The 113,215-nt window shown below is 65.0% G+C and carries 109 protein-coding genes and 2 tRNA genes (1 of these 111 cut by a window edge); 49 read left to right on the top strand and 62 right to left on the bottom strand.

Going from position 1 to position 113,215, the window contains the following annotated elements:
* From IT549_RS03005 to IT549_RS02955, 11 genes are all read left to right on the top strand, one after another.
* Window positions 1–235: the 3' portion of a DUF4197 domain-containing protein gene (locus IT549_RS03005; RefSeq protein ID WP_292969857.1), read on the top strand. The gene continues 446 nt to the left of window position 1, outside the view; the window shows 235 of its 681 coding nt (coding positions 447–681); its start codon lies beyond the left edge, outside the window; its stop codon occupies window positions 233–235.
* A gap of 67 nt (window positions 236–302) precedes the next feature.
* Window positions 303–953, top strand: a complete 651-nt coding sequence (gene fsa / locus IT549_RS03000; RefSeq protein ID WP_292969856.1) for a fructose-6-phosphate aldolase — start codon at window positions 303–305, stop codon at window positions 951–953.
* 15 nt (window positions 954–968) lie between these two features.
* Window positions 969–2,783, top strand: coding sequence for a cobaltochelatase subunit CobT (cobT, locus tag IT549_RS02995; RefSeq protein WP_292969854.1), 1,815 nt, complete (start codon window positions 969–971; stop codon window positions 2,781–2,783).
* Window positions 2,784–3,119: 336 nt separating this feature from the next.
* Window positions 3,120–3,818: a hypothetical protein gene (locus IT549_RS02990; RefSeq protein WP_292969853.1), complete on the top strand. Its 699-nt coding sequence runs from the start codon at window positions 3,120–3,122 to the stop codon at window positions 3,816–3,818.
* Entirely contained in the window at window positions 3,815–4,411 is a 597-nt protein-coding gene (locus IT549_RS02985) for a DUF2846 domain-containing protein (protein ID WP_292969852.1), read from the top strand. The genes IT549_RS02990 and IT549_RS02985 overlap by 4 nt, the downstream gene beginning before the upstream one ends.
* Window positions 4,412–4,509: 98 nt before the next feature.
* A complete protein-coding gene (locus IT549_RS02980) occupies window positions 4,510–5,187 on the top strand; it encodes a nitroreductase (protein WP_292969851.1) in 678 nt (225 codons plus the stop codon).
* 12 nt (window positions 5,188–5,199) lie between these two features.
* Window positions 5,200–5,871 carry a nitroreductase gene (locus IT549_RS02975; protein WP_292969850.1) on the top strand — a complete coding sequence of 224 codons (672 nt, stop codon included), beginning with the start codon at window positions 5,200–5,202 and terminating at the stop codon, window positions 5,869–5,871.
* A 45-nt stretch (window positions 5,872–5,916) separates the two neighbouring features.
* On the top strand, window positions 5,917–7,359 hold the full coding sequence (cysS, locus tag IT549_RS02970) for a cysteine--tRNA ligase (RefSeq protein WP_292969849.1): 1,443 nt from the start codon (window positions 5,917–5,919) through the stop codon (window positions 7,357–7,359).
* Window positions 7,360–7,436: 77 nt separating this feature from the next.
* Window positions 7,437–7,937 (top strand): DUF3828 domain-containing protein, encoded by a 501-nt coding sequence (locus IT549_RS02965; RefSeq protein ID WP_292969848.1) that lies wholly within the window; start codon window positions 7,437–7,439, stop codon window positions 7,935–7,937.
* Window positions 7,937–8,395, top strand: coding sequence for an RES domain-containing protein (locus tag IT549_RS02960; RefSeq protein WP_292969847.1), 459 nt, complete (start codon window positions 7,937–7,939; stop codon window positions 8,393–8,395). Before IT549_RS02965 ends, IT549_RS02960 begins: the two co-directional genes overlap by 1 nt.
* A complete protein-coding gene (locus tag IT549_RS02955) occupies window positions 8,392–9,330 on the top strand; it encodes a D-2-hydroxyacid dehydrogenase (protein WP_292969846.1) in 939 nt (312 codons plus the stop codon). Before IT549_RS02960 ends, IT549_RS02955 begins: the two co-directional genes overlap by 4 nt.
* On the opposite strand, the gene IT549_RS02950 is transcribed toward IT549_RS02955, so the two are convergent.
* Together IT549_RS02950 and IT549_RS02945 are read right to left on the bottom strand one after the other, a co-directional pair.
* A complete protein-coding gene (locus IT549_RS02950; protein ID WP_292969845.1) occupies window positions 9,327–9,698 on the bottom strand; it encodes a hypothetical protein in 372 nt (123 codons plus the stop codon). The two genes, IT549_RS02955 and IT549_RS02950, sit on opposite strands and share 4 nt — an antisense overlap.
* The gene (locus IT549_RS02945; RefSeq protein ID WP_292969843.1) at window positions 9,688–9,876 is read right to left on the bottom strand and encodes a hypothetical protein; all 189 of its coding nucleotides are present in this window, start codon (window positions 9,874–9,876) and stop codon (window positions 9,688–9,690) included. Before IT549_RS02945 ends, IT549_RS02950 begins: the two co-directional genes overlap by 11 nt.
* 120 nt (window positions 9,877–9,996) lie before the next feature.
* Here IT549_RS02945 and IT549_RS02940 point away from each other — a divergent pair, with 120 nt between their 5' ends.
* From IT549_RS02940 to IT549_RS02930, 3 genes are all read left to right on the top strand, one after another.
* Entirely contained in the window at window positions 9,997–10,650 is a 654-nt protein-coding gene (locus IT549_RS02940) for a S24 family peptidase (RefSeq protein WP_292969842.1), read from the top strand.
* Between the two features lie 185 nt (window positions 10,651–10,835).
* Window positions 10,836–11,711 (top strand): OmpA family protein, encoded by an 876-nt coding sequence (locus IT549_RS02935; RefSeq protein WP_292969841.1) that lies wholly within the window; start codon window positions 10,836–10,838, stop codon window positions 11,709–11,711.
* A gap of 251 nt (window positions 11,712–11,962) precedes the next feature.
* On the top strand, window positions 11,963–12,634 hold the full coding sequence (locus IT549_RS02930) for an MBL fold metallo-hydrolase (RefSeq protein ID WP_292969839.1): 672 nt from the start codon (window positions 11,963–11,965) through the stop codon (window positions 12,632–12,634).
* A 38-nt stretch (window positions 12,635–12,672) separates the two neighbouring features.
* Here the strand turns inward: IT549_RS02930 and IT549_RS02925 are convergent, their stop codons facing one another.
* Window positions 12,673–13,071 carry an MAPEG family protein gene (locus IT549_RS02925; RefSeq protein ID WP_292969838.1) on the bottom strand — a complete coding sequence of 133 codons (399 nt, stop codon included), beginning with the start codon at window positions 13,069–13,071 and terminating at the stop codon, window positions 12,673–12,675.
* Window positions 13,072–13,229: 158 nt separating this feature from the next.
* Between IT549_RS02925 and rpmF the strand changes: the two genes are divergently transcribed.
* The 6 genes from rpmF (at window position 13,230) to IT549_RS02895 (ending at window position 17,737) form a co-directional block, all read left to right on the top strand.
* Window positions 13,230–13,409 carry a 50S ribosomal protein L32 gene (gene rpmF / locus IT549_RS02920; protein ID WP_292969836.1) on the top strand — a complete coding sequence of 60 codons (180 nt, stop codon included), beginning with the start codon at window positions 13,230–13,232 and terminating at the stop codon, window positions 13,407–13,409.
* A 25-nt stretch (window positions 13,410–13,434) separates the two neighbouring features.
* Complete coding sequence (gene plsX, locus IT549_RS02915) at window positions 13,435–14,490, top strand: phosphate acyltransferase PlsX (RefSeq protein WP_292969835.1); 1,056 nt, start codon at window positions 13,435–13,437, stop codon at window positions 14,488–14,490.
* On the top strand, window positions 14,487–15,455 hold the full coding sequence (locus IT549_RS02910) for a beta-ketoacyl-ACP synthase III (RefSeq protein WP_292969834.1): 969 nt from the start codon (window positions 14,487–14,489) through the stop codon (window positions 15,453–15,455). The genes plsX and IT549_RS02910 overlap by 4 nt, the downstream gene beginning before the upstream one ends.
* A 105-nt stretch (window positions 15,456–15,560) precedes the next feature.
* Window positions 15,561–15,857 carry an integration host factor subunit alpha gene (locus tag IT549_RS02905; protein WP_292969833.1) on the top strand — a complete coding sequence of 99 codons (297 nt, stop codon included), beginning with the start codon at window positions 15,561–15,563 and terminating at the stop codon, window positions 15,855–15,857.
* Window positions 15,854–16,273, top strand: a complete 420-nt coding sequence (locus IT549_RS02900) for a MerR family transcriptional regulator (protein ID WP_292969832.1) — start codon at window positions 15,854–15,856, stop codon at window positions 16,271–16,273. Before IT549_RS02905 ends, IT549_RS02900 begins: the two co-directional genes overlap by 4 nt.
* Before the next feature lie 30 nt (window positions 16,274–16,303).
* Window positions 16,304–17,737, top strand: coding sequence for an NAD-dependent succinate-semialdehyde dehydrogenase (locus IT549_RS02895; protein ID WP_292969831.1), 1,434 nt, complete (start codon window positions 16,304–16,306; stop codon window positions 17,735–17,737).
* Window positions 17,738–17,833: 96 nt separating this feature from the next.
* Here IT549_RS02895 and IT549_RS02890 read toward each other — a convergent pair whose 3' ends face one another.
* The 3 genes from IT549_RS02890 to IT549_RS02880 form a co-directional block, all read right to left on the bottom strand.
* Complete coding sequence (locus tag IT549_RS02890) at window positions 17,834–18,625, bottom strand: hypothetical protein (protein WP_292969830.1); 792 nt, start codon at window positions 18,623–18,625, stop codon at window positions 17,834–17,836.
* A gap of 136 nt (window positions 18,626–18,761) precedes the next feature.
* A complete protein-coding gene (locus IT549_RS02885; protein WP_292969829.1) occupies window positions 18,762–19,304 on the bottom strand; it encodes a histidine phosphatase family protein in 543 nt (180 codons plus the stop codon).
* Window positions 19,301–22,012, bottom strand: coding sequence for an ATP-dependent DNA helicase (locus IT549_RS02880; protein ID WP_292969827.1), 2,712 nt, complete (start codon window positions 22,010–22,012; stop codon window positions 19,301–19,303). Before IT549_RS02880 ends, IT549_RS02885 begins: the two co-directional genes overlap by 4 nt.
* Before the next feature lie 74 nt (window positions 22,013–22,086).
* On the opposite strand from IT549_RS02880, the gene IT549_RS02875 reads away from it, so the two are divergent.
* Together IT549_RS02875 and IT549_RS02870 are read left to right on the top strand one after the other, a co-directional pair.
* Window positions 22,087–23,103, top strand: coding sequence for an adenosine deaminase (locus tag IT549_RS02875; RefSeq protein ID WP_292969825.1), 1,017 nt, complete (start codon window positions 22,087–22,089; stop codon window positions 23,101–23,103).
* Entirely contained in the window at window positions 23,096–23,650 is a 555-nt protein-coding gene (locus IT549_RS02870) for a phosphoribosyltransferase family protein (RefSeq protein ID WP_292969823.1), read from the top strand. Before IT549_RS02875 ends, IT549_RS02870 begins: the two co-directional genes overlap by 8 nt.
* A gap of 264 nt (window positions 23,651–23,914) precedes the next feature.
* On the opposite strand, the gene IT549_RS02865 is transcribed toward IT549_RS02870, so the two are convergent.
* Window positions 23,915–25,618 (bottom strand): amidohydrolase, encoded by a 1,704-nt coding sequence (locus tag IT549_RS02865; RefSeq protein WP_292969821.1) that lies wholly within the window; start codon window positions 25,616–25,618, stop codon window positions 23,915–23,917.
* Window positions 25,619–25,740: 122 nt separating this feature from the next.
* Here IT549_RS02865 and IT549_RS02860 point away from each other — a divergent pair, with 122 nt between their 5' ends.
* Window positions 25,741–28,722: a calcium-binding protein gene (locus tag IT549_RS02860; RefSeq protein WP_292969820.1), complete on the top strand. Its 2,982-nt coding sequence runs from the start codon at window positions 25,741–25,743 to the stop codon at window positions 28,720–28,722.
* Window position 28,723: 1 nt separating this feature from the next.
* Here IT549_RS02860 and IT549_RS02855 read toward each other — a convergent pair whose 3' ends face one another.
* The 3 genes from IT549_RS02855 to IT549_RS02845 all read right to left on the bottom strand — a co-directional run bounded on the left by IT549_RS02855 (window position 28,724) and on the right by IT549_RS02845 (window position 31,735).
* Window positions 28,724–30,370, bottom strand: coding sequence for a glutamate--tRNA ligase (locus IT549_RS02855; RefSeq protein WP_292969819.1), 1,647 nt, complete (start codon window positions 30,368–30,370; stop codon window positions 28,724–28,726).
* A 53-nt stretch (window positions 30,371–30,423) separates the two neighbouring features.
* Window positions 30,424–30,792, bottom strand: a complete 369-nt coding sequence (locus tag IT549_RS02850; protein ID WP_292969818.1) for a hypothetical protein — start codon at window positions 30,790–30,792, stop codon at window positions 30,424–30,426.
* A 181-nt stretch (window positions 30,793–30,973) separates the two neighbouring features.
* Window positions 30,974–31,735 (bottom strand): LuxR family transcriptional regulator, encoded by a 762-nt coding sequence (locus IT549_RS02845; protein WP_292969817.1) that lies wholly within the window; start codon window positions 31,733–31,735, stop codon window positions 30,974–30,976.
* 197 nt (window positions 31,736–31,932) lie between these two features.
* Here IT549_RS02845 and IT549_RS02840 point away from each other — a divergent pair, with 197 nt between their 5' ends.
* Both IT549_RS02840 and IT549_RS02835 read left to right on the top strand, forming a co-directional pair.
* Window positions 31,933–33,525 carry a lysine--tRNA ligase gene (locus tag IT549_RS02840; protein WP_292969816.1) on the top strand — a complete coding sequence of 531 codons (1,593 nt, stop codon included), beginning with the start codon at window positions 31,933–31,935 and terminating at the stop codon, window positions 33,523–33,525.
* Complete coding sequence (locus IT549_RS02835) at window positions 33,522–34,382, top strand: PEP-CTERM sorting domain-containing protein (RefSeq protein WP_292969815.1); 861 nt, start codon at window positions 33,522–33,524, stop codon at window positions 34,380–34,382. The genes IT549_RS02840 and IT549_RS02835 overlap by 4 nt, the downstream gene beginning before the upstream one ends.
* Here IT549_RS02835 and IT549_RS02830 read toward each other — a convergent pair.
* The 4 genes from IT549_RS02830 to IT549_RS02815 are packed head-to-tail and all read right to left on the bottom strand — an operon-like array spanning window position 34,379 to window position 39,016.
* Entirely contained in the window at window positions 34,379–35,242 is an 864-nt protein-coding gene (locus IT549_RS02830) for a YkgJ family cysteine cluster protein (RefSeq protein ID WP_292969814.1), read from the bottom strand. The two genes, IT549_RS02835 and IT549_RS02830, sit on opposite strands and share 4 nt — an antisense overlap.
* Window positions 35,239–37,065, bottom strand: a complete 1,827-nt coding sequence (locus tag IT549_RS02825) for a DUF885 domain-containing protein (RefSeq protein ID WP_292969813.1) — start codon at window positions 37,063–37,065, stop codon at window positions 35,239–35,241. Before IT549_RS02825 ends, IT549_RS02830 begins: the two co-directional genes overlap by 4 nt.
* A complete protein-coding gene (locus tag IT549_RS02820; RefSeq protein ID WP_292969811.1) occupies window positions 37,056–37,733 on the bottom strand; it encodes a 2OG-Fe(II) oxygenase in 678 nt (225 codons plus the stop codon). The genes IT549_RS02825 and IT549_RS02820 overlap by 10 nt, the downstream gene beginning before the upstream one ends.
* Entirely contained in the window at window positions 37,730–39,016 is a 1,287-nt protein-coding gene (locus tag IT549_RS02815; RefSeq protein ID WP_292969810.1) for a hypothetical protein, read from the bottom strand. Before IT549_RS02815 ends, IT549_RS02820 begins: the two co-directional genes overlap by 4 nt.
* Before the next feature lie 77 nt (window positions 39,017–39,093).
* Here IT549_RS02815 and IT549_RS02810 point away from each other — a divergent pair, with 77 nt between their 5' ends.
* Window positions 39,094–39,651: a cytochrome b gene (locus tag IT549_RS02810; RefSeq protein ID WP_292969809.1), complete on the top strand. Its 558-nt coding sequence runs from the start codon at window positions 39,094–39,096 to the stop codon at window positions 39,649–39,651.
* Between the two features lie 77 nt (window positions 39,652–39,728).
* Here the strand turns inward: IT549_RS02810 and IT549_RS02805 are convergent, their stop codons facing one another.
* Together IT549_RS02805 and ettA are read right to left on the bottom strand one after the other, a co-directional pair.
* On the bottom strand, window positions 39,729–40,973 hold the full coding sequence (locus tag IT549_RS02805; RefSeq protein ID WP_292969807.1) for an RcnB family protein: 1,245 nt from the start codon (window positions 40,971–40,973) through the stop codon (window positions 39,729–39,731).
* Between the two features lie 126 nt (window positions 40,974–41,099).
* On the bottom strand, window positions 41,100–42,773 hold the full coding sequence (gene ettA / locus IT549_RS02800; protein WP_292969806.1) for an energy-dependent translational throttle protein EttA: 1,674 nt from the start codon (window positions 42,771–42,773) through the stop codon (window positions 41,100–41,102).
* A gap of 230 nt (window positions 42,774–43,003) precedes the next feature.
* On the opposite strand from ettA, the gene IT549_RS02795 reads away from it, so the two are divergent.
* Together IT549_RS02795 and IT549_RS02790 are read left to right on the top strand one after the other, a co-directional pair.
* Window positions 43,004–43,876 (top strand): SMP-30/gluconolactonase/LRE family protein, encoded by an 873-nt coding sequence (locus tag IT549_RS02795; protein ID WP_292969804.1) that lies wholly within the window; start codon window positions 43,004–43,006, stop codon window positions 43,874–43,876.
* A 40-nt stretch (window positions 43,877–43,916) separates the two neighbouring features.
* Complete coding sequence (locus IT549_RS02790; protein ID WP_292969802.1) at window positions 43,917–45,254, top strand: M28 family peptidase; 1,338 nt, start codon at window positions 43,917–43,919, stop codon at window positions 45,252–45,254.
* A gap of 3 nt (window positions 45,255–45,257) precedes the next feature.
* On the opposite strand, the gene IT549_RS02785 is transcribed toward IT549_RS02790, so the two are convergent.
* The 9 genes from IT549_RS02785 to IT549_RS02745 all read right to left on the bottom strand — a co-directional run bounded on the left by IT549_RS02785 (window position 45,258) and on the right by IT549_RS02745 (window position 55,550).
* Window positions 45,258–46,397 (bottom strand): DUF1501 domain-containing protein, encoded by a 1,140-nt coding sequence (locus IT549_RS02785; RefSeq protein WP_292969800.1) that lies wholly within the window; start codon window positions 46,395–46,397, stop codon window positions 45,258–45,260.
* Window positions 46,398–46,402: 5 nt separating this feature from the next.
* Window positions 46,403–47,797 carry a DUF1800 domain-containing protein gene (locus tag IT549_RS02780; RefSeq protein WP_292969798.1) on the bottom strand — a complete coding sequence of 465 codons (1,395 nt, stop codon included), beginning with the start codon at window positions 47,795–47,797 and terminating at the stop codon, window positions 46,403–46,405.
* A gap of 102 nt (window positions 47,798–47,899) precedes the next feature.
* Entirely contained in the window at window positions 47,900–49,129 is a 1,230-nt protein-coding gene (locus tag IT549_RS02775) for a CaiB/BaiF CoA-transferase family protein (protein WP_292969796.1), read from the bottom strand.
* Between the two features lie 9 nt (window positions 49,130–49,138).
* Complete coding sequence (gene mmsB / locus IT549_RS02770) at window positions 49,139–50,011, bottom strand: 3-hydroxyisobutyrate dehydrogenase (RefSeq protein ID WP_292969794.1); 873 nt, start codon at window positions 50,009–50,011, stop codon at window positions 49,139–49,141.
* 3 nt (window positions 50,012–50,014) lie between these two features.
* Window positions 50,015–50,791, bottom strand: coding sequence for an enoyl-CoA hydratase-related protein (locus IT549_RS02765; RefSeq protein WP_292969792.1), 777 nt, complete (start codon window positions 50,789–50,791; stop codon window positions 50,015–50,017).
* A gap of 134 nt (window positions 50,792–50,925) precedes the next feature.
* Window positions 50,926–51,969: an enoyl-CoA hydratase/isomerase family protein gene (locus IT549_RS02760; protein WP_292969790.1), complete on the bottom strand. Its 1,044-nt coding sequence runs from the start codon at window positions 51,967–51,969 to the stop codon at window positions 50,926–50,928.
* A complete protein-coding gene (locus tag IT549_RS02755; protein WP_292969788.1) occupies window positions 51,966–53,111 on the bottom strand; it encodes an acyl-CoA dehydrogenase family protein in 1,146 nt (381 codons plus the stop codon). The genes IT549_RS02760 and IT549_RS02755 overlap by 4 nt, the downstream gene beginning before the upstream one ends.
* The gene (locus IT549_RS02750; protein ID WP_292969786.1) at window positions 53,108–54,043 is read right to left on the bottom strand and encodes a polysaccharide deacetylase family protein; all 936 of its coding nucleotides are present in this window, start codon (window positions 54,041–54,043) and stop codon (window positions 53,108–53,110) included. Before IT549_RS02750 ends, IT549_RS02755 begins: the two co-directional genes overlap by 4 nt.
* Window positions 54,044–54,050: 7 nt before the next feature.
* Window positions 54,051–55,550 (bottom strand): CoA-acylating methylmalonate-semialdehyde dehydrogenase, encoded by a 1,500-nt coding sequence (locus tag IT549_RS02745; RefSeq protein WP_292969784.1) that lies wholly within the window; start codon window positions 55,548–55,550, stop codon window positions 54,051–54,053.
* A 91-nt stretch (window positions 55,551–55,641) separates the two neighbouring features.
* Here IT549_RS02745 and IT549_RS02740 point away from each other — a divergent pair, with 91 nt between their 5' ends.
* Window positions 55,642–56,535 (top strand): LysR family transcriptional regulator, encoded by an 894-nt coding sequence (locus tag IT549_RS02740; protein ID WP_292969782.1) that lies wholly within the window; start codon window positions 55,642–55,644, stop codon window positions 56,533–56,535.
* Here IT549_RS02740 and IT549_RS02735 read toward each other — a convergent pair.
* The 5 genes from IT549_RS02735 to IT549_RS02715 form a co-directional block, all read right to left on the bottom strand.
* Window positions 56,532–57,638 (bottom strand): AI-2E family transporter, encoded by a 1,107-nt coding sequence (locus IT549_RS02735; protein ID WP_292969781.1) that lies wholly within the window; start codon window positions 57,636–57,638, stop codon window positions 56,532–56,534. The two genes, IT549_RS02740 and IT549_RS02735, sit on opposite strands and share 4 nt — an antisense overlap.
* Window positions 57,639–57,786: 148 nt before the next feature.
* A tRNA-Pro gene (locus tag IT549_RS02730) sits at window positions 57,787–57,863 on the bottom strand.
* 23 nt (window positions 57,864–57,886) lie between these two features.
* A tRNA-Ile gene (locus tag IT549_RS02725) sits at window positions 57,887–57,963 on the bottom strand.
* Window positions 57,964–58,005: 42 nt separating this feature from the next.
* Window positions 58,006–59,001 (bottom strand): polysaccharide deacetylase family protein, encoded by a 996-nt coding sequence (locus IT549_RS02720; RefSeq protein ID WP_292969930.1) that lies wholly within the window; start codon window positions 58,999–59,001, stop codon window positions 58,006–58,008.
* A gap of 39 nt (window positions 59,002–59,040) precedes the next feature.
* Entirely contained in the window at window positions 59,041–60,768 is a 1,728-nt protein-coding gene (locus IT549_RS02715) for a histidine kinase dimerization/phospho-acceptor domain-containing protein (RefSeq protein ID WP_292969780.1), read from the bottom strand.
* A gap of 206 nt (window positions 60,769–60,974) precedes the next feature.
* On the opposite strand from IT549_RS02715, the gene IT549_RS02710 reads away from it, so the two are divergent.
* The gene (locus IT549_RS02710) at window positions 60,975–61,439 is read left to right on the top strand and encodes an Lrp/AsnC family transcriptional regulator (RefSeq protein ID WP_292969778.1); all 465 of its coding nucleotides are present in this window, start codon (window positions 60,975–60,977) and stop codon (window positions 61,437–61,439) included.
* A 5-nt stretch (window positions 61,440–61,444) separates the two neighbouring features.
* Entirely contained in the window at window positions 61,445–61,792 is a 348-nt protein-coding gene (locus tag IT549_RS02705) for a hypothetical protein (RefSeq protein ID WP_292969776.1), read from the top strand.
* Here IT549_RS02705 and accC read toward each other — a convergent pair.
* From accC to IT549_RS02680, 5 genes are all read right to left on the bottom strand, one after another.
* Window positions 61,789–63,138 carry an acetyl-CoA carboxylase biotin carboxylase subunit gene (gene accC / locus IT549_RS02700; protein WP_292969774.1) on the bottom strand — a complete coding sequence of 450 codons (1,350 nt, stop codon included), beginning with the start codon at window positions 63,136–63,138 and terminating at the stop codon, window positions 61,789–61,791. The genes IT549_RS02705 and accC overlap by 4 nt on opposite strands.
* A 12-nt stretch (window positions 63,139–63,150) precedes the next feature.
* Window positions 63,151–63,639: an acetyl-CoA carboxylase biotin carboxyl carrier protein gene (gene accB / locus IT549_RS02695; RefSeq protein WP_292969773.1), complete on the bottom strand. Its 489-nt coding sequence runs from the start codon at window positions 63,637–63,639 to the stop codon at window positions 63,151–63,153.
* Between the two features lie 62 nt (window positions 63,640–63,701).
* Window positions 63,702–64,121 carry a type II 3-dehydroquinate dehydratase gene (locus tag IT549_RS02690; protein ID WP_292969929.1) on the bottom strand — a complete coding sequence of 140 codons (420 nt, stop codon included), beginning with the start codon at window positions 64,119–64,121 and terminating at the stop codon, window positions 63,702–63,704.
* Between the two features lie 76 nt (window positions 64,122–64,197).
* The gene (locus tag IT549_RS02685; protein ID WP_292969771.1) at window positions 64,198–64,509 is read right to left on the bottom strand and encodes a hypothetical protein; all 312 of its coding nucleotides are present in this window, start codon (window positions 64,507–64,509) and stop codon (window positions 64,198–64,200) included.
* A gap of 102 nt (window positions 64,510–64,611) precedes the next feature.
* Window positions 64,612–65,025 (bottom strand): holin family protein, encoded by a 414-nt coding sequence (locus tag IT549_RS02680; RefSeq protein WP_292969770.1) that lies wholly within the window; start codon window positions 65,023–65,025, stop codon window positions 64,612–64,614.
* Window positions 65,026–65,152: 127 nt separating this feature from the next.
* Here IT549_RS02680 and IT549_RS02675 point away from each other — a divergent pair, with 127 nt between their 5' ends.
* From IT549_RS02675 to IT549_RS02665, 3 genes are all read left to right on the top strand, one after another.
* Window positions 65,153–65,926: an enoyl-CoA hydratase-related protein gene (locus IT549_RS02675; protein ID WP_292969769.1), complete on the top strand. Its 774-nt coding sequence runs from the start codon at window positions 65,153–65,155 to the stop codon at window positions 65,924–65,926.
* 125 nt (window positions 65,927–66,051) lie between these two features.
* A complete protein-coding gene (locus tag IT549_RS02670; RefSeq protein ID WP_292969768.1) occupies window positions 66,052–66,888 on the top strand; it encodes a hypothetical protein in 837 nt (278 codons plus the stop codon).
* A 1-nt stretch (window position 66,889) separates the two neighbouring features.
* Window positions 66,890–68,599, top strand: a complete 1,710-nt coding sequence (locus tag IT549_RS02665) for an amidohydrolase family protein (RefSeq protein ID WP_292969767.1) — start codon at window positions 66,890–66,892, stop codon at window positions 68,597–68,599.
* 78 nt (window positions 68,600–68,677) lie between these two features.
* Here IT549_RS02665 and IT549_RS02660 read toward each other — a convergent pair whose 3' ends face one another.
* Both IT549_RS02660 and IT549_RS02655 read right to left on the bottom strand, forming a co-directional pair.
* Complete coding sequence (locus IT549_RS02660) at window positions 68,678–70,369, bottom strand: acyclic terpene utilization AtuA family protein (RefSeq protein WP_292969927.1); 1,692 nt, start codon at window positions 70,367–70,369, stop codon at window positions 68,678–68,680.
* 14 nt (window positions 70,370–70,383) lie between these two features.
* Window positions 70,384–70,899 carry a nuclear transport factor 2 family protein gene (locus tag IT549_RS02655; RefSeq protein ID WP_292969765.1) on the bottom strand — a complete coding sequence of 172 codons (516 nt, stop codon included), beginning with the start codon at window positions 70,897–70,899 and terminating at the stop codon, window positions 70,384–70,386.
* Between the two features lie 190 nt (window positions 70,900–71,089).
* On the opposite strand from IT549_RS02655, the gene IT549_RS02650 reads away from it, so the two are divergent.
* The 3 genes from IT549_RS02650 to IT549_RS02640 are packed head-to-tail and all read left to right on the top strand — an operon-like array spanning window position 71,090 to window position 74,328.
* Complete coding sequence (locus tag IT549_RS02650) at window positions 71,090–72,010, top strand: VOC family protein (protein ID WP_292969764.1); 921 nt, start codon at window positions 71,090–71,092, stop codon at window positions 72,008–72,010.
* A 17-nt stretch (window positions 72,011–72,027) separates the two neighbouring features.
* The gene (locus IT549_RS02645; RefSeq protein WP_292969763.1) at window positions 72,028–73,221 is read left to right on the top strand and encodes an acyl-CoA dehydrogenase family protein; all 1,194 of its coding nucleotides are present in this window, start codon (window positions 72,028–72,030) and stop codon (window positions 73,219–73,221) included.
* A 21-nt stretch (window positions 73,222–73,242) separates the two neighbouring features.
* The gene (locus tag IT549_RS02640) at window positions 73,243–74,328 is read left to right on the top strand and encodes a Rieske 2Fe-2S domain-containing protein (RefSeq protein ID WP_292969761.1); all 1,086 of its coding nucleotides are present in this window, start codon (window positions 73,243–73,245) and stop codon (window positions 74,326–74,328) included.
* A gap of 12 nt (window positions 74,329–74,340) precedes the next feature.
* On the opposite strand, the gene IT549_RS02635 is transcribed toward IT549_RS02640, so the two are convergent.
* From IT549_RS02635 to IT549_RS02625, 3 genes are read right to left on the bottom strand one after another with little or no spacing between them, the layout of a single operon-like run.
* On the bottom strand, window positions 74,341–74,877 hold the full coding sequence (locus IT549_RS02635; RefSeq protein WP_292969760.1) for a nuclear transport factor 2 family protein: 537 nt from the start codon (window positions 74,875–74,877) through the stop codon (window positions 74,341–74,343).
* A gap of 4 nt (window positions 74,878–74,881) precedes the next feature.
* Window positions 74,882–76,315 carry a carboxyl transferase domain-containing protein gene (locus IT549_RS02630; protein WP_292969759.1) on the bottom strand — a complete coding sequence of 478 codons (1,434 nt, stop codon included), beginning with the start codon at window positions 76,313–76,315 and terminating at the stop codon, window positions 74,882–74,884.
* Entirely contained in the window at window positions 76,312–77,385 is a 1,074-nt protein-coding gene (locus IT549_RS02625) for an alkene reductase (protein WP_292969757.1), read from the bottom strand. Before IT549_RS02625 ends, IT549_RS02630 begins: the two co-directional genes overlap by 4 nt.
* A gap of 90 nt (window positions 77,386–77,475) precedes the next feature.
* On the opposite strand from IT549_RS02625, the gene IT549_RS02620 reads away from it, so the two are divergent.
* Complete coding sequence (locus IT549_RS02620) at window positions 77,476–78,231, top strand: SDR family oxidoreductase (protein ID WP_292969925.1); 756 nt, start codon at window positions 77,476–77,478, stop codon at window positions 78,229–78,231.
* Window positions 78,232–78,419: 188 nt separating this feature from the next.
* Here IT549_RS02620 and IT549_RS02615 read toward each other — a convergent pair whose 3' ends face one another.
* From IT549_RS02615 to IT549_RS02590, 6 genes are all read right to left on the bottom strand, one after another.
* Entirely contained in the window at window positions 78,420–80,993 is a 2,574-nt protein-coding gene (locus IT549_RS02615; RefSeq protein WP_292969756.1) for a TonB-dependent receptor, read from the bottom strand.
* Window positions 80,994–81,192: 199 nt separating this feature from the next.
* A complete protein-coding gene (locus IT549_RS02610; protein ID WP_292969755.1) occupies window positions 81,193–82,272 on the bottom strand; it encodes a Rieske 2Fe-2S domain-containing protein in 1,080 nt (359 codons plus the stop codon).
* A 127-nt stretch (window positions 82,273–82,399) separates the two neighbouring features.
* On the bottom strand, window positions 82,400–82,900 hold the full coding sequence (locus IT549_RS02605) for an Lrp/AsnC family transcriptional regulator (protein ID WP_292969754.1): 501 nt from the start codon (window positions 82,898–82,900) through the stop codon (window positions 82,400–82,402).
* Window positions 82,900–83,373 (bottom strand): Lrp/AsnC family transcriptional regulator, encoded by a 474-nt coding sequence (locus IT549_RS02600; RefSeq protein ID WP_292969753.1) that lies wholly within the window; start codon window positions 83,371–83,373, stop codon window positions 82,900–82,902. Before IT549_RS02600 ends, IT549_RS02605 begins: the two co-directional genes overlap by 1 nt.
* An 11-nt stretch (window positions 83,374–83,384) precedes the next feature.
* Entirely contained in the window at window positions 83,385–84,131 is a 747-nt protein-coding gene (locus IT549_RS02595) for an SDR family NAD(P)-dependent oxidoreductase (RefSeq protein WP_292969752.1), read from the bottom strand.
* On the bottom strand, window positions 84,131–85,057 hold the full coding sequence (locus IT549_RS02590) for an alpha/beta hydrolase (RefSeq protein ID WP_292969750.1): 927 nt from the start codon (window positions 85,055–85,057) through the stop codon (window positions 84,131–84,133). The genes IT549_RS02595 and IT549_RS02590 overlap by 1 nt, the downstream gene beginning before the upstream one ends.
* A 150-nt stretch (window positions 85,058–85,207) precedes the next feature.
* Here IT549_RS02590 and IT549_RS02585 point away from each other — a divergent pair, with 150 nt between their 5' ends.
* On the top strand, window positions 85,208–85,996 hold the full coding sequence (locus tag IT549_RS02585; protein ID WP_292969749.1) for a glucose 1-dehydrogenase: 789 nt from the start codon (window positions 85,208–85,210) through the stop codon (window positions 85,994–85,996).
* On the opposite strand, the gene IT549_RS02580 is transcribed toward IT549_RS02585, so the two are convergent.
* The 4 genes from IT549_RS02580 to IT549_RS02565 form a co-directional block, all read right to left on the bottom strand.
* Window positions 85,993–87,255, bottom strand: a complete 1,263-nt coding sequence (locus tag IT549_RS02580; protein WP_292969747.1) for an MFS transporter — start codon at window positions 87,253–87,255, stop codon at window positions 85,993–85,995. The genes IT549_RS02585 and IT549_RS02580 overlap by 4 nt on opposite strands.
* Window positions 87,248–88,006 (bottom strand): SDR family oxidoreductase, encoded by a 759-nt coding sequence (locus IT549_RS02575; RefSeq protein ID WP_292969746.1) that lies wholly within the window; start codon window positions 88,004–88,006, stop codon window positions 87,248–87,250. The genes IT549_RS02580 and IT549_RS02575 overlap by 8 nt, the downstream gene beginning before the upstream one ends.
* 95 nt (window positions 88,007–88,101) lie before the next feature.
* Window positions 88,102–88,980: a Coq4 family protein gene (locus IT549_RS02570; protein ID WP_292969745.1), complete on the bottom strand. Its 879-nt coding sequence runs from the start codon at window positions 88,978–88,980 to the stop codon at window positions 88,102–88,104.
* A 5-nt stretch (window positions 88,981–88,985) separates the two neighbouring features.
* The gene (locus tag IT549_RS02565; protein ID WP_292969744.1) at window positions 88,986–90,728 is read right to left on the bottom strand and encodes a D-aminoacylase; all 1,743 of its coding nucleotides are present in this window, start codon (window positions 90,726–90,728) and stop codon (window positions 88,986–88,988) included.
* 139 nt (window positions 90,729–90,867) lie between these two features.
* Between IT549_RS02565 and IT549_RS02560 the strand changes: the two genes are divergently transcribed.
* Entirely contained in the window at window positions 90,868–91,620 is a 753-nt protein-coding gene (locus IT549_RS02560) for a helix-turn-helix transcriptional regulator (protein WP_292969743.1), read from the top strand.
* Window positions 91,617–92,396: an SDR family oxidoreductase gene (locus IT549_RS02555; RefSeq protein ID WP_292969741.1), complete on the top strand. Its 780-nt coding sequence runs from the start codon at window positions 91,617–91,619 to the stop codon at window positions 92,394–92,396. Before IT549_RS02560 ends, IT549_RS02555 begins: the two co-directional genes overlap by 4 nt.
* Here IT549_RS02555 and IT549_RS02550 read toward each other — a convergent pair.
* The 11 genes from IT549_RS02550 to IT549_RS02500 form a co-directional block, all read right to left on the bottom strand.
* Entirely contained in the window at window positions 92,393–93,832 is a 1,440-nt protein-coding gene (locus IT549_RS02550) for an MBL fold metallo-hydrolase (protein WP_292969739.1), read from the bottom strand. The two genes, IT549_RS02555 and IT549_RS02550, sit on opposite strands and share 4 nt — an antisense overlap.
* A 4-nt stretch (window positions 93,833–93,836) precedes the next feature.
* Window positions 93,837–94,124 carry a hypothetical protein gene (locus tag IT549_RS02545; protein ID WP_292969738.1) on the bottom strand — a complete coding sequence of 96 codons (288 nt, stop codon included), beginning with the start codon at window positions 94,122–94,124 and terminating at the stop codon, window positions 93,837–93,839.
* On the bottom strand, window positions 94,121–95,626 hold the full coding sequence (locus IT549_RS02540; protein ID WP_292969737.1) for an amidase family protein: 1,506 nt from the start codon (window positions 95,624–95,626) through the stop codon (window positions 94,121–94,123). The genes IT549_RS02545 and IT549_RS02540 overlap by 4 nt, the downstream gene beginning before the upstream one ends.
* Window positions 95,623–96,741 (bottom strand): Rieske 2Fe-2S domain-containing protein, encoded by a 1,119-nt coding sequence (locus IT549_RS02535; RefSeq protein WP_292969735.1) that lies wholly within the window; start codon window positions 96,739–96,741, stop codon window positions 95,623–95,625. The genes IT549_RS02540 and IT549_RS02535 overlap by 4 nt, the downstream gene beginning before the upstream one ends.
* 126 nt (window positions 96,742–96,867) lie before the next feature.
* Window positions 96,868–97,737 (bottom strand): amidohydrolase family protein, encoded by an 870-nt coding sequence (locus IT549_RS02530; RefSeq protein ID WP_292969734.1) that lies wholly within the window; start codon window positions 97,735–97,737, stop codon window positions 96,868–96,870.
* 2 nt (window positions 97,738–97,739) lie between these two features.
* On the bottom strand, window positions 97,740–99,383 hold the full coding sequence (locus IT549_RS02525; protein WP_292969733.1) for a class I adenylate-forming enzyme family protein: 1,644 nt from the start codon (window positions 99,381–99,383) through the stop codon (window positions 97,740–97,742).
* The gene (locus tag IT549_RS02520; RefSeq protein ID WP_292969732.1) at window positions 99,380–100,969 is read right to left on the bottom strand and encodes an AMP-binding protein; all 1,590 of its coding nucleotides are present in this window, start codon (window positions 100,967–100,969) and stop codon (window positions 99,380–99,382) included. Before IT549_RS02520 ends, IT549_RS02525 begins: the two co-directional genes overlap by 4 nt.
* Before the next feature lie 4 nt (window positions 100,970–100,973).
* The gene (locus IT549_RS02515; protein ID WP_292969730.1) at window positions 100,974–101,846 is read right to left on the bottom strand and encodes an SDR family NAD(P)-dependent oxidoreductase; all 873 of its coding nucleotides are present in this window, start codon (window positions 101,844–101,846) and stop codon (window positions 100,974–100,976) included.
* A gap of 186 nt (window positions 101,847–102,032) precedes the next feature.
* Window positions 102,033–102,956, bottom strand: coding sequence for an AraC family transcriptional regulator (locus IT549_RS02510; RefSeq protein ID WP_292969728.1), 924 nt, complete (start codon window positions 102,954–102,956; stop codon window positions 102,033–102,035).
* On the bottom strand, window positions 102,946–103,641 hold the full coding sequence (locus tag IT549_RS02505; RefSeq protein ID WP_292969726.1) for an EthD domain-containing protein: 696 nt from the start codon (window positions 103,639–103,641) through the stop codon (window positions 102,946–102,948). Before IT549_RS02505 ends, IT549_RS02510 begins: the two co-directional genes overlap by 11 nt.
* Window positions 103,642–103,838: 197 nt before the next feature.
* Window positions 103,839–104,600 carry an SDR family oxidoreductase gene (locus IT549_RS02500; protein ID WP_292969724.1) on the bottom strand — a complete coding sequence of 254 codons (762 nt, stop codon included), beginning with the start codon at window positions 104,598–104,600 and terminating at the stop codon, window positions 103,839–103,841.
* Window positions 104,601–104,712: 112 nt separating this feature from the next.
* Between IT549_RS02500 and IT549_RS02495 the strand changes: the two genes are divergently transcribed.
* From IT549_RS02495 to IT549_RS02465, 7 genes are all read left to right on the top strand, one after another.
* Entirely contained in the window at window positions 104,713–105,483 is a 771-nt protein-coding gene (locus IT549_RS02495; RefSeq protein WP_292969722.1) for an SDR family oxidoreductase, read from the top strand.
* Window positions 105,480–106,319: an SDR family NAD(P)-dependent oxidoreductase gene (locus IT549_RS02490; RefSeq protein WP_292969721.1), complete on the top strand. Its 840-nt coding sequence runs from the start codon at window positions 105,480–105,482 to the stop codon at window positions 106,317–106,319. The genes IT549_RS02495 and IT549_RS02490 overlap by 4 nt, the downstream gene beginning before the upstream one ends.
* A 4-nt stretch (window positions 106,320–106,323) precedes the next feature.
* On the top strand, window positions 106,324–106,737 hold the full coding sequence (locus IT549_RS02485; RefSeq protein ID WP_292969719.1) for a nuclear transport factor 2 family protein: 414 nt from the start codon (window positions 106,324–106,326) through the stop codon (window positions 106,735–106,737).
* Window positions 106,734–107,636 carry an NAD-dependent epimerase/dehydratase family protein gene (locus IT549_RS02480; protein WP_292969717.1) on the top strand — a complete coding sequence of 301 codons (903 nt, stop codon included), beginning with the start codon at window positions 106,734–106,736 and terminating at the stop codon, window positions 107,634–107,636. The genes IT549_RS02485 and IT549_RS02480 overlap by 4 nt, the downstream gene beginning before the upstream one ends.
* Window positions 107,637–107,639: 3 nt before the next feature.
* Complete coding sequence (locus tag IT549_RS02475; protein WP_292969716.1) at window positions 107,640–108,440, top strand: SDR family NAD(P)-dependent oxidoreductase; 801 nt, start codon at window positions 107,640–107,642, stop codon at window positions 108,438–108,440.
* On the top strand, window positions 108,437–110,128 hold the full coding sequence (locus IT549_RS02470; protein WP_292969714.1) for an FAD-dependent oxidoreductase: 1,692 nt from the start codon (window positions 108,437–108,439) through the stop codon (window positions 110,126–110,128). Before IT549_RS02475 ends, IT549_RS02470 begins: the two co-directional genes overlap by 4 nt.
* A gap of 190 nt (window positions 110,129–110,318) precedes the next feature.
* Window positions 110,319–111,131, top strand: a complete 813-nt coding sequence (locus IT549_RS02465) for an SDR family oxidoreductase (protein ID WP_292969713.1) — start codon at window positions 110,319–110,321, stop codon at window positions 111,129–111,131.
* A gap of 116 nt (window positions 111,132–111,247) precedes the next feature.
* Here the strand turns inward: IT549_RS02465 and IT549_RS02460 are convergent, their stop codons facing one another.
* Complete coding sequence (locus IT549_RS02460) at window positions 111,248–112,147, bottom strand: hypothetical protein (protein ID WP_292969712.1); 900 nt, start codon at window positions 112,145–112,147, stop codon at window positions 111,248–111,250.
* Here IT549_RS02460 and IT549_RS02455 point away from each other — a divergent pair.
* Window positions 112,128–113,215, top strand: a protein-coding gene (locus tag IT549_RS02455; RefSeq protein WP_292969711.1) for an IS3 family transposase whose coding sequence is annotated in 2 segments (ribosomal slippage) — window positions 112,128–112,377 and window positions 112,377–113,215 — 1,089 coding nt annotated over the 2 segments. Because the reading frame shifts where the segments join, the coding sequence is not laid out codon by codon here. This gene is flagged as partial in the annotation. The genes IT549_RS02460 and IT549_RS02455 overlap by 20 nt on opposite strands.

The following is a 113,215-nucleotide window of genomic DNA, read 5'->3' as shown; positions in this document are numbered from 1 at the left end:
GGTCAACGCCATGGTCCCGGGCCTGTCGGACGCGCTGCGCATTTCGGGTGATCCGGTGCTGGGGCAGGCAATCCGCGCGCTGTCGGGGGTCGATGTCGGGCAGATCGCCCAGTCTGTCGCCACCCGGGCCGACAATTCGATCTGGAAGCAGATCGGAATCGAGGAAGGCGCGATCCGCGCCCATCCCGAAAGCACCAGGGATCCGCTGCTGATCGGGGTGTTCAAGGTTCTCTAGCGCCCCTTGCGGCGCTAGGCCGCCTCTCTATAGCAGATTGTTGAATCGCCATCAGGAGCCGTTACCCGTGAAGTTCTTTGCCGACACTGCCGAAATCGACGATATCAAGGATCTGGCCGCTACCGGGCTGCTCGATGGCGTTACCACCAATCCCAGCCTGATCATGAAGTCGGGCCGCGATTTCATCGAGGTGACGCGCGAAATCTGCGGCCTGGTCGATGGTCCGGTCAGCGCCGAAGTGGTGGCGCTGGACCATGCCGGGATGATGGCCGAAGCCGAAAAGCTGCGCAAGATTGCCGACAACGTCTGCATCAAGGTGCCGCTGACGATCGACGGGCTCAAGACCTGCAAGGCGCTGTCCGGCGATGGCACCATGGTCAACGTCACGCTGTGCTTCAGCGCCAATCAGGCACTGCTGGCAGCCAAGGCCGGGGCCACTTTCGTTTCACCCTTTGTGGGCCGGCATGACGATAACGGGTTCGACGGGATGCAGCTGATCAGCGACATCCGCCTGATCTATGACAACTACAACTTCGGCACCGAAATTCTGGTCGCTTCGGTTCGCCACAGCGTCCACGTGCTCGAAGCGGCCAAGATCGGCGCCGATGTCATGACCGCCCCACCGGCCGTGATCCGCGGTCTGTTCAAGCACATTCTGACCGACAAGGGCATCGAGGGTTTCCTGGCGGACTGGGCCAAGACCGGCCAAACCATTTAGGGATTGCCCCAGGAATTGTCTGACGAATCCCCTCTCGATCGCTTCAAGTCAGCCCTGACCGGCGCCAGCCGGGCCATCGCGCATGAGCCCGAGCTGGAGATCGCCTGGACCGCCGACAGCCCGGTTGCCAATGGCAAGAACCTGCGCGTGCCGATGCCGGGACGCTCGCTGCCGCGCGAGCAGGCGATGGAAGCGCGCGGCTTTGCCGACAGTTTTGCGCTGCGCCTGCGCCACCATGACGAGGCGCTGCACGCCCGCCACGCCCCGGGTGAGCCATCCGCGCGGGCCTGTTTCGACGCGGTCGAGCAGGTTCGCTATGAAGCGCTGGGTTCGCGCGATTACGCCGGGATGCGAGACAACCTGGATGCCGCGCAGCAGGTTCGCACCATGGGCGATCCGATTACCCGTGCCAGCCGGCCCGATGAAGTGCCGATGCAGGTCGCGCTCTCGCTGCTGCTGCGCGAACACCTGACCGGCCAGCCGGTGCCCGAACCGGCCCGTCAGGGCGTTGACATGCTGCGCGGCTGGATCAGCGAAAAGGCCGGAACCGATTTCGACGCGCTGTCCGCGATGCTGGACGATCAGGCCGCCTTCCAGGCGCTGACGCTGGGCATGCTCCAGCACCTTGAGCTGACCCAGGCCGAGCCGATCGAGCCAGAAAGCGATCAGAACGACGATCAGGACAACGAGGACCAAGACGAGGAGCAGCCCGACGACGGCGAAAGCGCCGAAGACCAGAGCCCCAGCGAAGTCGCCAGCGACGCCGCCGAGGGTGAGGACGAGGGCGAAGACGAAGTCGAGCGCCAGATGGAAGAGGACGAGGGCGACGCCGAAGAGGGCGATGAGGGAGAGGAGGGCATGCTGCCCACCCGGCCCAACCGTCCCTGGACCGATCTGCCCAGCAAGTTCGACTACAAGGCCTTCACCGAAGCTTTCGACGAAGTGGTTGCCGCCAGCGACCTGTGCGACGACGAGGAACTGACCCGGCTGCGGGCCTATCTCGACGCGCAGCTGAAAGGCCTGCAGGGGATCGTCACCAAGCTGGCCAACCGGTTGCAGCGCCGCCTGATGGCGCAGCAGAACCGCAGCTGGGATTTCGATCAGGAAGAAGGCCTGCTCGATGCCGCGCGGCTGGCCCGGGTGGTGATCTCGCCCGGCCATTCGCTCAGTTACAAGATCGAGCGTGATGTCGAGTTCAAGGATACCATTGTCACCCTGCTGATCGACAATTCAGGTTCGATGCGCGGGCGGCCGATCTCGATCGCGGCGATCAGCGCCGATGTGATGGCCCGCACGCTGGAACGCTGCGGGGTCAAGACCGAGATTCTGGGCTTTACCACGCGTGCCTGGAAGGGCGGCCAAAGCCGCGAGGCCTGGCTGGCCGGGGGCAAGCCGGCACAGCCCGGGCGCCTCAACGACCTGCGCCACATCATCTACAAGAAAGCCGACGAGCCCTATCGTCACGCCCGCAAGAACCTGGGCCTGATGATGCGCGAGGGGCTGCTCAAGGAAAACATCGACGGCGAGGCGCTGCTCTGGGCCCACGCCCGTTTGCTTGCCCGACCCGAGGATCGCCGGGTGCTGATGGTGATCTCGGACGGCGCGCCGGTCGACGATTCGACGCTGAGCGTCAACAATGCCGGCTACCTTGAACTGCACCTCCGCAAGGTGATCGACTGGATCGAAAAGCAGTCACCGGTGCAATTGGTGGCGATCGGGATCGGTCACGACGTTACCCGTTACTATCGCCGTGCGGTGACGATCATGGACGTCGAGCAGCTGGGCGGGACGATGATCGAGCAGCTGGCGGGGCTGTTCGAAGAGGAATAGACCTTGCGGCAAGTAATGTCGTTCGTCAGAATTTCCTGCGGGTCATCACAATTCCCTTGAATACGATCGAAATTCCGGCATCCACCCGGCTATGGGGCGCGCCATACCGAACTTGCCAATCATCCCGATTCCCGACGCAACTGTGCTTGGCAGCACGGCCCGGGTAGCTCGGGCTCAGGAACCAGCCGATTCGGTGCCGAAGGCGTCTGCTCAAGACAGTCTGCCGCGCTGCCCGCAAGGCACTTTCCCGGCGCTGACGCCGGTCCTGCTCCGGATCGAGGCCCTGATCATTTCGATCCCTGCGCTGCCGCAAACACCAGTCACGGAAACCGCACAATGAATTCCCAGTCACCCCGCGCCCGGATCGCTCTGAGTGCAACCTGCCTGCTGGCGATGGCTGGCACCGCACTGGCGCAATCCGATCCGGCGCCGGTTCCAGCCGCAGAAGCGCCGCAGCCGGTTGCTGCGCCTGCACCGGTTCCGACCGGGCCATGCAGCAAGCCGCCGGCCGGGGCGAGTGCGACCCTGCGCTGCGTCCCGGCGCTGACGCCGGTGGTGATCAGCCTCGACGCTCCGGTCAGCTCGCGCACGGCCAAGACCGGAGAGAGCTTCGCGTTTTCGCTGGCCGAACCGATCATGCTGGATGGTGTGGTGCTGGTCCCGACCGGGACCAAGGGGGTGGGCGAGGTAGTCCATGCCAAAGGTTCCGGCATGGGGGTTGGCGGCGAACTGGTGCTCGCGGCCCGCTATCTCGATTTCGATGGCCGGCAGATTCGCCTGCGCAGCATGAAGTTCGGTGTGGTCGGCAAGGACCAGCAGACCCTGGCCTTTGCTGTTGCAGTCACCGCCGGCCTGCCGGGATTGCTGATCAAGGGCAAGCATATCGACATCGCCCAGGGCATGCTGGCCGGCGCCAAGCTGACCGAGGACCTTTATCTTGAGCCACCGGCGCCCGCGCCTGTGGCCCCGGAACCCGCTGCCGGCGATGTGCCCGCAGCATCTCCACCCCCATTGCAACCAGGGAGCGCGCAATGAAACTGAAGTTGATTACCTCTCTCGCCGCCGTCGCGGTGATTGGCCTTTCCGCCACCCCGACGCTGGCCAAGGACAAGAAGGAACAGGAAGAAGAAGCTGGCGCAGGTCCGGCGACGATTCCGGCGCCGCCCGCGGGCAAGGGCCAGATCGTGTTCTACCGCCCCGGCGGCATGGGCTTTGCCCTGGGCTGCTCGGTCAATGAAAAGGGCCAGAAGCTCTCGTCGCTGGGTGCCGGGCGCTACTTCATTCTGGTGACCGATCCGGGCAAGCACGAATACACCGTGAAGAGCGAAGCCAAGGACGTGCTGGCGCTTGAAGTTGAAGCGGACGAAACCCAGTACGCCAAGTGCCGCATCAAGATGGGCATCATGGTCGGCCGTCCTGACCTTGCTCCCGGCACCGAGGCTGAGTTCAAGGAAAAGAACAAGTGGAAGATGGTCGATGACGAAGACATGGGTCCCGGACCCGGTGCGCTGCGCAAGGCTGATGTAGCCGCGGCGCTGGCCCCCAAGGTGGAAGCGGCTCCGGCGCCTGCTCCGGCCCCGGCGGCCGAACCGGCTCCGGCTCCCGCACCGGCGCCTTCGGCCAACTGATCGATAGCCAGGAAAGTGTCCGCCGGTCCGCACTGCGGGCCGGCGGACTTTTTTGTGCGGGGCTTGACCTGACGGTTTAATCGCTCAATTAAACGTCCATGACCAAAGCCAGTACTGTAACCGAAGCCGTCATGTCGCGCCGCTCGATCCGGGCCTTCAGCGACAAGCCCGTTCCCCTCGATCTGATCCGCCAAGTGATGGACACCGCGCGCTGGACGCCCAGCGGGTGCAATTTCCAGCCGTGGGAAGGCGCGGTGCTGACCGGCGCGCCGCTCCGCGAACTGCAGGCGCTGATGGCTGCATCGCCGCCGCAGGATCCCAAGGAATACAGCTGGAGCGATCCCGAAGTCCTGCCCGAATGCCTGGCCCGCCTGCACCAGGTGGGGGCCGACATGTATGCCGCGATGAACATCGAACGCGCCGACAAGAAGGCGCGCGGCGATTTCATGGCCCAGAATGTCGTCTCGTTCGAGGCTCCGGCGGTGCTGCTGGCCTATTTCCCGCGCGTGATGGGCCCGCCGCAGTGGTCGGATGTGGGGATGTGGCTGCAGACGGTAATGCTGCTGCTGCGCGAGGCCGGGCTCGATTCCTGCCCGCAGGAATTCCTTTCGATCCACGCCAAGCTGATCAAGAACTACCTTGGTGTTTCGGATGAGAGCCACATCTTCTTCTGCGGCATCGCGATCGGCTATCGCGACGAGAGCGATCCGGTGAACTCCTTTGACCGCAAGCGCGAGCCGCTCGACAGCAAGGTCAAATTCCTCGGGTTCGAATAGGAGCAAAGCGCCATGGACGTCAGCGAAGCCGTTTCCAGTCGCCGCTCGATCCGGCAGTTTCTCGACCAGCCGGTCGATCAGGCCGTGCTGCAGCGGGTGCTGGAAAGGGCGCAGGCCGCACCTTCGGGTGGCAACACCCAGCCGTGGAACGCGGTGATGCTGACGGGCGAACCGCTGACGCGGCTGGTCGATCTGGTTGCCGACACGATCCCGCAGGGGCTGGCCGCTTATTCGGCCGAATACCCGATCTATCCGGCCGAGCTGGACGGCCGCTATGCGACAAGCCGCTTCGGCGTGGGCGAGGCGATGTATGCCGCGCTGGAAATCCCGCGCGAGGACAAGGCCGCGCGGATGGACGTGTTCCGCAACAATTTCCGCGCGTTCGGCGCGCCGGTGCTGATGCTGGTCCACACCCCGCGCTATATGGGCCTGCCGCAGTGGAGCGACATCGGCATGTGGCTGCAAACGGTGCTGCTGCTACTGCGCGAGGAAGGGCTCGACAGCTGCGCGCAGGAAGCCTGGGCAGTTTACCAGAAGCAGATCCGCGAAGTTACGGCGATCCCGGACGATCACATCTTCTTCTGCGGCGTGGCAATCGGCTGGGGCGACCGCGAGGCGGCGGTGAACAGCTTCCCGGTGCCGCGCGTGGGGATCGACGAGGCGGTGCGCTGGGAGGGGTTTTGAGCCCCACCGCTTGACCGCCGCGCCAGTCGGCTTATGGCGCGGACCATGACTGAGACTGTCCCCCTCAAGCTGTTCAACAGCCTGACCCGCCAGCTGGAACCTTTCCAGCCCGTCCACCCGGGCGAAGCGCGCGTCTATTCGTGCGGGCCGACGGTCTACAGCTATCAGCACATCGGCAATATGCGGGCCTATGTCTTTGCCGATACCCTGGGCCGTACGCTGAAGTTCAAGGGCTATGCCCTGCGACATGTGATCAACATCACCGATGTCGGCCACCTGACCAGCGATGCTGACGCTGGTGACGACAAGATGGAAAAGGCTGCCGCACAGTCCGGCAAGACCGCCTGGGATATCGCAGCCTTCTTTACCGCCGAATTCAAGCGGGACCTGGGCTGGCTGAAGGTCACCGATCCAGCCAAGTGGACGGTCGCAACCGAATATGTCCCGGCCATGATCGACTATGCAAAGTCGATCGCCGACAAGCACTGCTATGAACTGGATAGCGGGCTCTATTTCGATGTGACGACAGTGCCGGACTATGGCCGCCTGGCCCGCGCTGCCACCGACGAAGGCGAAGGGCGGATCGAGCAGATCGAAGGCAAGCGGCACCAGGCCGACTTCGCGATCTGGCGCAAGACCCCACCCGGTGAGAGCCGGCAGATGGAATGGGATTCGCCCTGGGGCCGCGGCGCTCCCGGCTGGCATCTTGAATGCTCGGTCATGAGCAGTGCCGAACTGGGCATGCCGTTCGATATCCACACCGGCGGGATCGACCATCGCGAAATCCATCATCCCAATGAAATCGCCCAGAACCAGGCACACGAATGCTCGGCACACACCGGTGCGACGATCTGGATGCACAACAACTTCCTCAAGATTCGCGACGGGAAGATGTCCAAGTCTGAGGGCGGCACCGTGCGAATGCAGCACCTGGTTGACGCCGGATTTCACCCGCTTGCCTACCGGATGGTCTGCTTGCAGGCCCATTACCGCAGCGAGCTGGAATTCAGCTGGGAAGGGCTGCAGGCCGCATTTGTGCGACTGAAGCGACTGGTGATGACCGTAAGCGGACTGCGGGCGCAGGCCGAGCCTGCCGATGCACCCGGCGCACGCCTTGCGCCTTACCTTGAGCGCTTTGAGGCTGCGCTGTCTGACGATCTCAACACCGCCGTGGCGCTGACCGTGCTGGAAGAGGCTGCGGCTTTGAAAAAGACCGACAGCGGTGAGAAGTTGGCAGCTCTTGCGGCCATGGACCGCGCGCTTGGGCTCGATCTTCTGACACTGCGGCGCGAAGAACTCCGCATCCGGCCCAAGGCTGCAACCATCGCCGAAGCCGAAATCGAAGCTATCCTCACCCAGCGCAAGGAGGCCCGCGCTGCGAAGGACTTCGCCACTTCGGATGCCTTGCGTGATGAACTCGCCGCTGCCGGGGTAGAAGTGATGGACGGTGATCCGCTGGGGTGGGACTGGAAGCTGGGCGAAGGGTGATTGACGCCTCCGTGCAAGCCCGGCTTGCCTTGGCGCGTTAGGCTGTGCTCCTATCGTCACGTTACAGGGGCCATTCGATGAACCGCTTGCTCAAGATGCTGATCCTTGCCGCTGCGCCGGCCGCGCTGATTGCGGCTGCACCTGCCGCTCCGGTGCTGGCCAAGATCGATGTCACGCTGAAGAAGGCCTATGGCGGCTACCTGCGCGAAAGCGGGCCGACCGGCGGCGACTGGGACCAGCCGGTGTTCTCTGCCAAGACCAAGGCGCTGATCCGCGCCTGGGACAAGCACAATGGCGAGGAACTGACCGGGCTGTCGAGCTATGGCTGGTTCTGCGAATGCCAGGACTGGCAGTACAAGAAGTTCAAGTACAAGCGGATTGCGGCGCGCCAGCTGGCCCCCGGCAAGGTTGAGGTTGAAGTTCGGCTCAGCGCGGGCTGGGACGATCTGCTGACCCAGCGACTGATCATGGTCAACGAGGGCGGGCGCTGGCTGATCGATGACCTGTTCAGCGATTCGGTGCCGACCGGGGTCAAGGCTGTGCTGCGCAAGGAATTGAAGGAGGTCCCGGGCACCTGATGAAGCTGTGGCGGCTTACCCGCGCGCCCTTCGTCGCGCTTGACGGCAAGGGTGCGGAACTGCACGGCGCGCGCTATGCCCCGCGCGGCCATCCGGTGGTCAGCCTGGCCAGCGAGGCCGGGCTCGCGGTGCTGGTGGCGCTGCGGTACCAGCCGCAGGATCTGGTCGGCATTCCCGATGATTTCGTGCTGGGCTGGACCGAGGTGGATAGCCCGCCCGAACGGGTGCCCGATCCCGATGAGGATACGATCCGGGCCTTCGTGGGTGACTGGCTGGAAAGCCGCCGTTCGCTGACCTGCGCAATCCGGTCGAGAGTTCTGCCCGAGGCGGACGTGATTTACCTGAACCCGCGCCATCCCGCTGCCGCGCGGGTCGCGCCGCTGACCACCCGGCCGTTCGACTTTGCCGAATGCCTGCACCGCCCGCCAATGCTTGACAGTTTCCGGGAGCCGAAGTGACCGTCACCGTTCTCAACGCCGTGCTGCGCCCGCTGCTTGAACGGCGGCTGCCCGAATGGGTCGATGTCCGCTGGTACGAGACCAAGGAGCAGGCCTTCGCGCTGGCCCCCGCTGCCGAGATCGGCTGGTTCGACATGCATTCCAAGGCCGATATGGCCGAGGTGTTCCGGCTTGCCGAGCGGCTCAAGTGGCTCAATTCGGTCTATGCCGGAGTCGAAGCCTTCCCGCTCGATGTGCTGGCTGCACGCGGCACCGTGCTGACCAACGGCGCCGGGATCAATGCGGTGCCGATCGCCGAATATGTCGTGATGCTGATGCTGGCCGAGGCCAAGCAGTACCGCCAGGTCGTGCGCGCGCAGGACCGGCACGAATGGCTACGCGATTCGCCCGGCAAGCGCGAACTGTTCGGCAGCAAGGCGCTGATCCTGGGCTATGGCGCAATCGGGCAAGAGGTTGAGCGGCGGCTGGTACCGTTCGGAGTGGAAGTCACCAGGGTGCGCCGCTCACCCGGGCCGGGCACGCTGGGGCCCGATGCGTGGCGGGCTGAACTGGGCCAGTTCGACTGGATCGTGATTGCAGTGCCGGCCACTGCCGAGACCGAGGGCATGATCGGGGCTGACGAGCTGGCGGCGATGAAGCGCAATGCGGTGCTGGTCAATGTCGCGCGCGGCAGCGTGATTGACCAGCCGGCGCTGGTCAACGCGCTGGAGGCGGGGCAGATCGGCGGGGCGCTGCTTGACGTGACCACGCCCGAGCCGCTGCCCGCCGATCATCCCCTGTGGACCCTGGACAACGCCCAGGTCACCATGCACCTGTCCGGCCGGGCGCAGGACCGGGTGTTCGAACGCGCAGCCGAACGGTTTCTGGTCAATCTGGAGCGCTATCGCCAAGGCGAACGGCTGGAACCGCAGGTCGACTATGCGGCAGGCTATTAGGCCTCATCCAGCACCAGCAGTTCTACCTCAACTTCCAGCCGGGGCTGGGGCAAAGCGCTGTGCTCGACCCGCACCACCGCCGCGTCCGCCACCAGCAGCCGGGGCAGGGTGAATTCATGCTCGGGCAGCGCATCGATCAGCGTCTCTCCGGCCAGCACCTTATCGGCGCCATCGAAGGCGAGGACCACGGTATGCTTGGAGCCTGAAAAGGTTACGCTGGCCCAGGCACGTTCGCTGTGGCGCAGCAGTTCGGCCTGGCCCTGCGCCAGCTCGAGCACGGCTGACAGCAATGGCATCCAGGGGGTGCGGCGGGCCTTGCGGCGGGCGGCGGAAAGCATGGCCTGATCGGCCGTCAGATCAATTTGCATGGCATTGCTCGCGATATATGTTCATGAAATGTTCCACACGTTCCGCGGTTGCATCGCGAGGTATGCGGCCGTTGCGCAGGTCCTGGACAAAGCGCGGATCGTGCGTGGCCAGCCGTCCGAACTTGGTCCAGGGCATTCCGGTGTCGCGCAAGAAGCGTTCGATCCGGGTAATCAGCATTGCAGGGTGCCTCCTTTGGTCTGGGCCCGGTTGCATGAGGCGATTCGTGATAGGAATATTCCTTTTGTCTTGCCTGAAATCCTACTTGTCTAGGAAAAATACATCGGCTAGGAAAGAATCATGGTTACCCACGATCCTCGCGCGCGGCTGTTGCAACTGGCCGGCGAGCAAAATGCCTCACTCTCGGGCTTGTCCGAGCTGATCGGGCGCAATTCTACCTATCTCCAGCAGTTCGTGCGCAAGGGCAGTCCGCGCAAGCTGGAAGAGACCGACCGCCGGACGCTGGCGCGGTTCTTTGGTGTCGATGAGGCAGAGCTTGGCGCGCCGGAGGATTTTTCCTCTGTGCCTGCAGCTGGCAAGGCCCCGCGCGGCGATTGGGTTGATGTCCCGCGCCTGCCATTGGGTGCTTCGGCCGGACCGGGATTGCTGGCAGGCGAGGAATTGCCGATCGGCGCCTTTCGCTTTTCCAGCCGCTGGCTGCGTGAACAGGGGCTCGATCCCGCCCAGCTTTCGGCGATCCGGGTCGAAGGCGATTCGATGGAAGCCACGCTGCGCGATGGCGATGAGATCCTGGTCGATCGCACCCCGCGCGGGCTGCGCGATGGTATCCATGTGGTCCGGGTGGGTGATGCGCTGCTGGTCAAGCGGATCGACCTGGGGCGCCCCGGCACCTTGGCACTGGTCAGCGACAATCCGGCTTACCGGACGATCGAACTGCCCCTGGCAGAGGTTGAAGTGATCGGGCGGGTGGTCTGGAAAAGCGGGCGACTCTGATTTTCACCGTGCCGGACCGCGCAGTTCGTCGCAGCAGCGGGGCGACTCGCTCGGTTCACCGCAAGTCGCGCTCAAACCGTCCAAAGCGGCATTCCTGTGCCGTTATGTGTTCATGTAGCAGCCCCAGCAACCCCAAGAGGGTCAGATAGGGGTCGCCTGCGTCAGCAGATATAAGGAGTTACCCAATGCATTTCGCTCCCCGCAAGTCAGGAGCTATCGCTCTTGCCGCCGTGCTGGCGGTGCCGGCCTGGACCGGTTCTATCGCCCAATCGCAGGCACCTCAGGAAACCAGTATCGTTGTTGAAGGCGAACGCTATCCCGATCTCGCCGGCTTGCCCGCAGGGCCTGATGTCAAGGGCACGATCGTTGCCCGCAATGGTGACAAGATCAAGATCCGCAGCGCTGATGGTGCGAGCACCGTGGTCGGCATCCATGAAGCCACCAAGATCAAGGCGGGTGGAGGCCTGTTTGGCGGCAAGTCCAAGCTGACCACCGATGCACTGATCAACGGCCTACCCGTTACCGTGAAAACCCTGCAGTGGAGCGGCGGACTGGTTGCCAGCCAGGTTACTTTCAAGACCGGCGATCACAAGACCGCGATGATGATCCGCAACGGTACGGCCCAGCAGTTCGAGGAACAGAGCGCCGCCACCGAGGCGCTGCGCGGGCGGATGGGCGATATCGACAAGTACAACCTCAAGGGGTCAACGAACGTCTATTTCGATACCGGCAAGTGGGCGCTTTCGCCGCAGGCCAAGCAGGAACTGTGCGCCACTGCCACCCAGGCCGAAGCGACCGACAATGCGCTGATGCTGGTGGTCGGCTATACCGATTCGGTCGGCAATGACGATTACAATCAGACGCTCAGCGAAAAGCGCGCTTCGACTGTAATCAACTACCTCCAGCAGGTCTGTCACTGGAAGCCCTATCGCATGCTGACCCCCACCGGGATGGCCAAGGCCGATCCGCTGGCCAGCAACGATACCGAAGAAGGCCGGGCACAGAACCGCCGCGTTTCGGTGAACATCCTGGTCAGCAAGGCTGTTGATACCGCGATGTAAGGTGTGACCGGGGCGGGCGTGGCCTGCCCCGGAGGCTTCAGGGCATTTTCCTACCGGGGCGCGGGGTGATACGATCACCCGCGTCTTTGAAATTGTGGAAAGGTCGTGAATCCGCCGCTTCTGCGCCGGGTAGCAGGCGATGCGGCTGGTCAGCGTTTTTGCCTTTTTGACTGTGTCCATTGTGTCCATTCGAGTGCGGGCAGGGTAAATCGGTCTTGCCCAAATCCCCGGCAATCGTCACATCGGCAGGCATGACTGAAACAGCCGAACCGCCCGTCCGCGTCGGGATCATTCCCGTTACCCCGCTTGAGCAGAACTGCTCGCTGGTGTGGTGCACGAAGACGATGAAGGGGGCGCTGGTCGATCCGGGCGGGGATCTCGACAAGCTCAAGGCCGCGGTCGCGAAGACTGGGGTGACGATCGAAAAGCTGCTGGTCACCCACGGGCATCTCGATCACTGCGGGCAGACTGGCATCCTCGCGAAAGAGCTGGGCGTGCCGATCGAAGGCCCGCACGAAGATGACCGGTTCTGGATTTCCCAGCTTGATGATGATGGCAAGCGTTGGGGGATGCACGCCGAAAGCTTCGAGCCCGATCGCTGGCTGACCGATGGTGACACAGTGACCGTGGGTGAAGCCGTGCTCGAAGTGATCCACTGCCCGGGCCACACGCCGGGCCACGTGGTGTTCTATATCCGTGACGGGCATCTGGCGATCGTTGGCGATGTGCTGTTCGCCGGTTCGATCGGGCGGACTGACTTTCCCAAGGGCAACCACCAGGACCTGATCGATTCGATTACCGGAAAGCTGTGGCCGCTGGGCAATGACGTGACCTTCATTCCCGGGCACGGCCCGACCAGCACCTTCGGCCGCGAACGGCAGGTCAACGGCTTCGTCAGCGATTACGCGCTGGAGCAGGGCTGAACGGTCCCTCCCGGGCGAGCCGGGAAGGACCGCAGGCGTTACATCTTGCCCAGGGCAACCATGATGGCGACCACCGCCAGGCCGATCTGGCTGAGCATGGTGACCATCACGCCGATCCCGCGTCCGGTCTCCAGCTTGCCGCCGTCCATGCCCAGGCCGTGGCCGATCCGCGCCAGCAGATAGGCACCGGCGACATAGGGCAGCCAGGTTCCGCCCTTGCCGGCCAGCTCAATCAGGCCGACCAGCGCGAGCACCCAGGGGGTGTTCTCGGCAAAGTTCAGTTGGGCGCGCATCCGGCGCTCAAGCAGCTCGTTCCCGCCGCTGCCGATGCTGACCTTTTCCTTGGCGCGGACCTGTCCGCAGCGCAGTGCCAGCCAGAAATTGATCAGTGCTGCGGCCGCAGCCATGCACAGCGTAGTGGGCAAAAGCAGTTCCATCGCATTCTCTCCCCTGTCAGGCCCGCCCGAAAATGGGGACGACAGTGCTTGCAACGGCCAAGAAATTCGCTATAGGCGCGCCTTCGCAAGCCGCCGACCCTAGGGCCCGGGCATGGCTTACCTAGACGAAACCGGAATTTGCAGGAACAGGTGCCGCAATGGCTGTCCCCAAAAGAAAAACCTCCCCCAGCCGTCGGGGCATGCGCCGCAGCCATGATGCGCTGAAGGTCGAAGCTTTCCACGAATGCCCCAACTGTGGCGAACTCAAGCGTCCGCACAACCTGTGCAACGCCTGCGGCCACTACAACGGGCGCGAGATCATCGCGGTCGGGCTCTAAGCCCACTTAGCCGGAGATTGCGCAAATGAGCCTGCCGCGTATCGCTGTTGATGCGATGGGCGGCGATGAAGGCGTGCGCGTGATGATCGAAGGGGCGGCGCTGGCACGGCGCCGCCACGATCGTTTCAAATTCCTGCTGGTCGGCGATGAAGAGCGGATCAAGGTTGCGCTCGAGAATCACCCCAATCTGCGTTCGGCTTCTGAAATCCTCCACGCCCCCGATGTGGTGAGCGGAGAGGAACGGCCGACACAAGCCTTGCGCCGCGCCAAGACCACCTCGATGGGTCTGGCGATCAATGCAGTGAAAGCTGGCGATGCCGGCGCCGCAGTCAGCGCGGGCAATACCGGCGCACTGATGGCCATGGCCAAGCTGGCGCTGCGAACCATGCCCGGGATCGATCGCCCCGCGCTGTCCGCGCTTCTGCCGACGCTGGGCGATAACGATCTGGTCATGCTTGATCTGGGCGCCAACACCGAATGCGATGCCCGCAATCTGGTGCAGTTCGCGGTGATGGGCGCGGCCTATTCGCGGATCGTCACCGGGCGCGAAGCACCGCGCGTGCGACTGCTCAATATCGGTAGCGAGGAAACCAAGGGCACCGAAGATCTCCAGCTTGCCGCCGCCCAGCTCAAGGCTGCGGCCGGCGACCTGTCGATCTCGTTCGACGGCTTTGTTGAGGCTGACAAGCTGGGGCGGGGCGATGTCGATGTGGTGGTTTCGGACGGCTTTTCGGGCAATATCGCGCTGAAGGCGGTCGAAGGCACCGCGCGCTTCGTCACCGATCTGCTGCGCCGCGCCTTCGCAAGCTCACTGCGCTCGAAGTTCGGATTCCTGGTCTCGCGCCCGGCGACCGAACTGTTGAAGCATCACCTTGATCCCAACAACCACAACGGCGCGGTCTTCCTGGGGCTGAACGGCGTCGTGGTGAAAAGCCACGGTTCGGCCAATGCCCTTGGCGTCGCCAATGCCGTGGCCGTTACCGCCCGCCTGCTGGAGGCAAACCTGACCGAACGTATTGCCGCCGACCTTGCACGCCTGGGTGAAGAAAACCTGCGCAAGGCGCCGCAGGCCTCGGCATGATTCGCCGCTCGGTCCTGATCGGTACGGGCTCGGTCCTGCCCAAGCGCAAGGTCAGCAACGCGGAACTCGCGGAAAAGGTTGATACCAGCGACGAATGGATCGTTGAGCGGACCGGGATCCGCAACCGCCACATCGCGGGTGAGGGTGAGACCACCGGAACCCTGGCGATCGCAGCGGCGCAGCAGGCGCTTGCGGCTGCGGGTGTCGACGGCAAGGATATCGGCCTGATCGTGCTGGCCACTGCCACGCCCGACCAGACATTCCCTGCAACTGCCACCAAGGTGCAGCAGGCAATCGGCGCCAATGGCGGGATCGCCTTTGATGTTGCCGCGGTTTGCTCTGGCTTCCTCTATGCAATTTCGGTCGCGGATTCGATGCTGCGCACCGGCATGGCCCAGCGCGCGCTGGTGATCGGCGCCGAAACGATGAGCCGGATCCTCGACTGGGAAGACCGCACCACCTGCGTACTGTTCGGCGACGGAGCCGGCGCGGTGGTGCTGGAAGCCCGTGATGTGGCCGAAGACGGGCCGGGGGTCATTGCGTCGAAACTGCATGCCGACGGGGCGCATGGTGACCTGCTGTGCGTCGATGGCGGGCCCTCGTCCACCGGCACGGTCGGGCATCTGCGGATGAAGGGGCAGGAAGTGTTCCGCCACGCCGTGGTGAACCTCGCCAATGTGCTGGCCGAAGTGCTCGACGCCGCCGGGATCGAGCCGAAGGATGTCGATTGGGTGGTGCCGCACCAGGCCAACCAGCGCATCCTCGATGCGACCGCGCGCAAGTTCGGCCTGCCGCCCGAAAAGGTGGTGGTGACGGTTGACCAGCACGCCAACACCTCGGCCGCCTCGGTGCCGCTGGCACTTGATACGGCGGTGCGCGACGGGCGGATCAAGCCGGGTCAGCTGCTGGTGCTTGAAGCGATGGGCGGCGGTTTCACCTGGGGCGCTTGCGTCCTGCGCACCTGAGCCGCGGATTTCCGCGACCGATTTCCGACAGTTGCGTTGCAATCGCAGCGCATTGGGCTATGCTTCGAATCACGGGTCGTGCGAACTTTGCCAGGGAAGGGGCTGATGCGCTCCATGAGTACTCTCACACGGGCCGATCTGGCCGAAGCACTGAACCGCAAGCTTGGGCTTTCGCGTTCGGAATCGCTCAGCATGGTTGAATCGATTCTCGATCACATGTCCGGCGCGCTCGAACAGGGTGAAAACGTGAAGATTTCCGGGTTCGGAACCTTCCTGCTGCGTGACAAGGCGCAGCGGATCGGTCGCAACCCCAAGACCGGCGTTGAAGTGCCGATTACGCCCCGCCGGGTGCTGACTTTCCGCGCCAGCCAGATGCTGAAAGAGCGGATCGCCAAGGGATGAGCGAGATGGCGCCTCCGACCTTCGCCGACGGCAAGGATCCGGAGGCGCTGCGCACGATTGGCGAGGTGGCCAAGGCGCTGGGAATCCGCCAGCATGTGCTGCGCTATTGGGAAGAACAGTTCCCGATGCTCAAGCCCTTGAAGCGCAGCGGCGGGCGCCGATACTACCGGGCGGAGGACGTCCGCATGGTCGAGGCGATCGACCGGCTGGTCCACCGCGAGGGTTATACCCTGAAGGGCGCCAAGAAGGCACTCCAGAGTAACACCAGCGCCACACCGCAGGCACCCACCGCGCCCATGGCCGCATCAGTATCGGCACAGCCCGCCACCGACCTGCCGGTCAATTCCAACTTCGCCTATCGCGCACGGTTGATTGCGCTTCGGACCACACTGGTCAACGCGCTTCACGACGCCTAAATCGTCCTCACGAAAGTGAGGTACCTCCCCATGAGCAAGAGCTACGACGCCGACCTGGCGCTTTTCATCAATGGCGCCTGGAAGATCGGCGAGGGCCGCGACATGTTCCCGGTGGTCGATCCGGCCAGCGGCGAAGCGATTGCCGAAGTGCCGCTGGCCAGCCCCGCCGACCTCGACGAAGCGCTGGACGCCGCCGACAAGGGCTTTGCCCTGTGGCGCGCCACCCCGGTCGAGGCCCGCGCGGCGGTGCTCAAGAAAGCCGCCGCGCTGCTGCGTGAGCGCGCCGATGGGATCGCCCGGCTGCTGACCATGGAACAGGGCAAGCCGATCGCCGAAGCGCGCGGCGAGGTCGCCTCCAGCGCGCAGCTGTTTGACTGGTGCGCCGAGGAAGCGAGCCGGATCTATGGCCGCACCCTGGTCCGCCCGACCGGCCAGCGCGCGCTGGTCACCCGCCAGCCGATCGGCCCGGTTGCGGCCTTCAGCCCGTGGAACTTCCCGATCTACCTGATGGCCAAGAAGCTCGCTCCGGCGCTTGCGGTCGGCTGTTCGGTGGTGGCCAAGCCGCCCGAGGAGACTCCGGGCTGCACCGGTGCCTTGGTGCGCTGCCTGATCGATGCCGGGCTGCCGGCCAATGTGGTCCAGCTGGTCCACGGCGTGCCCGATGCAGTCAGCCGCCACCTGCTCGCCTCGCCGGTGATCCGCAAGGTCAGCTTCACCGGCTCGGTCCCGGTCGGCAAGCACCTGATGCGGCTGGCCGCCGACGGGCTCAAGCGGGTGACGATGGAGCTGGGCGGCCACGCCCCGGTGCTGGTGTTCGAGGACTGCGATCTGGAAAAGACGCTCGATATGGTGGTGCCGCAGAAGTTCCGCAACGCCGGGCAGGTCTGCGTTTCGCCGACCCGGTTCTATGTTCAGGAGAGCATCTATCAGCGCTTCGTCGATGGCTTTGCCGCGCGCACCCAGGGGGTGACCACTGGCCACGGGCTTGAGGCGGAAACCCGCATGGGCCCGCTCGCCAATGTCCGCCGCCCCGGCGCGATCGAGGCCTTGGTCGAGGACGCTGCGGCCAAGGGCGCCCGGGTGATGGCCGGCGGCAAGCGCGGCAACCAGGGCTTCTTCTTCCAGCCGACCCTGCTGGCCGACGTGCCCGACAATGCCGACATCATGAACAATGAACCGTTCGGTCCGGTCGCGGTCGCCGCGCCGTTCTCTGACCTGGCCGACGCGGTCAGCAAGGCCAACCGCCTGCCCTACGGCCTCGCCGCCTTCGCCTTCACCGAAGGGCTGCGCACCGCCAACCTGCTGGGCGATGCGGTGGAAGCCGGGATGGTCGGCGTCAACACCTTCGCGGTCAGCGCCGCCGATGCACCGTTCGGCGGGGTCAAGGATTCAGGCTTTGGCAGCGAAGGCGGGATCGAGGGGATGGACAGCTATCTGGCGACCAAGGCGATCCATATGGCTTGAGGTGGTCTAGGCGCATCACGACCTAATTGGGCATCCAATAAATTCTACGCCGAGTCGAATGATGCGAACAGTTGAGGGGCCGACGATCGCTCGAAGTCATACCCTGGTAATCCCTGGTTTTGGGTGCAGTAGCCTGCCTGTTTCCTCCCGATATTTTATTCCAAAGAAAGTTTCTCGATCAGCCGCACTCTCTATTGCGAATTTCACCTCATCGTTGACCTTGGTGTAAAGTGGATCGAGTGGGAAGGGGCTACTCGAAGCGAAATTAGTTTGACAAAGTTTGATCAGCGCCTCGTATTCGGCCATCTGCTGCATCGCCATCGACAGACTATCTTGCCGGTTTGGCGGTTCCAATCCCGATAATATCGTGGAGATATGGATCAAATTTTGGTGGATGGCGTAGGTAAGCTTGCCAGCAGCATGGATTCGCAGCGCTTTCAAATCATCGCTCTTGTGAGCTTCGGCGCCGCGGTGCAGGATGATAAGCAGGTAATTGGCGAAGGCCAATTTGGTCGCTGCCATGTCCAAAAACGGAGCCATGTCGTCCCGATCTTTGGCGGTAGCCTTTGGTATCCGATCCACCATTGACGATTTGATGAAGGCTTCCCACTGACGCGCACATTCGTCGAACCGCAGGGCGACGATTGCAGACCCCTCATCGCGATTGTTCGCAGCAAACAGATCCCGCGTGACCGCCAACGCTTTTGGAGCTTCTTTGCGCTCAAGCTGCGATGACAAAGCAACAAACATTAGCCCCGCAATCATCGGGACGATGGCGATCCAATGTGAATCCTCAAGTCCTTCTGCGGCGACCTGCACGATCCAAAGGATTGCGAGTAAAGCAGATGCCGCAACCAACATATTTCTCTGGACGATGTTGATCCGCATGATTTTCCCTATCACAAGTCCGTCACGCTAATGGCCAAATTATAAGCAACGATATCGTCGCTGTAGAACAAGCAGCAACAAAGTAACAACACTGCTTGGCGCTCGATAGCGACATGCAAGATGAGTGCTTGGCAAACTACACCAACTCCGGCCCCAGCGCCGCATCCAGGTCCCTTGGCCGCGTCAGGTGAACCAGTTTGCCGCAGCGGTCCTTGAGGTCTGCCCAGCTGTCGATATCCAGTTCCAGCACCGCAAAGCTGGCGGTCGGGAACTTTTCCTCGACCACATCGCGCAGCGGGCTTGAGCCGTCATCGGGGACCAGATCGAAGATCAGGTCTTCCAAGCCCGGATTGTGGCCGACCATCAGGATCGAGGCCGGATCGCCGCCCTGTTCGCGCAACAGATCGGCCAGGGTTACGCTGCTGGCGAGGTAGATCCGCCGGTCCCAGTTGACTGCCACCGGCTGGCCGGCGGCTTGGCAGGCGATCTCGATCGTTTCGGCGCAGCGGATCGCGGGGGAGGAGACCATGCGCTCCCAGCGCACCCCATGGTCGCGCACATGGCGGCCCATGATCGCCGCGCCCTTGCGCCCGCGTTCGTTGAGCGGGCGGTCAAAATCGCGCGCGCGCGGGTCTTGCCAGTCGCTCTTTGCATGACGGAACAGGCCAAGGATTTTCAAGTCAGGCGCTCTCTCTCGTTGGGCGATCCTGAAACACCTGATCGCACGCGTTGTAAAGCCTCCTCCAGTGTCAGCCGCGTGACAGGCGTGCCGGGGGGAAACGCGGACAGCAAACGGCTGGGAAAGGCCGAGGACAGCACCACGAACTGGCCGTGATCGTCGCGGCTGCGGATCAGCCGGCCGAACGCCTGGGCCAGCCGCGCACGGATGATCCGGTCATCATGCGCCGCGCCGCCACCCGCCAGCCGCCGCGCGCGGTGCAGGATCGAAGGCTTGGGCCATGGCACCTGTTCCATCACCACCAGCCGCAGCGAATGGCCCGGCACGTCCACTCCGTCGCGCAGGGCATCGGTGCCGAGCAAGGAGGCGCGCGGATCGTCGCGGAAGATATCGACCAGGGTGCCGGTGTCGATCGGATCGACATGCTGGGCGTAGAGCGGCAGCCCGCCTCGGGCCAGCCGGTCGGCAATCCGGCCATGCACCGCGCGCAGCCGCCGGATCGCGGTGAACAGCCCCAGCGCGCCGCCCTGTGCGGCCTCGATCAGCCGGCCATAGGCCCCGGCCAGCGCGGCCACATCGCCTTTGGGCACATCAGTGACGATCAGCACTTCGGCCTGGCGGGCATAGTCGAACGGGCTGTCGAAGCTCGAAAGCCGCGGGGCGAGGCCCAGCGCCGGGGCGCCCGATCGCACCACCGCGCTGTCCCAGTCGTTGCCGTCCTTGAGCGTTGCCGAAGTCAGCATCACCCCGTGCGCGCCCTGCAGCACGGTCTGCGCGAAGGGCTTCATCGGATCGAGCCAGCGGCGATGGATCCCGACATCGAATTCGCGCGCTTCGGCCCGGTCCACCGCCAGCCAATCGACGAATTCGGGATCGGCCGGCCCGCCCAGCCGTTCGAGCAGGGCCTCCCAGGCGGCGATCAGGTCAATCCGCCAGGCCAGCGAATGGCGCGCGCCCTCGATCCGGGCGCGGCCTGCCCCATCAAGCCAGTCGGGCGGTTCGGCCAGGATTGCCTCGAGCCGCACGCCCAGCCGGATCAGCGGTGTGCGCAATTCGGCCAGCGCGGCCTGGGCCGCCCCGGCGCGTTCGATGAAGGCGCCGTCCAACTGCGCGGCCTCGGTCTCCAGCCCGTAACCGGCATCCTGCCCGCCGCTTTCATCGCGGGCATAGGTGGCGGCGCGCACCGCTGCCAGCAGCTCTTCCAGCGGGCCGGAGGGTGCATTCTCACCCAGCCGCTGCAACCAGCCATCGCCGGGCAGGGCCTCGGCCGCATAGCGCGCGGCGGCAATCGCCTTGCCGCCGGCCTCGTCATAGCTGGCCACATCGGCGAGCCGCGCGGAGAGGCCCCGGCGGCGACCCTTGGAGCCCTTTTCCGGCCCGATCACCCAGCGCCGCAGCTCGATCGTTTCGCTGCCGGTCAGCGCAGCGGCGAAGGTCGAATCCGCGGCCTCGAACACATGGTGGCCTTCGTCGAACACGATCCGCGTGGGGCGCTGCGCCGCATCGCGGCCGCGCGCGGCATTGACCATCACCAAGGCATGGTTGGCGATCACCAGATCGGCCTGGGCCGAAGCGCGCGTGGCGCGTTCGATGAAGCATTTGCGATAGTGCGGGCAGCCGGCATAGACGCATTCGCCGCGCCGGTCGGTCAAGGCCGCAACCCCGCGCTGGCGGAACAGCGTGGGGAGCCAGCCGGGCAGATCGCCGCCGATCATGTCGCCATCCTGGCTGTAGGCCGCCCAGCGCGCGACCAGCTGCGCCAGCACCGCGGCGCGGCCGGTAAAGCCGCCCTGCAGCGCGTCTTCCAGGTTGAGCAGGCACAGGTAATTCTCGCGCCCCTTGCGCACCACCACCGGCTGGCTGCCATCGGCGCGGCGTTCTGGCCAGGCGCGGCGACTTTCCTGGCGCAGCTGGCGTTGCAATGCCTTGGTATAGGTCGATACCCAGACCGTCCCGCCCGACAGTTCGGCCCACAGCGAGCTGGGGGCGAGATAGCCTAGCGTCTTGCCGATCCCGGTTCCGGCCTGGGCCAGCAGCAGGTGCGGCTGGCCATCGCGGCCGCGCGGGGCAAAGGCCTGGGCGGCTTCCCGGGCATAGGCGACCTGTGCCGGGCGGGCCTCGGCCCCGGAGCCGGTCAGCGCCGCCAGCCGCACCGCGACGGCCTGGGGATCGAGAGCCACCTGACCGGGCTGCGGGCGTTCGGGCGCTTCGTCCCATTCGGGCAGGCGGGCGAACAGCCAGCGTTCTCCCCGGGCCGGCGGAGCCAGCCGCGCGGTCAGCAGCGGTGCCCAGGGCCAGCGCAGCTTGGTCAGCGCCTGCAGCGCGGTCCAGGCGCCCTCCCGCTCGGGCCAGTCGCTCGCCTGACATTGCGCCAGCAAGGCCTCGGCCGCGCGTTGCAGCAGTTGCGGCACCGCGTCGTCGCTTTCGGGTTCAGGCAGGTTGAGCGCATGGGCCAGCCCCTTGGGGGTCGGCACCATGAACCGGGCCGGGCGGACGAAGGCATGCAGCTCCAGCAGGTCAAGCCCCGACAGGTCGGGATAGCCCAGCCGGGTTGCCACCAGCGGGGCGTTGAGCATCAGCAGCGGGGTATCGGCCGCCGCAACGATCGCATCGCCCTTGCTGGCAACCCGGGTGTTGCCGGCGCCGTCGCGCAGCCAGCAGCCCGAATGGCTGGCGTGGATCGCGGGAAGGGGCAGCGCTTCGCTCACCGGCGCAGTTAGAACGGAAATGGAACAAGTGGCAAGCCATTGACCCAGCCGGAACAGCAGGCCAGCGTGGGTAAATGACGAATCCATCCCGCTCTGCACTGATCGACCGGCTGCCCAAGGCCGAACTGCACCTCCACATCGAAGGCTCGCTGGAACCCGAGCTGCTGTTCGCGCTGGCGACACGCAACGGGGTGGCGATCCCGTTCGATACGATTGAGGCGGTGCGGGCGGCCTATGACTTTTCGAACCTGCAGGATTTCCTCGATATCTATTATCAGGGCATGTCGGTCTTGCTGACCGAGCAGGACTTCTTCGACCTGACCTGGGCCTATCTGGAACGGGCGAAGGCCGACAATGTCCGCCATGTCGAGATCTTCTTTGACCCACAGGGGCATACCGAGCGCGGGGTGGCATTCGAAACCGCGCTGAACGGGATCGAGGCGGCGCTGAAGGCGGGCGAGGCCGAGCTGGGCATCTCGTACCGGCTGATCATGTGCTTCCTGCGGCACCTGTCTGAAGAGGATGCCTTCGCGACGCTGGAGCAGGCCTTGCCGCATCTCGAGCGGATCCACGGCGTCGGGCTCGACAGCAGCGAAGTCGGCCACCCGCCGGCCAAGTTCCAGCGGGTCTTCGCCCGGGCGCGTGAGCTGGGCCTGCATGTCACCGCCCATGCCGGGGAGGAGGGGCCGCCAGAGTACGTCCACGAAGCGCTCGACCTGCTGGAGGTGGAGCGGATCGACCACGGTAACCGTGCGCTGGAGGACGCGGCGCTGGTTGAGCGGATCGCTGCGGAAGGCCTGACGCTGACGGTCTGCCCGCTGTCCAACCTCAAGCTCTGCGTGATCGGGGACATCACGGACAGCCCGGTCAAGCGGATGCTCGATCTGGGGCTCAAGGCGACAATCAATTCGGACGATCCGGCCTATTTCGGCGGCTACATCGGCGCCAATTTCCACGCCGTGGCCGATGCGCTGGACCTCAGCGAGGCAGAGGTGGTGCGGCTGGCCGAAAACAGCTTTACCGGATCGTTCCTGCCGATGGCCGACCAGATCCAGCACCTGGCCGAGATTGCCGAGGTGGCCCGTGGTTGAGAAGGTTTACCTGACCGCCGACCGGCTGCTGGAAGACAGCTTTCGCCTGGCCCACCAGATCATCGATGCCGGCTTTCGCCCCACCCACATCGTCGGCATCTGGCGCGGCGGCGCGCCGGTGGGAATCGCGGTACAGGAACTGCTGGCCTACAAGGGCATCGAGTGTGACCACATCGCAATCCGCACCGCCAGCTATTCGGGGATCGACCAGCAGGAAAAAGAAGTCCGGGTCTATGCGCTGGGCTATCTGATCGACGTGCTCGACCCCGAAGACCGCCTGCTGGTGATCGACGACGTGTTCGACACCGGCCGCTCGATCGAGGCGTTCATCGGCGAACTCGCCTCACGGTGCCGGCACAACATGCCCCGCACAGTCAAGATCGCCACCGCCTATTACAAGCCCAGCCGCAACAAGACCGGGCTGAAGCCCCACTTCTTCGTCCACGAGACCGAGGAATGGCTGGTCTTCCCGCACGAGCTTTGCGGGCTGACCGAGGAAGAAATCCGCACCCACAAACCGGGGGCGGGGGTGATCCTGGGGGGCTAGAGCCTGTCCTGATTGGGTGGAGGCGTCGGCACGGAGCCGAATTTGGCTCAGCGTGAGGCGCGAGAAGGGAGCCATGCTGTTGCATAGTGACCGACGAGCAACGCGGCGCTGGGCCAAATTCGGCCCGCCCCTGCGGGGTCGCATCAGGAAGGCCGCTGGCGGCGTCGCGTCGCTTGCAGGGGCAACCAGCCCCTGCCGCACGCCGCTCCTATCCAGCGGCCTTCCTGATGCGATGACGATGCCTCCACCCAATCAGGACAGGCTCTATCCCCGCACCCACACCACCTTGCCTTCCTTCACCGTCATCTTGACCTTGATGCTGCGGATCTGGTCCAGCGGGGTGGTCAGCGGGTTCTTGTCGAGCACTACGAAGTCCGCCAGCAGGCCGGCCCTGATCCGGCCCTTGCGGCCTTCCTCGAACACCTGCCAGGCCGGACCGGTGGTCAGCATCTGCAGGCCTTCATAGGCGGTCAGCCGCTCGGTCGGACCCGAAACCACGCCGGTCAGCGAGGTCCGCGCCATCGAGCTCCACAGCTGCTGCATCGAATCGAGCCGGGTCACCGGATAGTCCGAATGGTTGGAGGCGTGCAGGCCCTGGCGCATCGAGCTTTTCAACGGGCTGATGAAATCAACCACACTTGCGGGGAAATTGGTGCGATGGATATCGGCGAACAGGTAGGTATGGTTCGAGAAATAGGATGGACCCACCCCGATCCGGCGATAGGCCTGCAAATGATCGGGGCGCATGAACTGTGAATGGATCACCACCGGCCGGCGATTGTCGGCGGCCTTGATCCCCAGCTTGTCGAAGCCCTTGATCGCCATGTCGATTGCCGCATCGCCGTTGGCGTGGACGAACAGCTGCCAGCCGCGGTCGTATGCCTGCTTGGCGGCGGTGTCGAACTGGTCCTGGGTCATGTTCGATTCACCGTGCCATGGATGCGCACCCTGCGGCGAACCGTTGGCATAGTCGCGGGTGAAGAAAGCTGTGCGCGCCTGGGGCGAGCCATCCAGCACGAACTTGATCCCCTGCAGCTTCACGTGTCCCGACCAGGCTCCGAAATTCAGATCGGTGCGCTTGAGCAGTTCGGGCAAGGTCGAAGCGAACGGCAGGATCGCAAGATCAAGCTTGAGCCTTGCCTTGGCCGCGTCGCTGGTCAGGAACGCGATGTCGGGCAGCTGCGTCGCGCCTTCCTGGACATGGGTATAGCCTTCGCTGGCGTAGTATTTCTGAGCCATGTCCAGCATCGCCAGCTTCTGTGCGGCGGTCGGCTGGGGAATCTTCATCGCCAGGGGCATCATCGCATTTTCGAACAGTACGCCGTTCGGCCGCCCTGCCGCATCGCGCATGATCACCCCGCCGGACGGAGCCTGAGTGCTGTCGGTAATCCCAGCAAGGTCGAGCGCCGCGCTGTTGGCGACCAGGCCATGACCGGTAAAGTGGACCAGTACCACCTTGTAGCCGGGCAGGGCCGCATCCAGATCGTTGCGGGTGATGTGCTGCTTTCCGGGCAGTCCCTGCTCGGAATAGTTCCAGGCGACCACCCAGCTGCCTGGCGGAATGCCCCGCGCCGCCACTTGTGTCTTGAGCACTTCGGCCAGCGAAGCCGCGTCCTTCGGTGCCAGCGCCGGATCGGCCAGATCAATCCCGCCGGCCACCTGCATCGCCATGGCGAAGTGCGAATGCGCATCGACGAATCCCGGCAGCATGGTCGCGCCATCAAGGTCGTGCAGTTCGGGCCTTGCCCCGGCAATCTTGCGGGCTCTTGCCAGCGGCCCGGCAAAGACGATCCGGCCATCACGCGCCACCACCGCCTGCACCGTGCGCGGGGCGGGGCCATCCATGGTGATGATCGTGCCGTCAAACCACAGGCTGGCTGGGGCAAGCGGCTTTCCGGCCTGGCCCGATGTTGCCAGCGCGAGCAATGCGGTTGTGGTTAGTGCCAGCCTGCTTTTCGATGCGCCCATCTTGTCTCTCCCTGCATGACCCCGATTTGGCACAGCAGACCCGCTGCGTGCAAATTCTCTATTCTTGAGCGCAGTCTGCCGGACTGCTAGCCAATCGGTCTAGCGGGTGAGTGGGGGTGTCAATGCCGACGGGACAATGGGTATTTCCGATCCATGAAGGAGCCAATCCGGCCAATCAGGTGATCGGCATGGTGCTGTTCAACGGTGACGATATCGTGGCCTTCATCAGCGACCGTGACTTTCGCGACACCAATCTGGATGGGAACATTTCCTGGGGCGAGAGCTTTTTCGGCTCGGTCGGCTTCAACCGTTCGATCTTCGTATCGACCGCGATCCGCGAACTGACTGACGCGATTACCGATCCCAATGCCCCGACCTTCGATTACAACCAGATCAACACGATCCGTTACAGCAATATGCTGCGCGGGGCGGTCGCGGTGGGCAGCGAAGTGCTCCAGGATGCGATCTTTGACGCGCTGATCGGACAGTTTACCGGGCCGGTAGTGGATCTGATCCTCAGCCGGTTTTCCTCAAGCATCATCCCGCAGGTGCTGCTCAGCGACGCCGGTCGGGCCTGGCTGCAATTGCTCGTTGCACAGACGGTCGAAACGACGCCGCCCGATGTCAGCTATGGCGACTATGATGTGCGCTTCATCGGCAACAGTGAAGGCCAGGATCTGATGCTGGCAGGATCGGGCGCCGGTTCATCGGGCCAGGTCGTGCTTGCCACAGGAACATCCCGCGATCTGGTGACCACTGAACGCAACGACCTGGTCGTGATTTCAGCCAGCGGCACCTCCAGCGTCCAGGGTGGTATGGGATCTGACACGGTGATCTATGACCGGCTCGACGCACCCGGCCCCCAGACCATCGCCGCCTTTGGCCATGCGATCACCGATGGCGTCGAACTGTTTGATGGCACTCGGCTCTACGGGGTTGAACGGGTCAACTTCTCGACCGGCAGCGGCAATGACACCGTAGGGCTGGGCGCGCTGCCGACCAGCCTGACAGTCGAACTGGATCTGGCTGGCGGGGATGATGCGGTCACGGTGTTCAGCACCAACACGGTGCTGCATGGCGGGACGGGGACGGACACGCTGATCATCGATTTTCGCAATGCCGATCACGTGCTGCGCCTTTCCAACCTGACGGCGCGCACCGGCGATGTGGTTTCACCGGGCGTCGGCGATGAAGGCGGCTACTCAATCCACTTCCGCGAACTTGATGAAACCCGAAGCTATTCGCTGCTGACCGAAGGCTGGGCCGCGGGCTTTGAGCGGCTGATCATCTATGGCAGCGAAGGCATTGATATCATTGACACCTACCAGGGTGATCAAACCTTGATCGATCCGGTTGCGGCAGCGCTTTATGAGATTGACGACGAGATCCATGCGGGCGGCGGCGATGACCTGATCCGATCCGGACAGGGGGTTGATCTGATTGACGGTGGGAGCGGCCATGACCGGGTGATCCTGCACCGGTTCTTCAACACCCAGTCGTTCGTCGTCGATGGCAGCTTCAGCACGGCTGCTGGTCTGACGCTGGCTGATGGCAGCGTTGTTCGCAATGTGGAATCGCTGACGATCTATCTGGGCGACGGCAACGACACTGCGACCGATTTGGTTGCCGGCCAGATTGTGGGCGGCCTGGAGCTCGACGCGCTAACCGGCGGCGGCAACGACGTTGTGCAATTTTTCAATCCGCTCAGTTCGGCCGATGGCGGGACTGGCTTTGATATCCTGACGGTCGATCTTTCATCGACTTTTGACAGTATCAGCCTGCAATTCCTGACCGATGTTTCCGCCTACAGCTTGCTGGTTACGAACCCTGCTGGCCAGTGGATCGGCGGTTCTTACTATCAAGGGTTCGAACAGATTCTGTTCATTGGCGGCAGCGGAGGGGATTCGCTCTCGTTCTCGTCGTTGGCAGAAACGGTGCATGGCGGTCTTGGCGGGGATTCCATTTACGGGCGGGACGGCGACGACCGGCTGTACGGTGATGAAGGTAATGACAGTCTGAATGGCGGTGCTGGTGCAGACTGGCTGGTGGGCGGGGCCGGCGATGAAAATTTCGAAACCGACGGTCTGGACCTGATCTTTGAAAATCCGGGAGAGGGAATCGATTGGGTCGGATCCACGGCCAGTCTTTACCTCTTCGCCAATATCGAAAACCTCTATCTCTATGCAGAGGCCGGCGACGGTTTCGCCGTTGGAAACGAGCTCGACAACGAGATCGGCGGCAACCTTGGCGCAAACCTGCTGATCGGCGGGGCCGGTAACGACCTGATCAATGGTGGGTTCGAATGGATGCCGCAAGCTGAAGACCTGGGCGATTCCTTGTTCGGGCAGGAAGGCAACGACAGGCTCTATGGCATGGCGGGCATCGACTATCTGGTGGGCGGCACTGGTGACGATCTGCTCGACGGGGGCGAGGACGCTGATGCGCTCTATGGCGAGGACGGCAATGATACGCTGTTCGGCGGGACCAGCTTTCATACCGACATCCTGGTCGCGGGAGCCGGGAATGACCTGCTGAACGGCATCTCCGGTCAGGCCGATCCGGACTATGACCTGATGGACGGCGGGGGCGGTGATGACATTTACCGTGTCGATACCGGCGCCGATCTGACCTTTGAGGCTGCGGGCGGCGGCACCGATACGGTTTATGCCAATGTTACCGTGCCGAATGCCGGGGTTTACCTTTACGCCAACGTCGAAAACCTGGTGCTTGAAGGCAATACCGCGTTTGGCGTCGGCAATGAACTCGACAATGTTCTGACCGGCTCAGGCTCAGCCAATTGGTTGCTCGGCGGTGCAGGGAATGACCGGATCATCGGCGGTGCCGGCAACGATGTGCTGTTCGGTGAGAGCGGGGCGGACACGTTTGTGTTCAGCTGGGGATCGGGCGCCGACCTGATCGGTGATTTCACCCCGGGCGAAGACCGGATCGATATCCGCGATCTGGGCTATTCCTGGCAGGACGTGCTCAATTCGCTGCATGAATATGGCGGCAGCACAGCGATCGATCTGGGCAATGGCCGGCTGGTGGTGCTGTCCGGCGTTACCGCCGACCAGCTCCACGCAGGCGATTTCATCTTCGGCTGATTTACCAGCCGATCGCTGCAGTAAGCCGCGTCACCACCCGCTCCTTGCCGAGCACCTGCATCATCTCGTGCAGGTCGGGCGTGTTGCGCCGGGCGGCGAGTGCGACGCGCAGGACGCTGGCCAGATCGCCAAAGTGGCCGCGATACTGGTCTGGCGCCTGCTTGAAGGTCTTGGCGTTGGGGGCATAGCCGAACGTCAGGCCCAGATCGCGCAGCCATTCCAGCCACTGGTCACGCTCGAGCGCGGGATCATAGCCTTCGGCCACCGCCGCCAGCAGTCCTTCGGCCGGAGCCGGTTGAAGGGCGGCAAAGGTCTCCTTCGCCTCACCCAGCAGCTCGGCATAACGATCGTCAAAGAAATAGCCGATGTCGGCGGGCAGCTGATCCCAGCGGACGATGTCCTTGCGCGGACGTTCGCCATGGCGCTCGATATCGATGATCCGCTGGCTGTAGTCAGCGTCGGCGGCAAAGCGCACCGCGAACTCAGGATCGTGGCCGCTCGCCCAGACCAGCGCGGCGTCGTAGATCGCCCTGGCGCTCATCGTGCCGACCACTTCGCGTGAGACGCTGTCCAGCTTGACCAGATCGAACAGCGCGCCCGATCGGCTCATCCGTTCAAGCTCGATCTGGAATTCGGTGTTGGGGAGGTCCGGATTGGCGGCGCGCCAGTCCTCGAACCGGCCGTCGATCAGGTTGAGCAGGTATTCGGTCACCGCGCCCAGCGGATAGCCGGCCTCCATGTACCAGCCGACCGAAGCTTCGGGATCGTGGCGCTTGGAAAGCTTGCGGCGCGATCCGCCGTCCTGCTTCTCGATCGGGCTGATGTGGGCAAAGCGCGGCGGCGCCCAGCCGAACAATGCGAACATCTGTGCGTGCATCGGATAGCTGGCCAGCCATTCGTTGCCGCGGATCACATCGGTGGTGCGCATGAAATGGTCATCGACCACGTGCGCGAGGTGATAGGTCGGCATGCCATCGGCCTTCAGCAGCACGACATCGGTCTGGTTGGCCGGGAATTCCAGATCGCCCCGGATCGTATCGGGCAGGGTGACCCGTTCGTCACGCCCGCCGGTGGCGCGCAGGCGGATCACGAAGGGCAGGCCCTGGGCCAGCGCTGCGGCGACATCGTCCGCGCTCTTGTCACGCCAGATCGCCCAGGCGCCGTAATAGCCCGGCGGCACCTTGCGCTTGGTCTGCTCATCGCGCAGCGCCTGCAGTTCATCGGCAGTGGCGAAGCAGGGGTAAGCGTGGCCCTGGTCAAGCAGCCAGCGCACGCAGCTCTGGTAGATCGGCTTGCGTTCGCTCTGGCGGTAGGGGCCATAGGCGCCCACTTCCTGCCCGTCGGCAATCTCGCCCTCGTCAGGGGACAGGCCATAGGTCGCCAGGCTGGCCAGGATCAGGTCAACCGTGCCTTCAACCTCGCGCTTCTTGTCGGTGTCTTCGATCCGCAGGAAGAACTTGCCGCCGCTCTGGTGCGCCAGCCGGCGCGAGACCAGCGAGGTGTAAAGCCCGCCGATATGCATGAAGCCGGTTGGGCTGGGGCCGAAGCGGGTAACGCAGGCGCCTGCGGGCAGATCGCGCGGCGGGAATTTCGCTTCAAGCTGGTCAAGCGTGTAAGCCGCTTCGGGGGTAAAGACTGCACTATCCATCCGCGCCCCTTAGGCAGCGCGGCGCACCTTGGCAACCGGCCCAGACGCGGCGTTCAGGCCAGCATACCCTGGGCCAGCAGTTCGGCGAAATAGGCCTGCATGCGCTCTCGGCCATTGTCGGTCAGGCGCAGCGGAATGTCGCTCCACCCGCCATCGGAATCGCCCATGCCGACCAGTTCGAACCCGGCCAGGATCCGGGCCAGCGCCAGCGTGGTGGCAGCGGTCATCCCCAGTGCAATGCTGACCTGTTCGACGCTGCTGTTGCTGGCCGGGTTCGTGAACAGCGCCAGCATCAGATCCCAGCGCTGTTCGCTGAACGACTGGCGTTCGAAGAACTGACCGCGCAGCCGGCGCCGCGCGAGCATTTCGGCGGCGAGGCGGCGATAATCGGCACTTGCCGGCTCCGATGGCTGGTCATTCACGCTTGTCTTCTCCCCCACTGGTCCGCTCGCCGCCGCAAAAAGGAGCACGGGCAATCGGGCCAGTCGGACTGGTCGAAGCCTTGCAACCCTCTCGCCCGGTATCGTTCCAGGTTGGACGGGAAGCTATGAGGGGGAGTGACTCCCGGCTAGTCCCGTGGTTGCGGGACAGGTCAGGCCGCGATCAGCTTTTCGGATCGGGCGCGGCGGTCCGCGGATAGTCGCCGGCGATTACGTAACCGTGCTGGACTCCGGCCATCGCCGCGCCAACCCGATCGGCCACGCCCAGCTTGCGAAACACGCGCCTTATGTAAGTATCGACAGTTGCGGGGGAAATTGAAAGAATAGTGGCGATCGCACTGTTGCTCTTGCCTTGGGTCAACCAGAACAGCACATCCATTTCGCGCGCGGAAAGCTGATCGTCGGGGGCAAATGCGCTGGCCACCACCCGGCTGTAGTTGAGGTAGGCGGATTGCAGGATCAGCTGCATCTTTAGAACGGTCTGCTCTGGCACGGCGTCAAGATCAGGGTGCAGTCCAAAGCCGATCAGCCCGAACCGCGATCCGGCGCCCACCACCGGGAATGCCAGCCCGTCGCCCATGCCCAGCCGCGTGAGGATTGCCATATAGCGCTGCTCGGCCGGGCTGAGCTTGCGCAGCTTGCCGGCCTGGCTCCAGCGAAACGGTGCGGACCGGACCAATGCGATCTCGGGCAGGGGATCGATGCGGTGCAGGCAGCGGCGATAGGCCTTTTCCCAGCGCCGGTCGAACCCTTCGCTATAGACGATCCGGCCCTGGCGGCTGTCGCGCGCCACCGGCGTGACCACGAAGAAGCCGCCGAACCCCTGGGCCGTGCCGAAGTCGATCGCCAGCCGCCTGATCGTGGGAACGTCGGAGGCTTTGGCAAGCTCGGCTATCAGATCCAGCGGCACAGGGGGCATTCTCATTTTGGTACGAAACGGAGCGCGTGCTGGCACGCCTGCGGCGATTCTACAAAGGGCGAAGTGTCCCGGTAGTCCCAATTCTGGACAACCGGGACAGCTCGGCAGGACGTGCCAATCTGACGATCGCGGCAGGCCCGGCGATGCCCGGGCACGCATTTCGCCTTGCACATTTGCCCCGGCTCCGCGAAAGCCCGCCGACTATGACTGACACCGCACTGCATGATGCCGCCCAGGTTTCCAAGGCTTGGCCCTTCGAGGAAGCGCGCAAGCTGTTGAAGCGGTACCCCCAGGGCAAACCTGGTGGCGCACCGGTGCTGTTCGAAACCGGCTATGGCCCCTCGGGCCTGCCGCATATCGGCACGTTTCAGGAAGTGCTGCGCACCACGCTGGTGCGCCGCGCCTATGAAGTGCTGACCGGCGGCGCGCCGACCCGGCTGGTCGCCTTCAGCGATGACATGGACGGGCTGCGCAAGGTGCCCGACAACCTGCCCAACCAGGGTCTGCTGACGGCCTACCTGGGCCACCCGCTCAGCCGGATCCCCGATCCGTTCGACAAGTACGAAAGCTTTGCCCACCACAACAACGCGATGCTGCGCGAATTCCTCGACCGGTTCGGGTTCGAGTATGAATTCGTCTCGTCGAGCGAGCAGTACAATTCGGGCGCCTTTGACGAGGCGCTGAAGGGTGTGCTGCGGCACTGGCAGGCGATCATGGATATCATGCTGCCCACGCTGCGTGAGGAACGCCGGCAGACCTATTCGCCGGTCCTGCCGGTCAGCCCCAAGACCCATCAGGTGCTGCAGGTGCCGGTCGAAGTGGTCGATGCCGAAGCCGGGATCGTCCGCTTCGAAGACCACGGCGAAACGGTCGAAAGCTGCATCCTGGGCGGCAACAGCAAGCTGCAGTGGAAGGTCGATTGGGCGATGCGCTGGGTTGCGCTGGGCGTCGATTACGAGATGTGCGGCAAGGACCTGACCGACTCCGTGCGCGAAAGCGGACGGATCACTCGCGCGTTGGGCGGCGTGCCGCCCGAAGGGCTGATCTATGAGCTGTTCCTCGACGAGGAAGGCCAGAAGATTTCCAAGTCCAAGGGCAATGGCCTGACCATCGACCAGTGGCTGACCTATGGCAGCGAGGAAAGCTTGGGGCTGTTCCTGTATCGCGAACCCAAGAGCGCCAAGAGTCTGCACACCGGGATCATCCCCAAGAACGTCGATGAATACTGGCAGTTCCGCGAAAAGCTCGCCAGCCAGCCGATCGAGCAGCAACTGGGCAACCCGGTCTGGCACCTGCTGCGCGCCAATGGCAACACGCAAGGCGCCGGCGACAAGCTGCCGGTGACCTTCAGTCTGCTGCTTAACCTGGTCGGCGTGCTGGGGGCAGGGGCAACGCGTGAGCAGGTCTGGTCCTACCTCGGCAATTATGTCGAGAATGCCGATCCTGCGCAGCACCCGGCGCTCGATGCGCTGGTTGACAAGGCGCTGGCCACCAACCGCGATTTCATCGCCCCGACGCTGCAGCGCCGCAAGCCAAGCGAAACCGAAGCCGCAGCGCTTGCCGCGCTCGACGGCGAGCTGGCCAAGGCGGGCGACGATGCCAGCGCCGAGGACTTGCAGAACCTGGTCTACGAAATCGGCAAGGCCGAACAGTTCGCCTTCGAAAACCTGCGCGACTGGTTCAAGGCGCTTTACGAGACCCTGCTGGGATCGAGCCAGGGCCCGCGCATGGGCAGCTTCATCGCGCTTTACGGCGTTGACAACACCCGCAAACTGATCGCCGAAGCGCTGGCGTGATCGGCCGGTTCGGCCTCGCACTCGCGGCACTGGCGCTCAGCGCGCCGGCCGGGGCGCGGACGATCCTGTTTGTCGGCAACAGCTTTACCTACGGCGCAGGCTCGCCGGTGCAGCGCTATCGGCCGGAACTTGTGCGCGATCTGGGTGGCGAGGGGATCGGCGGCGTCCCGGCGCTGTTTGCGACCTTTGCCCAGCAGCTGAAGCTTGACTGGCAGGTCAGCCTCGAAACCTCGCCGGGCAAGGATCTGGCCTGGCATCTTGCCCAGCGCCGCGATGTGATCGCGCGGCCGTGGGATGTGGTGTTGCTGCAAGGCTATTCGACGCTTGATCGCGAACGTCCTGGCGATTCTGTGCGGCATGGCGCGGCGGCGGGAGAGCTGGTGTCTGTGCTGCGCGCCGCCAATCCGCGCGTCTCCGTGCGGCTGGTCTCGACCTGGTCGCGCGCCGACCTGACCTGGCAACCGGGCGGGCATTGGTACGGGCAGGACATTCACCGCATGGCGCAGGACCTGGCCCTGGCCAACTGCCGGATCACCGCTGCGAATGGCCTGCTGGGCCAGCCCGTGCCGGTCGGGCAGGCCTGGGGCCGGGCAATGCGCCAGCGGCTGGCCGATCCCAATCCCTATGATGGCCTGGCGCCGGGCCAGATCGACCTGTGGGGCGCCGATCACTATCACGCCAGCACTGCGGCCTATTACCTTGAAGCGCTGACCGTGTTCGGCGCGGTAACCGGGATCGACCCGCGCCGGCTGGGCCGGAACGAGCGCGCCGCGCGCGAGCTGGGGCTGGCTCCGAAAGTCACTGTGCGATTGCAGGCGGTTGCCGCCGCGCAATTGCGCGAAAAGGCCTGCCCCTAACCGCGCATTCCGATGAACCGGCGCACGTCGAGCGCCAGGTTGCGCGCATTGTCGCTGATCGCGGGATTGGCGAGCAAACGATCGGCCGCGGCACGCTGACGTTCCAGCAGGGCATCGCGATCGCTTTCGCTCAGCAGGCCGGATTCGACCGCCACGTCCCAGCCGAACTGCATCGGTGTCGATAGCGCGCCTTGCCCGGCGTACTGCTCGACCTGGGCCAGGCTGGGAAAACCCGGACGCCCGGTACGCATGGCGCGCAGCAGGGCATGCTTCCAGCGCCGATCGGCTTCAGCCTGTTGCAGCGCCCCGGCGCGGGCGGCCAGCACCGCCGGATCGACGATCTGGCCATTTTCAATCAACAGCGGCGCGCTGCCAGAACTGTCGCAATGGTGGGTTTCGAACCGGATGAAGGCATCGAAGTCAGCCACTGCATAGGGCTGCGCGCGCGAATAGTGCAGCGGCACCGACCGGCAGGAGTGCGGCCGGCTGTCATAGATCGAGCAGCGCCCATCAGCCCCCAATGCACTGCAGGCACCGGTGCCACTGTCCAGCGGCAGCGCGGAAATGGTCAGGTAGAAGGTCCGCTCTTCCAGCTTGTCGCCGATCCGGGTCTTGCCGTTCCAGCTGTGCGCGGCAAAGGCACCCAGCAGCTTGCGGCTTTCATAGAATTCGGCGCTGGCCTGTTCGCGCGCCACCCCGGGCGTGACATAGTCGGCCAGACTGCGCGGCAGGCTGTATTGCCGGAACAGCACCTGCCAGACGAACTGGTCGGCCAGGCCGGCCACTTCGCCCAGTTCAACTTCGGGCGGGCGGTTGCAGCACTTGCCGCATTGGGTACAGGCGAAATGGCGGGTGGTCATGATGTGGCTTTCGTTGCCGCGATCCAGCGGTCGATCTTGGCTTCGAGCACCGGCATCGGCAGCGCGCCCGATCCCAGGATCTGGTCATGGAAGGCGCGAATGTCGAAACGGGTGCCCAGCGCGTCGCGGGCCTTCTGCTTCAGCCGCTGGATGGTCAGCGCGCCGATCTTGTAGCCCAGGGCCTGCCCGGGCCAGACGATGTAGCGTTCAACCTCGGCGGTGGCGTCGCTCTTGCCCATGCCGGAATTGCCCAGCATGAAATCGATCGCCTGTTCACGCGTCCAGCCCTTGGCGTGCAGCCCGGTATCGACCACCAGCCGCATCGCCCGCAGCATCTCGTCGTCCAGCGTGCCCCAGTGCTGCATCGGGTCCTTGAACAGGCCCATGTCGTATCCCAGCGTTTCGGCATAGAGCGCCCAGCCTTCGACATAGGCATTGTTGCCGCCAAAGCGCTGGAAATCGGGCAGGCTGGTGTCTTCCTGGGCAAGGCTGATCTGGAAATGGTGCCCCGGCGCGCCTTCGTGCAGGTACAGCGTGGCGACCCCGGTCAGGAACCGGCTGGGCAGATCATAGGCGTTATAGAAGAACACCCCCGGACGCGATCCGTCGGGCGAGCCCTGGTTGTAACTGCCGCCGGCCTCGTACTTTTCGCGATATTCGGGATAGGGCTGGATCAGCAGCCTGGTCCGGGGGACATGGTTGAAGTAGGTCGGCACCAGCGCATCGACTTCGCGGGCGACCTTGGCAAAGCCCTGGGCCAGTTCATCGCGGGTCTTGGGGTGATAGCGCGGATTGGTCCGCACATCCTCGAAGAAGGCTCCGAGCGAACCGGCAAAGCCCAGCGCGGTCTTGACCTTGTCCATCTCGGTCTGGATCCGCCGCACTTCGGCCAGCCCCAGCTGGTGGATCGCCTCGGGCTCCAGCCGCAGAGTGGTGTGGTTCTGGATCGCCTGGCGATAATAGGTCGTTCCGCCCTTCATCGCCGAAATGCCAACCTGCTCGCGCGCGGCGGGCAGGTATTCGTCGTTGAGGAACGCGCGCAGCCGGCGATAGGCCGGATAGACCTGATCGGTGATCGCGATGTGGTATCGCTGCGCAAACTCGCCCCGGCGTTGCTGGGGGACCGCCGCGGGGAAATCACGCGTGGCTGAGGCAAAGGGGGAATCAACCGGCGGCTGGTCCAGCAGATTGTCGATCTGCGCGATCATGTTGCGCACGGTCAGCTTGCTTTCGACCACACCGCTGTCCATCCCTTCGCGGAACCGGGCGATGGCGTTGTCGAGCACCTGCGGGAATGCAGTGATCAGCGCCAGCGCGCTGCGATAGTCAGCCTCGTTGGCATAGGGCAGCGGGCCACCCTTGGCGACGATCGAGGGAAAATCGATGTGCAGTCCGCCGAAATGGGTGAAGGGGCGAACTTCGGTCAACGCCAGCATGTCCGGACGCAGCATCGCTTCGCTGCGGCGTTGATCGGTCAAGAACACATCGTAGGAGATCTGCCGGTCAGCGCTCAGCTTGCGGCGGTCGATCCGCTTGAGCCCAGCCAGTGCCGCGTGGACCACGCTGCGCCGGGCGCGAACCTGCGCGCCGCTGTAGAGCAGCCGGAAGGCCGCGATGTTGGGAGCCTGCCCCTTGTAGATCCCTGTCAGCGGATCGAGCGCGTCTTCCTTGCCCCCGATTTCGCGGAACAGGGCCATCAGCCGCGCGTCCTCGCCACTTTCGGCAGCGCGGGCGGACAGCGGCAGCACCGTGCTGCCGGCCAGGGCCAGGGTGCTGGCGGCAAAGCGGCGGCGGGTCAGCATAGGCTCGGGAATCAGCCCCATTTGCGGGTCCGGTACCACTTGGTAATCACGTATTTGGTCCCTTTCACCACCGGGGTCCCGGCGTGCATGGTATCTTCGTTGGGGCGGCCATCGGGCAGGCTGTTGTTCCAGACCAGCAAGGTGCCGCGCTGCGGCGCTACCGCGATCCCGATGTTGGTAAAAGCGGTTGCGCCGCCTTCTTCCACATCGTTCAGATAGCACATGGCGGTAATCGCCCGCTGCCCGCCACGCCGGGTTTCCTCTTTCCAGTAGTCCGACTTGGTCCAGAACAGATCAAGGTGATACTTGAACTCCTGCCCCACCTGGTATCGCTGGCCCTGCATGGTTTCACCCCAGGGATGCGGGATGCCCAGCATCTCGTCGATCCGGCTTTCCAGCGTGTGGACGAAGGGATCATAGCGATCGACATCGCCCGATGACGAGGTTCGCCAGATCTCGTTGGTGCCGTGGTCCAGCACCTTGGATGGCACTGCGGTGCGATCGATCATCGCGATCAGCGCATCGCATTCTTCTGCGGTCAGGAAATCGGGCACGCCCCAGATCTCGGCCCGGTCGGTCTCGATCCGCTGCGCGCGGGGATCGCCATCGAGCCGGCGACGCACATGCGCGCCGGTGCGCAGCAGCGCCACCTTGTCGGGATTGGGAGCATCGGCATAGGGACTGGTCACTTCGCCTGCCTATCGCTTTTGTGCACGAGCGCAAGGCCTTGGGCGAGCGCCTGGTCGCTGCCATCGACGGCGGTATCAGCAGGTCCGACGAAGTGCTGCGGGACGAAGGCTTCGCGCCGGGTACCGTCCACGTGCCACAGCCGTTCATTCGCATAGCTGACTGTCAGGCAGGCCGTGGGCAGATCGTCCCGAATGATCGCGCCCAACAATTGCCCCATTGGCGATCCCACCACCGGCGCGCCGGCGGCGGCGTTCAGGCCGATCGACAGGCCTTCGCCCATCGATCCGGTCCACAGCCCGGCCAGTACCACCGGTCGGCGCAACCGGGGGGCACGCGGCTGGGCATACTCAAGCCAGATCCGCGGGACCCCGAACCGGGTGCGCTCGGCAGTCAATTCGTGGCGCTGGTAGGGCTGGGGGCTGGCGATGAAATGACCGATGATTGACCGCGCGACGGTGGAGTTGCCGCCGCTTGGCGTATCGCGCAGGTCCAGGATCACATGGGCACTGGCGGGCAGCGCGGCGACTGCCTGGTCGAATGCGCCGATCAGCCCGTTCTCGCCCAGCGAATTGTTGATCCGGAATACGGCGACCACATGCCCGGCCTGGTCGATCCGGCGCGAAACGGTCAGCAAGTCTTTGGGCCGCTTGACCGAGGAATAGCCCGGCGGCAGCTCGATCACGACCTGTCGGTCACTGGCCATGAAGGCGAAGTGGCGCGCTTGCTTGAGCCGCCCCGTGGCCAGGGCGTTGAGTGCATAGAGCGCCTGCTGCGCATCAGGAACGATCCCGATCTGGGCATAGAGCGCGGCCACCGCCTTGTCCGGAGCCTGTCCGTCAATCGACAGCAGGCGCCAGCCCGGACGGACCCCGCGCTCAGCCGCGACGCTGCCCTGTTTGACATCGCGCACCATCGGCTGCGCGATCATGCCCTCAAACCACAGGTCCGAAGCCGATGGCGCCCAGGCCATCGCCGGGGCACTGGTCGGGCTGACGTGCAGGTGGCCGTCGCGGTACAGCAGCAGCAGGGTCTGCAGCCGGTCGGCGAAGGTCAGCCGGTCAGGTGCGGTGAGCATGGAGGGGGCGGCCTGATCGAACAGGCGGTTCGAATCGATCCGGTCCCAATAGGCATAGTTTTCGGTCAGTTTGGCGCGCACTTCATCCCAGGATGCCTTGGCGTCGAAGGTGGGGCAGGTGTCAGCGGCAAGCGCTGGCGCGGCCAATTGGGCGCAGGCCAGCGCAGTCAGGGCCGCAGCCCATCGGATCAGGCGATTTTTGTGCATGGATCCAGTCTTGCCAATTGCGCGCCTGCTGACAAGGCTCTTGCCCCGCGCCGCGCTTTGCGCCAGCGTGTGCGGCCATGGAAAACGCAAGCTCTGCTACCGCCCGCTATTCGCGCGGTGCCGTCATCCTGCACTGGCTGATTGCCGTGCTGATTGTGCTCAACACAGTGGCCGCCTGGGTTTCGGAAGATATGCCCAAGGAAGACCGCTCGTTCATCATCGGCAATCACAAGGCGATCGGGATCACGATCATCCTGCTGACGCTGGTGCGGATCGCCTGGCGGCTGACCCATCAGGCCCCGCCGCTGGTCGATACGCTGAAGGCGTGGGAAGCGGCACTGGCCAAGGTGACGCATGTCGGCTTCTACTTCCTGATGCTGGCGCTACCGCTGTCGGGCTGGGCGATGTCGTCCTCGTTCTCGCAGGGCAAACCGATCAGCATGTTCGGCCTGTTCAACATGCCCGCGCTGCCGGTGGCCTATGACAAGGCCACCAACGGGATGTTCCATGAAATGCACGAGATCGGGGCCAACCTGATGGTGCTGCTGTTCGTGCTGCATGTGGTTGCTGCGCTCAAGCATCACTGGATCGACAAGGATACCACGATGCGGCGCATGGTGCCCTGGCTGAAATAGTTCAGCGCTCGTCACGCCAATGCAAAGGGCCCCCGCACCACACAGTGCGGGGGCCCTTCGCTTTTCGGATCGGGTCCTTACCAGAAGAAGTCGTTGATCACGTCAACCACTTCGCCGGTGTAGATATCGACCAGCACCGCATCGTCGTAATAGCGCACCCAGCGATAGGGGCCATACACGTCGGGCAGGCGGTAGTAGCCCGGGTTGGCAATCCAGTAGTCCTCACCGAAGAACAGCGCATCCAGCACATGCCCGATGCTCAGGCGTCGGTAGGAATAGTTGCGGTAGGGCGCATAATAGACCCCGACCTGGAAGTAGCTGGGATGATACGAACGCCAGCCATACCAGTCATACCGGTTGTTGTTGCGCCAGTGACGATCCCAGCGGTTGTAGTTGCTACCCCAGGTCCAGTTCCAGCCACCATACCAGCCCGACCAGTTGTGATGGCGTGAGCGATCCCAGTGGTTCGACCAGTTGCGGTTGCGCCAGTAATCGCGGTTGCCGCCATAGCGGCGCCATTGGTCACGATCGCGATCGTAGCCGCCGTTGTTCCTGACGTGATCGAACCAGTTGCGATCGCCGCTGCTGTTGCGATCGCGCCAGTTGTCGCGGTCGCGATCGCGGCGCTGCACGTTTTCGGTCCAGCCGCGATCCTGGCGGCGGTCATCGCCATCGCGGGTCCGTTCGCGCCGGTCACGCCAGCTGTCGCCGCTGCGGCGTTCGGTGTTGCTCCACCCGCCTTGCGCCGGCGGGGTCTGCGGGGTGGTCTGCGAACCGTTCCAGCCGCGCGAGCGCCGCTCGCCGCCGCCATTCCAACCGCCTTGCGGAGGCGTTGCGGTGCCGCTCCAGCCGCCGCCGCTGCGCGACCCGCCGTTCCAGCCACCCTGCGGAGCAGGGGCCGGTGCCGGGGCGGGGGCAGGTGCGGTTTGGGTGCGGTTGCCGCCCCAGCCGCCCCAGGTGCGGTTCCCACCGTTGTTGCCGCCACCCGCATTGCCGCCGTTCCAACGCGGGGCCGGTGCGGGCGCCGGGGCCGGCGCGGTCTGCGTGCGATTGCCGCCATTCCATCCTGAATTGCCGCCGCTCCAGCGCGGTGCCGGGGCGGGAGCAGGCGCGGGGGCCTGAGCTTGCGGCTGCGGAGACCAACTCGTTCGGCGCGAACCGCCATCGTCCTGGCGTTCCTGGCGAACCTGGCGGCCTTCATCGTTGCCACGGCGCCAGCCGGGACCATCGCCCGCCTGGGCCATGCCGGGCAGCGTGAGTGCCGCGATTGCCAGCGCAACCAGGCTGGTGCGGCGCAGATTGTTCTTGCTTACAACGGCCATGGCCGTTCCTCCATCCATCGCGCCGGAGCGATTCCCGGCGACCACAGATGAAGGGCTATCCGATTCGCGCTGTCGGCAGCGTGAACGAATTGGTAAGCTTTGCGTTCAGCTTCGCGGTGACGAAACTTAACGCGTCAGCTTCTTGTACGCCAACCGGGTCGGGCGATCCGCCGCGTCGCCCAGGCGGCGGCGCTTGTCTTCTTCGTACATCGCGAAGTTGCCTTCGAACCATTCGACGTGGCTGTCGCCTTCGAAGGCCAGGATGTGCGTGGCCAGGCGGTCAAGGAAGAAGCGGTCGTGGCTGATCACCACCGCGCAGCCGGCGAAGTTTTCGATCGCGTCTTCCAGTGCGGCCAGCGTTTCGACGTCGAGGTCGTTGGTCGGTTCGTCCAGCAGCAGCACGTTGCCGCCTTCCTTGAGCATCTTGGCCATGTGCACGCGGTTGCGTTCACCGCCTGAGAGCTTGCCGACGTTCTTCTGCTGGTCCGGGCCCTTGAAATTGAACGCCCCGACATAGGCGCGGGTGCTCATTTCCTGCTTGTTGACGGTCATGTAGTCATGCCCGCCCGAGATTTCCTGCCACACGTTGTTGGCGGGGTTCAGGTCATCGCGGCTCTGGTCGACGAAGCCCAGTCGCACCGTGCTGCCGATCTCGATCGTGCCGCTGTCGGGTTGCTCCTTGCCGGTCAGCAGCTTGAACAGGGTCGATTTGCCGGCGCCGTTCGGCCCGATCACGCCCACGATCCCGCCCGGGGGCAGGATGAAGCTGAGATCTTCGAACAGCAGCTTGTCGCCATAGGCCTTGGAAATGCCCTTGGCCTCGATCACCTTGCCGCCCAGGCGCTCGGGCACCTGGATGATGATCTGGGCCTTGCCGACCGCGCGGTTGTCCTGGGCGTTCTGCAGCTCTTCGAACTTGCGGATACGCGCCTTGCTCTTGGTCTGACGGGCCGCCGGGGTCTGGCGGATCCATTCGAGTTCGCGGGCCAGCGCCTTCTGCTTGCCGCTTTCCTCGCGCTCTTCCTGGGCCATCCGCTTGGCCTTGGTTTCAAGGTAGGTCGAGTAGTTGCCCTCGTAGGGGAAGTACTTGCCCCGATCGAGTTCAAGGATCCAGCCCACCACGTTGTCAAGGAAGTAGCGGTCGTGGGTGATCATCAGCACCGCACCGGCATAGTCCTTGAGGTGGTTTTCCAGCCATTCGACCGATTCCGCGTCAAGGTGGTTGGTCGGTTCGTCCAGCAGCAGGATGTCGGGCTTCTGGATCAGCAGCCGGGTCAGCGCGATGCGGCGCTTCTCACCGCCTGAAAGGTTGCCCACTTCCCAGTCACCCGGGGGGCAGCGCAGTGCTTCCATCGCAATTTCGAGCTGGTTGTCGAGCGTCCAGCCGTCGACCGCGTCGATCTTGTCCTGCAGCTCGGCCATTTCGGCGCCCAGCGCATCGAAATCGGCGTCTTCCTCGGCCATTTCCATGCCGATCGCATTGAACCGCTCGACCATATCGGCGGTTGCCCGCGCGCCGTCCTTGACGTTTTCCAGCACGGTCTTGCTGGTGTCGAGCTCGGGCTCCTGCTCAAGATAGCCGACGGTGATGTTCTCACCCGGCCAGGCTTCACCGGTGAAGTCCTTGTCGATCCCGGCCATGATCTTGATCAGCGTCGACTTACCCGCGCCGTTCGGCCCGACGATGCCGATCTTGGCACCCTGGTAGAACTGCAGGTTGATGTTCGAAAGCACCGGCTTCTGGGCGCCGGGGAAGGTCTTGGTCATGCCCTTCATGACAAAGGCGTACTGGGCGGACATCGGGTTTCCTCTTGAGGGCAAACAGGTTGTGGAGATTTGCCGCGCCCTCTAGCCGGGCAGGGGCCGTGGGGCAAGCGCGGGTTCAGCCCCGCCGCAGCTCGCCGCGCACCATCGCTTCGCTCGTGTGGCCTGACACGCGATTGTGGAGGCTGCGAACAGATACGGCAATTTAGGCGTTGTAGTGTCGACAGTGGTCGTCCACATCTTCAGAAAGCGAAGGGAAGCGGACCATGACTGCATACAAGCCTGAACAGCTGATCGGCCTGGGTCAGGGCCTGCGCTTTACCGAAAGCCCGCGCTGGCGTGGTGACCGGCTGTGGTTCATCGACATCCACGACAGTGCGATCAAATCGGTCAGCCTGGCTGGGGACTTGCGCACCGAGATTGCCTTGCCGTTCAAGCCCAACGGTCTCGGTTTCATGGCTGATGGGTCACTGGTGTTCAGCGATGCGCTGCATCTGGCGATGAAGCGCTGGGACGGATCGACGCTGCATGACCTGGCCGATCTTTCGCAGACCTGCGTCTTCTGTCTGAGCGATGCGGTCACCGATCCGCAGGGCCGGACCTGGGTCAGCGATATCGGCTACAACTTCTGGAACCCCGATGCCCCACCGGCCGAAACGTGTGTGATCGCGCGGATTGATCCCGATGGCGGCGTGACCCGGGTTGCCGGCGATCTTCGCTTTCCCAACGGACTGGTGATCACACCCGATGGCAAGACCCTGATCATCGGCGAAACCAACGGTTTCTGCCTGACCGCTTTCGATATCGAAGCAGATGGCAGCCTGGCGAACCGCCGGGTCTATGCCCAGCTGCCCGAAGGCGTCCAGCCCGACGGGATCTGCCTTGATGCCGAAGGCGCGGTCTGGGTGGCCAATCCGGGCCAGCAGGGGCCATCGGTGCTGCGCGTGCGTGAAGGCGGCGAAGTGACCGACACGATCGAGCTGGAGCATCACGCCTATGCCGTCGCGCTGGGCGGGCCCGAGCGGCGGCACCTGTTCATCTGCTCGTCCGAAGGCCATGATCCGGCAGTGATCGCGGCCCAGCCCAGCGCGGTGCTGCTGGTTGCCGAAGTCGCGGTGCCGGGGGCAGGTACGCCCTGAGCCGGTTGCCAAACCGGAACGACCCGGCTAGGCGGAACAGATGCGAAACATCTTCCGCGCCGCTGCGCTTTCCGCCCTGCTTTCCGCCACTGCCAGCCAGGCCGCCCCGGCGCCTGACGATCTGGCCTGGCAGATCACCGAAGGGCTGACGACCGAGATCGGCGCGCGGCCTGCCGGGTCTGAGCGTGAAGCCAGGGCGCGTGACTGGGCGGTGGCGCGGCTGACCGCGCTGGGCTTCAGGAATGTGCGGGTCGAACCCTTCACTGTCACCGGCTTTGTCCGCGGCGCCGAAACCGCCGAGCTGACCGCGCCTTACCCGCACAAGCTGCACATTACCGCGCTGGGCTATTCGGTGCCGACGCCCAAGGGCGGGCTGAAGGCCGAACTCGTCTATTTCCCCACGCTCGATGCACTGAAGGCCGCGCCCGAAGGCTCGCTCAAGGGCAAGGTCGCGTTCATCGACCATGCCTTCGTCGCCAGCCAGGACGGTGCCGGCTATGGCCCCTATGGAGCGGTGCGCCGCCAGGGCCCGGCGATCGCCGCCAGCAAGGGTGCGGCAGCAGCCGTGATCCGCTCGGTCGGCACCGATCACAACCGCGATCCGCACACCGGGGTTGCCAGCTTCACCGATCCGGCGAAGGCGATCCCGGCCGGGGCGGTCTCGATCCCCGATGCCCTGCTGATCGCGCGGATTGCCAAGACCGGCAAGCCAATGATGATCGACCTGGTGCTGGAAGGCCGCCCGCAAGCGAACATGCCGTCGGGCAATGTCATTGCCGAACTGCCCGGGCGCGATCCCACGCTGCCGCCGGTCATGCTGGCCTGCCATCTCGACAGCTGGGACCTGGGTACCGGCGCGATTGACGATGCCGCCGGCTGCGGGATCATCACGGCGGCAGCGCTGCGCACCCAGCGCCAGGGCCAGCCGCTGCGCACGATCCGGGTGCTGTGGGCGGGTTCGGAAGAGATCGGCGTGTTCGGCGGGGCCGCCTATGGCAAGGCCCATGCCGCCGAACCGCATGCCCTGGTGATGGAGAGCGACTTTGGCGCCGACCGCGTCTGGCGGGTCAAGTTCAACCTCTCCATGGCGAACCAGCCGCTGCGCAACCGGATCGCGGCCGGGCTGGCACTGATGGGGATCGTACCGGCGGCCGACAAGGCCAACGGCGGGGCTGACACCGGCGCGATCATCGCTGCGCAGAAGCCGGGCGTGATCGATCTCGACCAGGACGGGACGCGCTATTTCGACCTGCACCACACGCCCGACGATACGCTGGACAAGGTTGATCCGGTCCAGCTTGAACAGAACGTCGCGGCCTGGACCGTGGTGCTGAAGGAAGTGGCAAACGAGGCGGGACCGATCAAGCCGGCCGAGTAGGGCCTAGGTCCGGATCAGCCCCTCGATCGGCTTGCCCTTGCTGCCCGGGAACAGCCCGGGCGCGACGCGCAGCGGATCGAGCCCGAAGTGCGCTGCCACCGCCCCGCCGATCAGCGCGTCAAGGTCGGCGGTCGGCCTGAGGTCGCGTCCTTCGTAAAGCTGGTTTTGGCCAAGACCCGGCCAGTCTGTCAGGATCCGTCTGCCCGCCACGGTGCCGCCAAGCAGCATGGCCAGCGATCCGGTGCCGTGGTCGGTCCCGCCGGTCCCATTCGCCGCAGCGGTGCGACCGAACTCGGTGGCGACCACCACCAGCGTATCGGCCCAACTTTCGCCCAGATTGCTGCGCAGCGCGGCCAGCAGGCCGTCGAGCCCTTCCAGCTGGTTGTTGAGCCGCGCCTTCTGCCCGGCGTGGGTATCCCAGCCGGTGGTTTCGACCATCACCACCCGCGCGCCATCCGCGCCCTTCATCAGCGACGCGATCAGCTGCCCGGCGGCGGCTGCACCGCGCGCGCCGCCGCTGGCCAGGTCACCGGCCATCGCCCGGGTCTGCAAAGCCTCCTGCCACAGGGCATGGAGCTGCTGGTCCTGGGCATACATCCCGGTAACGCGCTGCAGCAGATCCTGCGAGGCATCGGGCAGGTTCGAGGAGGCATAGCTGGAGACCTGCACCGCGCCGCGCAGCGCGGTGGGGATCGTCGCCGAGATCGCCAGTCCGCGCGTTTCGCGCGGTAGCAGTGCGAGCAGGCGGTTCAGCCACCCGTCCTTGCGGTCATAGGGCAGCAGCCCGCCGGTTTCGAGCACGTTCTGGCCATCGAAGTGCGAGCGATCGCGATAGGGCGAAGCAATCGCGTGGGCGAACAGCGCCTGCTTGGCTCCATACAGACCCGCGACCTGCTTCAGCGCCGGATGCAGCGCGAACAGGCCGCCCAGCCGGGGCTGTTGCAGCAGTTCGGGGATCAGATCGCCGCGCAGCGCGGCATAGGCCGGATCGCCGGTGGGGGCGAGGGTGGCAAGCCCATCGGCCGCGCCGCGCTGGATCACGAAGACCAGCCGGCGTTCGGTCGCGGCCTTGGCAAAGGCGATCCTGGGGGCAAACAGCGCGGCGGTGCCGGCGGCAAGCATCTGGCGGCGGTGAAGCAGCATGGGGGTTACCTCCGCATCATTTCGGGTGAGGCGAGCAGCAGCGCGAGCGCCTGCGGACCGCTTTCGGCGCGGGTAATCGCCTCGCGTGTCGATTGGCTCAGGCTTTGCGGGAACAAAGCCTCGGCCAGCGTACGGGCATCGATCGCCGGGGCGGCGCGATCGGCGATCCGCTGGGCCACTTCGACCCGGCGATAGAGCGCATCGGGGCCAGCCCAGCTGGGCGCCACATCGTCATAGCCGGCGGGCGATCCGGGCTTCCAGATCGCCTGGCCCAGTTGCTGAAAGCCGCCGGCGGCGTTGCGCCCGGGCAAGGCCTTGATCCCGGTGGCGCGCAGCGCGGCCAGGGTCCAGTCCCACGGGGTGCGGAACTTGGGGGCGCCCTGCCAGCACTCGGGCGAGGCCAGCAGGACCCGGTAGAGCGACTTGAGATCGCCCCCGTTGCGCAGGAAGTCCGCCTCCAGCCGGGCGACCAGCGCGGGCGGCGGATCGTCGGCCGCGAAGTGCCGCGCCAGCTTGGTGGCCACATGCCGGGCCGTGGCAGGGTGGCGGGCCAGATCGTCCAGCACCGCCTGGGCCTGCGCCTCGCCCGCCTGGCCATAGCGCTTGCCGATGATCGACCGGCTGCCTGGCTGGTGGATCGGCGCGGCGAACCAGAACCCGGGACCGGGGCCGCGCAGCAGCGGCTGCTTGGCCAGGCCGCCAACGGTCCAGCCGGTCAGCGCCCGGGCAAACTCGGTCACATCGGCCTGGCTGTAGCCGGTGCGCACGCCCAGCGTGTGCAGTTCAAGGATCTCGCGCGCCAGGTTCTCGTTGAGCCCGCGTTCGCGCCCGCGCCGCGATGCGCGCTGCGCCAGCGGGCTTTCGGGGCCAACGGATTCGGCCTGATCGAGGTAGAGCAGCATGGCCGGATGCCGCTCGACCGCGTTCAGCATGTCGCTGAACCGGCCCAGCACATGCGGGCGGATCGCTTCGAATTCGAAGGCTCCGGCCAGGCCGATCACCGCGACCTTATCCACCGACACCGCGAAATGGTTCGACCAGAAGTGCACCAGCCGTTCGACGAAGGGCGTATCGCTGGCCAGCGCGGCATCGGTGCGCGCGCCGACTGCACTGGTATAGGCATCGCGCAGGTCGCGGAACGGACCCGGTTCGCCATCGACCTTGGCCTTCGGGTCGGTGCCGTCCTGCTTGGCTTCGTCCTTGCGCTCACGCCGATCGTCGCGCGCCTCGCGCAGCATGGTGACCAGCTGCGGTGTGCCGGTTTGCGCGGCGATCGCGGCGGGACGGGGATCGAACCGCGCGAACTGTGCCTCCAGCCAGCCGCGCGGATCGGCGGGCGGGCTTTCGCCCAGCTTGCCGCCCAGCCCAAAGCGGTTGAGCGCCGTTGCGATCTTGTCCATGCCGCACTCCCGTTGCTGTTGGGGGCCTTGTGCCGACCAAGGGGTCAGCTGTCTCTTCGCAAAGTGTAATTCATTGTCGCGCCTGAACTCTGGCTGACGCGCTCACAACTTGTCGGCGATCACCCCGGCGGCCGTCAGTGCATCGAGTTCCTGTTCCGAAAGGCCGAGCCTTTCCGCCAGCACCGCGCGGGTATCCTGGCCCGATCGCGGCGGAGCGATCCGGTAGCTGGCCGGACTGCGCGAGAACTGGCCCGGAAAGCCCAGGAACCGCACCGGCGTGCCATCCTCGCGCGCCATGTCATGGATCAGCCCGCGCGCTGCCACCTGGGGCAGGGCGAGCGCTTCGGGCACGGTGTTGATCCGGCCCCCGGGCAGCTTGGCCGCATCCATCGCCGCAATCAGATCATCCGAAGTCCATTCGGCAATCGCCGGTTCAAGCAGCGCGAGCAGGTCCCCGCGATTGGCGCTGCGGATGCTGGAGACGGCAAAGCGCGGATCCTCACCCCAGTCGGCGCGGCCCAGCAGCTTGCAGAAGTCGCGGAACTGGCGGTCATTGCCCAGCGCCACCAGCACCCGCCCGTCCTTGCAGGCAAAGTCCTGATAGGGGCTGATCGAGGGGTGCTGGTTGCCCATCCGCCGCGGCTCAAGCCCGCCGTTGAGCCAGTTGGAGGCCTGATTGGCCAGCATCACCAGCTGGCTGTCAAGCAAGGCCACGTCGATCTGCTGGCCTTCGCCGGTGCGCCCCCGGTGCTGCAGCGCGGCCAGGATCGAGATCGTGGCGTAGAGCCCGGTCGAAAGGTCGGCCACCGGCACGGCGGCCTTCATCGGGCCGCTTTCCTCGGTGCCGGTCACGCTCATCAGCCCGCTCAGCCCCTGGATCAGGAAGTCGTACCCGCCCTTGTCCTTGTCGGGGCCGTACTGGCCAAAGCCCGAGATCGAGCAATAGATCAGGTCGGGCTTGATTGCACTGAGTGCGGCATAGTCGAGCCCGTATTTGGCCAGCGCGCCAACCCGGAAGTTCTCGATCACCACGTCGGCGTCGGCGACGAGACATCGGACCAGTTCCGCGCCTTCGGGCCGGGCAATATCGACCGCGATCGAGCGCTTGTTGCGGTTGGCCGAGAGGTAATAGGCCGAATCGCGCGAGCCATCGTCGAGGAACGGCGGACCCCAGCGGCGGGTGTCGTCACCCTGACCGGGCTGCTCCAGCTTGATCACCTCGGCGCCCAGATCGCCCAGGATCTGCGTGCACCACGGCCCCGCAAGCACGCGCGACAGATCGAGCACCTTGATCCCCGCAAGCGGCCCGACCGGGGCAGGACTGTCCGTCAATTCAGCCTCTTACTGAAAGGTCTTGATAATGCCCGAGAAGTCGGTGCCACCGTTCCCGGCCTCGGCAAAGGCGGCGTAGAGTTCTTCGGCCCGCTGGCCCATCGGCACATCCGCTCCGGCGCTCCTGGCTGCTTCCATCGCCAGCTTGAGGTCCTTGAGCATCAGTGCGGCGGCGAACCCGCCCTGATAGCCGTTATCGGCCGGGCTTTGCGGGCCGACCCCCGGCACCGGGCAATAGGCGGTCATCGACCACGACTGGCCCGAGGCCTTGCTCGAGATGTCGAAGAAGGTCTGCAGGTCCAGCCCCAGCCTGTCGGCCAGTGCAAAGGCTTCGCAGGTGGCGATCATCGTCGCGCCCAGGATCATGTTGTTGCAAATCTTGGCAGCCTGGCCCGCGCCCGATGCACCGGCGTGGATCACCGCCTTGCCCATTGCGGCCAGGATCGGCTCGGCACGCTTGAAGGCATCGTCGCTGCCGCCGACCATGAAGGTCAAGGTGCCGCCATTGGCCGCCGCGATCCCACCCGAGACGGGGGCATCGACCATCGCATAACCGGCTGTACCAGCCGCTTCGCCAACCTTGCGGGCGGTATCGACGTCGATCGTCGAACAATCGATCAGCAGCGCGCTGGTCGGCGCCTGGCCGATCACATCGGCGCTGAACACGCTTTCGACAATCGCGCCATTGGGCAGCATCGAAACCACCGCCTCGGCGCCCTGAACCGCCTCGCGCACCGAAGTGTAGGTGGCGCAGCCGTTGTCCTTGGCGCGGGCAAGCGCCTCTTCGGACAGGTCGAAGGCATGGACCTCATGCCCCGCCTTGACCAGATTCGCGGCCATCCCGCCGCCCATGTTGCCGAGGCCGATGAAGGCGATTTTCATGGTTTAGCGCCCCTTCCAGTTGCCGGGCCGCTTTTCGATGAACGCGGCCATGCCTTCCTTCTGGTCTTCGGTGCCGAACAGCCCGTTGAACAGACGGCGTTCGAACAGCACGCCCTGGGTCAGGGTGGTCTCGAACGCGGCATTGACCATTTCCTTGGCGGCAATCGCGGCCAGCGGGGGCATCGCAGCGATTTCGGCAGCGGTCTTGAGCGCGGCATCCTTCAGTTCGGCCAGCGGGACGACCTTGGCGGCCAGGCCCGCGGCTTCGGCTTCCTCGGCGCCCATCATCCGCCCGGTCAGGCACATTTCCATCGCCTTGGCCTTGCCCACCGCGCGGGTCAGGCGCTGGCTGCCGCCCATGCCGGGGGTGACCCCCAGCTTGATTTCGGGCTGGCCGAATTTGGCGTTGTCTGCCGCGATGATGAAATCGGCCATCATTGCCAGCTCGCAGCCGCCGCCCAGTGCATAGCCGGCCACCGCCGCGATCCACGGCTTGCGGGTGGCGGTGACGCGGTCATAACCGGCGAACAGCCCGCCGCCGTAGACGTCGCCAAAGCTCTTTTCCGACATCTCCTTGATGTCGGCCCCGGCGGCAAAGGCCTTTTCGCTGCCGGTCAGCACCGCGCAGCGCTGGCTGTCATCGGCGTCGAATGCGGCGAAAGCGGCGATCAGGTCTTCGAGCACCTGGCTGTTGAGCGCGTTGAGCGCCTGCGGCCGGTTGAGCGTGATCAGCGTGACCGCGCCCTGCTGTTCGACGAGGATGGTTTCGTATTGGCTCACGTCAGTCTCCAGTCTTGCACCGGGGGATGTGGAAGTTGACAAAGTTCACAGGGTTCAGAAATCAAAAAAGTGCCCGATTTCCGCCGTAGCGGCGATGATGACAGTCAGGCCGGGTGTAGGAAAGGTGCGGGACGTCACAGCGGCTGCCATTCGTTGCCTGCGCCTAGCGGCGCGAAGATGCTGTCGATCAGTTCGTCGGAAACGCCTTCAGGCGTGGCCGGGTCCCACTTGGGGTCCATGGTCTTGTCCACGATCACCGCGCGGACGCCCTCGGCAAAGTCGGGGCGGGTCAGGACGCGGCTGGCGATGCGGTATTCCATCATCATGTTCGCGGCAAAGTCTTCGCACAGCAGGCTGTCGTGCAGCTGGCGCAGCGCGACCTTGCAGGTCTGCGGCGATTTGGTGCGCAGTGTGGCCAGTTCCTTGGCCGCCCATTCGCTGTCGTCGCCCTCAAGACTGGCGAGCACGTCCTCATAACGGTCCGAGGCAAAGTGCCTGGCGATCTGCGCCGCATTGGCTTCGATCCGGGCCGGGGGCGGGGTGACCGACAGCGCGGCCAGCACCTTGGCGGGATCGTGCCCGGCCACCAGCCGCGCCTTGGCATCGGCCAGCGCTTCCTGCGTCAGGTAATGGGTGGCGAGGCCCGTCCACAGGCATTCGCTGCCATCGAGCCGCGCGCCGGTCAGCGCCAGGAACTGGCCCATCCGACCCTGCAACCGCGACAGGTGCCAGCCGCCGCCGACATCCGGGAACAGGCCGATGCCCGTCTCGGGCATGGCAAAGCGCGTGTTCTCGGTCGCGACGCGGAACCGCGCCGGCTGGCTGATCCCCACGCCGCCGCCCATGGTGATCCCGTCCATGAAGGCCACCACCGGCTTGGGATAGGTCATCAGTAGGTGGTTGAGCTGGTATTCCTCATAGAAGAACTTCAGCCCCGATTTGCCGCCGTCGGTCAGCGCCGAATTGCGCAGGAAGGCGATATCGCCGCCTGCGCAGAAACCGCGGCCTTCGCTGTGATCGATGATCACAACCTGCACCGCAGCGTCGTCGCGCCAGGCCAGCAGCGCTTCGGTCATGGCGTGGTCCATGCCTTGCGTCAGCGCGTGGATCGCCTTGGGGCGGTTGAGCGTCAGGAACCCGGCCGCGCCTTCGCGGCGGATGATCATTTCGTCTGTCATTGGCGCAGCAGGTCCCGTCCTACAATCATCCGCATCACCTGGTTGGTGCCTTCAAGGATCGAATGCACCCGCAGGTCGCGCCAGAAGCGTTCGATCGGATAGTCCTTGAGATAGCCATAGCCGCCGAACAGCTGCAGCGCATCGTTGACGATCTTGCTGCCGCTGTCGGTGGCGAGCCGCTTGGCCATGGCCGAAAAACGGCTCTTGTCGGGGGCATTGGCGGTCACCTTGGCGGCGGCCATGTAGAGCAGCGCGCGCGCGGCCTCGAGGTCGGTCGCCATGTCGGCCAGCATGAACTGGGTGTTCTGGAAATCGGCGATCGGCTGGCCAAACTGCTGGCGGTCCCGGGTATAGGCCACTGCCTCGTCCAGGCAGCGCTGCGCCCCGCCCAGCGAGCAGGCGCCGATGTTGAGCCGCCCGCCATCGAGGCCCGCCATGGCAAAACGGAACCCTTCGCCCTCGGCCCCGACGCGGTTGGCCACCGGTACACGGCAGTCCTCAAACACCACCTGCGCGGTGGGTGAAGCGTTCCACCCCAGCTTCTTCTCAGGCGCACCGAACGACAGCCCGGGGGTGCCTTTTTCGATCACCAGGCAGGTGATCCCCTTGGCCCGGTCATCGCTGGTGCGGACCATGGCGACATAGAGATCGTTGTAGCCCGCGCCCGAAATGAACTGCTTGGTGCCGTTCAGCACATAGTGATCGCCGTCCAGCCGCGCGGTGGTCTTGAGTGCCGCCGCGTCCGAGCCCGAGCCCGGTTCGGTCAGGCAGTAGGAGGCGATCTTTTCCATCGAGACCAGTTCGGGCAGGAACCGCGCCTTGAGCTCGGCCGAGCCATAGGTGTCGATCATCCAGGTCGCCATGTTGTGGATCGAGATATAGGCGCTGGTCGCCGGGCAGCCATAGGCCATGGCCTCCATGATCAGCGCGGCTTCCAGCCGGCCCAGCCCGATCCCGCCGTTCTCTTCGGACACATAGATCGCGCCAAATCCCAGTTCGCCGGCGGCCTTCCAGACATCGACCGGATAGTGGCTCTGCTCGTCCCATTCGGCCGCGAAGGGCGTGATCCGGTCGGCAGTGAACTTGCGCGCCATGTCCTGGATCGCAAGCTGGTCTTCGGTGAGTGAAAACTGGTCGGTCATTGGCTGTTCGTCTCTTTCAGGACCCGGCGCTGGAACAGGGGGGTGGCCACGGTTTCGCCGATCCACAAGGGGAAAAGCGGCGGATCGAGGTTCTTTTCCCAGGCCAGCGCTCCGGTCAAGGTGCCACCGGCCCAGGGCACATCGGGAAAGGCCTTGGCGAGCGGATCGCGGTAGGCCTGGTCAGCGGTGATCACGATCCAGCCGTTGCGCTTCAGTTCGGTTACCAGATCGGCGATGTAGAGCGCGGCAAGATCGGTTTCGTGCAGCAGCAACACGTGCGCGGGTGAGCGCCCCAGCGCACTGACTGCCATGCGGTCATGATATTCCAGCGCGCTCAGCTGCATCTGCAGATAGAGCCTGCGCAGCGCCTTCATATCCATCGTCTTGCCGGCCTTGGCGGCATCGATGGTCAGCTGTTCAAGGTGCCAGTCCACCCCGTCGGCAGTGACATAGCCATTGCGCAGCCCCCTTGCGGCAAGCCCCGCGCGGACCGCATCGCGCTTGACCTTGTCGGGGCCGCCTTCGTGCAGATAGGGAAAGCGCAGCCACGCTCGATAGCCGGCCCGGCCCTTGAGCCAGGCTTCACCGCGGTCGACATCGGCCAGGAATTGCTCGGCGCTGATCTGGTTGAGGCTCTGGTGCGAAAAGGTGTGGTTGGCAATCAGATGCCCGGCCGCGACATAGGCCATGATCCTGGCCTCTCCGCCTGCACCGTCGGGCTGGGCAAGCCTGCCCGGGTTGACGAAGAACACCGCCTGCCTGACCCGCGCCTGTCGCAGCCCGGCAATCAGCCGCTGCGACCGTTCCTCGGGCGTGAAGAAAGCCCCGCGCTGGCGCGGCACATCGTCGAACGACAGGGCAACCCGCTTGCCCGCCAGCGCCGCAGAGGGCGCCAGCAGCAGCGCGATCAGCAGGACCAGGCGGGCCAGCAAGGCGGCCTTACCCCAGCGTCGGAATGATGAACGCGTTCGAACCGTCGCTTCCACCATCGGGCCAGCGAGCGGTGATTTTCTTCTTCTTGGTCCAGAAGCCGATCCCGTCCATTCCGTACTGGTCCGTGTCGCCAAAGCCCGAACGCTTCCAGCCGCCGAAGCTGTGATAGGCGACCGGCACCGGGATCGGCACGTTGATCCCGACCATGCCGACGTTCACCCGCGCGGCGAATTCGCGCGCGGCATGCCCGTTGCGGGTGAACAGCGCGACGCCGTTACCGTACTGGTGCTTGGAGGGCAGGGCGAGCGCCTCTTCGAAATCCTTGGCGCGGACGATCTGGAGCACCGGGCCGAAGATCTCGTTGTGATAGCTGGTCATGTCCGGGGTGACGCGGTCAAGCAGCGTCGGGCCCAGGAAATAGCCTTCCTCATGCCCCTGCATGGTGAAGCCGCGCCCGTCGATCACCAGTTCGCTGCCTTCATCGACCGCGGTCTGGATCCAGCGTTCGATATTGGCCTTGTGCTGGGCGGTGACCACCGGACCGTACTGGGCTTCGGGATCAGTCGAAATACCGACCTTGAGCGCCTCGATCGCGGGGATCAGCTTGGCCTTCAGTTTCTCGGCGGTCTCTTCGCCCACCGGTACCACCACCGGCAGCGCCATGCAGCGTTCGCCGGCCGAGCCGAAGGCCGCGCCGCACAGGTCGCCAACCACCTGGTCAAGATCGGCATCGGGCATCACGATCCCGTGGTTCTTCGCGCCGCCCATCGCCTGGACCCGCTTGCCCGCGCGCACGCCGCGCTCATAGACGTAGTGCGCGATGTCCGAAGAGCCGACGAAGCTGACCGCCGCAATCGCCGGGTGATCAAGGATCAGATCGACCATTTCCTTGTCGCCGTGGACCACCTGGAAGATCCCTTCGGGCAGGCCCGCTTCAAGGAACAGTTCGGCCAGGCGATTGGGCACAGAGGGATCGCGTTCAGAAGGCTTGAGGATGAAGGCGTTGCCGACGCTGGTGGCAACCGCGCCCATCCACAGCGGGATCATCGCCGGGAAGTTGAACGGGGTGATACCCGCGCCGATCCCCAGCGGCTGGCGGAACGAGGTGACGTCGATCCCCGGGCCCGCGCCCTGGCTGAATTCGCCCTTCAGCACATGCGGCAGCCCGCAGCAGAATTCGACCACTTCCAGCCCGCGCTGGATATCGCCCTTGCTGTCGGCGATCACCTTGCCGTGTTCGGCGCTGAGCATTTCGGCCAGCTCGTTCATGTTGCGCTCTACCAGCGCCTTGAAATCGAACATCACCCGCGCGCGGCGCTGGGGGTTCATCGCGGACCAGGCGGGTTGGGCGGCCTGCGCCGCAGCCACCGCGCGGTCCAGCGCATCGGCGCCGCCCAGCACGACTTCGGCCTGCTGGCCGCCGTTGTTGGGGTCCATCACCGCGTGCTTGCGGGTGACGGCAAGCCCGGCGGTGCCACCGTGGATGAAATGATCGACCAGACGCATGATACGGCTCCTCTCGAGTCCCTTTGCATGCAGCCCTGCACCCGCACAGCATTGCAGACAAGGCGAATTTTTGCGGCTATGACCTGCAATTATGCAGGCATTTGATTGGAGCGACTATCAGGCCTTTCTGGCGATTGCCCGGGCCGGACAACTGGCCCGCGCCGGCACCGCGCTGGGGGTCGATGCCACCACCATGGGCCGCCGCCTGCGCCGGCTTGAAGCGCGGCTGGGGGTCACGCTGTTCGAACAGACCCGCGAAGGCCAGGTGCTGACCGAAGCCGGGGAAGCGCTGCTCGCCCGGGTCGAGGCGATGGCCCAGGCCGCTTCTGGAATTGCCGAGGGGCAGGGCGGGGCGGCGGCGCTTTCGGGCACGCTCAGGATCTCGGTGCCGGAAGGCTTCGGCGGCTGGTTCCTGCCGCGGCATATCGAGGCTTTCACGCAGGCCCACCCCGCGCTGACGCTGGACCTCGTCGCCAATTCGGGCCTGCTCAGCCTGTCCAAGCGCGAGGCCGACGTCGCGGTTACCCTGTCGCGGCCCAAGGCCGGGCCGGTGATCGCGCGAAAGCTTTCGGACTATACGCTGCGGCTCTATGCCAGCCCAAGCTACCTTGACCGCACCGGCCTGCCGCAGCGTCCGGCCGAACTGGCCCAGCAGCACCGCCTGATCGGCTATATCCCCGATCTGCTCTATGATCCGGTGCTGCGCTATCTTGATGAGATCCACCCCGGGCTCACCGCCACCCTGCGCTCATCCAGCATCAACGCCCAGCATCACCTGATCGCGGCCGGGGCGGGGTTGGGGGTGCTGCCGTGCTTTATCGGTGATGCCGATCCGGGGCTGGTCCCGGTCCTGCCCGAGCGGCAGATCCGCCGCTCGTTCTGGCTGGTAACCCATAAGGACACCCACAACCTGGCGCGGGTGCGGGCCGGGCGCGACTGGCTGGCCGATGCCGTGCAGCAGCACCGCGCGGCGCTGCTCCCTTAGGCCGGTTCTTCCTCGCCCGGTTCGGCGAGTGCATTGTGATAGAGTTCCCACAGCGCGATCGCGGTCCCTGCAACCAGCGGCCCCAGGATCACCCCGTGGAACCCGAACAGCCCGACCCCGCCCAGCGTCGCGATCAGCACCAGCCAGTCAGGCAGGCCGGTCTCGCGCCCGACGATCATCGGGCGGACGACATTGTCCGCCCCGCCGATCACGAAGATCCCGCAGGCGATCAGCGTCACGCCCTGCCAGATCTGGCCGGTCGCCAGCAGGAAGATCGCGGTTGGCACCCAGATCAGTCCGGTACCGACTACCGGCAGCAAGGTGGCGAAGGCCATCACTGTGCCCCAGATCAGCGGTGAAGGCAGGCCCAGCAGCGCGAAGACGATCCCGCCGATCGTCCCCTGCAGCAGCGCCACCAGCACCGTGCCCTTGACTGTGCTACGCACGATCGAAGCGATCCGTTCGCCCAGATGCCGCTTGGTTGGCGGGGACAGCGGCATCACGGTCCAGAACTGGCGGACCATCGTCCGGCCCTTGATCAGGAAAAAGAACAGCAGGTACAGCGTGATCAGGATCGAGAAGAACAGGCTGATCACCGATTGGCCGATCGACAGCACGGACTTGCTGATCGTCTGCAGGTTGGCCTGGATCTGGGCGACAAGGTACTGGCCAAGATCGCCGACATTGGCAACGCCGCGGCTGGCCAGCCAGTCGCTGGCCCATGAAGGCAGGCTGGCGAACAGGCTTGCGGCCTTGACGCCCAGGGCCTGGGGATCGGTCAGCAGCGGCGATTTCACAACCGTGCTGAGTTCGCTGGCGATCATCAGCGCGATGATCAGCGCCGGGATGATCAGGCTCAGCAAAACCAGCACGACCGTGCCGATCGCCGCCCGCCCGGTCTTGCCGCCGGCTGCCAGGCGCAGGTAGACCGGCCGGAACACCAGCGCGAGGATCGCCGCCCACAGCAGCGGCGACCAGAAGGCAAACAGGATCACGGCCAGCGCAACCGCCGCAGTAGTAGTCAGCCAGCCCAGCACGCGGCGCTCTTCCGGGGGCAGCGGCGGCGGCGTATCCGCTACAATGTCTGGCGCGGCTGTGCTCATCGGGCGGGGATCCTGGCAGCGATGTCATTCAAATGGCTGGGCATGCGGGGTATTCCTGGCCGGGACGATCCCCGAAAGCTACACCATGACCAGACCGGCGACCAGCCGCATTCGCGCCCGCGCTGCGGAGTGACCACAAACAGGAAATTGGTCGGGGAGACAGGATTCGAACCTGCGACCCTCTGCTCCCAAAGCAGATGCGCTACCAGGCTGCGCTACTCCCCGACCGGGGTATCTTCACTTTGCGCTGGTGGGCCCGGCAGGACTCGAACCCGCGACCTAGCCGTTATGAGCGGCCAGCTCTAACCAACTGAGCTACAGGCCCATGCGCGCAAAGCGAGCCGGGGCGTTAGCTTGGTGTGCGCGCTTAGGCAAGCGCGACCGATGCGATCAGATCCTTGACGCGGGTGTTGGCCACGCCGCGCTGTTTCAGATAGCCGAAGACATCGCGCCACCAGCTGTAGAGCCGGTCAAGATCGTCCTCGCTGCGCACATAGGGGGTATAGCCGGGCGCCAGCGAGGGGCTGTGGAACGAGAACACCAGCACCGGCAGGCCTTCGTCGATCGCAATGTCGATCCCGCGGATCGCTTCTTCGCTGGTGACCCCTTCCGGGGTCAGCGGGATCCGTTCGAGCAGGCCGATCCGGGCCAGCACCCCGCGCAGGCGCGGCACCCGCCACATTTGCGGATAGAGCCAGGGGCCAAGCTGGCGCAGCGGCCCCCAGTAAACCGTGGTCAGCGGCATCTCCATCAGTGCCTTGTCACGGTTGAGCCAATAGGGCCGCAGCGGAAAGCCGCGGAAATTGGGACCGCCGCCGGCCGAATAGTCAAAGCTGGAGCGGACCGAGCTGTCGATCGCGATCCCGCCATCCGCAAGGATATCCGCGCTGTTGGGGCCAACTCCATAGCGGCCCGCGCGATAGATCAGCGGGGTGGCGCCAAAACCGCGTTCGATCGCATCGCGCAGAGTGCGGAACTTGGCGCGTTCCAGATCGTGCGGCAGATTGCCGGCAAAGGTGTTGTATTCGGTCACGTCCTCTTCATGCGGAGGATTGACCCAGGGGTGCAACTGCACGCCGACCTCGGCCTTGCCCGCAGCGATTGCCGGGCGCAGGATTTCCTGGGCGGCGGGCGAGGTCGCGATCGGGTAGTCGATCAGGTAGATCGGCACCACCTGCTGGCCTTCGCAAAATTCCTGGAACTTGGCCAGCCGGGCAACGGTATGAACCGTGTGCTCCTCACGCGCGATCGGCTTGAGCCAGTCGAATTCCTCTTCGGTATCGACGGTCAGCACGAACCGCTGGCCGCACTCGGGCTGGAAGCGCACGAAATCGGGATTGCTGGGCAGATCGGGAATCCGCACGGCTGCCAAAGTATTTACCCCTGTCTTGCCAAAGCGGGCCTAGGCCCGGTTTTCATCGGCGGCTTGGGTATGGGAGGGGAGCGCATGGGTCAAGCCCGGCAGGCTCAACCGCAGCCGATCACCCTTGCGCACCAGATCGCCGCCGGCCGCGCGGGCCTCGGCCTGGGCCAGCCGCAGGGCGAAGCCGACCCCGAACACTCCGGCTGCAACCACCTGGGGAATTGACCCGGCGGCGGCGTGGAACAGCTGCTCCTCGTCCCGCGCGGCCAGCTGGGCGGGCAGGGCCATGTCGAGCCGTTGCAGACCATGCTTGGCACGCAGCCGCAGTTTAAGCTGTTCGCCCGGCGCGCTGACCCCGGCCAGCGTTGCCAGCAGCCGCCAGACGATCCGTTCAACCTCGATCCGGTCGAGCGCCACCGGCAGGGGGCGATCATCGATCCTGAGTTCGAACCCGCTGCCCCGGCCTTTGGTATGGGTGCCAAGCTGGCCGGACGTCGCCTCGATCACCGCAACCAGATCGGTCTCGCCGGGGTCAAGCTCCATCGCCGCGCTGTCAAGCTTGGCCAGCCGTTCAAGCTCTTCGAAGGCCGAGAGCATCCGCGCTGCATCACCGGCAATCCCGGCGGCCAGCGCGCGATATTCATGCGGGGTCGGGCCATAGAGCTGCTGCTGGATCAGTTCGGCATAGCCCTGGATCGCGTTCACCGGGTTGCGCAATTCGTGCAGCATCTGGCGGATCCGGTCGGCCTGGCTGTCGGGCACCGGCGGGTTGGCGGCGGCCCTGGGCTTGGCCGGAGGACGGCGCAGACGGCCGCGATAGCCCAGGAAATGTCCGGTCAGCGGATCGAACCACGGCGCCGCGTCAAGGTGCCAGCGTCCGGCGATTGCGGGCGCGCCGCCCAGTTCGATCATCTGGCTGCGCAAGGGCTGGCGCTGGCGGGCCAGCCGGTCGAACTGGGCATCGCCATGCAGCCGGGTTCCGGCCAGCATCGGGGCGACCCCTGCGTCGCACCAGTTGATCCGCAAGTCGGCATCGGTGGCGAAATCGCAGGCGCGCACTTCGCCCGGCACCGCCAGCATATGTTCCTCGCCCAGCGGCAGGCGCGGCGAATCGTGCGCGGGTTCGTGCTCGACCACCTGCTTGGCGCGGCGATAGGCTTCGATCCGGCGCACGATCGCGCCGATCCCGTCTTCGGGTCTGGCCGGTTCGGGCTGCAAGACATCGCTGCCAGTCTGGTCAGGCTCAAGCGCGGCAGCGGGCTGGCGCAGTTCGATGACTTCAGCGGCGGGGCGGCTGTCTGCGTCGGCGACCGGGGGCGCAGCCGCAGCCGGGGGCAAGCCGCGATCGTTGATTCCCAGCCGCACCAGCAGGCCGGCAACCGCCGGGGCCAGGTCCTGACGCTCGCGCAGCGCCGGGCGCGCGGCGGGCGGCAGCGCGGGGATCAGGTCAAGCCATTGCTCTTCTTCCAGCTGTGCGCGCTGCAAGGCGGTGGCCGCCACCCTGGGTTCGCCGCTGGCCAGCGCCGCAACCAATCGCGGCGAACGCAGCCGCAGCGCCGGTTCACGCAGCATTGCGGCGCGCTCGTTCGGCGGGATGATCGCGCCCAGCGCGCCCAGCCGGTCATAGGCGGCGTCAAGCTGCTCTCCGTGCGCATCGACCGGCAAGGTGCCCAGCAGGTCAAGCAGCTGGCGGAACTGGATGCGCTGCATGCCCGGTCCGTCGGCGCGCATGCGCAGCACGGTTCCAAGGCGATCGTCGAAATGCATCCGGGTTCCCTAGTCGAACGCGCATGGCGCGCGCGAGGGCGCTTACCAGACTTGTCCCCAGCGTGGGGGGCTTGCGAAAGGTGCGTTGCAAAGCGGGACAGTTGCCGCCATAAACAATAATATTATCGCGAGGGGATGCGCAGCGCGGTAAAAGTTGCCAAAGTACGGCACTGCGCTGCGTCTGGCGGCACGAAAGGGTGATTCCGATGGCCAATCTCGATTCGATCGATCGCCGCCTGCTGGCCGAATTGCAGGACGAAGGGCGCGTCACCAATGTCGAGCTGGCCCAGCGCGTTGGCCTTACCGCGCCGCCGTGCCTGCGCCGGGTTCGTGCGCTGGAAGAATCGGGCGTGATCCGCGGCTATCATGCCGATCTTGACGCCTCGAAGCTGGGCTTTGCGATCACCGTTTTCGCGATGGTCAGCCTGAAGAGCCAGGCCGAGGATTCGCTGCGCCAGTTCGAAGAGGCGATGCGCGACCTGCCCGAAGTGCGCGAATGCCACATGCTCAACGGCGAGATCGACTTCATCCTCAAGATCGTCAGCCGAGACCTGCAGAGCTTCCAGGAATTCCTGACCAGCAAGCTGACCCCGGCGCCCAATGTGGCGAGCGTGAAGACCAGCCTGACGATCAGGACGGCCAAGCAGATGCCCGGGGTGCCGCTGGAGTAGGGAGGGTGGGCCTGGCAGCCTATCTTGCCCTGGTGGTCGTCTTTACAGTTGCCTTGGCTGCCATTTCATTTCGCGCCAACCGTAGGCTACCTGCGTCCGACAGACTTCCTATGCAATGGGGGTTCGACGGACGGCCAACCTGGAACGCGCCGCGCAGAATTGCACTTGCCTTTACGCCCGCACTCTATGTGCTGACGTCTTTGGGCATCGCGTTTCTTATGCCAGTGCATTGGGAACCGGCGACGCTCGCGATGCTGGGCGTTTTCACATTCGTAGCAGCGGGGTTTATCGCTGGCCACCTGCTGCATATCCGACTGATCCGCCGCGGCGGCTGGTCGAAGCGGACGGACTAACCCGCCCGCCCCGCCAACCACTCCTCCAGCCACTTGATCGTATAGTCGCCGTGGATGAAGTCCGGTTCGCTCATCAGCGCCTGGTGCAGCGGGATCGAAGTCTTCACCCCGCTTACCACCATTTCTTCCAGCGCGCGGCGCAGGCGCATGATGCAGCCTTCGCGGGTGCGGCCCTTGACGATCAGCTTGGCAATCATGGAGTCGTAGTACGGCGGGATCTTGTATCCGGCATAAAGCCCTGAATCGACACGCACATTCATGCCCCCGGCGGGGTGATAGGCGCTGACCAGCCCGGGCGAGGGAGCGAAGGTCCACGGATCTTCGGCGTTGATCCGGCATTCGATCGCGTGGCCGTTGAATTCGATATCTTCCTGACGCACCGACAGCGGCTTGCCATCGGCCACGCGGATCTGTTCGCGCACCAGATCGACCCCGGTGATCGCTTCGGTCACCGGGTGCTCAACCTGCAGGCGGGTGTTCATTTCGATGAAATAGAACTCGCCGTTTTCCCACAGGAACTCGATCGTGCCGGCCCCGCGATAGCCCATGTCGGCCATCGCCTTGGCCACGATCCCGCCCATCCGCTCCCGCTCTTCGGGGCTGATCACGGGCGAGGGCGCTTCTTCCAGCACCTTCTGGTGGCGGCGCTGAAGCGAGCAATCGCGCTCGCCAAGATGGATCGCGTTGCCTTCACCGTCGCCGAACACCTGGAATTCGATGTGGCGCGGATTGCCCAGGTACTTTTCGATATAGACCGTGGCGTCGCCAAACGCGGCCTTGGCCTCGCTGCCGGCCTGCTGGATCAGCGTTTCCAGCTCGTCGGGTCCGTTGCAGACCTTCATGCCGCGCCCGCCGCCACCGCTGGCGGCCTTGATGATCACCGGATATCCGGCCGCTTCGGCAATCGCCTTGGCTTCGTCGATATCGCTGACCGCCCCGTCGCTGCCGGGGACCAGCGGCAGGCCCAGCGCGCCGGCGGTGCGCTTGGCCTCGATCTTGTCGCCCATGGTGCGGATGTGTTCGGGCTTGGGCCCGATCCAGGTGATCCCGTGGCTTTCGACGATCTCCGCGAACTGCGCGTTTTCGGACAGGAAGCCATAGCCGGGATGGATCGCATCGGCATGGGCGATTTCGGCCGCCGAGATGATCGCCGCGACGTTGAGGTAGCTGTCCTTGGCCGGCGGCGGGCCGATGCACACGGCATGGTCGGCCAGCCGCACGTGCATGGCATCGGCATCGGCGGTGGAATGCACCGCGATCGTCTCGATCCCCATTTCGTGCGCCGCGCGATGGATGCGCAGTGCGATCTCGCCGCGATTGGCGATCAGAATCCGCGAAATGCCCATGGGTTTGGCGCCTTACCCGATCACGACCAGCGGCTGGTCGTATTCGACCGGCTGCGCGTTCTCGACCAGGATCGCCTTGATCGTGCCGGCCTTGTCGGCGGTGATCGGGTTCATCACCTTCATCGCCTCGATGATCAGCAGCGTATCGCCGGCCTTCACCTGCTTGCCCACTTCGATGAACTGGGCAGCGCCGGGCTCGGGCGAAAGATAGGCTGTGCCGACCATCGGCGACTTGAGCGCATTGGGATCGATCGCGGCGGCAACCGGTTCGGGCGCGGCGGCGGCGGGCAGCGGCACGGCGGGGGCAGCGGCGGGCGCTGCATGAACCATCGCCGGAGCAGCCACGGCGGTCATCTGCCGGGCAACCTTGATCTTGCGGTCACCGTCTTCAACCTCGATTTCGGAAAGTCCGGTTTCGGCCAGCAATTCGGCCAGCTCGCGCACCAGCTTGCTGTCGATGTTCATGCCGCCGTTACGGCTGGCGCCCTTTGTCTCGCTCATGCGATCCCCTAAATCTTGAACAGGGCCACTGCCTATGCGGCGGAGCGGCCCGGGAGGCAAGCCTAAAGCGCCGCCGCCCTGTCCAGCGCAACCAGGTAGCTGTCGGGGCCCAGGCCCTTGACGCAATCGACCGCGGCCATGCCGACATAGGACAGATGGCGGAAGCTTTCGCGGGCTTCCGGATCGGACAGGTGGACTTCAATCACCGGCAGCTGGATCGCCTTGATTGCATCAAGCAGCGCGATCGAGGTGTGGGTATAGGCCCCGGCATTGAGCAGCACCGCGTGAACCCCGCCTTCGCGCGCTTCGTGGAGCCAATCGACCAGCATGCCTTCGTGATTGGTCTGGCGGCAGTCGATCTCGATGCCCAGTTCCGCGCCCCGCGCCACCAGCCGTGCGGCGATGTCGTCCAGCGTGTCATGGCCATAGATCTCGGGCTCGCGGGTGCCCAGCAGATTGAGATTGGGGCCGTTGAGGACCATGACTGTGCGCTGGGTCACGCGTGCTTGCTCCGCGGCGGAATGCCGGCCCAAGCCTTAGCCGCGCCAATCAGGCGCGTCAGCCCTTTTCGGAATCGGGATCCTGCGGCTGGGTCATGTCGGCCTGCGAGGATTCGTTCGGGTCGTTTTCCGGCTCCGGCTCAGGTTCGGGTTCGACCACCTGGGGTTGGCCGCCACCGGCCTTGGCTGCAGCCTTTTCGGCCCGGATTGCAGCCTGTTCTGCCCGCGTCGCTGCGGCCTGGGCGGCTGCGGTCCTTTCCAGCGTCGCGGCATCGCGATCGGAGCAGGCACCAAGCAGCGGCGCGCCGGCCAGCACGATTGCCAGCGCCAGGTGGCCTGCCTTGGGCCGAATTTGCTTCAATCCGCTCACGCTTGAACTCCCATGGCACCCGATGCGACCTGAGGTGCCCTGGGTTCGGGCTATAGCGGCAAAAGATTACTCGAAAATAACCAAGGCAGGCGCTGGTACGGTCTATTTGTCGCTGCCGGCGATTTTGCCCCACTGGCGCGCGGCGGTGTAGCCAAGGTAGCCTGTGCCGAACAGCGCATAGAGCGGCTCGGGCAATCCCGAAAGGTAGGCGTTCATCCCCGCTGCGATCGCCTGGGCACGATCCGGGCTGAACATCGCCAGGATGCCCATCGGCAGTGCCCACAGCAGCAGGACGTACATGACATAGAGGAAGCTGGGCCGCGCGCGGCTGGTCCAGGGATCGTGCGAATTGGCCTCGGCGACGATTGCCGAAAGCCGCGCCTGGATTTCGGCCAGATCCTGCGAACCCTGCAATTGTAGCAGTTCCAGCTTGGCCTTGTCACGTTGGGCGGGATTGGGAATGACCTTGTCGATGATCGAGATCACAGGTCCGATCAGGGCGTCTAGCAATGCCATAAAATGCTCCAAATGGTTTGTTGGAACGGTTCATATAACCAAATCGGTTCATGTAGGAAAACAGCCGCGCCATCTGGCGGCAGGGCGGGAATTGTGGAACGCTGCGGGGCGTAACGGGGAGAGGGCGATGGAAACGATTCTGGTCGAAGTCAGCGGCGGGGTGCGCAAGGTCACGCTCAATCGCCCCGAAGTGCTCAATTCGATCAACGCGCGAATGCATGCCGAACTGGAAGAGACCTTCAACCAGTACGCCGCCGCTGGTGACGAGCATCTTTGCGTCATCACCGGCGCGGGCCGCGCGTTCTGCGCCGGGACTGACCTGAAGGCTGCCGTGGCCGAGGGCCGCCAGCCCTATCCGGAGCATGGCTATGCCGGGCTGATCGAACGGTTCGATTGCCCCAAGCCGTTCGTCGCCGCCGTCAACGGCCTCGCGCTGGGCGGCGGGTTCGAACTGGCGCTGGCCTGCGATGTGATCATTGCCGCCGAAGGTGCCAGCTTCGGTCTGCCCGAACCGCTGGTCGGCGCGGTGGCGCTGGGCGGCGGGCTGCACCGGCTGGCGCGGCAGGTTCCGCTCAAGCAGGCGATGGGCATGATCCTGACCTCGCGCCGGGTCAGTGCGGCAGAAGGGCAGCAACTGGGCTTTGTGACCGAAGTGGCGGGCGAGGACGGTCTGGAGGCTGCCGTGGCCCGCTTCGCCGCCGATGTGCTCAAGGCCTCGCCGGTTTCGATCCGGGCCTCGAAGGCGCTGGTGCAGATGGGGCTGGGCCTGGCCGATGTGGCGGCCGCGATGAAGGCCCAGCGCAATGATCCGGCTTTCGTCGAATGGATGGAAAGCGCGGATGCCCGCGAAGGCCCACGCGCCTTTGCCGAAAAGCGCGCGCCAAAGTGGCAGGGGCGCTGATCCTTAAGGCAATTCGCTGCTGCAATCCCTCTCGTTGATGCAAATCCGCAATCAAACTGCACATCGGCATTGATTTGCGTATCGCATCAGCGCATCAAGTTGCGCGTTGTAACGGAGGTGAGACGATGAACCAGGTTCCCTATCTCGCGCGAGGGGTGCAGTTGTTGGGCACCGATTCCAGCGTGCTGGTCTCCTCGTCCAAGTACCTCAACAACGCGCGGCTGCGCGAATGGGTGGCGCTGGCGGCGCTGCGCCGCAACGGGCCGGACTTTCCCCCCGCTGCCGAAATGCACGAGCTGATCCAGATCCTGGCCGAGCTGCGCGATTTCGATCATATCGAGGCGATGATCACCGAAGAGCGCAAGGTCAATCCGGCCTTCGATGCCTGGTTCACCGAAGGCTTCATCTCTGACTACAAGATCGAGGACCTGAAGGACTACGCTCCCGATACCGTCGCCGGAACCTATTACCGGATCGCGACTGAGGGTTCTTACGAGATCCAGATCGTCCCCAATTTTCAGCCGCGCAGCCAGTGGGAATACTATTCGCTGCGCAGCGGGCAGACCCACGATTATGACCACATCCTGTGCGGCGGCGGGTTCAACTATATGGGCGAGCTGATCCCCTACTGGTTCCGCCTGGCGACGATTCACACCCACATCCAGAACAAGGAACTGGCCGGGGAAATGAGCGTGCTGTCGATCTTCGGCACCATGCGCTATGTCATCCGCACCATGCTGCATTACCCCGAAGTCTGGGAAACCGCGCTGGAATGCATCGCCCAAGGGATCAGGATCGGCCGGGAAAGCGGACCGTTCTGGATGGCCAAGATGGAAGACGTCTGGGGCTTGACCGTGCCCGAAGCGCGCGAGAAGCTGCAGGTGCGCGGTGCGGTCGATCTCGATACCCAGGCCGCGGGCGATTACTGGGGCGGGCTGACTTCCAGCTATACGGGGAACTGACATGAGCGCGGAATTCGACACGGTCATTCGCGGCGGTACGCTGGCCGATGGAACGGGCGGCGCGCTCCAGGACGCCGATGTCGCGATCAGTGCCGGCAGGATTGCCGCAATCGGCCAGGGACTGGGCCGGGGGCGTGAGGAAATCGACGCCAAGGGGCTGCTGGTCACCCCGGGCTTTGTCGATGTTCACACCCATTACGACGGTCAGGCGATCTGGTCGGAAGAGCTGGGGCCCAGCTCGGCCCACGGGGTCACCACTGCGATCATGGGCAATTGCGGGGTCGGCTTTGCCCCTTGCCGCCGCGAAGATCACGACATGCTGATCAAGGTGATGGAAGGGGTGGAGGATATCCCCGGAGTGGTCATGGCCGATGGCCTGCCGTGGGACTGGGAAACCTTCCCCGAATACCTTGACCGGGTCGCTGCGGGAAAGCGCGACATCGATGTTGCCGCCTATCTGCCGCACAGCCCGCTGCGGGTCTATGCGATGGGCGAACGCGGCGCGAACCGCGAAAAGGCGATCGACGCGGACCTGGCGACAATGCGCCGCCTGTGCCGCGAAGCGGTGGAGGCCGGGGCGATCGGCTTTGCGACCTCGCGTCTCTCGATCCACAAGACTTCGGATGGCGGATCGATCCCGACCTTCGAAGCGGATGTGGCTGAATTGAAGGCGATTTGCGGCGGGATGGCCGATGCCGGGCAGGGCACCTTCCAGGTCGTGCTCGACGCCTTCCGCGGCTGGGACAACGAATACCCGGTGATCGACGAAGTGGTGAAAAGCTGCGGCCGGCCCGCGACCTTCACGCTCGCCTCGGGCAACGAAGGGCCGCCGCGCTGGCGCAGTGTGCTCGACATGATGACCGCTTCGCAGGCCGAAGGGCGGCAGGTGATCGCGCAGGTCATGCCGCGCCCGATCGGGCTGATCGGCGGGCTGGAACTGTCGGTTCACCCGTTCATTCTGTGCCCGTCATGGCAGAAGATCGCGCATCTGCCGCTGGCCGAAAAGATCGCCGCAATGCGCGATCCCGAGCTGCGCGCCGCGCTGATCAGCGAAGAGCCGGAAGAGGGCCATCCCTTCAACCAGTTCGGGCGGATCTGGCGCTGGATGTTCCCGCTCGACAATCCGCCCGACTATTCCCCGCCGCCCGAGCGCAGCTTTGCCGCGATGGCCGAAGCGCAGGGTCGCACTCCGCAAGAGCTTTACTACGACCGGATGCTCGAAACCGACGGCAAGGGACTCTACCTGGCCGCGCTGGGCAATTTTGAAGGCGGCACGCTCGATTCCGCTTACGAAATGCTCACCCACCCGCTCTGCGTTCCGGCGCTGGGCGATGGCGGGGCGCACTATGGCGCGATCTGCGATGCCAGCTATTCGACCTTCCTGCTGCGCCATTTTGCGCGCGGCGGCGAGCAGGCGATCCCGGTCGAACAGGCGGTCCATATGCTTTCTGCCAAGGCGGCGCGGGCCGTAGGGCTGAACCGCGGCGTCCTAAAAGTCGGTGCCAAGGCCGATTGCAATGTGATCGATCTCGACAACCTGGAACTGCACCTGCCGCGGATCGTGCACGACCTGCCCGCTGGCGGGCGCCGGCTTGACCAGACCGCCAGGGGCTATGCCGCAACCCTGGTTTCGGGCGAGGTGATCCGCCGCTTCGACGAAGCCACCGGCGCGCGGCCGGGAGCGCTGATCAGAGGTGCGGCCGGGAACTAGTCCCGGATCCCACACTCCCTCACCGTCGCCCCGCGCGACGATAGGTCTTGTGGTTGGCGTTGGTGTGGCGAGGCGTAGCTAAACGCCCGCCGCCACCGGGAACATCATCAGCCGCTGCGCGATACTCTTGGCCGCTGGATCAAGCCGCTGGCTGGCGTTGAGCCCGCCGGGCAGGGCGCCATCGAGCACCAGATTGAGCGCGTTGATGCCGGGCAGGTCATAGACCGCCAGCGTGAACGCGCCCAGATCGGGCAGCCATTCGCGCAGCGCTGCCTCGGTCAGCGCGGCGCGCAGCGCGGGCAGGTGCCGGGCCTGACGCGTGATCACGCCGACGTTGATCGTCTCGCCCTTTTCGCCCGAACGCGCCCAGGCCAGGCTTTCGAGCGTGGCGAAGGTGTGGCCCGGGATCGGCGCAGCGGGGGCTGGCGGGCGTTTGATCAGCGCCAGATCGAACCACGCCGGATGGCTATCCTCCAGCGGCTCGCCATCAAGCAGCGGCACCGCCAGATCGCGCGGCACGGCAAAGCTCAGCAGGTGCATCATCGGCTGGACCATGGGCGCAAAGGCCACGCTGGTGCCCGGCGCCATGGCCGAGATCGCGGCGAACTGTTCGCGCAGGAACATCTGCACCGGCAGCATTTCGTCGTGCTCGACCACCAGCTTGAGCAGCACCTCCTCGCCGCCGCCGGCCAGCACCGCTTCGCAGTGGTTCCAGTCCGCCAGGTTGCGCCCGCGCAGCATCAGCCGACTGCGTTCGAACAGCGCATCGGCCTGCTTCTGCGCCTTTTCACGCGCGGCGGGGCCGATCACCGGCTGCCACGCCGATGCACGCCAGCCCTTGTCCCAGGTGACGCAGGCCTTGAGCGTGGCGGGCGGCGGAGTGCCGCACGCCCCGCTGACCCGCACACGGTCCGGCCCGATCTCGGCGATCTCGACGCCTGACCAGTCGCAGGTGACGTCAGGGACGAAATAGGCCTGCGGATCCGCCGTTTCGTAGAGCAGTTGCTCGGCCACGGTGCCAAAGCTGACCAGCCCGCCGCTGCCTTCGGGCTTGGTGATCACGCAGCTGCCATCGGCGTGACATTCGGCAATCGGCGCGCCGATCGTCGCCCAGCCTTCAACCTCGCGCCAGTCGGTAAAGGTGCCGCCGGTCACTTGCGCGCCGCATTCGATCAGATGTCCGGCCAGAGTGCCGCCCGAGAGCTTGTCCCATTCCCCGCGCTGCCAGCCGAAGTGATGGATCAGCGGACCCAGCGCGAGCGCGGAATCGACTACCCGCCCGGTGATCACCACGTCTGCGCCGCGCGCCAAAGCCTCGGCAATCGGGAAAGCGCCCAGATAGGCGTTGCAGCTGGTCACGCCCTCGGCCGGGAAGGGCTGCCCGCCGAACATGTCGGTCAGACCCGCCAGCTGGTCGAGCTGGCCCATCAGGTCATCGCCCGAAATGCAGGCGACCTTGAGCGTCAGCCCGGCCTCGGCAATCCGCTGGCGCAATGCCGCGGCCAGCCCTTCGGGATTGACCCCGCCGGCATTGGTGACGATCCGCACCCCCTGCGCGGCGATCTGCTTGAGGAACGGGCCGATATGGACGTCGAGCAGATCGGCAGGAAAGCCCGCCGCCGGATCGGCCATCCGCGCCCGCCCGAACAGTCCCATCGCCCCTTCGGCCAGATAATCGAGCAGGATGTAATCGACGCCGGCGCCCAGCAGCTGCGGCACGGCCATCGCGCTGTCGATGAAAAAGGCGCTGCCGCCGCCGATCCGGACCACTCTGGTCAAGCCGGTTACCCTTCGCCGTAAGTGGCGGGCGGATCGCCCATCACCACCACGGTCGGCTGGCCGGCTTCGTCAACCGTCTCGATCAGGCAGCCGGTGCGATGCGAGCGGGTTTCGGCGATCCACCAGCGCCGGTCCTGGCGGACATAGCGGTCTTCATATTCGACCCCCATCGAGATCACGCTGCGCTGGGCCATGATGATCGAGCGGAAATTGAGGCTCCACTTGCCAGTCGCGCTGTCCGGCCCGGTCAGGGCAATCTCGCTGTTGGTCGCGTGGTGGATATCGTGGACGCCCGGCTGACAGCCCATCGCGGTGAACACTTCGACAAAGCCCTCGCGATCGTCAAAGGCGGGAAAGCCTTCATAGGCAATGACCGCGCCGCGCGGCAGCAGGGTGTCGCGCACCACATCGGGCTGCTTGAGATCGCAGCCGCGCAGATAGCGGGCCTTGAGCTGGCGAATGGCCTCGATGTCTTCCAGCGCCGCGATCCGCGCGGCCAGGCTTTCCAGGGTCAGTTCCATATGCTCTCCCATGCGCATCGGTCTGATATGAAAATTACGCCGATCAAGCCTCGATGGCAAGGATTTGCTGCAAAGTGCGTATTTGAAAAGTGTATTTGCAACGCAAAAGTCCGCTCAATTGATTTAGGTCAATGTTTCGCGGAGCCCGAATGGTGAAGCTTGCGGCCTAGCCATGGGATGGGAGCGGGCAATGCGCATCACGGCGCTGGCCTATTCGGTAATCGATTCGACGGATATTGAGGCCTGGCGCACTTTTGGCGAGCAGGTTGCGGGATTTTCCGCGCATGACCTGCCGGGCGGGCTGGCGCTCAGGATCGATGAGCGGGCCGGGCGCCTGTTTGTGGTTCCGGGCAAGGCCGATCGCTATGCCGCCAGCGGCTGGGAAGTGGCGACCGAGGCTGACTTCACCGAAGCCAAGCGCGAGCTGGCCGGGCATGGTGTGGCTTTCCAGCAGGGCAGCGCTGACGAGATCGCGCTGCGCCACGTGTTCGACATGATCTGGTTCCTCGATCCCTCGGGCAACCGGCACGAACTGGCGCTGGGCTATGCCACGGCCTTCGATCGCTTCCTTTCGCCCGCCGGGGTTCCGGGCTTCGTCACCGGACAGCTCGGCTACGGCCATATGGTGCTGCCCGCGCCCAAGATCACCGAAACCCGCCAGTTCATGATCGACGTGCTGGGCTTTGGCCTGTCCGACATTCTGATCCACCGCCCGCTGGGGCCGGGCGGGCCTGAGATGCGGATCGATTTCATGCATTGCGGCAATGGCCGCCACCACAGCCTGGCACTGTTCGAGGGCGAGGTGCCTTCGGGCTGCGTCCACCTGATGGTCGAAGTGCCGACGCTCGACGAAGTAGGCCGCGCCTATGACCGGATGCTGGCCAGTGGCACCCGCCTGATGGCGACGCTGGGCAAGCACACCAACGATCACATGACCAGCTTCTACATGATGACCCCCGGCGGTTTCGCGCTTGAATACGGGTTCGGCGGGCGGACCATCGACTGGGATCACCACGTGCTGTTCGAAAGCACTTCAGTGAGCCTGTGGGGCCACGATTTCAGTGTCGGCTTCGGGGCCGACGAAGCGGCCGCGCTGGCCGACGCAGCCTGACCTTCAGGGAGAGAGAGATGAACATCGCCACCACTGTCGCCATTCCGACCCGCGCAGAGCTGGTCGCCCGCGCCGCCGCCATGTTTGAGCGCCTGCGCGCCCGGGCCGACGCATGCGAAGCCGGCAACAAGGTGCCCGACGAAACGATCGCCGATTTCCAGGCCGCCGGGTTCTTCAAGATCCTCCAGCCCAAGCGCTTTGGCGGATACGAGATGGACGTCGAGGCATTCTACGACGTGCAGATGAAGGTGGCGGAAGGCTGCATGAGCTCGGCCTGGGTGCTGGGCGTGGTCGCGGTGCACAACTGGCAGCTCGCGCTGTTCTCACCCCAGGCGCAGGACGATGTCTGGGCCGATGACGCGACGACGCTGATCTCCAGCTCCTACATGCCCAAGGCGCAGGTCACCCGGGTTGAGGGCGGCTATCGCATTTCAGGCCGCTGGGGCTTTTCCAGCGGGGTCGATCATTGCCAGTGGGCCTTCCTGGGCGGGCTGGTGCCCGATGCCGAATCCGGGGTGCCCGATTTCGTGACTTTCCTGGTCCCGCGGCAGGACTTCATCGTCCATCGCTGCTGGAACACGATCGGCCTGGGTGGCACCGGCAGCCATGATGTCGAGGTCAAGGACGCCTTCGTTCCGGCCTATCGCACGCACCGTTCGAAAGACGGCTTTGCCGCGACCAATCCGGGGGCAGAGTCGAATCCCGGTCCGCTGTACAAGCTGCCGTTCGGGCAGGTCTTCGTCCGCGCGGTTTCATCGAGCTCGATCGGCGCGCTGCAAGGGGCGCTCGATTACTTCATCGCCAATGGCGCCAAGCGCAAGAGCAACAACACCGGTGCCAGTTCGACGGGCGATCCCGATGTGCAGGTGCTGATTGCCGAGGTTGCCGCGGCGATCGACGAGATGAAATGCGTGCTGTTCCGCAACTTCGCGGTGCTGAACGAGGCGGCGCGCGCCGGGCAGCAGGCCGATATCGAAACCCGGCTGCGTTTCCGCTTCCAGTCGGCGCAGATCGCCGGGCGCTGCGGCGAACTGATCACGCGGATGTACCATCTGGGCGGGGCCGACGGGATCAGCCGGGGCAACGTGATCGCGCGGACCTTCTGCGACATTCACACCGGCCGCACCCATGTGGCCAATAATCCCAACGCGGTGGGCCGCAACATCGGCAATTTCACGCTGGGCGGTGAGAACACCGACAACTTCATCTGATCGATTACGGGGAGAGGACCAATGGCAACAACGGCTGAATACGGGCTTGGCGAATACGCCTTTCCGCGCGGCTGGTTCATGGTGGCGGTGGCCGAAGAGGTGACCACCAAACCGCAGCCGGTGCGCTTTTTCGGCAAGGAAATGGTGCTCTATCGCGGCAAGAGCGGGCGCGTGGTGCTGCTCGATGCCTATTGCCCGCACATGCGGGTGCACCTGGCGCGCAACACCACCAGCTACATCGTCAAGGACGGCGAGCAGATGGAAGGCGATTCGATCCGTTGCCCCGGCCACGGCTGGCGCTTCAATGCCGATGGCCAGTGCGACGACATCCCCTATTCGACCACCGGCACGGTGCCCAAGGCGGCCTGCGTCAAATCGCACAAGGTGGTCGAAAAGGCCGGCTGCATCTGGATGTGGCACGACATGGAAGGCGGAGCGCCTGATTTCGACCTGCCGGCCTTCGCCGAATGGGATCTGGAGGAGCAGGGCTGGGTACGCTGGCGGCTTGACCACCTGGGGACGCTGCCGATCCATCCGCAGGAAATCCTCGATAACATGGCCGACCTGGCGCACTTCATCCCGGTCCACGGCAGCCGCGATATCGTCTATTTCGAGAACGAGTTTGACGGGCACATCATCCGCCAGCGCTTCGGTGCCGGGCACCGCACCCTGGTGCAGACCGATGCCGACGTGCTGGTCAACGATACCTGGTACACCGGCCCGGGGATCCTGCTTTCGACCATGGAAGGCCAGCATCCCTCGGTGATCATGATCTGCAACACGCCCGTCGATGATGGGGTGGTGCGGGTCTGGTATGCGCTGATGGTCAAGATCGGCAGTGCCCGCGCAGACGATGCCGGCGTGTCGATGGCGCGTTCCTATCAGGACGTGGCACTCGATGCCTTCGCCCAGGATTTTGAGCTGTGGCAGCACAAGGAACCGGCGCTGACGATCCTGCAGGTGCCCGATGACGGGCCGTTCCACAAGGAGCGGATTTGGTACCGCCAGTTCTACAACCCGCGCGACCGGGCGAAGGAATTCCAGGACCGGGTCAACGGGATCCACACCTCGGTGGACAAGCGCAAGGCGGCCGACAAGGCGGCCTAGGCCGCCTACCGCCTAGGCCTCGTCGAACCATTCCAGCCATTTGGTGGTGTCGCTGCGCTGGTCCTTCTGGCGTCCGGTGCGTGCCAACATGTGCGTGCGCAGTTCCGCCTTGTCGCCGATCGGTGAGACCAGTTCATAGACCCGGTCGTATTCGCTGTGGCGGATTTTCCAGCCATCTGCGGTGCGGACATAAGTGTCGTAATAGAGCGCCGATCCGACGGTATCCTCGTTGCGTTCGGGGTTGATGAAGCGGTCCTCGAGGTACCAGGTGCCCTTGGCGGTGCTCTCGTCCACGAAGGTCACTTCGGGGGTGTGCCCGTGGTGCATCGCAACGACGTCCGAATTGAAGCTTGAGGCGATGAATTCGATCATGTCGGCCTTGCCCGAAACCTGCACCCGATAGCCGCCGCCGCGATAGTCGATCGTTACATCATCGGCGAAGCAGGTGGCCAGTTCGCTGTGGTTGCCGGTGTCGATGCAGCGGAAATAGCGGCTCTTGAGTTGGCGGATTTCCTCGATGTCGGACAGTTGCTGCAGAGTATAGCCCATCGTTTCAATCCCTTGTGGTGGTTAGCCGCAGACCCGCCAGCAGCGCATTGCGCAGCTCGCGCGGGTCGATCACTTCGTCGTAGGCCAGCTTGCCGGAAAGGTTCCATGCGCTGGCGGTCTGCTCGGCCAGCGCCCGGGCGGCGGCCTCGGCGTCGAGCCCGGCTGCGGCCGCGCCGCTGGCGGCGGGCATTGCGCCCAGGCTGATTGCCGGGAAGGCGATCGACAGCGTCTGGTTGTCGAACGGGTTCATCGCCATGATCGAGGAGCCAAAGCCGAAGGCCTTGCGCAGGGTGACGTGCAGTTTGGGCACCCGGGCCGCGTGCTGCGCGGCGAACATCCGCGCGGCGTGGCGCAGCATTCCGGCGCGCTCCGATGCGGTTCCGGGCATCACCCCGGGGGTATCCGCCAGGAACACCAGGGGCAGACCATGGGCACTGGCGGTGGTGATGAAGGCCGCGGCCTTTTGCGCGGCGGCGGCGTCGATCGAGCCGGCGTTGACTGCGGGATTGCTGGCAATGATCGCAACGCTGCGTCCGCCCAGCCGCGCCAGCGCGGTGCACAGCGCGCCGCCATAGCGCGGCTGCACTTCGAGCAGCGAACCCTTGTCGGCCAGCAGCTCAAGCACCGGCTGCACCGCGAAAGGCACGCGCGGATCGGGCGGGATCAGATCGAGCACGGTATCGAGCAGGCGCTCGCCTTCAGGCTCGCCCGGTCCGGTGAAATAGCCCAGGTAGCGCCGTGCCAGGGCGATCGCCGCCGCATCGTCTTCGGCCAGGTTGTGCGCCACGCCGGATTGCAGGTGCACTTCAGGCCCGCCAAGCTGCTCCTTGGTCACAGTCTCGCCGATGGCGGCCTTGACGATCGGCGGCCCGGCCACGAACAGCGATCCCGCCGGGGTCATCACCACGAAATCAGACAGCGGCGCAGTCAGCGCGCCATGCCCGGCACTCGGCCCCAGCACCAGGCAGACCATCGGCACCTGGCCCGAAAGGTCGGCCAGGCCCTGCAGGTCACCCGGTGCCGGGATCGCATGGTGGTTGGTCAGCCGGTGCCCCGCGCCCTCGAGCATGAAGACCAGCGGCAGCCGTTCCTGCAAGGCAAGGTCGGTCAGCCGCCTCCGCTTGCTCGCCCCGGCATCGCCGATCGATCCGGCCAGAACCGTAAAGTCCTCAATCCCGCAGAGCGCCGGGCGGCCGTTGATCAGTCCCGAACCGGCGATCATCCCATCGGCGGCTGGCGGCAGGCCGCAATCGCCCGGCGCACCGGCCAGCGTGCCGAGTTCAACGAAAGTGCCGAGGTCAAACAGCGCCGCAGCACGCTGGCGGGCGTCGAGCTTGCCCGCATGGTGCTGTGCCGCAAGCCGCTCGACCCCGCCCATCGCCCGTCCGGCGGCGCGGCGGCGTTCAAGCTCGGCGAGGATCGGCGCCCAGTCGCTCACTGGGCTGCGGCCATGGCCGGGTAATCGGTATAACCGCGCTCCTCGCCGGTGTAGAGCAGATCGTAATCCGGTTTGGCCAGCGCCGCGCCGCTGCGGATCCGTTCGACCAGATCGGGATTGGCGATGAAGGCCCGGCCGAACGAGACCGCATCGGCGCGTCCGGCCTGCAGCAGCGCTTCGGCGCTATCGGCCTTGAGCATGTTGTTGGCGATCAGCGGAGCCGAAGAATATTCGCGCACCAGCGCCAGCGCATCGAGATCGGGCAGCCCCATATCGACCACGTGGACCCAGGCGAGGTCTAGATCGGTCAGCGCATCGAGGAAGGCGGCGAAGCTGGGGGCCGGATTGGCCGGATCCATCGCGTTGTAGGGGTTGCCCGGCGAGATCCGGATTCCGACCCGGTCCGCGCCGATCGCCTTGGCCAGCGCATGCACCACCATGGCCGGAAACCGGGCGCGGGCAGCGGGTGATCCGCCATATTGGTCTGTGCGCTGGTTGCTGGCCGGATTGAGGAACTGGTTGATCAGATAGCCGCTGGCGCAATGCAGTTCGACCGCGTCGATCCCCGCCGCACGGGCATTGCGTGCCGCCTGGCGATAGACATCAAGCGTCCATTCGATGTCGTCGGCACTCATCGCGCGCGGGCTGGCGCATTCGGCTGGCACGCCGTCGGGGCCGGGGACCTTGTCGGGGCAGGGCAGCGCGCTTGGCGCGATCACGTCGGCCTCAAAGCCGCGATTGGCCGGCACCACCACGCGTCCGCAATGCATCAGCTGCAGCGCGATCAGTCCCCCTTCGGCGTGGACCGCGTCGGCCACCATGGCCCAGCCATCGACCTGCTGCTGCGAATGGATCCCCGGGGTGCGCCAATAGCCCTTGCCTTCGGGCGAGGGCTGGGCGCCTTCGGTGATCAGCAATCCGGCGCTGGCGCGCTGGCGATAATAGTCTACCATCGCGGCGGTGGGGACATCACCGGGTCCGGCCCGATCCCGGGTCATCGGCGCCATGATCACCTTGTTGCGCAATTGCAGCGCCCCCAGGGTGACCGGACTGAACAGCGCCTCAAACATTCGCATCCTCCGCAAAATTTATTCGATTGACCACGATTTGCGATGAAGTCTAATCCTCAGGGTACGCAAATCAAGGAAAAGGACGCAGTGATGGTCAATTATGGGATGAACGGCAAGGTTGCGCTGGTTACCGGTGCCAGCGGCGGCATCGGCCGCGCGGCGGCCCTGGCCTTTGCTGCGTCCGAAGCGGCCGTGCTGGTCTGCGACGTCAACCAGGCCGGGGGTGAGGAAACCGTTGAACTGATCGCCCAGATGGGCGGCAAGGCCCGGTTCCAGACCTGCGATGTCAGCAACCCCGATCAGGTCAAGGCGATGGTGGCGGCTGCAGTAGAACACTTTGGCCGGCTGGACTATGCTTTCAACAACGCCGGGATCAACAACCTGGGCGCCAATGAGTACGAGGACGAAGTCTGGGCCCGCAGCCTGAGCGTCAACCTGACCGGGGTGATGCTGTGCATGCGTGAGGAAAGCGAAGTGATGCTGCGCCAGGGCGGCGGGGCGATCGTGAACACCTCGTCGATGAACGGCGTGACCGGCAACGGGGCGCAGCCGGGCTATGTCGCCACCAAGCACGGGGTGATCGGGCTGACCCGCCACGGCGCGCTGCGCTGGGCCAAGGAAGGGATCCGGGTCAACGCGGTTTGCCCTGGGGTGATCGAAACCCCGATGACCGCGCCGCTGACCGCCAACCCGGAGATGAAGAAGGTACTCGATTCGCTCACCCCGATGGGCCGGATGGGCAAGCCCGAGGAAATCGCTTCGGCGGTGGTCTGGCTCTGTTCGGATCAGGCCAGCTTCGTCACCGGCCATGCCATGCTGATCGACGGCGGATCGACCGCGGTCTGACCGACAAAGATCCTCCCCCCAATGGGGGAGGTGGCAGTCCGCAGGACTGACGGAGGGGGCGCGCAGACCGAATGCCCCCTCCGACCCGCCTTCGGCGGCCCACCTCCCCCAAATGGGGAGGATTTACAAAGAAGAAGGGCGGCCTCTTGCGAGGCCGCCCTTTCAGTTTGATCCGCTTCCGGTTCGGATCAGAAGTTCAGATCAAGCGTCGCGCCGAAGGTGCGGGGATCGCCATAGATCACCGAACCGAAGCCCAGCTGGCCGAAGTCGACACCGCGGCTGACGTATTCCTTGTCGGTCAGGTTCTTGCCCCAGATCGTCAGGCCGGCCTTGACCCCGCCGATGCTGATCCCGTCGATCCGGAACTGCGCATCGAGCAGGCTGCGGCTGCCGGCAGCGGTCTCAGCCTGGAACGGCGCAGTCATCGGGTTGCCGAACATCACCTGTTCCGACACATAGCTCCAGCCCAGGCGGAAGGTGCCATCGGCACTGCCCATCGGGACCTTGACGTTCACGCCGGCGCTGGCGGTCCAGTCGGGCGAGTTGCCCGGGGTGATCACCGAAGCGATGTTGATGGTGTTGCCCAGCGTATCGGTGCCGGGGAACTGCTTGACGTTCTTGTGGGTGTAACCGACCGAGCCATCGAGCGTGATGATGTCGTTGACCTTGGCCATCGCTTCAACTTCGAAGCCGATGTAGTCAATCGCACCGGCGTTCACCACCTGGGTGCCGAAGCTGCCGCCGCCCGAAATCGGGATCGGGATGGTGGCCTGCAGATCGCTGTACTTGTTGTAGAAGAACGCCATGTTGAGGCGGAACCGGCGGGCGAATTCCATCTTGGCGCCGACTTCGTACGACCAGATCTTTTCTTCGTTGAAGGGCAGCAGCGGCACCGTCTCGTCGATCAGCAGCGTTGCGGGATTGTCCTTCTGGGTCGATTGACGCAGGTTGTAGCCGCCCGAGCGATAGCCGCGGGCAATGCGGGCGTAGAGGTTGACGTCTTCGCTGGCACGATAGTCGATCGACAGGTTGCCGGTTGGCGCGCTGAAGTTGACCTCGCGGCTGTTCAACGCGATGTCGGTCGGGTTGGTGTAGGCGGTGGTGCCGTTCTGGAACCGCTTAACCCACTTGTGATCCCAAGTGTAACGCAGCCCCAGAGTAATGCCCAGCGCGCCGTCCTTGCCGCCCGGACGATAGGTGCCCTGAGCGTAAAGCGCCTTGGAGTCCCCGCCGGCCGTGTAGCCAAGCGTCGAGCTTTGCACCGAAGCGCGATAGCGAACCGGGTTGCCGGCCACCAGCAGCGGTGCAAGCCCGCCAAAGTTGGTGGGGTTGAACACGCCCAGCGGCCCCTGATCGTTGGTGTCGAGGATGAAGGCGAAGTTCTGCGGGTTCACTTCGCGGCCGCTTTCCTTGAAGTAGAATGCGCCGATCACCCACTGGAAGTCGCCATCGGTGTCCGAAACCAATTCGAATTCCTGGCTGAACTGATCCTGTTCACGATCGTTGTTGGCCTGGAACAGCGACATGTTGCCGTTCGGAACCGAGGATCCGGCCAGGAATGCGGCGGTCGGCGAACCAACCCCGAACAGCATTTCCAGCGTGGCAAGCGGCATGCCGTTGAGGGTCGTGGCGCTGGTCAGCACCGGGCCGCGCAGCGTGCCAAGGCCGTCAAGATCGCTGCCTTCGATCTTGTTGCGCCAGCGGCGCAGCGCGGTGGAGCTGCGCAGCTTCACGCCGCCCATGTCCGCTTCGATCCGGGTCAGGTTGCCCCAGATCTTGTCAGTCGAAAGTCCGGCCTGATCGAGGCACATCGAATCGAGCCGGGTCAGGCTGACCGATGAAAGCGGGGTTCCGCATTGGGTTTGCAGGACCGACGCGGTGGCCAGGTAGGCGGCGACATTGGCCGGCTGGACCTGCGCAACCTGCGCGGTGCCAAAGGTCACGTTGGGGCGGAAGGTGCCATTGCCGACAGCCGACAGCTGGTTGGCCGGCGGAACGCCCTTGATCCGGGTCCAGTCAAAGATGTTGGTCAGCTTGATATTGTCAGCCAGATCAAGCTCGGCCGCGATGCGGAACCCGTCGATCTTGTAGCCGCCCGGATCAAGGCTGTCCTTGGGCTGCAGCAGGTTGTTGACCGTGCCGTTGCGCTGCTTGTGCATGCCGGTGATCGACATCCGCATCACATCGCCGATCGTGCCGGTTTCGAGCGTGCCCTTGACCTGCCACATGCCGAAGTTGCCCAGGCCGGCCTTCACGCGCACGCCAAGTTCGTTTTCGGGAGCCTTGGTGACGAAGTTGACCGCACCGCCGGTGGTGTTGCGGCCGAACAGCGTGCCCTGCGGGCCGCGCAGCACTTCAACGCGCTCGATATCGGCAACGTCAAAGCTCGCTGCCGAGGACCGGGCCAGATAAACGCCATCGAGATAGACCCCGATCGGCGAATCGTAACCCTGGGTTTCATCGGCCGCAGTCGGGATACCGCGGATCGTGATCACCGCCGCAGTCGCGTTGGTGGTGCCGCCGTTGACCGCCACGTTGGGGGCGATCGAACCGAGGTCCTTCACTTCATTCAGCTGGCGCAGCTCAAGCTGTTCCGAAGGAATTGCCGAGATCGCAACCGGCGTCTGCTGGAGGTTTTCGGACCGCTTGTTGGCGGTGACGGTGATTTCGACCAGGCCACCCTCGGTCGTGTCCGCGGGCTTGTCCTGCGCATAGGCCGGAGTGCCGATGGCAGCGATGGCGACACCGGTCAGAAGTGCCATGCGCGAAGAGATGCGTCGTACCTGCATGAAGTTCCCCTCCAGAATCGGGCAGACTGCTTGCTGCCCTTGCCTCGTGGTTTTCCCAAAAAACGTAATCAAAGTCAAATCTGTTTACGCAAATCGCCAAACGAGCAGGTCTGTGCGGCCCAAATGTGACGTTTGATCACCTTTAAGGCGCGCAAATCTTTGCTCGATCGGGTCAGGCGGTCTGGTCCCACGGCGCTTCACCCGTGCCGCGCGTGACATAGTGGCCGTTGACGCGGGCCTGGAACTCCTGCGCGCGGGCGCGCGGATTGTAGAACTGCCGATACCAGATCCGGACCTTGTCGAACGGTCCGTCGCCGCGCACCATCATCGGGTTGATGCAGGGGCGCTTGTTGCCCCAGATCTCGAAATCCTGGGCGAAGGCGGCGATCCCGGCCTGTTCATAGCCGGCGGCCATTTCGCGGTCGGCAGCGGTCGGCTCGGCATTCGCGACTTTCACGAACAGCCCGTACCAGACCTTGATCACGCCATCGTCGATCGGGGTGTGCGCGATCAGCATGTGCGAAGGATATTCGCCGACCATGATCGATTGCAGGATGCCCGGCCCGGTGTACCAGGTATCGTTGAGCATCGGCTCCGCGCCCGAACCGGCCAGGGTCTTGTGTCCGGCCAGCAGGATCTGGCGGATCTTCACCCCGTCGAACTCGTTCTCGAAGCGCACCATGTCGATCGAGCCGTGAACCGGTTCGAGGTGGCCCTTGTCGGCCATGTTATCGACCACTTCCTGCGGGTGCGAGGCCAGTTCGCCCAGGCACGAGACGTTCCAGTTCACCCAGTGCGGCTGATCCCACATTTCGAACGGCGGCAGGTCATAGTCCGGCTCGCCATTTTCGGGGCAGTACCAGGTCCACAGACAGCCCGCGCGCTCGACAATCCGCCACGACTTGACGCAGGCGGCCTTGGGCGGCGGGGCGGGGGAGTAGGGGACTTCGTTGCAGCGCCCGTCCGGGCCGAACCGCCAGGCGTGATAGGGGCAGCGGATATTGTCGCCTTCGACATGCTTCTTGTCGAGCACCACATAGGACGTGGTGTTCTTCGCCAGGTGCGTGCCCATGTGCGGGCAATAGGCTGCCAGCAGGTGCGCCCGGCCGCTTTCGCCGCGATAGAGCACCAGATCCTCGCCGAAATAGCGCACCGCGGCGGGCGTGGTGGTCGCATCGGCCGAGGTGCCGATCATGAACCAGCCGCGGGGATAGGTGAATTCGCCCAGGCCATATTCGGCGGTGGTAGCCATGCCAATCTCCTCTGCAGGCGTCTGCGGCGCCTTGTTCGTAACGCTACCGGGATAGCGTAACGGAGAATGGAGGGCAATAGCTAGGTATTGTCGATTTTGCGTATTTGAATGGCCGATCAGTTACGCATCATTCGTCCTCGTCGCCGTTTCCGTCCATCGCGCTGGCCTCGGTGATCTTGGCCACCCGCGCATTGTACTTGACGGTCTTTACCGCGATCGAGGTTTCGACGTGGTGCACGCCCGGGATCGCCAGGATCTTGTCGGATGCCACTTCGACCAGCTCATCAAGCTCTTCGAACAGGGTCATCGCCAGAATGTTGAAGCGGCCCATGGTCACCAGCACCGCGTTGATCGGCGCCATTTCGGACAGTTGGCGGGCCACTTCGCGGGTCCGCTCGACTTCGGCCTGGACATAGATGAAGGCCAGCTGCGATTTGCGCGCCATCTGCAGCCCGGTGATTGCGGTGAAGCTGATCAGCTTGTCCTGCTGCAGCCGCTTGATCCGGCCGCGCACGGTGCCTTCGGTCACGCCCAGCTTGGTCGCGATCTTGCGGTTGGAAACGCGGGCGTCGCTGGCCAGCAGGTCGATCAGCTGGCGGTCGAGTTCATCAAGCACAACATTGGCCATCACGCACGCCCCTCGATTGGCGCGACATCGAACTGGTAGCGCAGGATATCGACCGCGATCGACGGGCTGACCGAACGGATGCCCCGGACCGAGCCCAGCCGGTCGAGCAGGAAGTGCGACATATCCTCGAAATCCTTGAGCACGATCAGCGCGTCGATGTCATAGCGACCGGTCACGATGTGGACCGCGAACACTTCCGGAAACTGCGCCAGTTCGTGCGCCACTTCCGAAGCCGGGCGGCTGTCAACCTCGATCGCCAGCTGCATCAGCACGTCAAAGCCGTGCGCGGCAAAGTCTGACACGGCGACCACCCGCAGCTGGTCGGCATCTTCCATCCGCCGGATCCGCGAGGAAACGGTGGTGGCGGTCAGCCCCAGCCGTTCGGCCACTTGCTGGTTGGTTGCGCGCCCGTTCTTGCGCAGTTCCGCGACGATCTGGAGATCGGTCTCGTCGAAGGAGAAGTCCTGTTTCATTGCCCCGTTACTCAAATTTGCGGCTTGATCACCTGTGCGCCCGAAAAGCCGCCGTCAACCGGAATGTTGGCGCCGGTCACGAACGAGGCCGCATCGGACAGCAGGAAGCCGATCACTGCGGCCACTTCCTGGGGCCGCCCCGGCCGTCCCAGCAGGTGCATCGCGACGAAAGCATCGTGGACCGGCTTGTAGCCTTCGACCATCGTCGTCATCGGCGTGGTGATATAGCCCGGACTGACCGCATTGGCTCGCACCCCGAATGGCCCCAGATCAGCTGCCAGGCTGCGGGCAAGCTGCAGGATCCCGCCCTTGGCGACGTTGTAGGGGGTGTTTCCGGCCGAACCGGTCATCCCATAGATGCTGGCGATGGTGACGATCGAGCCGCTGCCCGCCGCCTTCATCGCCGGTGCGACCGCGCGGGCCGAAAGCATGGTTCCGGTCAGGTGGACCTTCAATGCGCGGTCCCAGTCGGCCAGGTCCATGGCGTCGATCGCGCCGGTCGCAACGATCCCGGCGCAGGTCACCAGTCCGTCGATCCGGCCGTGACGTTGCAGGATATCGGCAACCAGCCGGTCGGTCGCCGCGCCATCGGTCACATCCAGCGCGGCGCCCTCGGCCCCGGCGCCCAGGTCCTGCGGTGCGGCAAGGTCAGCGGCAATGGCGGTCCCGCCGCTCGCCGCGATCAGCTCCATGGTGGCCCGGCCGATTCCCGATCCGCCGCCGGTGACCAGCACCACCTTGCCGGCAAGGCCCTGCATCACGCCAGGTCCCGCTTGAGGTTGGCGCCGGCGCGCTCGATCCAGGCCGTGGCATCGGGTACCGCCTGGAACATCGAGAAGAACCCGTGGATCATCCCGGGCGCGATTGCCGCATCGACCGCAATACCCGCTTCGGCCAGCCGCGCGGCATAGGCCATGCCTTCATCGCGCAGCGGATCGAATTCAGCGGTGATCACCGTGGCCGGGGGCAGGGCGGACAGGTTCGGCGTGCGCCCCACGCGGGCCAGCGGGGCCTCTTCATCGCCGATCAGATAGTGCCCCCAGAACCAGTTCATCGAATCCGTGCTGAGGAAGTAGTCGCCGCCGCCGTTCTCGGCATAGGAGGGCAGCGAATGGTCATCGTCGGTCACCGGATAGATCAGCAACTGATGGCGCAGCGCCGGTCCACCCCGGTCGCGCGCCATGATCGAAACCGCCGCGGAAAGGTTTCCACCCGCGCTGTCTCCGGCGACAGCCAGCCGGGCCGGATCGCAGCCGAGATCGGCGGCATGGGCTGCCGCCCATTCCAGCGCGGCATAGCAATCCTCAACCGGGGCCGGGTAGGGATGCTCGGGCGCGAGCCGGTAACCGACCGACAGCACCGCCGCGCCGCTCGCCCGGGCCAGCGCCCGGCAGGTCGCATCGTGGGTATCAAGCGTACCGATCACCCAGCCGCCGCCGTGAAAGAACACCACCAGCGGCGCCGGAGCCGCCGCGCCATCGGGGCGATAGAACCGCGCGGGCAGGGTGCGTCCGTCCAGCGCGATCGCCAGATCGCGCGCTTCGGCCACCGCCGGCGGTTCGCCAAAGCCCATCGGCGTATCAAGCTGGGCGCGCAGCTCGGCAGGGGTGACCGTGGCATAGTCGGTCTTGGGCATGGCTGCCATCATCGCCAGCAGGGCCTCGACTTGCGGGTTGAGCGGCATGCTGATTGTCTCCCGATCTGATGAATTGCGTTGAATTGGTTCGTACTGGATTCGCATCCATGCGATGAATTGGCGATACCGCCCGATGATTGCGTATTGCCGCCGCGAATTCCAGCCCCTAATTCGGATGGCGGAAAAGAGGAGTAAACGATGGATCGTCTGACTGGCAAGGTGGCACTGGTAAGCGGCGGCGCGCGCGGGATTGGTGAAGGGATCGTGCGGCGTTTCGTGGCTGAAGGCGCCCGGGTGGCGATCGCCGATGTGCTTGACGCAGAAGGCGAGGCGCTGGCCGCCGAACTGGGCGATGCCGCGACCTTTCTCCATCTCGACGTGACCGATCGCAGCCAGTGGGACGCGGCGGTTGCGGCGGTCGAGGTGAAATGGGGGCGGCTCGATTGCCTGGTCAACAACGCCGGGGTGATCGTGTTCAAGCGGATCGACGATCTGACCGAAGCCGAAATCCGCCGCCTGCTGGACATCAACCTGATGGGGGTGATCAACGGCACCCAGGCCGCGATCCCGGCGCTGGAGCGGGCCGGAGGCGGATCAATCGTCAACATGAGCAGCGCCGACGGAATTTCGGGCGCGAACTCGCTGTCGGTCTATTGCGCGTCGAAATTCGCGGTGCGCGGCTTCACCAAGGCCTGCGCGCTCGAACTGGGGCACCGCAAGATCCGGGTCAATTCGATCCATCCGGGCGGGATCTTCACGCCGATGGCCAACCCCACCAACATCCCGCGCGAATATTATGACAAGGGTTTCTGGATCTACCCGGCCCAGCGCGCTGGCGATCCCGAAGACATCGGCGCGGCGGCGGCCTTCCTGGCGTCGGACGATGGCAAGTATTGCATGGGCACCGAACTGGCGGTCGATGGCGGGCTCAACGCCGGGCACTATTACATGACCATGCCGGGGGCGCCGACCAATCCATTTGCTTAGGCCAACCGCGCCCGATCCTGCTCAAGCGAATGCCCGGCCAGCCACATCAGGGCAGCGCCGACGAAGCCCAGCGGGATTACCAGGCTGAGTGCCACGCGCAAACCATAGGCGCCTTCGCCCATCACCATGTCGCTGAGCTGCCCGGCGATAAAAGGGCCGGTGACATAGCCCAGCAGGTTGATCACCAGCATCGCCAGCGCGGTTCCGGTTACACGGCTGCGATCGGGCAGGACATATTGCAGGGCGGTGAAAATCCCCACCGACCAGCCACCGCCCAGCAGCCCCGACGGTACCGCAAGCCAGCGCGCGGCAACGATGCTGGGCATCCAGGTGACCAGCAGGATCAAGGCGGTTGCCGAAAACAATGCACCCGCCGCAAGCCGGAGCAGCCAGCGCCGATCGCGCCGGGCCAGGTGATCTACGGCAAAGCCAAACACCAGCATGCCAAGCAGCCCGGGCAGGCCAAAGGCCAGGCCGAAGGTGCCCGATGCCTGCTGGGTGCTAAGCCCGTAGGCGCGCTCAAACAGGGCAGGACCCCACATTCCGAAGCTGACCCCAGACAGCGTACCCAGCGCCATGCCGAGCGACATCCAGCGAAAGCTGGGCGCGGCCCAGAGCTGCTGAAACTGGGGCCACAGCGGCTCGTGAACCTTGGTTGTGGGCAGAGCAGGACGGGGCGGTTCGCGCAGGATCAGCCACGCCAGAACGCCGATCGCAATGCCGATGCCGCCCAGAACTTCGAATGCATCGTGCCAGGTTCCGCGCGCAGCGATCGCCGGGCCGCCGACATAGCCCAGCAATTGCCCGAAATAGACCGCCATGCCCATTACCGCATAGGCCTTGCCGCGTTGTTCGGGCAGGAAATAGGCGGCCAGCAAGGCATAGGCCGGGGCCTGGAACGCCGCTTCGCCGATCCCCACTCCGACCCGCGCCAAGGCCAGCACACCGGCGCTGGTGGCCAGCCCCGATAGTACTGTAAACAGGCTCCACATCACACAGCCCGCGCAGATGATCGCCACTTTCGAAGTGCGGTCGGCATGAATCGCGATCGGGACCGCGACGAGCGAGTAGAGCAGGGCAAAAGCCGGCCCCATCAGCAGCCCCATGAAGCCGTCCGACATGCCGAATTCAAGTTTGATCGGCTGTGCGAGGCCGGCCAGCAGGTAGCGGTCGCCGTAGTTGAGCAGGGCGATGGCCAGCATCAGCGCCAGCACCACCCATTTGTTGGAAAGAGGCCGGGCGCCTGCCAGCTCAGTCACGCATTTGCGCGCCGCCGTTGACGTGCCAGACCTGTCCGTTGACCCAGGCGCCATCATCGGACGCCAGGAAAGTCAGCGCGGCGGCGAGGTCTTCGGGCTGGCCCAGGCGGGTGTGCGGCACGGCCTTCAGCCCCTTTTCGACATATTCGTCGGTCAGGTGGATCTTGACCGCTTCGGTCAGCACCAGTCCGGGGCAGACCGCATTGGCGCGAATGCCCTGCTTGCCCCAGCGGCTGGCGACATGGCGGGCGAGCGCGTGGATCGCGTTCTTGGTCATCGGATAGGCGACCTGCCACGGCGCGCCGCCGCTGGCCGCGCCGCTGGAGGTATAGATCATCGCCCCGCCGCCGCGTTCCAGCATCGCGGGCAGCGCGGCCTGCGTGGCCAGAAAGTGGCTCTTGGTGTTGATCGCGAAGCTCTTGTCCAGCACTTCGACCGGGCAGTTGAGCGCGTCGATATCGCCTTCGGTGCCGCCCGCGAGGTTTGAAATATAAAAGTCGAGCCCGCCAAACTGCGCCACCGCGGCAGCGACAATCACTTTCTGGGAATCAGCGTCGGTGCCATCAAGCCGCACCGCCACGGCCGAACCACCGTCGGCGCGGATCGCGGCGGCGGTTTCCTCGGCCTGTTCGACCAGCAGATCACCGATCAGCACATGGGCGCCTTCTTCGGCCAGTCGCCGCGCGGTCGCCGCGCCGATGCCGCGCGCTCCGCCTGCCACGATACCGACCTTGCCCTTCAATCCGCGCATTTCATTCTCCCGGGATATTTGGACAGGGCTTCCCAAAGCCCGCGCGCCGCGTCAATCCGCCGGGCGGTTGGTGCGGTGCAATTTGGCAGGATGGGTTATTCCGCCGCTTCGGCCAGGGCCACACCGAAGTTGGGGTCATTCTCGTTGCAGAGCCGGTTGGTATCGGCCCACAGTCCTTCAGGCGGGACCGGGGTGATGTTCAGTTCCGCGCGGATATCAGCCATCTGCCAATCGACCATGCTGCGCCAGTCAGCCAGCATGATCGGGAATTTCCAGTTGTGCGCCTGACTGGCCCCGACGAATTCGGCCTCGACGTTGAGCGCTGCCGCTTCGGGATAATGCAGCGCGTCCTTCATGATCGTCTTGGCCTTGAGGTAGGACTGGATGCGGTTGAAGAAGGCCGCCAGCTCGGGATGGAAATAGCGGACCCGGCTGTAGAGGTTGGCATTGAGCAGCGCGATCTCGCCGCCGTGGTTGGGGCCGAACCCGGTCACCAGATGCTCGATATCGTGGTTGAGCGCGGCCTGGCGGAGGTAGAAGGTCAGGTCGTTGACCACCTCGATCTCGCGGTAGAACAGGTCGAGTTCATAGCCGCTGTTCTCCATCCAGTCATAGAGCGCGGCGCCCAGCGTGCCGGGCGCGCAGTTCTTGACCTCGGCCTTCTTGAAGTCTGACAGCGTGCGCTTGTCGCACCACTGCTTGAACAGCGGCAGGCGGGCCTTTTCCTCTTCGAACAGTGCCATGATCCGCCCATAGTCTTCCAGCATCATCAGTGCCTGGGCGACTTCCGGGATGTAGGCGGTGTTGGGCAGGTCGGGGCCGTTGCGGCGCAGCATCTCCTGCGCGATCAGGTGCCGAAGCTCGCTGTTGTTGAGGTATTTCGAAGAGCTGACCAGCACCGAGCTGTCGCTCTCCACCTGGCGGATCGCCCCGTTGAAATAGGCGCGTTCGCCTTCGCCGACTTTGACTTCCATCGCGCTTACTCCGCTGCTTCCATCGCCGGCACCTGATCGTTGACCGGCGAGAGGAACTTGCCCGGCATGGCGCCAGTGAAGGCCCCGTTTTCAAAGGTCGACACCCCGTTCACCAGCGTCAGCCGGGTCGGCATCGCCTTGCGGGTGAAGCGCCAGGTGAAGCCGCCCTTGCCGTTGGGCACGTCGTGGGCCTTTTCCATCTGGCGGCGCTCGATCTCGTCCAGGTTGAACACCGCAATGTCGGCGCGCTTGCCCGGCGCGATAACGCCGCGATCGGTCAGGTTGAAGTGCCGGGCAAGCTTGCCGGTCATCACATGGACCGCCTCTTCCAGGGTCAGCTTCTGTTCGTCGCGTACATACTGGGTCAGCAGCAGGGCATTCTCGCCCGCGCCGCACAGCATCTGCAGGTGCGCGCCCGCGTCGGAGATGTTGCCCACCGTTTGCGGATCGCGCATCAGTTCGATCGTCAGTGCCTCGTCCTTGGGGAAGGGGGCCATGTGCACGGTCGAATAGGTGCCGTTTTCCAGGATCCAGTCAGCCATGGCGTCGCTGCGGTGCAGGCCGCGGCTGTCGGCAAAATCCTTCAGCGTGATGCCCAGCGGGCCCGCGCCATTCTCGCTGTCGAGCAGCAGCAGTTCGTGCGGGTTCTTCAGCGGGGAATGATCCCAGGCCTGGGTATCCCAGCTTTCCCGCGCCCGCGCGCGCCATTCGGGATCGGACAGCAGTGCGCGCTTTTCCTCATGGGTTTCGGCGTTGACCACCTCGTGCCAGACATAGTCGTTCGACTGCGCAAAGATCAGTGACTTGACGATCGACAGCACGTTGGTGGGCGAAACGTGGGCATAGCCGGGCCAGACATCGACCCCGGCCTCGCGCATCTTGCGGACCGATTCCTGCATCGCCGGCAGGATCGCCTTCTGGAATTCCAGCGTCGGGATGGCCCCGGCGATCTGGCATTTGATCGTGCGGCCCGAAAGCAGCCTGGCCAATCGTTCCAGGTTGGCCGGCCCGGTCATCCGCATGAAGGTATCGACGATCACCTGATAACAGCTGCCCGGATAGCGTTCCATCACGTCAAACAGCGCCAGGAATTCGGCATCGCTGGCCAGCAGCGTGGGCACCGGACGGTTCTGCCCGTCGTGATCATGCAGATTGTCAGACATCCCGATCGCGCCCGCGGCCAGCGCATCGTCGAGCAGTTCGGCCATCTTTGCGATCTCTTCCGGCGTCGCCTCGCGCTCCCACGCTTCCACCCCCATGGCGGCCAGACGCAGGGCGATATGGCCGACGTAGGCGGCATAGTTGAGCGGCGATTTGACGTTGCGTTCGGCCGAGGCGCGGTATTCGCTCCACAGGTTCCAGTCCCAAGGCAGGTTCTGCATGAACGGGCCTTCGGGGATGTCTTCGAAGAAGCTGAAAATCCCGATCATCTCGCGCTGGGCGGGCATGTATTTGTGCAAGGGCGCGGGGGAAAAGCCGCAGTTGCCCATGATCATTGTGGTCGCACCATAGCCCGGCAGCGGATCGAGATCGGGCTGCCACCACATGGTACCATCGTAATGGGTGTGGCTTTCGATAAACCCCGGGGTGACCTGGCACCCGCTGGCATCGAACACGCGTTCGCCCTGCGGCGCCAGGTCCGGGCCGACCTCGGCGATCAGGCCATCCCTGATCCGGACATCGGCGGCAAAGGCGGGGGCGCCGGTACCATCGACCACGGTGCCGTGCTTGATCAGGATATCGGTCATTGCTTCTCTCCCAAGGGCTGACAGCGCGGCGGGCCGGTCAACCGACTCTCTGCCGCATGATCCGAAGGCTAACCCCGAAGGCTCGCAGCCCTGAAATCGCGCCTTGCCAAAGGGATCGAAATATATTCGAATTCGGATCATGAAACGATCCGAATCCACATCGGCAGCGCTGCTGGGCGTATTGCGCCAGGCCTTGCGGCAGGAAGGCTGGACCGCGCGGCGGCTGGCCGCCCAGTTCGGGATTGGCGAGGCGACGGCCAAGCGCTGGCTGGCGGGCAAGGGGCTCACGCTTGACCGGCTGGAGGCTCTGGCCGCGCTGTGCCGGCTGTCACTGGCTGACCTCGCGCGCGAGGCCGAGCATCCCGCCAGCGGCCTCGCGCAGGAGCTGACCCTGGCCCAGGAACGCGCGCTCTCCAGCGATACGTTCCTCTCGTTCCTGTTCATGACCATCCTGGGCGGCACCACCCCGGCTGAGATCGCGGCGGACTTTGCCGTGCCGCAGGATGTGATGGAGCTGTCGCTGGCCCGGCTTGAGCGGCTGGCATTGATCGATCGCCTCCCCGGCGGACGGGTCCGCGCGCGGATTGACCGGACGGTAATGTGGCGCAAGTCGCCGATGCGCGCGCTGTTCAACGAACGGATGAAGCCGCAGTTCCTGGCGATGGACTTTTCCGCTGCCGATGCGGTTTTTGTGTCCGAAGTTGTTAAGCTTTCGCCGCTTGGCGCGGCCGAGCTGGCGGAAATGCTTGAACGGCTGCGCCGCGATGTGCAGGCATTGGCGATGCGCGATCGCGATCACAGCCTGCTGCCGCGCAAGTGGTACGGCATGCTGGGAACGCTACGCGAACTGGATACTGGAGAGCTGCAGGGCGCGGCACGGGAGGGAGCATGAGCGGAAGACTGGCCGGCAGGCGCGCACTGATCACCGGTGCGGCCGACGGGATCGGGCTGGGGATCGCCCGGCTGTTCGCGCGTGAAGGCGCCGACGTGGTGCTGGCCGACTGGAACGGCGAAAAGGCCGAGGCCGAGGCCGCCGCGATCCGCGCCGCCGGCGGACAGGCGCGCGCTTTGCAAGTCGATGTGATGGACAAGGCGGCGGTGCTGGCGATGATGGAGGCTGCCGGGCCGGTCGATGTGCTGGTCAACAACGCCTATACCGGCGATGGCCCGCGCCGGCTGGAGAGCAAGGGGGACGAAATCTTTGATCGCGCGATGCTGATGGCTTTCTGGGCCCCCAAGTGGACCATGGAAGCCGCCTTGCCGCACATGAAGGCGCAGCGCTGGGGCCGGGTGATCAACATGGGCTCATTGAACGGCGTCAACGCCCACATGGGCAGCGCCGATTACAACAGCGCCAAGGAAGCCATGCGCGCGCTGACCCGTACCGCTGCGCGCGAATGGGCCGGGTGGGGGATCTGCTGCAACGTGATCTGCCCCGCGGCCAAAAGCGCCGCCTCGCGCCGGATCGAGGATGTCGCGCCCGAAATGATGGCGCGGATCGAAGCGGCCAACCCGATGGGCCGGATGGGCGATCCTGAAAGCGATATCGCCCCGGTCGCGCTGTTCCTGGCGAGCGAGGATTGCCGCTATGTCACCGGCAACACGCTGTTCGCCGATGGCGGCGGGCACATCAACGGCGTCGCCTGGGCGCCCGACCTGGGCGATTAGCCGCCGCTCTTCTGCAGCCGCGCCAGCTGAGCCCGCGCCTTGCTGGCGTGGACGAAATAGACCTGCGATTCCTGCAGCGGCATTCCCGGCTCGGCCATCCGCGCCAGATAGACATCGACCGTGAGCCGCAGCGCGCGAGGATCGTTGGGGGCGCCGTAATAGGCCCAGTCGGCCAGCCGCGCGGCCAGTTTCGGGTTGGCGGGCAGCAGTTCGCGCGCGCGCCGCTCCACCGCTTCGATCCCGCCAGCCAGGTGCAACACCTCGCGGGCCTCGTCCTCGAACTGCATCGCCGCGAAGTGTGACGGGATGTCATCCCACCAACCGGTCCAGCGCAGCGCGACCATCCGGGCGATATCCTCGGGCCGGTTGTACTGCGGGTCGAGCCAGGGTGATTTGGCGAAGCGTTCGGGCCAGACCAGCGTTGCGGCGATCTGGTCCTTGCGCTCGCCGCGATTGAGCCGTTCGACCACCTGATTGGAGACATATTCGAGCGCTTCGGCCTCGATCCCCAGCGCTTCGGATATCGTCGCGGGATCGTCGATCGGCGCGCCGTGCATGGTCATCAGGTGGCCGGGCTTCAGCGCCAGCATCTGCCGCAAAGCCAGGGCCCATTCATCGACATGGCGCATGATCCGCTTGCCGTTGCCGGTGTTGGGCAGGAATCCCTGGTAGTAATCGGCGGTGAAGATCGCCCCGCGCGATGGCAGCGCCATCCAGATCTGCTCTTCGGTTTCGCCGGGAGCATGATGCAATTCAAAGCGTTCGCCGTCGATCTTCAGGTTCAATGTGTCGCGGAACACGATGTCCGGATGCGGCAGACGCGCGGTGTCGGTCGGCCAGGATTCAAGCGGCTGGTTGTTGTAGCGACCGATCGATCCGCCCAGCCGCACTTCCTTGGCGGCCATCGCCGGGAACAGGTCGCTGGTCACGGTTTTCGCGCCGGGCCACCTGGCCTTGAGCGCCGGCCAGCCATAGGCATGGTCGATGTGGACATGGCTGACCACGATGTGGGTGACCGGTTTGGGGCTGAGCTTGGGAAGCTCTTCGGCCAGCACCGGACCGATCGCGGCATAGCCGGTGTCGAACACCACCAGACCTCGCTTGGTCTCGATCACCGCGACATTGACGTAGGGAAACCGCAGCAACCACATGCCATTGTCGGCTTTGGGACCATGACGCTCAACCGTCATCGCCTTGCGCGCCGCCGCCACCCGATCGGGCGAGGCCGAAAGCATGTTCTGCGCGATCAGCGGCGAGGGAGGGCCGCCAAAGCCGTCCTTGCGGAAGACATGCGCCAGCACATCGGGATATTCTCGCGCCAGCAGCAACCGGCCCTCGCGCGCCAGCACATCGTCGGGTGAGGGCGTGAGGCTGCTGTCTGCGGCCAGGCTGGCGGTGCCCAGCAGCACCAGCGCGGCGGCAAGGCGTTTGAGCATGGTCCTAAAGGAAGTGCTGGACGATGAAGGGCAGGCCGACCACGCCCAGCAGCCCGGCCTGGCCCCACTTGGCCAGCTTGGGATCCTGGTGGTTCCACAGCCCCATCGCGCCAAAGGCCCCGGCGGCGCCCGCGCCGACGATCCAGAAGCCGGCCAGCCCGGCCAGCCCCAGAATCCCCAGCAGGCGCATGCCCGCGCCGGGGCGGTCCTTGGCCACCGGGTTCTTGATGCCGGCCAGCCCGGCCAGACCGATCAGGCCCAGCAGGCCCAGCAATCCGATGACATGGTTCATAACTTCGGTCTCCTCCCCTTCCACGGCGCGGCTTGTTCCAGCTGGCCCGCCAGTCTGAACAGCAGCGCTTCTTCGCCATAGCGTGCGGTGAACATTGATCCGATCGGCAGGCCCGCCTGCGACATGCCCAGCGGCACCGACATGGCCGGCTGGCCGGTCAGGTTGGCCAGCTGGCAGAACGGTGAATAGACCGCCGCGCGCTGGCCCCATTCCTGAAAGCTGCAATCGGGGCTGAGGTTGATCCTGCCCAGCGCGATCGGCGGGGCGGCCAGCGTGGGCGTCAGGATCAGGTCATAGGCTTGCATGAACTGGGCGACCTTGATCGCCGCATCCTGCAGCACGCCGCTGGCCCGCGCGGCATCCATCGCGGTGAAGGTCTTGCCATATTCGGCAAAGGCCAGGACGATCGGTTCGACCAGATCGGATCCCGGCGTCAGGCCCAGCACCTTGCCGCGATCGGCGATGTCGGCGGCAATCGCGGGGCCGATCGAAACGAAGCTGGCCCAGCCCAGCCGCGCGGCATCGAGCTCGAGCTGCGCTTCCTCGACATGGTGGCCCAGGCTTTCGCACAGCCGTGCGGTGGCACGGGCCGCCTCGACGCACTCCGGATCGACCGGCGATCCTGCAATTGGCCGGGTCATCAGCGCAATCCGCAGCTTGCCGGGATGCTTGCCGACCTGGGCCAGGAAGCCTTCACGCGGGGCCGGGGCGGCATAGCGCGAACCCGGTTCGATCCCGTGGCTGATATCCAGCATCGCAGCGCTATCGCGCACAGAGCGGGTGATCGCGTGGTTGGTCGAAAGCCCGCCCCAGCCTTCGGTGCGCAGCGGCCCCATCGGCACCCGGCCGCGGCTGGGCTTGAGCCCGAACAGCCCGCAGCATGACGCGGGGATGCGGATCGAGCCGCCGCCATCGCTGGCATGCGCCGCCGGGATCACTCCCGCAGCCACAGCCGCCGCCGCCCCGCCGGACGATCCGCCCGAGCTGTGCGCCCTGTTCCAGGGATTGCGGGTATCGCCGGTCAGCTTGTTTTCGGTGGTTCCGGTCAGGCCGTATTCGGGGGTGGTGGTCTTGCCGAAGACCACGAACCCGGCCGCTTCATAGCGCCGGACCAGTTCCGAGGTCACCGCCGGGCGATAGCCCTTGTAGAGGCGGCTGCCGCCTTCGGTCAGTTCGCCGGCGATGTAGGTGTAGAGATCCTTGAGCAGCAGCGGGACGCCGGTGAAGGCTCCCTTGGGCAGGCCCTTGCCGATCTGCTTCGCGGCATAGTCGTAATGCTTCTGGGCCATGAAGTTGAAGCGCGGATTAAGCGCTTCGGCGCGGCCAATCGCGGCTTCCAGCAGCTCACCGGGGCTGACCTTGCGCTGGCGGACCAGCAGGGCCAGGCCCATGGCATCGTGCTGGTCAAGCAAGCCGTCGATGCTGCCCGAACCTGCGCCAAGCGCCGGGGCCGCCACTGCGGCGACCCCGGCTGCCAGACTTTCCCGGCGGGTCAGCTTCACCCGGCGGCCTTCAGCGGGGTGACGTTGCCGTCTTCGCTGGCATAGTAACGCGCATAGAACTTGCGGAACTGGGCGATCGGCCCGTCGCCTTCACAGATCAGCGCGTTGGGTTCGTACTTCATCCGGTCCCAGACGACCTTGTCCTGGTCGAACTGCTTGCAGATGTCGCGGATGATCGCCTTGGCCACGCCGGCGCGTTCGCCTTCGGCCTGGCTCTTGGGCTGGGTGAAGCAGAACCGCACGTGGACGTGATCCAGCTCGACCGGGGTCAGGCAGGCGACCAGCAGCGTTTCCGAAATCCCGGTGAAGCGGGTCCAGCTTTGCCCCGGGCCCATCGTGTCATAGCTGATCTGGCCATCGACTTCGCCCCAGGGGGTGCCCATCTTGGCCTTCACATCGGCGCCGCGGCCCCATTCACCCCAGCGCAGATCGCCCAGCGGCACATCGGCGGTGCCGTGGATGTACTTGAAGTGGGCCACATCGACGCCGTTTTCGGCCATGTTCTGGATCGAGCCATAGACGTTCCATTCGAACACGTCGTACTGGGTCCAGTCGGGATCGCTCGCTTCGGGCAGGTGGACCACATCCCACAGCGGGGCTTCATCGTTGGGATGGTACCACACCCAGATCCAGCGGTTGGCCTCGGTCACATGCCAGGTGCGGGTGCACTTGCGCTTGACCTGCGGCGGGATCGACTTGGAATAGGGGATTTCCTTGACCGTGCCTTCTTCGCCATCATAGCGCCAGGCGTGGAACGGGCATTCCAGCAGGTTGCCGTGAACCTTGCCGCCATGGCCCATGTGCGCGCCCATGTGCTTGCACCAGGCATCGATGATCCGCACCTGGCCATCCTCGCCGCGCCACATGGCAAGGTCCTTGGAGAAGTAGCGCAGCGGCTTGACTTCGCCCACTTCAAGATCGACCGAGAGATCGACCGGGTACCAGCCGAACGGAAAGCCGATATCGAGATTGCGCTCGGCGACCGAGGTGCGGCCTTCGACCGGGGCCTTGCGCCAGTCGATCAGGTCCTGACCCTTGAGCTTTTCGAGCACTGACCAGACCGCGACGGGCGGGGTGCGGGCATCGCCGGCGGGACGGTTTGCGGCATCGGACATCATCTGTCTCCTCGCTTGTCCTCCCCGTTCCTTCGGGGAGGGCCGGACCGGGGGGTTGTCTCACCGGGCCGGTATCGATCATCCAAGGGAGCAGACTTCCCGGCTCCCTTCTCCTCACCTATTCTTCTACGTCAGGTTGAACACCTTCATGGCGTTTTCTCTCAGGAATTTGGGCCATACCTCGTCCTTGAAGGGGACACCCGGCATGTCGCCGAAAATGCGGTCCAGGCTCAGCCCCATCGGGAAATAGCCGGCATAGATGATCTTGTCGGCCCCGCGGGTGTTGGCATAATCGATGATCGCCTTGGGGTAGTGCTTGGGGGCAAAGGCGCTGGTCGAATAATAGAGGTTCGGCCACTTGAGCATCAGCTTCACCGCCAGCGCTTCCCACGGTTCAGCCCCGTGGCGCATCACGATCTTGAGATCGGGGAAAAACCAGCAGATCTCGTCGAGATGTTCGACCTTCTGCGTTTCCATCGGAATGCGCGGGCCCGGAATGCCGACGTTGAGGCAGATCGGGATGCCCAGTTCAGCCGCAGCGGTGTAGAGCGGGAACATGTATTTGTGATTGATCGCCACCTGCGGCAGCGTGCCCGACGGGAACACGCTGATCGCCGAAAGGCCGACTTCGGAATGGATCCGCTTGATCCGTCGGACTTCATCCACGCCCTTGTTGGGATCGCAGGGCAGATCGAAGAAGAAGCGATCCGGGAACAGTTCCTTGGCCCGGCGCGAGGTATCGTTCTCGTTCCAGCCGATCAGCGCCTTGTCGATGTTGAAGCGGTCCATCTGCTCGACCGTCCACTTGACGAAATCGCCGGGATTGCCGGTCTGCGGCACGTCCTTGAACATGTACTGCGCCGGCATCGAGAACTGCTGCAGCGTCTGTGCATCCTTGATCAGCGGGCGGAAACTGGCGAACCAGTCGCCCCGGTCTTCTGCTTCGGGAATCCCCAGCATGCAGTCGATAACCTTGATGTCGGTGGGCATGGGCATGGTCAGTTGTTCCCTGAAAGTGTTGGCCACATTTCGCGCAGCCGCTTCTTGTCGATCTTGCCCACGGCGTTGCGGGGCAGGGGTTCATTGGAGAAGGCGATCCGGCCGGGCGCCTTGTAGCGCGCCAGCTTTTCGCCGACTTCGTGGATGATCGCTTCGCCGGTCAGATCCTGGGCCACCACCACCGCAACCAGCAGTTCTCCCAGCCGCTCGTCCGGAATGCCGAAGGCGGCGCATTCGGTGATCCCGGGCATTTCGCCCATCACCCGCTCAACCTCGGCGCAATAGATGTTCTCGCCGCCGGAAATGACCATGTCCTTGGTCCGGTCAACGATGAAGACATAGCCTTCGGGATCGACAAAGCCGACGTCACCGGTCTTGAGCCAGCCATCGGGAGAAAGCACCGCGGCGGTATCCTCGGGCCGGTTCCAGTAACCGCTCATGATTTGCGCGCCGCGCACCACGATCTCGCCCGCTTCGCCCACCGGCAGCACGCGGCCATCTGGCGCCTCGATCCGGACATCGACCAGCGGCAGGATCCGCCCGGCCGAAGCCTTCTGCCGCAGGAAATCAGGGCCGACCGCCTGGGCTATCGCGCCCGAGCATTCGGTCATGCCATAGCCGGTACCCATCTGCGCGTGGGGGCAGACCGCCAGCACTTCTTCCAGCAGGTTGACCGGCAGCGCCTGTCCGCCGCTGGCGACATTGCGCAGGCTGGACAGGTCGGCATCGGCCAGCCTGGCGCTGTGCAGCATGTCCCACAGCATGGTCGGCACGCCGGTGAACATGGTGATCTGTTCGTCGTGGATGATCCGCACCGCCTCTTCGGCATCCCAGCGGCGCATGATCACCACCTTCGATCCGGCGAACAGCGGCGAGAGGAAGGCCGAGCCCAGGCCCGAGATGTGGAACAGCGGATAGACCAGCAGCACCGCCTGCTGCGGGAACTGGGCCATCAGCTCTTCGGGCTTCATCCCGTATTGCCGGGCCATGTTGTGGACCACCATCACGCCCGACAGCTGCATCGACAGCAGCCCGGTCGACAGCCCGCGATGGGTCAGCACTGCGCCCTTGACCCGGCCCGTGGTGCCCGAAGTGAACAGGATCGCGGCGGGATCATTGGGGGCAGGGGGCGTGGTATCGACCAGCTCGGGATGGCCGTGGGGCACTTCTTCGGGCGGCTGGGTCAGATCATAGATCCGGCCCTGATAGCCGCCTTCGCGCAGCAGCGCGGCGCGCTCGCTGTCGGCCAGCACCACCGAGGGGGTCACCTCCTCGATCATCGCCACCAGTTCGGCCGGCGATCCGCGGCTGTTGAGCAGGGCGGCGATCCCGCCCGCCTTGACCGCCGCCATGAAGGCCACGATCCATTCGGTGCGGTTGCGCATGCAGATCGCCACCCGGTCACCGCGCTTGATCCCCAAGAGGGGGATCAGCTGGTCGCGCCAGGTGAAGACCTGCTCGAAGGTCAGCCGCCGGTCGCCCTCGACCAGGAAAGTCTTGTCGCCATGGCGCCGCGCCGCGTCGATCAGCAGGTTGAGATCGGCCGGCATGTTGACGAACTGGCGCAGTCCGTCACGCTCGGCGATCTCGAACGGCATGCCGGGGCCGGTCACTTCTGCCAGGATCGGATCGTTCACGCTCATACCGCCTGCTCCGCCATGTCCTTGGCCCAGCGATAGTCCTGCTTGCCGGCGGGCGAGCGCTTGATTTCATCCACCCAGACCAGCGCGCGCGGCACCTTGTAACCGGCGAGGCGGGCGGCAAGGTGCGCCTTCACGTCATCAAGGTTGGGCGTCGCGACGCCCGGACGGCGCGAGACCACGCCGACCACGCGTTCGCCCCAGCGTTCATCCTTTTGCCCGGCCACCACCGCGTCGAACACTGCCGGATGGGTCCGCAGCGCCTCTTCAACCTCTTCGGGAAAGACCTTTTCGCCGCCGGTGTTGATGCAGGTCGATCCGCGCCCGAACAGGGTGATCTTGCCATCGTCGTCGAGCCGCGCGGCATCGCCCGATACCGCCCACAGCTTGCCCTCGATCGTCTGGAACACCTCGGCGCTCTTTTCGGGATCGCCGAAATAGCCGATCGGCGTGTGCCCGGTCCGCGCGACGAAGCCCATTTCGCCGACGCGAGCGATCCGGCCATCCACCACCACCTGCTGGCGTTCATCGGCGGGCAGGCGCATCACGCCTTCCTCGCTCTTTTCGGCCATGCCCGAAATGCCGGTTTCCGACGCGCCCAGCCCGTCAGTGATCCCGGCCGAGGGAACCAGTTCCTTGAGCTCGTCCTTGAGATGCTGCGAAAACACCGCGCCGCCCGATCCCAGGTTGAACACGCTGGCCAGGTTCCAGCGCCCGGGATTGGCGCGCAGCGTATCGCGCAGCGGGATCGCCATGGCATCGCCGACGAACTGGATCATGTTGACCGCCTCACGCTCGGCAGTGTCGAGCATCCGTTCGGCGCTGAACACCCGGCCTTCGTCGAGCACGATGGTCACGCCGTTGAGCAGCGCCGACCACACCGCCCACATCGCCGCCATGTGCATCAGGGGGGCGAGCGGAAACATCTTGAGCTGATAGCCATCGCGCGCGCGGCTATCGATGTCCTGCGGCTCAACCAGCACGCCGTGCGGGTTGAAATAGCCGCCGCCGCCCGCACAGGCGAAGACAAAGGCCTTGTGCGGCCACATCACGCCCTTGGGCATGCCGGTGGTGCCGCCGGTATAGCACAGCACGAAATCGCTTTCGCTGCGCGGCCAGGGGCCAGCAGGTTCGTGCGCCAGCAGCTCGGCATAGGGCACCGAGCCGGCAATATCCTCGCCCGAACCGTCGTCCACCGCGACCGTTGCTTTCAGTGTCGGCAGATCGCCCCGGATCTCACGCATGATCGGCGCAAATTCGGCGCCGTGGATCACCGCCGCGCTCTGGGCATTGGCGAACAGGTAACGCAGTTCCTCGGCCCGGTAGCGGTAATTGACGTTGTAGGGCACCGCGCCCAGCTTGCAGGCGGCGATGAACCCTTCCAGATAGGCCGGGCCGTTGTAGAGATAGAGCCCCACCGTATCGCCGCGCCCCACACCGTGCGCGGCAAGGCCGGCGGCGAGCCGGTCGCAGCGATCGTTCAATTCGGCATAGGTCTGGCGTGAGCTGTCGCCCACCAGCGCTAGACGATCGGGAACCGCAGCGGCTACGCCTTCGAACAGGTCGGCTAGGTGGAACTGGCTGGCCATCGCGTCAGTACACCGCCGCCGGGTTCTTGGGACGCGGGCTGCCCAGCATCTCGCGGTGCGAGGGCTTGTCCTGCCCGCGATCCTGCACGCCCAGTTCGCGGGCGATCTCGGCCCCGACCAGCGTTTCGCCCGACAGCTCGGCCAGACGCGGGCTGCTGAGGATTGCATCGAGGATATGGCCGGTGAACTCGGGATTCTCGGCCATGGCCATGAAGCCTTCGTACTGTTCCGGGTTCACTTCCCTGGCGATCAGCGCGCGCTCGGTGATCTGCGGCCCCAGCCAGATCGAAACCGCGCCCACGCCGCTGCCGCGCAGGTCGAATTCCATATCGTGCGCCAGCTTGTCGAGCCCGGCCTTCTGCGCGCCATAGGCGGGACCGTGCATATAGCAGGTCGCCCCGAACGAGCTGACCATCGCGATCAGCCCCGACCCCTGCGGAACCATGATCTGCGCGGCATGCCAGCTGGCCACATAGGCCGAGCGCAGCCCGACATCGAGGATGCCCTGCGCGGCCAGTTCCTTTTCATAGAACGGCTTCTTCTCGATCAGCTGATGGTGGATGAAGGCGGCGTTGTTGACCAGAATGTCGAGCCGGCCGGCCTCGGCCTTGATCTGTTCGAACACCTTGGCGACCTGGGCATCGTCGGCATGGTCGCACAGCACGGGAATTCCCTTGCCCCCACGTTCGGTCACCGCCTGGGCGGTTTCGGAAACGGTTCCGGGCAGCACGGTGCCGTCCCAGCCCTTGGCGTCGCCCGGCGTCACGGTGCGCCCGGTGACATAGACGGTATAGCCCAGCTCACCCAGTCCGCGCGCGATCCCTGCGCCCGCTCCACGGCTGGCGCCGGTTACCAGTGCGACCTTGTCCTTGCTCATCGTTCCTTGCCTCTCCCGCTCCGGCAATTGGCCGGCGATCCTCTGGTTCGTCCGCTATTTGCGGATCAATGGGCCGTTCAGTTTACGCATAACGCCGTTTGCTAACCGATTCTGCCGCTGAAGTGCAGGTATCATGGCTGGCCATGCTGCGTAAATCGAGAATTTTGGCCGAATATGTTCATTTTGTCACTTGCTGGCGCTCAAGGGGCGCAGGGTCCGTTGCTGGCGATATTGCAGCGGGGTCATCCCGGTCCGCCGCCGGAACGCGCGCGAAAAGCTGTTCGGATGATCGAACCCGGTGTCCTGCGCGATCTGCCGCACCGGCAGCGGGGTAGAGGTCAGCAAGGCCTTGGCCCGGCTGACGATCTGGCCTTCGACATAGTCCGATATGGTCACCCCGGTCAGGTTCAGGAACTGGCGGTGGAGGTGCCGCACGCTGATCCCGCACAGCTGCGCCAGTTCGGGCACGCTGGGGCGATCGCCGGCCACTTCCAGCCGCTCGCGAATCCGGCGGAACTGCCAGGGCGCCAGCCGCCCGCCGGGGCTGGGCGGCAGGTCCTGGTTGAGCAGCCGCTCGATCTCGATCGCCAGCAGCCGAGTGAGGGCGGCAGCGGCCTCGGCACTGGCGGTGCCGGGGGCTTCCAGCTCACGCTGCAGTAGCCGCATCTGCGCGCGCAGCGTATCGCTCTTGAGGTTCATCAAGGTCTGCAGCAGTGCCAGCGAGGGGCTGTGCCGGCCCGCCAGCAAAGTCTCCTGGCAGTCGCGGCTGAAAGTGCAGCGCAGGATCCGCAAGGTTCCGCCCTCGGCATGGGTGCGGATCGCGATCCCCGGATAGCGCAGGAAGATCAGTCCGAACTGGCAGACGATCCCGGGGGCAATCGTCGGAAAGCTGGCCTCGGCAATTCCCGCCAGCGGCGGCAGCGACATTTCCAGCATCAGGCTGCGTTCAACCGAAGTCGCGGCAAAGACCGGCGGCCATTCCCATTCCAGGATCTGCACTGTGGCATCGGGCGTGACCAGTTCGGCCAGCACGCGCGGCGGGATGATGGCCTCGCCGGCCACCTTGGCCTCCGCGGCACGCGGGGCAGTGCGGATCGCTTCAGAAATCATGCTGGCTGGTCGGGATAATGTCGATGCGGGTGAAATCGATGAACCGGCCGCACGAATCCATCATCGCGGCCAGGTTCGCCCTGAACTTGTCCTCGTCACCCACGGCATCGAAAAAGGCGGCGGGAGAGGTCATCGCTTCGGCGGGGAAGCATTCCTCGACAAAGGCATCATAGGCCGGGGCATTGTCGGTCAGCGGGCGGACGATCAGGTTCTGGACATATTCGAAATTGGCCTGGGTCTCGATCGCGATCCGGGTGTGGTGCCCGTGCCAGAAGGCAATCGCGTCCTGGCGGAGCAGGTCGGGCCGGAACGAGATGAAGCTCGCCTGTGACCAGCCCCAGCCGCGCGCGCCCCTGGGCACCGGATGGGCCGTGTTGGGAATGATCGTCGATTCGGCCACCAGCCACAACGCGAAGCGCGCCGAATGCGCCGCCAGCGCGGCGTCGATTGCGCCGCGGAAGCGGGCGTTGGCGCTGGGCAGCCAGAACTGCACCACCGCGTCCTGCTGCGGATCCTGCCAGCGCTGGATGAGACCGGCGGCAGGTTCCACCGCGTCATCGCGCAGATTGATCCGCACCTGGCTGGCGCCAGCCTCAGCAAGCGCCCGGGGCAGCGAAGCGAGCAGGCGCGCGTTGAACGCATCACGTGTCCCATCAGCCCAGAGCGCGGCGATGACCTTTTCCATGCGCTAGACCTCCAGCCCCCAATGCCCGTCACCCTGAACTCGTTTCAGGGTCCATCGTGCGCCACGGCCAGCCGTGTCTTGGGCAACGCTGACCCAGCCATCAGTCCACTCAGGCGTGAGCAGGGCAAGCCGAGAAATGGACCCTGAAACAAGTTCAGGGTGACGATCTTGGAAGGGCAGGGGAGAGGGGTACGCCATCAATCGAAATTCGCCTGCCCGCCGTCGAGCGGGATCGTCGCGCCGGTCAGGTATGACAGGTCGCTGCCGCACAGCGCCGCCACGGCGCGGCCGATGTCTTCTTCCAGCTTGCCGATCCGGCCCAGCGGGATGGTTTTGAAGAAGGCCTTGGCTTCTTCCGGGTTGTTATCGACCCACCACTTCAGCCCCGGCGATTCGGCATGCGGCGCGATGGTCAGCACCCGGATCCCGTCGCGGCCCCATTCGGCGGCAGCGGCGCGGGTCAGTGCGCGGATCGCCTGCTTGACTGCGGCATAGGCGCCATAGCCGGTCATGTCCCAGCGGATCCCGGCGGAAGAGGCGAGGTTGATGATCGTGCCGCCGCCGCGCGCGGCCAGGTGCGGCTGGACCAGCTTCATCAGCCGGAACGTGGCCAGCGGCCCGCTTTCGAACCCGGCCATGAAAGCCTCGTCGGTCACCTCGGCCAGCTTGCCCAGTGGCACTTCCTGCGCATTGTTGACCAGCACGTCGATCCCGCCGAATTCGGACACGGTGCGATCGACCAGCGCGGTCAGGCTTTCAGCCTGCTTGACGTTGCATTCCAGCGCCAGCGCCGTGCCGCCATTGTCGCGAATCTGCTGGGCCACGGCCTCGACCTTGGCCAGCGTCCGTCCGGCCAGCACCACCTTTGCGCCTTCAGCGGCAAAGGCCGTGGCGATCCCCTGGCCAACGCCCTGTCCGGCGCCGGTAATCACTGCTACCTTGTCGTTCAGCTGGCTCACCTGCAAATCCCCAATCACGTAATTTCTTTTCGCCATTGTTACGCATGGCGTTGACTTTCACCCCCTTCTAACCGCAAAATGCGTCGAAGGATAGGGAGAAGGATACTTTATCGTGAGTCGAGACCTTTCAGGCAAGGTGGCGCTGGTCACCGGGGGCAGCGATGGCATTGGCCGGGCAACCGCGCGGCTGCTGCTCGAACGCGGGGCAGTGGTGGCAATCTGCGGACGGCGGCAGGAACTGCTCGATGCCTCGACCAAGGAACTGGGCGGGCTCGGTACTTTCGAAGCGCATCAGCTCGACGTGTCGGACGAGGCGGCGTTCATTGCGCTGATCCAGGACATTGCCCAGCGCCACGGGCGGCTCGACATGCTGGTGAACAATGCCATGTCGGTGCACTACGCGCCGCTGACCCACCTTTCGACCGACCACTGGCGCAAGGATTTCGCCGTCAATGCCGAGGCGGTGTTCGTCGGCACGCGTGAGGCGATGAAGATCATGATGAAGGCCGGCAGCGGCTCGATCGTCAACATTTCCTCGACCACCGGAATCCGCGCTGCACCCTATATGGCCAGCTATTCGGCTTCGAAGGCCGCGCTGACCCATTTCACCGCCTGCGCGGCGATGGAAGGCGCGCCGGCCAATGTCCGCGTCAACGCGATCGTCCCCGGCCAGGTGATGACCGCCGCGACCGAGGACTGGGCCCAGAAGGCCGGCGATGCTGCCGCGCGGACCATGGCCGCGATCCCGATGCAGCGCGGCGGCCAGCCCAACGAACTGGCCGAAGCGATCGTCTTCCTGCTGTCGGATGCGGCCAGCTACATCACCGGGGTGGCATTGCCGGTTGATGGCGGCAAGGCGGCGCAGCTCTACATTCCGTCGTGAGCGCAAGCTTCGACTTTTCGGGCAAGTGCGTTCTCGTTACCGGGGGCGGGGTCGGGATCGGCCGCTCGATTGTCGAGGCCTTTGCCGGCGCGGGCGCGCGGGTGATGACTATCGAGCACCGCGCCGACCGCGCCGATGCCCTGCGCGCGGAGATGCCCGATGTGCTGGTGCTGGATGGCGATGTGACCCGCAGCGCCGATGTCAGCGCGCTGGTGGGCGAAGCGGAACGCGCTTTCGGCAAGCTTGACTTGCTGGTCAACAATGTCGGCGACTTCCTCGTCATGGGTCCGCTTGAAACGATGAGCGAGGACGATTGCGACCGGGTGCTGACGACCAACCTGACCCAGGTGATGAAGGTTACCCGCGCGCTGATCCCGCTGCTGCGCAAGGCCGCACCGGGATCGGGCGTGATCAGCGTCAGTTCGATCGAGGCGTTCCGGGGCATTCCCAACTGCGTGGTCTATGGCGCAGCCAAGGCCGGGATTACCGGCTTCACGCAAAGCCTGGCGCTCGAGCTGGCGCCGGAGGGCATCCGCGTCAACGCGATCGCGCCGGAAACCACCGACACCCCGCAGCTGGCACTCGACTATGTGCTCCCGGCGAAGAACCGCGCGCATCTGGACAAGTGGATCCCGCTCGGCCGGTTCGGCCAGCCGCAGGACTGTGCGGGCGCGGCGCTCTATCTGGCGAGCGAGCTGTCGGGCTGGGTCACCGGCACCACGATCCACGTCGATGGCGGCGCGCTGGCGGCTTCGGGCTGGTACCGCACGCCGCAAGGGCAATGGACCAACACCCCCCTGATCAGCGGCAACGCGATCGAATTTCCGGAAGGCTGAAGCGATGGACGAATTGCGGCGCTGCGCCGAACTCTATGCGCTGGGCGCCGACCGGCGCGACCCGGCGCTGTGGAGCGCGGTGATGACCGAGGATGTGGTGCTGGAAGGCCCCGGCTTTTGCCATACCGGGCGCGAAGCCGTGCTGGGCCTGCTCGATGTGCTGGGGCAGATGTTCAAGGTAACCCAGCACCGGATCTTTCAGGTGGTGGCCGAAGTCGACGGCGACCGGGCCAGCGGCGAAACCTATTGCAGCGCCGAGCACGTGCTCAAGGACAGTGACCAGCTGCTGGTCTGGGCGATCAGGTATCAAGACCAGTGGCGCAAGGATGAAGGCACCTGGCGCTTTGCCCACCGCCGGTTGATCGTTGATTGGGAAGAAGTCCGGCCGATCAAGGCCCAGGTGGAGGCAGGACAATGAAGGTACTGGTCATCGGCGGCACCGGTGCGCTGGGCGGGCACGCCGCGATCCACCTGGCCGCGCAGGGGCATGAGGTCAGCATCGGCGGGCGCAACCCCGCGCATCCCGCTACGCCGATGGCGGCGATGCCCTTTGTCCAGGGCGATTACATCGCCGGCGATTACACGCCCGAACGGCTGTCCGGGTTCGACTGGGTGGTCTTCGCCGCCGGCAACGATCCGCGCCACGTGCCGCCGGGGTCGGACTTTGCCGAATTCCTCTACCAGGCCAACCATGTGGCCGTGCCGGCCCTGTTCAAGGCCTGCCGCGAAGCCGGGGTTAGCCGCGCGATCCAGCTTGGTTCCTACTACCACCAGGCCGAACCGCGCCTGCTGGAGCACAACGGCTATATCCGCAGCCGCAAGGCCGCCTGCGAAGGCGCGCGGGCCGAGGGCGCGCCCGGGTTCGACGTGATCAGCGTCAACGCGCCGTTCATGGTCGGATCGGTTCCCGGGCTGCCCTCGGCGATATTCGGGCCCTATGTGCAATGGGCCAAGGGCCAGATCGGAATCGAGCCCTATGCCCCCACCGGCGGGACCAATTTCATGTCGTTCCGCTCGCTCAGCCAGGCGATCGAGGGCGCCTTGCTGCGCGGGGAGCCGGGCAAGGCCTATCTGGTCGGCGACGAGAACCTGTCGTTCCGCGACTATTTCCAGCTGTTCTTCGATGCCGTGGGCAGCGACGTGACGGTTGAGGAGCGCGATGCCGAACAGCCCTTGCTGCCCGATGTCGCGATCCCGCAAGGGCGCGGCAACTGGGTGCGGGTCAATCCCCCGGCCGACGAGGTGGCGCTGCTGGGCTATGCCCGCAACGATGTGGCCAACGCGGTCGCCGATGTCGCGGCGCAGTTCGGGGGATAGCGGGTGAGCGTGGCGGTCATCACCGGCGCGGCCAGCGGGATTGGCGCGGGGCTGGCGCGCGAGGCGGCGCGGCGGGGCATGCAGGTGGTGCTGGCCGACCGCGACGAGGCCGCCCTGGCTGCGGTCGCGGGGGAGATCGGCGCTCAGGCTCTGGCAGTCCCCTGCGATGTCACCGATCCTGCCGCGCTGGAAGCATTGGCCGACGCGGCCTGGGCGGCGCATGGCCAGGTCGATCTGCTGTTCGCCAACGCCGGGGTGCTCGCCACGGGCTTCAGCTGGGAGATCCCGGTCGAGACTTGGCACAAGGTCATCGAGGTCAACCTGGCGGGCGTGGTGGGCACCATGCGCGCCTTCGTGCCGCGGCTGATCGCGGCGGACCGCCCGGCGCGGATCGTCAACACCGCCTCGGTCGGCGGGTTCCTGCCATCGCCGCTGATGGCGCCCTATTCGGCGACCAAGTTCGCGGTGGTCGCGCTGACCGAATGCCTGGCGGGCGAGCTGAAAATGCTCGGCTCCAAGGTTGAGGTTTCGCTGCTCGCCCCGGGGCCGGTGAAGACCGAGATCTTCCGCGAGCCGCCACCTGAAGGTGCGGCGCAGTTCCACCAGTATCTGACCGCGCTGCTCGATCAGAACGGGCTCACCCCGGATGAATTCGCAGTGCTGGTCCACGACGCGGTCGAACGCGGCGACTACTGGATCATTCCCCAGCCCGAAAGCCTTGAGCCGATCTTCTCGATCCGCAACAAGGCGATCCTGGCCGGGCAGTCTCCCGAATATTTCAGTGCAGAAGGCCAATCGCAATGAGCACCCAGTGGGACAAGGAAGTCGATGTTCTGGTGATCGGATCGGGCGCGGGCGGGATGCTCTCGGCGCTGGTTTCGGCCAGCAGCGGGGCCGATGTGCTGATCGTTGAAAAGGACAGGCTGTGGGGCGGCACCTCGGCCACATCGGGTGCAGGGATCTGGATTCCGGGGAGCGATCAGGCCCGCGCCGCCGGGTTCGAGGACAACCTGGACGATGCGTTCAAATATGTCCGCAACCTCTCGGCCAAGAACGTGCCCGATGAGAACATCCGCGCCTTCGTCGAAAACGCCGCGCCGATGCTGCGCTGGGTGACCGAGCATACCGCGATCGAATACATGGCCTTCCCCTATCCGGACTACCATGCCGAAAACCCCGGCGGATCGCCCACCGGTTTTCGCACCCACATGCCGCTGCCGCTCGATGGCAAACAGCTGGGCAAGGATGTCGAAACGCTGCGCTTCTCATCCCCCGCAGCCAACCTGTTCGGCTATCTCAACTGGCATTTCGACGAGACCTACATCCTGCTCTACAAGCAGAAGGGCTGGTTCCTGCATCTGGTGAAGTCGCTGGCGCGGTACTGGCTGGACCTGCCGTTCCGCTTCAAGTCGCGCAAGGACCGGCGCCTGACGCTGGGCAATGCGCTGGCGGGCGGACTGCGCCTTGCGCTCAACCAGAAGGGCGTGCCGCTGTGGCTGAGCAACCCGATGCAGGAACTGGTCGAGGAAGACGGGAAGGTTACCGGCGCAGTGATCAGCCGGGGCGGAAAGCCGTTCCGGATCCGCGCGAAGAAGGGCGTGGTGCTGGCTGCCGGCGGGTTCGACAAGAACGCCGAAATGCGCGGGGCGGAGATGCCGCTCTATCCCAATGCCACCTATTCGGGCGGGGTCCCTTCGAACACCGGGGATTCGATCCGCGCCGGGCAGGCGCTGGGCGCCGAAACGCTGAACATGCAGAGCACCTGGGCCGCCCCGGTGTTCTACGTGCCGGGCGAACCCGGCGGGCGGCTGTGCACGATCGAGCGCGCGCTGCCCGGCTGCATCATGGTCAGCCAGAAGGGCGAACGCTACTGGAACGAGGCCAGCTCGTACCACGTCACCGGGCAGGCGATGGCCCGGCGTCAGGCCGAACACGGCGATGCCAGCCCCAGCTGGATGGTGTTCGATGGCACCTACCGCAAGAAGTTCCCGATGGGACCGGTCTATCCCGGCTGGCCCGATTTCCTGCTCAGCGGTGCGGTCAAGACGATCCTCAAGAAGGGCAACAGCATCGAGGCCCTGGCGCGCGAAATGGGCGTCAATCCCACCGCGCTGTCGGCCACCGTCGCCCGGTTCAACCAGCACGCCGCCAAGGGCGAGGACCCCGATTTCCACCGCGGCGAAGCGGCCTATGACAAGATGTACGGCGATCCATCGCAAACTCCCAATCCGTGCCTGCGTCCGCTCGATCAGGGGCCGTTCTATGCCCTGCCGATCTACCCCGGCGATATCGGCACCAATGGCGGGCTCAAGACCAACGCCAAGGCGCAGGTGCTGGGCAAGGGCGGCAAGCCGATCCCCGGCCTCTACGCGGTGGGCAACAACGCGGCCAGCGCGATGGGCGAAAGCTATCCGGGCGCGGGGGTGACGATCGGCCCGGCGATGACCTTCGGCTATGTCGCCGCGCGTGAGATGACCGGGGCGAATGGGTGAGGGCAGGGGAGGGGAGCTCTTGATCCCCGACCCCCAGTCCGTCCCCCAAGCCCGTTCGTCCTGAGCTTGTCGAAGGACTGTTCTTGTTCTTCGAGCCTCCCGCATTGCCGCTTGAAGAAAAGCGGTCCTTCGACAGGCTCAGGACGAACGGAACTGGATCAGATTTGGTGAATTTGAGGAGCAGGTGGAAATGACCGCAAGACTGGCAGGACGCGCAGCAATCGTCACCGGCGCAGGGCGCGGGATCGGCGCCGCGATCGTCAAACGCTTGCAGGCCGATGGCGCAAAGGTCGCCGCGCTCGACATGGACGAGGCTTCGGCCAAGGCCAGCGGTGCCGATCTGGCGCTGAAGTGCAACGTGGCCGACAGCGCCGATGTCGCCCGCTGCGTCGCCGCGGCGCGCAAGACCTTCGGGCGGCTCGACATTGCGGTCAACAACGCCGGAACCGGCCGCGCAGATGGCGATGGCTCGGACGCGTTCTACGCCGCGATGGGCCAGCGCAATGCTGAACTGGCGGAGAAGGGCAGCTCGGACGTGATCGTTGATCACTTGATCCACATGGGGGATGACGGCTGGGCCGGGGTGCTGGCGGTCAACCTCAACGGCGCATTCTATCTGTGCCGCGAGTTCGTGAAGGTGCTCGCCCAGGACGGCAACCCCGGCGCGATCGTCAACATCAGCTCAACCAGCGCCTTTTCGGGCGAGGGCTCGGTCCACTACTGCGCCAGCAAGGCCGCGATCCTGGGCCTGACCCGGCAACTGGCCCGCGAACTCGCCCCCCGCAAAATCCGCGTCAACGCGGTCGCCCCCGGGCCGACCAATACGCCGATCATGGCGGGGATTCCGGACGAATGGATCAAGTCGATGGAAGCGGGAATCCCGCTGGGCCGGATGGCCGATCCGGCAGAGATCGCCGCGACGGTCGCCTTCCTGGCAAGCGATGATGCGAGCTTTGTGACGGGCTCGGTGCTTACGGCGAATGGCGGGAGTTATATGACCTGATGGAGGGCATCGGTTATCACTATGGCTTCTAATGACATGGATAGACTTGAAGTGAAAAGTCAGACGTCAAGCCAACAACGACTCAATTGTTGCCACCGATAGCGGGGTTGAATGGTTCAGCGATCCGTTCGCACCAGCTCAAGTCCGGGGCGCATCTCGTAGCTGACAGACCATTGCTTCTCTCCGGGAATCGGCTTCACCGCACGCCAATGTGTGACCGCCGACCAGTTCGCTTCCTCTGCCCGAATCACGCCTTTAAGCTTTGGTTGCCTACCGCCTTTGCTGAACCCCTTTAGCAAAGCCTTTGCGTCAAAGTGAACGGAACGTTTGATGCAAATCAACTCCAATAGGAGCGCTAGCGCAACAAGGGAGAAATAGGAGTCGCCTTGGCTAGGCTTTGAGCCCTTATGGATCAGGTCGTTGCGTGCGCTTCGAGCGCGTTGCAGATAGCGGTACAGCTTTCGGTCTACAAAGCCAGCTTCAGTAAGAAATTCAATCCGCACTGCTGCGGAACGAGCGCTTGCTTGCAATTGACCGATCCTTTCCTGAAATTTCGACATCCGTTGGGAAAGAAAGAGCTCGTCCCAAATTTGACCGATAAGCTGCTCGACGATTAGCCAAGAATAGACCAACGAATTCCGAAATTCGGTCGCCAGGTGGTAACTGAACGCCATCACAAGGGTGGCAGGATCGATCCGATGTGCGGCTGCGAGCACGGGCCGTCCCTTATTGAATGCTGCGACGGTATCACATTCGGAAATGCGAGGTGGGTGTAAGAGGTCGATATTGAAGTAGCCACCAGCTGCAGCTTCACCCCAAGCTTGATGCAACGTAGGCAGGATTCCGTGTGGGTGCTCGTAGCGATAATACCCTGTCGCGTAGAGCGAACCGAAAGCTAGATCTCGCGAGCCTACCTGCATCAGTCGCAAGCCGCTGACGTGCTCCCCTGAAATGTGACCGCTTTTTGGTAGAGTCTGACGCAAGGAGTCGGACGATATGAAGCGAAGCAGGTTCAACGAAGAGCAGATCATTGCGATTTTGAAGGAGCAGGAAGCGGGCATGGCGACGGCCGAGGTCTGTCGCCGCCACGGGATCAGCTCGGCAACGTTCTACAAGTGGAAGTCGAAGTTCGGCGGGCTGGAAGTGTCCGAGGCCCGGCGGCTGCGGTCACTCGAGGAGGAGAACTCGCGGCTCAAGAAGCTGCTGGCCGAGGCCATGCTGGACAACGCGGTGCTGAAGGATCTGGCATCAAAAAAATGGTAACGCCCGGCGCTAAGCGGGAAGCCGTCGCCCATGCCCGGGAGCATCACGGGGTGAGCGAGCGTCGGGCGTGCGCACTGGTTGGTGTGAGCCGCAGGGTGATCCGTTACGAGCCGACGAGGCCGGATGACGGGGCGCTGCGGCAGCGGTTGCGCGAGCTGGCGGCAGAGCGTCGCCGGTTCGGCTATCGCCGCCTGGGCTATCTGCTGGCGCGGGAGGGCATCACACCCAACCACAAGAAGCTGCTGCGCATCTACCGCGAGGAAGGGGTGCGCGTGCGTCGCCGTGGCGGCCGGAAACGGGCGCTGGGCACACGGGCACCGATGGTGCTGCCAGATGGACCGAACCAGCGGTGGTCGCTCGACTTCGTCTCTGACAGCCTGGTCTGCGGTCGGCGCTTCCGCATCCTGTGCGTGGTCGATGACTACACGCGGGAATGCCTGGCGCTGGTGGCCGATACGTCGCTGTCGGGGGCTCGGGTGGCCAGGGAACTGACCAGCCTGATGGGCAGCCGCGGCAAGCCACACACGGTGGTCAGCGACAATGGCACCGAACTGACCTCGTCGGCCATCCTGCGCTGGTCGCAGGAGCGCCGGGTCGAGTGGCACTACATCGCGCCGGGCAAGCCCATGCAGAATGGCTTCGTCGAGAGCTTCAACGGTCGCCTGCGGGACGAATGCCTCAACGAGACGCTGTTCACATCACTGGCTCACGCCCGGTTCGTCCTCGCTGCCTGGCGGCACGATTACAACACGGTCAGGCCGCACTCGAAACTGGGCGGGAAGACCCCCGCCGAGATCGCCGGCCAACGTGTCTGGGGGCAT

The sequence above is a fragment of the Novosphingobium sp. genome, assembly GCF_020852455.1.
In the GTDB taxonomy this organism is placed as follows: Bacteria; Pseudomonadota; Alphaproteobacteria; order Sphingomonadales; family Sphingomonadaceae; genus Novosphingobium.
Note: the sequence above shows the minus strand (reverse complement) of the source record. Positions and strands in the feature narration are given on the sequence as shown.

Coding starts and splice junctions, on each gene's coding strand:
- IT549_RS02990 (WP_292969853.1), top strand. CDS start 3,120: ATGAATTCCCAGTCACCCCGCGCCCGGATCGCTCTGAGTGCAACCTGC.
- IT549_RS02985 (WP_292969852.1), top strand. CDS start 3,815: ATGAAACTGAAGTTGATTACCTCTCTCGCCGCCGTCGCGGTGATTGGC.
- IT549_RS02980 (WP_292969851.1), top strand. CDS start 4,510: ATGACCAAAGCCAGTACTGTAACCGAAGCCGTCATGTCGCGCCGCTCG.
- IT549_RS02975 (WP_292969850.1), top strand. CDS start 5,200: ATGGACGTCAGCGAAGCCGTTTCCAGTCGCCGCTCGATCCGGCAGTTT.
- cysS (WP_292969849.1), top strand. CDS start 5,917: ATGACTGAGACTGTCCCCCTCAAGCTGTTCAACAGCCTGACCCGCCAG.
- IT549_RS02965 (WP_292969848.1), top strand. CDS start 7,437: ATGAACCGCTTGCTCAAGATGCTGATCCTTGCCGCTGCGCCGGCCGCG.
- IT549_RS02960 (WP_292969847.1), top strand. CDS start 7,937: ATGAAGCTGTGGCGGCTTACCCGCGCGCCCTTCGTCGCGCTTGACGGC.
- IT549_RS02950 (WP_292969845.1), bottom strand. CDS start 9,698: ATGCAAATTGATCTGACGGCCGATCAGGCCATGCTTTCCGCCGCCCGC.
- IT549_RS02945 (WP_292969843.1), bottom strand. CDS start 9,876: ATGCTGATTACCCGGATCGAACGCTTCTTGCGCGACACCGGAATGCCC.
- IT549_RS02940 (WP_292969842.1), top strand. CDS start 9,997: ATGGTTACCCACGATCCTCGCGCGCGGCTGTTGCAACTGGCCGGCGAG.
- IT549_RS02935 (WP_292969841.1), top strand. CDS start 10,836: ATGCATTTCGCTCCCCGCAAGTCAGGAGCTATCGCTCTTGCCGCCGTG.
- IT549_RS02930 (WP_292969839.1), top strand. CDS start 11,963: ATGACTGAAACAGCCGAACCGCCCGTCCGCGTCGGGATCATTCCCGTT.
- IT549_RS02925 (WP_292969838.1), bottom strand. CDS start 13,071: ATGGAACTGCTTTTGCCCACTACGCTGTGCATGGCTGCGGCCGCAGCA.
- rpmF (WP_292969836.1), top strand. CDS start 13,230: ATGGCTGTCCCCAAAAGAAAAACCTCCCCCAGCCGTCGGGGCATGCGC.
- plsX (WP_292969835.1), top strand. CDS start 13,435: ATGAGCCTGCCGCGTATCGCTGTTGATGCGATGGGCGGCGATGAAGGC.
- IT549_RS02910 (WP_292969834.1), top strand. CDS start 14,487: ATGATTCGCCGCTCGGTCCTGATCGGTACGGGCTCGGTCCTGCCCAAG.
- IT549_RS02905 (WP_292969833.1), top strand. CDS start 15,561: ATGCGCTCCATGAGTACTCTCACACGGGCCGATCTGGCCGAAGCACTG.
- IT549_RS02900 (WP_292969832.1), top strand. CDS start 15,854: ATGAGCGAGATGGCGCCTCCGACCTTCGCCGACGGCAAGGATCCGGAG.
- IT549_RS02895 (WP_292969831.1), top strand. CDS start 16,304: ATGAGCAAGAGCTACGACGCCGACCTGGCGCTTTTCATCAATGGCGCC.
- IT549_RS02890 (WP_292969830.1), bottom strand. CDS start 18,625: ATGCGGATCAACATCGTCCAGAGAAATATGTTGGTTGCGGCATCTGCT.
- IT549_RS02875 (WP_292969825.1), top strand. CDS start 22,087: ATGACGAATCCATCCCGCTCTGCACTGATCGACCGGCTGCCCAAGGCC.
- IT549_RS02865 (WP_292969821.1), bottom strand. CDS start 25,618: ATGGGCGCATCGAAAAGCAGGCTGGCACTAACCACAACCGCATTGCTC.
- IT549_RS02860 (WP_292969820.1), top strand. CDS start 25,741: ATGCCGACGGGACAATGGGTATTTCCGATCCATGAAGGAGCCAATCCG.
- IT549_RS02855 (WP_292969819.1), bottom strand. CDS start 30,370: ATGGATAGTGCAGTCTTTACCCCCGAAGCGGCTTACACGCTTGACCAG.
- IT549_RS02845 (WP_292969817.1), bottom strand. CDS start 31,735: ATGAGAATGCCCCCTGTGCCGCTGGATCTGATAGCCGAGCTTGCCAAA.
- IT549_RS02840 (WP_292969816.1), top strand. CDS start 31,933: ATGACTGACACCGCACTGCATGATGCCGCCCAGGTTTCCAAGGCTTGG.
- IT549_RS02830 (WP_292969814.1), bottom strand. CDS start 35,242: ATGACCACCCGCCATTTCGCCTGTACCCAATGCGGCAAGTGCTGCAAC.
- IT549_RS02825 (WP_292969813.1), bottom strand. CDS start 37,065: ATGGGGCTGATTCCCGAGCCTATGCTGACCCGCCGCCGCTTTGCCGCC.
- IT549_RS02815 (WP_292969810.1), bottom strand. CDS start 39,016: ATGCACAAAAATCGCCTGATCCGATGGGCTGCGGCCCTGACTGCGCTG.
- IT549_RS02810 (WP_292969809.1), top strand. CDS start 39,094: ATGGAAAACGCAAGCTCTGCTACCGCCCGCTATTCGCGCGGTGCCGTC.
- IT549_RS02805 (WP_292969807.1), bottom strand. CDS start 40,973: ATGGCCGTTGTAAGCAAGAACAATCTGCGCCGCACCAGCCTGGTTGCG.
- ettA (WP_292969806.1), bottom strand. CDS start 42,773: ATGTCCGCCCAGTACGCCTTTGTCATGAAGGGCATGACCAAGACCTTC.
- IT549_RS02795 (WP_292969804.1), top strand. CDS start 43,004: ATGACTGCATACAAGCCTGAACAGCTGATCGGCCTGGGTCAGGGCCTG.
- IT549_RS02790 (WP_292969802.1), top strand. CDS start 43,917: ATGCGAAACATCTTCCGCGCCGCTGCGCTTTCCGCCCTGCTTTCCGCC.
- IT549_RS02785 (WP_292969800.1), bottom strand. CDS start 46,397: ATGCTGCTTCACCGCCGCCAGATGCTTGCCGCCGGCACCGCCGCGCTG.
- IT549_RS02780 (WP_292969798.1), bottom strand. CDS start 47,797: ATGGACAAGATCGCAACGGCGCTCAACCGCTTTGGGCTGGGCGGCAAG.
- mmsB (WP_292969794.1), bottom strand. CDS start 50,011: ATGAAAATCGCCTTCATCGGCCTCGGCAACATGGGCGGCGGGATGGCC.
- IT549_RS02760 (WP_292969790.1), bottom strand. CDS start 51,969: ATGACAGACGAAATGATCATCCGCCGCGAAGGCGCGGCCGGGTTCCTG.
- IT549_RS02755 (WP_292969788.1), bottom strand. CDS start 53,111: ATGACCGACCAGTTTTCACTCACCGAAGACCAGCTTGCGATCCAGGAC.
- IT549_RS02745 (WP_292969784.1), bottom strand. CDS start 55,550: ATGCGTCTGGTCGATCATTTCATCCACGGTGGCACCGCCGGGCTTGCC.
- IT549_RS02740 (WP_292969782.1), top strand. CDS start 55,642: ATGCAGGCATTTGATTGGAGCGACTATCAGGCCTTTCTGGCGATTGCC.
- IT549_RS02735 (WP_292969781.1), bottom strand. CDS start 57,638: ATGAGCACAGCCGCGCCAGACATTGTAGCGGATACGCCGCCGCCGCTG.
- IT549_RS02715 (WP_292969780.1), bottom strand. CDS start 60,768: ATGCATTTCGACGATCGCCTTGGAACCGTGCTGCGCATGCGCGCCGAC.
- IT549_RS02710 (WP_292969778.1), top strand. CDS start 60,975: ATGGCCAATCTCGATTCGATCGATCGCCGCCTGCTGGCCGAATTGCAG.
- accC (WP_292969774.1), bottom strand. CDS start 63,138: ATGGGCATTTCGCGGATTCTGATCGCCAATCGCGGCGAGATCGCACTG.
- accB (WP_292969773.1), bottom strand. CDS start 63,639: ATGAGCGAGACAAAGGGCGCCAGCCGTAACGGCGGCATGAACATCGAC.
- IT549_RS02690 (WP_292969929.1), bottom strand. CDS start 64,121: ATGGTCCTCAACGGCCCCAATCTCAATCTGCTGGGCACCCGCGAGCCC.
- IT549_RS02680 (WP_292969770.1), bottom strand. CDS start 65,025: ATGGCATTGCTAGACGCCCTGATCGGACCTGTGATCTCGATCATCGAC.
- IT549_RS02675 (WP_292969769.1), top strand. CDS start 65,153: ATGGAAACGATTCTGGTCGAAGTCAGCGGCGGGGTGCGCAAGGTCACG.
- IT549_RS02670 (WP_292969768.1), top strand. CDS start 66,052: ATGAACCAGGTTCCCTATCTCGCGCGAGGGGTGCAGTTGTTGGGCACC.
- IT549_RS02665 (WP_292969767.1), top strand. CDS start 66,890: ATGAGCGCGGAATTCGACACGGTCATTCGCGGCGGTACGCTGGCCGAT.
- IT549_RS02655 (WP_292969765.1), bottom strand. CDS start 70,899: ATGGAACTGACCCTGGAAAGCCTGGCCGCGCGGATCGCGGCGCTGGAA.
- IT549_RS02650 (WP_292969764.1), top strand. CDS start 71,090: ATGCGCATCACGGCGCTGGCCTATTCGGTAATCGATTCGACGGATATT.
- IT549_RS02645 (WP_292969763.1), top strand. CDS start 72,028: ATGAACATCGCCACCACTGTCGCCATTCCGACCCGCGCAGAGCTGGTC.
- IT549_RS02640 (WP_292969761.1), top strand. CDS start 73,243: ATGGCAACAACGGCTGAATACGGGCTTGGCGAATACGCCTTTCCGCGC.
- IT549_RS02635 (WP_292969760.1), bottom strand. CDS start 74,877: ATGGGCTATACTCTGCAGCAACTGTCCGACATCGAGGAAATCCGCCAA.
- IT549_RS02625 (WP_292969757.1), bottom strand. CDS start 77,385: ATGTTTGAGGCGCTGTTCAGTCCGGTCACCCTGGGGGCGCTGCAATTG.
- IT549_RS02620 (WP_292969925.1), top strand. CDS start 77,476: ATGGTCAATTATGGGATGAACGGCAAGGTTGCGCTGGTTACCGGTGCC.
- IT549_RS02615 (WP_292969756.1), bottom strand. CDS start 80,993: ATGGCACTTCTGACCGGTGTCGCCATCGCTGCCATCGGCACTCCGGCC.
- IT549_RS02610 (WP_292969755.1), bottom strand. CDS start 82,272: ATGGCTACCACCGCCGAATATGGCCTGGGCGAATTCACCTATCCCCGC.
- IT549_RS02605 (WP_292969754.1), bottom strand. CDS start 82,900: ATGGCCAATGTTGTGCTTGATGAACTCGACCGCCAGCTGATCGACCTG.
- IT549_RS02600 (WP_292969753.1), bottom strand. CDS start 83,373: ATGAAACAGGACTTCTCCTTCGACGAGACCGATCTCCAGATCGTCGCG.
- IT549_RS02595 (WP_292969752.1), bottom strand. CDS start 84,131: ATGCAGGGCCTTGCCGGCAAGGTGGTGCTGGTCACCGGCGGCGGATCG.
- IT549_RS02590 (WP_292969750.1), bottom strand. CDS start 85,057: ATGCCGCTCAACCCGCAAGTCGAGGCCCTGCTGGCGATGATGGCAGCC.
- IT549_RS02585 (WP_292969749.1), top strand. CDS start 85,208: ATGGATCGTCTGACTGGCAAGGTGGCACTGGTAAGCGGCGGCGCGCGC.
- IT549_RS02575 (WP_292969746.1), bottom strand. CDS start 88,006: ATGCGCGGATTGAAGGGCAAGGTCGGTATCGTGGCAGGCGGAGCGCGC.
- IT549_RS02570 (WP_292969745.1), bottom strand. CDS start 88,980: ATGGAAGTCAAAGTCGGCGAAGGCGAACGCGCCTATTTCAACGGGGCG.
- IT549_RS02565 (WP_292969744.1), bottom strand. CDS start 90,728: ATGACCGATATCCTGATCAAGCACGGCACCGTGGTCGATGGTACCGGC.
- IT549_RS02560 (WP_292969743.1), top strand. CDS start 90,868: ATGAAACGATCCGAATCCACATCGGCAGCGCTGCTGGGCGTATTGCGC.
- IT549_RS02555 (WP_292969741.1), top strand. CDS start 91,617: ATGAGCGGAAGACTGGCCGGCAGGCGCGCACTGATCACCGGTGCGGCC.
- IT549_RS02550 (WP_292969739.1), bottom strand. CDS start 93,832: ATGCTCAAACGCCTTGCCGCCGCGCTGGTGCTGCTGGGCACCGCCAGC.
- IT549_RS02545 (WP_292969738.1), bottom strand. CDS start 94,124: ATGAACCATGTCATCGGATTGCTGGGCCTGCTGGGCCTGATCGGTCTG.
- IT549_RS02535 (WP_292969735.1), bottom strand. CDS start 96,741: ATGTCCGATGCCGCAAACCGTCCCGCCGGCGATGCCCGCACCCCGCCC.
- IT549_RS02530 (WP_292969734.1), bottom strand. CDS start 97,737: ATGCCCATGCCCACCGACATCAAGGTTATCGACTGCATGCTGGGGATT.
- IT549_RS02525 (WP_292969733.1), bottom strand. CDS start 99,383: ATGAGCGTGAACGATCCGATCCTGGCAGAAGTGACCGGCCCCGGCATG.
- IT549_RS02520 (WP_292969732.1), bottom strand. CDS start 100,969: ATGGCCAGCCAGTTCCACCTAGCCGACCTGTTCGAAGGCGTAGCCGCT.
- IT549_RS02515 (WP_292969730.1), bottom strand. CDS start 101,846: ATGAGCAAGGACAAGGTCGCACTGGTAACCGGCGCCAGCCGTGGAGCG.
- IT549_RS02510 (WP_292969728.1), bottom strand. CDS start 102,956: ATGATTTCTGAAGCGATCCGCACTGCCCCGCGTGCCGCGGAGGCCAAG.
- IT549_RS02505 (WP_292969726.1), bottom strand. CDS start 103,641: ATGGAAAAGGTCATCGCCGCGCTCTGGGCTGATGGGACACGTGATGCG.
- IT549_RS02485 (WP_292969719.1), top strand. CDS start 106,324: ATGGACGAATTGCGGCGCTGCGCCGAACTCTATGCGCTGGGCGCCGAC.
- IT549_RS02480 (WP_292969717.1), top strand. CDS start 106,734: ATGAAGGTACTGGTCATCGGCGGCACCGGTGCGCTGGGCGGGCACGCC.
- IT549_RS02470 (WP_292969714.1), top strand. CDS start 108,437: ATGAGCACCCAGTGGGACAAGGAAGTCGATGTTCTGGTGATCGGATCG.
- IT549_RS02465 (WP_292969713.1), top strand. CDS start 110,319: ATGACCGCAAGACTGGCAGGACGCGCAGCAATCGTCACCGGCGCAGGG.